Annotated in this window: 108 protein-coding genes and 1 riboswitch (2 of these 109 running past the window's edge); of the genes, 46 read left to right on the top strand and 62 right to left on the bottom strand. The window is 69.4% G+C overall.

Annotated elements, in window-relative coordinates; genetic code table 11:
• A protein-coding gene (locus ACIBG8_RS49655) for a fatty acyl-AMP ligase (RefSeq protein ID WP_397350340.1) crosses the window boundary here: on the bottom strand, positions 1–1615 show its 5' portion. 140 nt of this gene lie to the left of the window's left edge; only the first 1615 of its 1755 coding nucleotides appear in the window; it begins with the start codon at positions 1613–1615; its stop codon lies off the left edge, out of view.
• Between the two features lie 136 nt (positions 1616–1751).
• On the opposite strand from ACIBG8_RS49655, the gene ACIBG8_RS49660 reads away from it, so the two are divergent.
• The 3 genes from ACIBG8_RS49660 (at position 1752) to ACIBG8_RS49670 (ending at position 5560) form a co-directional block, all read left to right on the top strand.
• On the top strand, positions 1752–2627 hold the full coding sequence (locus ACIBG8_RS49660; protein ID WP_397350341.1) for an ATP-binding cassette domain-containing protein: 876 nt from the start codon (positions 1752–1754) through the stop codon (positions 2625–2627).
• Positions 2627–4198: an ABC transporter permease gene (locus ACIBG8_RS49665; RefSeq protein WP_397350342.1), complete on the top strand. Its 1572-nt coding sequence runs from the start codon at positions 2627–2629 to the stop codon at positions 4196–4198. The genes ACIBG8_RS49660 and ACIBG8_RS49665 overlap by 1 nt, the downstream gene beginning before the upstream one ends.
• Positions 4199–4315: 117 nt before the next feature.
• On the top strand, positions 4316–5560 hold the full coding sequence (locus ACIBG8_RS49670; protein ID WP_397350343.1) for an MFS transporter: 1245 nt from the start codon (positions 4316–4318) through the stop codon (positions 5558–5560).
• Here ACIBG8_RS49670 and ACIBG8_RS49675 read toward each other — a convergent pair.
• Complete coding sequence (locus ACIBG8_RS49675) at positions 5522–6631, bottom strand: NAD(P)/FAD-dependent oxidoreductase (RefSeq protein WP_397350344.1); 1110 nt, start codon at positions 6629–6631, stop codon at positions 5522–5524. The genes ACIBG8_RS49670 and ACIBG8_RS49675 overlap by 39 nt on opposite strands.
• 113 nt (positions 6632–6744) lie before the next feature.
• Positions 6745–7359 (bottom strand): hypothetical protein, encoded by a 615-nt coding sequence (locus ACIBG8_RS49680; protein ID WP_397350345.1) that lies wholly within the window; start codon positions 7357–7359, stop codon positions 6745–6747.
• A gap of 57 nt (positions 7360–7416) precedes the next feature.
• Between ACIBG8_RS49680 and ACIBG8_RS49685 the strand changes: the two genes are divergently transcribed.
• The 7 genes from ACIBG8_RS49685 to ACIBG8_RS49715 all read left to right on the top strand — a co-directional run bounded on the left by ACIBG8_RS49685 (position 7417) and on the right by ACIBG8_RS49715 (position 13948).
• Positions 7417–8046, top strand: a complete 630-nt coding sequence (locus ACIBG8_RS49685) for an IclR family transcriptional regulator (protein WP_397350346.1) — start codon at positions 7417–7419, stop codon at positions 8044–8046.
• A gap of 57 nt (positions 8047–8103) precedes the next feature.
• Positions 8104–9264, top strand: a complete 1161-nt coding sequence (locus ACIBG8_RS49690) for a homogentisate 1,2-dioxygenase (protein ID WP_397350347.1) — start codon at positions 8104–8106, stop codon at positions 9262–9264.
• A complete protein-coding gene (locus ACIBG8_RS49695) occupies positions 9261–10013 on the top strand; it encodes a hypothetical protein (RefSeq protein ID WP_397350348.1) in 753 nt (250 codons plus the stop codon). The genes ACIBG8_RS49690 and ACIBG8_RS49695 overlap by 4 nt, the downstream gene beginning before the upstream one ends.
• Positions 10010–11098, top strand: a complete 1089-nt coding sequence (fahA, locus tag ACIBG8_RS49700) for a fumarylacetoacetase (protein ID WP_397350349.1) — start codon at positions 10010–10012, stop codon at positions 11096–11098. Before ACIBG8_RS49695 ends, fahA begins: the two co-directional genes overlap by 4 nt.
• Before the next feature lie 75 nt (positions 11099–11173).
• Positions 11174–12376 (top strand): Ig-like domain-containing protein, encoded by a 1203-nt coding sequence (locus tag ACIBG8_RS49705; RefSeq protein ID WP_397350350.1) that lies wholly within the window; start codon positions 11174–11176, stop codon positions 12374–12376.
• Positions 12377–12447: 71 nt separating this feature from the next.
• The gene (locus ACIBG8_RS49710) at positions 12448–12879 is read left to right on the top strand and encodes an NfeD family protein (protein ID WP_397350351.1); all 432 of its coding nucleotides are present in this window, start codon (positions 12448–12450) and stop codon (positions 12877–12879) included.
• 4 nt (positions 12880–12883) lie between these two features.
• Positions 12884–13948: an SPFH domain-containing protein gene (locus tag ACIBG8_RS49715; protein WP_397350352.1), complete on the top strand. Its 1065-nt coding sequence runs from the start codon at positions 12884–12886 to the stop codon at positions 13946–13948.
• 175 nt (positions 13949–14123) lie between these two features.
• Here ACIBG8_RS49715 and ACIBG8_RS49720 read toward each other — a convergent pair whose 3' ends face one another.
• The 4 genes from ACIBG8_RS49720 to ACIBG8_RS49735 form a co-directional block, all read right to left on the bottom strand.
• On the bottom strand, positions 14124–14648 hold the full coding sequence (locus tag ACIBG8_RS49720; protein WP_397350353.1) for a hypothetical protein: 525 nt from the start codon (positions 14646–14648) through the stop codon (positions 14124–14126).
• Positions 14649–14707: 59 nt separating this feature from the next.
• Positions 14708–15298, bottom strand: a complete 591-nt coding sequence (locus ACIBG8_RS49725) for an RNA polymerase sigma factor (protein WP_397350354.1) — start codon at positions 15296–15298, stop codon at positions 14708–14710.
• 59 nt (positions 15299–15357) lie between these two features.
• The gene (locus ACIBG8_RS49730; protein WP_397350355.1) at positions 15358–15762 is read right to left on the bottom strand and encodes an RNHCP domain-containing protein; all 405 of its coding nucleotides are present in this window, start codon (positions 15760–15762) and stop codon (positions 15358–15360) included.
• Positions 15763–15921: 159 nt separating this feature from the next.
• Positions 15922–17604 (bottom strand): phosphatidylglycerol lysyltransferase domain-containing protein, encoded by a 1683-nt coding sequence (locus ACIBG8_RS49735; protein WP_397350356.1) that lies wholly within the window; start codon positions 17602–17604, stop codon positions 15922–15924.
• 76 nt (positions 17605–17680) lie between these two features.
• On the opposite strand from ACIBG8_RS49735, the gene ACIBG8_RS49740 reads away from it, so the two are divergent.
• Entirely contained in the window at positions 17681–18829 is a 1149-nt protein-coding gene (locus tag ACIBG8_RS49740; RefSeq protein WP_397350357.1) for an alpha/beta hydrolase, read from the top strand.
• On the opposite strand, the gene ACIBG8_RS49745 is transcribed toward ACIBG8_RS49740, so the two are convergent.
• From ACIBG8_RS49745 to ACIBG8_RS49770, 6 genes are all read right to left on the bottom strand, one after another.
• A complete protein-coding gene (locus ACIBG8_RS49745) occupies positions 18753–20786 on the bottom strand; it encodes a hypothetical protein (protein WP_397350358.1) in 2034 nt (677 codons plus the stop codon). The two genes, ACIBG8_RS49740 and ACIBG8_RS49745, sit on opposite strands and share 77 nt — an antisense overlap.
• Entirely contained in the window at positions 20783–21955 is a 1173-nt protein-coding gene (locus ACIBG8_RS49750) for a Gfo/Idh/MocA family protein (RefSeq protein WP_397350359.1), read from the bottom strand. The genes ACIBG8_RS49745 and ACIBG8_RS49750 overlap by 4 nt, the downstream gene beginning before the upstream one ends.
• A gap of 30 nt (positions 21956–21985) precedes the next feature.
• Positions 21986–23611: a hypothetical protein gene (locus tag ACIBG8_RS49755; RefSeq protein ID WP_397350360.1), complete on the bottom strand. Its 1626-nt coding sequence runs from the start codon at positions 23609–23611 to the stop codon at positions 21986–21988.
• 23 nt (positions 23612–23634) lie between these two features.
• Positions 23635–24516: a carbohydrate ABC transporter permease gene (locus tag ACIBG8_RS49760; RefSeq protein ID WP_397350361.1), complete on the bottom strand. Its 882-nt coding sequence runs from the start codon at positions 24514–24516 to the stop codon at positions 23635–23637.
• The gene (locus ACIBG8_RS49765; protein WP_397350362.1) at positions 24513–25475 is read right to left on the bottom strand and encodes an ABC transporter permease; all 963 of its coding nucleotides are present in this window, start codon (positions 25473–25475) and stop codon (positions 24513–24515) included. Before ACIBG8_RS49765 ends, ACIBG8_RS49760 begins: the two co-directional genes overlap by 4 nt.
• A gap of 146 nt (positions 25476–25621) precedes the next feature.
• Positions 25622–26764, bottom strand: a complete 1143-nt coding sequence (locus ACIBG8_RS49770; RefSeq protein ID WP_397350363.1) for an ROK family protein — start codon at positions 26762–26764, stop codon at positions 25622–25624.
• A 190-nt stretch (positions 26765–26954) separates the two neighbouring features.
• Here ACIBG8_RS49770 and tdh point away from each other — a divergent pair, with 190 nt between their 5' ends.
• Together tdh and ACIBG8_RS49780 are read left to right on the top strand one after the other, a co-directional pair.
• A complete protein-coding gene (gene tdh / locus ACIBG8_RS49775) occupies positions 26955–27983 on the top strand; it encodes an L-threonine 3-dehydrogenase (protein ID WP_397350364.1) in 1029 nt (342 codons plus the stop codon).
• A 2-nt stretch (positions 27984–27985) separates the two neighbouring features.
• Positions 27986–29161, top strand: a complete 1176-nt coding sequence (locus ACIBG8_RS49780) for a glycine C-acetyltransferase (protein WP_397350365.1) — start codon at positions 27986–27988, stop codon at positions 29159–29161.
• A 217-nt stretch (positions 29162–29378) separates the two neighbouring features.
• On the opposite strand, the gene ACIBG8_RS49785 is transcribed toward ACIBG8_RS49780, so the two are convergent.
• The 9 genes from ACIBG8_RS49785 to ACIBG8_RS49825 are packed head-to-tail and all read right to left on the bottom strand — an operon-like array spanning position 29379 to position 37273.
• Positions 29379–29894: an OsmC family protein gene (locus tag ACIBG8_RS49785; protein ID WP_397350366.1), complete on the bottom strand. Its 516-nt coding sequence runs from the start codon at positions 29892–29894 to the stop codon at positions 29379–29381.
• On the bottom strand, positions 29891–30508 hold the full coding sequence (locus tag ACIBG8_RS49790; protein WP_397350367.1) for a VOC family protein: 618 nt from the start codon (positions 30506–30508) through the stop codon (positions 29891–29893). The genes ACIBG8_RS49785 and ACIBG8_RS49790 overlap by 4 nt, the downstream gene beginning before the upstream one ends.
• Positions 30505–31053, bottom strand: coding sequence for an alkylhydroperoxidase domain protein (locus ACIBG8_RS49795; protein ID WP_397350368.1), 549 nt, complete (start codon positions 31051–31053; stop codon positions 30505–30507). The genes ACIBG8_RS49790 and ACIBG8_RS49795 overlap by 4 nt, the downstream gene beginning before the upstream one ends.
• Positions 31050–31505: a CMD domain-containing protein gene (locus ACIBG8_RS49800; protein WP_397350369.1), complete on the bottom strand. Its 456-nt coding sequence runs from the start codon at positions 31503–31505 to the stop codon at positions 31050–31052. Before ACIBG8_RS49800 ends, ACIBG8_RS49795 begins: the two co-directional genes overlap by 4 nt.
• A 3-nt stretch (positions 31506–31508) precedes the next feature.
• Positions 31509–32513 carry a putative FMN-dependent luciferase-like monooxygenase gene (locus ACIBG8_RS49805; protein ID WP_397350370.1) on the bottom strand — a complete coding sequence of 335 codons (1005 nt, stop codon included), beginning with the start codon at positions 32511–32513 and terminating at the stop codon, positions 31509–31511.
• Positions 32510–34003, bottom strand: a complete 1494-nt coding sequence (locus ACIBG8_RS49810) for a dipeptide ABC transporter ATP-binding protein (RefSeq protein ID WP_397350371.1) — start codon at positions 34001–34003, stop codon at positions 32510–32512. Before ACIBG8_RS49810 ends, ACIBG8_RS49805 begins: the two co-directional genes overlap by 4 nt.
• Complete coding sequence (locus tag ACIBG8_RS49815; protein ID WP_397350372.1) at positions 34003–34776, bottom strand: ABC transporter permease; 774 nt, start codon at positions 34774–34776, stop codon at positions 34003–34005. Before ACIBG8_RS49815 ends, ACIBG8_RS49810 begins: the two co-directional genes overlap by 1 nt.
• The gene (locus ACIBG8_RS49820; protein ID WP_397350373.1) at positions 34773–35672 is read right to left on the bottom strand and encodes an ABC transporter permease; all 900 of its coding nucleotides are present in this window, start codon (positions 35670–35672) and stop codon (positions 34773–34775) included. Before ACIBG8_RS49820 ends, ACIBG8_RS49815 begins: the two co-directional genes overlap by 4 nt.
• Entirely contained in the window at positions 35660–37273 is a 1614-nt protein-coding gene (locus ACIBG8_RS49825; protein ID WP_397350374.1) for a TIGR04028 family ABC transporter substrate-binding protein, read from the bottom strand. The genes ACIBG8_RS49820 and ACIBG8_RS49825 overlap by 13 nt, the downstream gene beginning before the upstream one ends.
• Positions 37274–37345: 72 nt before the next feature.
• Between ACIBG8_RS49825 and ACIBG8_RS49830 the strand changes: the two genes are divergently transcribed.
• Genes ACIBG8_RS49830 through ACIBG8_RS49845 form a run of 4 tightly spaced genes read left to right on the top strand, consistent with a single transcriptional unit; the run spans position 37346 to position 41225 of the window.
• Positions 37346–38221 (top strand): LysR family transcriptional regulator, encoded by an 876-nt coding sequence (locus tag ACIBG8_RS49830; RefSeq protein WP_397350375.1) that lies wholly within the window; start codon positions 37346–37348, stop codon positions 38219–38221.
• Positions 38218–39348 carry an MFS transporter gene (locus ACIBG8_RS49835; RefSeq protein ID WP_397350376.1) on the top strand — a complete coding sequence of 377 codons (1131 nt, stop codon included), beginning with the start codon at positions 38218–38220 and terminating at the stop codon, positions 39346–39348. The genes ACIBG8_RS49830 and ACIBG8_RS49835 overlap by 4 nt, the downstream gene beginning before the upstream one ends.
• Positions 39349–39398: 50 nt before the next feature.
• The gene (locus tag ACIBG8_RS49840; protein WP_397350377.1) at positions 39399–39989 is read left to right on the top strand and encodes a TetR/AcrR family transcriptional regulator; all 591 of its coding nucleotides are present in this window, start codon (positions 39399–39401) and stop codon (positions 39987–39989) included.
• 36 nt (positions 39990–40025) lie between these two features.
• Positions 40026–41225: a cytochrome P450 gene (locus ACIBG8_RS49845; RefSeq protein WP_397350378.1), complete on the top strand. Its 1200-nt coding sequence runs from the start codon at positions 40026–40028 to the stop codon at positions 41223–41225.
• On the opposite strand, the gene ACIBG8_RS49850 is transcribed toward ACIBG8_RS49845, so the two are convergent.
• From ACIBG8_RS49850 to ACIBG8_RS49885, 8 genes are read right to left on the bottom strand one after another with little or no spacing between them, the layout of a single operon-like run.
• Positions 41219–42841, bottom strand: coding sequence for a GTPase (locus ACIBG8_RS49850; protein ID WP_397350379.1), 1623 nt, complete (start codon positions 42839–42841; stop codon positions 41219–41221). The genes ACIBG8_RS49845 and ACIBG8_RS49850 overlap by 7 nt on opposite strands.
• Complete coding sequence (locus ACIBG8_RS49855) at positions 42838–44559, bottom strand: ABC transporter (protein WP_397350380.1); 1722 nt, start codon at positions 44557–44559, stop codon at positions 42838–42840. The genes ACIBG8_RS49850 and ACIBG8_RS49855 overlap by 4 nt, the downstream gene beginning before the upstream one ends.
• Positions 44560–44569: 10 nt before the next feature.
• Complete coding sequence (locus ACIBG8_RS49860) at positions 44570–45250, bottom strand: response regulator transcription factor (protein WP_397350381.1); 681 nt, start codon at positions 45248–45250, stop codon at positions 44570–44572.
• A gap of 41 nt (positions 45251–45291) precedes the next feature.
• A complete protein-coding gene (locus tag ACIBG8_RS49865; RefSeq protein ID WP_397350382.1) occupies positions 45292–46701 on the bottom strand; it encodes an ATP-binding protein in 1410 nt (469 codons plus the stop codon).
• Positions 46701–47402, bottom strand: coding sequence for a response regulator transcription factor (locus ACIBG8_RS49870; protein ID WP_397350474.1), 702 nt, complete (start codon positions 47400–47402; stop codon positions 46701–46703). The genes ACIBG8_RS49865 and ACIBG8_RS49870 overlap by 1 nt, the downstream gene beginning before the upstream one ends.
• A 26-nt stretch (positions 47403–47428) precedes the next feature.
• On the bottom strand, positions 47429–48619 hold the full coding sequence (lhgO, locus tag ACIBG8_RS49875) for an L-2-hydroxyglutarate oxidase (protein WP_397350383.1): 1191 nt from the start codon (positions 48617–48619) through the stop codon (positions 47429–47431).
• Complete coding sequence (locus tag ACIBG8_RS49880) at positions 48616–49599, bottom strand: NAD-dependent epimerase/dehydratase family protein (protein ID WP_397350384.1); 984 nt, start codon at positions 49597–49599, stop codon at positions 48616–48618. The genes lhgO and ACIBG8_RS49880 overlap by 4 nt, the downstream gene beginning before the upstream one ends.
• 17 nt (positions 49600–49616) lie before the next feature.
• The gene (locus ACIBG8_RS49885; protein ID WP_397350385.1) at positions 49617–50237 is read right to left on the bottom strand and encodes a class I SAM-dependent DNA methyltransferase; all 621 of its coding nucleotides are present in this window, start codon (positions 50235–50237) and stop codon (positions 49617–49619) included.
• 41 nt (positions 50238–50278) lie between these two features.
• Here ACIBG8_RS49885 and ACIBG8_RS49890 point away from each other — a divergent pair, with 41 nt between their 5' ends.
• Positions 50279–50656: a hypothetical protein gene (locus ACIBG8_RS49890; RefSeq protein ID WP_397350386.1), complete on the top strand. Its 378-nt coding sequence runs from the start codon at positions 50279–50281 to the stop codon at positions 50654–50656.
• Positions 50657–50732: 76 nt separating this feature from the next.
• Here the strand turns inward: ACIBG8_RS49890 and ACIBG8_RS49895 are convergent, their stop codons facing one another.
• From ACIBG8_RS49895 to ACIBG8_RS49910, 4 genes are all read right to left on the bottom strand, one after another.
• Positions 50733–53549 carry an SCO7613 C-terminal domain-containing membrane protein gene (locus tag ACIBG8_RS49895; RefSeq protein ID WP_397350387.1) on the bottom strand — a complete coding sequence of 939 codons (2817 nt, stop codon included), beginning with the start codon at positions 53547–53549 and terminating at the stop codon, positions 50733–50735.
• Positions 53550–53617: 68 nt separating this feature from the next.
• On the bottom strand, positions 53618–54568 hold the full coding sequence (locus ACIBG8_RS49900; protein ID WP_397350388.1) for a hypothetical protein: 951 nt from the start codon (positions 54566–54568) through the stop codon (positions 53618–53620).
• Positions 54569–55295: 727 nt separating this feature from the next.
• On the bottom strand, positions 55296–56264 hold the full coding sequence (locus tag ACIBG8_RS49905) for an aldo/keto reductase (protein ID WP_397350389.1): 969 nt from the start codon (positions 56262–56264) through the stop codon (positions 55296–55298).
• A gap of 10 nt (positions 56265–56274) precedes the next feature.
• Positions 56275–56958, bottom strand: a complete 684-nt coding sequence (locus ACIBG8_RS49910; RefSeq protein ID WP_397350390.1) for a FadR/GntR family transcriptional regulator — start codon at positions 56956–56958, stop codon at positions 56275–56277.
• Positions 56959–57024: 66 nt separating this feature from the next.
• Between ACIBG8_RS49910 and ACIBG8_RS49915 the strand changes: the two genes are divergently transcribed.
• The 3 genes from ACIBG8_RS49915 to ACIBG8_RS49925 are packed head-to-tail and all read left to right on the top strand — an operon-like array spanning position 57025 to position 60178.
• On the top strand, positions 57025–58437 hold the full coding sequence (locus tag ACIBG8_RS49915) for an FAD-dependent monooxygenase (RefSeq protein WP_397350391.1): 1413 nt from the start codon (positions 57025–57027) through the stop codon (positions 58435–58437).
• Complete coding sequence (locus ACIBG8_RS49920) at positions 58434–59276, top strand: fumarylacetoacetate hydrolase family protein (protein WP_397350392.1); 843 nt, start codon at positions 58434–58436, stop codon at positions 59274–59276. The genes ACIBG8_RS49915 and ACIBG8_RS49920 overlap by 4 nt, the downstream gene beginning before the upstream one ends.
• Entirely contained in the window at positions 59276–60178 is a 903-nt protein-coding gene (locus ACIBG8_RS49925; RefSeq protein ID WP_397350393.1) for a VOC family protein, read from the top strand. Before ACIBG8_RS49920 ends, ACIBG8_RS49925 begins: the two co-directional genes overlap by 1 nt.
• Here the strand turns inward: ACIBG8_RS49925 and ACIBG8_RS49930 are convergent.
• Entirely contained in the window at positions 60099–61061 is a 963-nt protein-coding gene (locus ACIBG8_RS49930) for an RNA polymerase subunit sigma-70 (RefSeq protein ID WP_397350394.1), read from the bottom strand. The two genes, ACIBG8_RS49925 and ACIBG8_RS49930, sit on opposite strands and share 80 nt — an antisense overlap.
• 79 nt (positions 61062–61140) lie before the next feature.
• Here ACIBG8_RS49930 and ACIBG8_RS49935 point away from each other — a divergent pair, with 79 nt between their 5' ends.
• Both ACIBG8_RS49935 and ACIBG8_RS49940 read left to right on the top strand, forming a co-directional pair.
• The gene (locus ACIBG8_RS49935; RefSeq protein WP_397350395.1) at positions 61141–61845 is read left to right on the top strand and encodes an SDR family NAD(P)-dependent oxidoreductase; all 705 of its coding nucleotides are present in this window, start codon (positions 61141–61143) and stop codon (positions 61843–61845) included.
• Complete coding sequence (locus ACIBG8_RS49940) at positions 61842–62501, top strand: SDR family NAD(P)-dependent oxidoreductase (protein ID WP_397350396.1); 660 nt, start codon at positions 61842–61844, stop codon at positions 62499–62501. Before ACIBG8_RS49935 ends, ACIBG8_RS49940 begins: the two co-directional genes overlap by 4 nt.
• Positions 62502–62591: 90 nt before the next feature.
• Here ACIBG8_RS49940 and thpR read toward each other — a convergent pair whose 3' ends face one another.
• Together thpR and ACIBG8_RS49950 are read right to left on the bottom strand one after the other, a co-directional pair.
• Entirely contained in the window at positions 62592–63140 is a 549-nt protein-coding gene (thpR, locus tag ACIBG8_RS49945) for an RNA 2',3'-cyclic phosphodiesterase (RefSeq protein ID WP_397350397.1), read from the bottom strand.
• Positions 63109–63489 (bottom strand): hypothetical protein, encoded by a 381-nt coding sequence (locus ACIBG8_RS49950; RefSeq protein WP_397350398.1) that lies wholly within the window; start codon positions 63487–63489, stop codon positions 63109–63111. Before ACIBG8_RS49950 ends, thpR begins: the two co-directional genes overlap by 32 nt.
• 23 nt (positions 63490–63512) lie before the next feature.
• On the opposite strand from ACIBG8_RS49950, the gene ACIBG8_RS49955 reads away from it, so the two are divergent.
• Complete coding sequence (locus ACIBG8_RS49955; RefSeq protein WP_397350399.1) at positions 63513–63935, top strand: MarR family winged helix-turn-helix transcriptional regulator; 423 nt, start codon at positions 63513–63515, stop codon at positions 63933–63935.
• On the opposite strand, the gene ACIBG8_RS49960 is transcribed toward ACIBG8_RS49955, so the two are convergent.
• From ACIBG8_RS49960 to ACIBG8_RS49970, 3 genes are all read right to left on the bottom strand, one after another.
• Positions 63892–65112: an MFS transporter gene (locus ACIBG8_RS49960; RefSeq protein ID WP_397350400.1), complete on the bottom strand. Its 1221-nt coding sequence runs from the start codon at positions 65110–65112 to the stop codon at positions 63892–63894. The genes ACIBG8_RS49955 and ACIBG8_RS49960 overlap by 44 nt on opposite strands.
• 23 nt (positions 65113–65135) lie before the next feature.
• Positions 65136–65585: a MarR family winged helix-turn-helix transcriptional regulator gene (locus ACIBG8_RS49965; RefSeq protein WP_397350401.1), complete on the bottom strand. Its 450-nt coding sequence runs from the start codon at positions 65583–65585 to the stop codon at positions 65136–65138.
• A gap of 491 nt (positions 65586–66076) precedes the next feature.
• Entirely contained in the window at positions 66077–67426 is a 1350-nt protein-coding gene (locus tag ACIBG8_RS49970; RefSeq protein ID WP_397350475.1) for an NCS2 family permease, read from the bottom strand.
• A gap of 171 nt (positions 67427–67597) precedes the next feature.
• Between ACIBG8_RS49970 and ACIBG8_RS49975 the strand changes: the two genes are divergently transcribed.
• Complete coding sequence (locus tag ACIBG8_RS49975; protein WP_397350402.1) at positions 67598–67813, top strand: DUF2530 domain-containing protein; 216 nt, start codon at positions 67598–67600, stop codon at positions 67811–67813.
• A 69-nt stretch (positions 67814–67882) separates the two neighbouring features.
• Complete coding sequence (locus ACIBG8_RS49980; RefSeq protein WP_397350403.1) at positions 67883–69325, top strand: alpha/beta hydrolase; 1443 nt, start codon at positions 67883–67885, stop codon at positions 69323–69325.
• A gap of 493 nt (positions 69326–69818) precedes the next feature.
• Here the strand turns inward: ACIBG8_RS49980 and ACIBG8_RS49985 are convergent, their stop codons facing one another.
• Entirely contained in the window at positions 69819–72815 is a 2997-nt protein-coding gene (locus ACIBG8_RS49985; protein ID WP_397350404.1) for a sacsin N-terminal ATP-binding-like domain-containing protein, read from the bottom strand.
• Between the two features lie 25 nt (positions 72816–72840).
• Positions 72841–73641, bottom strand: coding sequence for a DUF3027 domain-containing protein (locus tag ACIBG8_RS49990; RefSeq protein ID WP_397350405.1), 801 nt, complete (start codon positions 73639–73641; stop codon positions 72841–72843).
• Positions 73642–73732: 91 nt separating this feature from the next.
• On the opposite strand from ACIBG8_RS49990, the gene ACIBG8_RS49995 reads away from it, so the two are divergent.
• Positions 73733–75172 carry an MFS transporter gene (locus ACIBG8_RS49995; RefSeq protein ID WP_397350406.1) on the top strand — a complete coding sequence of 480 codons (1440 nt, stop codon included), beginning with the start codon at positions 73733–73735 and terminating at the stop codon, positions 75170–75172.
• Here ACIBG8_RS49995 and ACIBG8_RS50000 read toward each other — a convergent pair.
• Together ACIBG8_RS50000 and ACIBG8_RS50005 are read right to left on the bottom strand one after the other, a co-directional pair.
• Entirely contained in the window at positions 75169–75564 is a 396-nt protein-coding gene (locus tag ACIBG8_RS50000; RefSeq protein WP_397350407.1) for a cold-shock protein, read from the bottom strand. The genes ACIBG8_RS49995 and ACIBG8_RS50000 overlap by 4 nt on opposite strands.
• Positions 75565–75647: 83 nt before the next feature.
• Complete coding sequence (locus tag ACIBG8_RS50005) at positions 75648–76247, bottom strand: HAD family hydrolase (protein WP_397350408.1); 600 nt, start codon at positions 76245–76247, stop codon at positions 75648–75650.
• 150 nt (positions 76248–76397) lie between these two features.
• Here ACIBG8_RS50005 and ACIBG8_RS50010 point away from each other — a divergent pair, with 150 nt between their 5' ends.
• Positions 76398–76694, top strand: a complete 297-nt coding sequence (locus tag ACIBG8_RS50010) for a hypothetical protein (RefSeq protein WP_397350409.1) — start codon at positions 76398–76400, stop codon at positions 76692–76694.
• Positions 76687–77313: a TetR/AcrR family transcriptional regulator gene (locus tag ACIBG8_RS50015; RefSeq protein WP_397350410.1), complete on the top strand. Its 627-nt coding sequence runs from the start codon at positions 76687–76689 to the stop codon at positions 77311–77313. Before ACIBG8_RS50010 ends, ACIBG8_RS50015 begins: the two co-directional genes overlap by 8 nt.
• Here the strand turns inward: ACIBG8_RS50015 and ACIBG8_RS50020 are convergent.
• A complete protein-coding gene (locus ACIBG8_RS50020) occupies positions 77289–78089 on the bottom strand; it encodes a hypothetical protein (RefSeq protein WP_397350411.1) in 801 nt (266 codons plus the stop codon). The genes ACIBG8_RS50015 and ACIBG8_RS50020 overlap by 25 nt on opposite strands.
• 76 nt (positions 78090–78165) lie before the next feature.
• On the opposite strand from ACIBG8_RS50020, the gene ACIBG8_RS50025 reads away from it, so the two are divergent.
• The 6 genes from ACIBG8_RS50025 (at position 78166) to ACIBG8_RS50050 (ending at position 87540) form a co-directional block, all read left to right on the top strand.
• Positions 78166–80523, top strand: coding sequence for a helicase-associated domain-containing protein (locus ACIBG8_RS50025; protein WP_397350412.1), 2358 nt, complete (start codon positions 78166–78168; stop codon positions 80521–80523).
• Positions 80524–80561: 38 nt separating this feature from the next.
• The gene (locus ACIBG8_RS50030) at positions 80562–82046 is read left to right on the top strand and encodes an AMP-binding protein (protein WP_397350413.1); all 1485 of its coding nucleotides are present in this window, start codon (positions 80562–80564) and stop codon (positions 82044–82046) included.
• A gap of 80 nt (positions 82047–82126) precedes the next feature.
• The gene (locus ACIBG8_RS50035) at positions 82127–82501 is read left to right on the top strand and encodes a hypothetical protein (protein WP_397350414.1); all 375 of its coding nucleotides are present in this window, start codon (positions 82127–82129) and stop codon (positions 82499–82501) included.
• A 57-nt stretch (positions 82502–82558) separates the two neighbouring features.
• Complete coding sequence (locus tag ACIBG8_RS50040; RefSeq protein ID WP_397350415.1) at positions 82559–84205, top strand: DNA repair helicase XPB; 1647 nt, start codon at positions 82559–82561, stop codon at positions 84203–84205.
• A 918-nt stretch (positions 84206–85123) separates the two neighbouring features.
• Positions 85124–87127, top strand: a complete 2004-nt coding sequence (locus ACIBG8_RS50045; protein ID WP_397350416.1) for a HelD family protein — start codon at positions 85124–85126, stop codon at positions 87125–87127.
• The gene (locus ACIBG8_RS50050; RefSeq protein ID WP_397350417.1) at positions 87124–87540 is read left to right on the top strand and encodes a GNAT family N-acetyltransferase; all 417 of its coding nucleotides are present in this window, start codon (positions 87124–87126) and stop codon (positions 87538–87540) included. The genes ACIBG8_RS50045 and ACIBG8_RS50050 overlap by 4 nt, the downstream gene beginning before the upstream one ends.
• A gap of 33 nt (positions 87541–87573) precedes the next feature.
• Here the strand turns inward: ACIBG8_RS50050 and ACIBG8_RS50055 are convergent, their stop codons facing one another.
• The 3 genes from ACIBG8_RS50055 to groL all read right to left on the bottom strand — a co-directional run bounded on the left by ACIBG8_RS50055 (position 87574) and on the right by groL (position 90790).
• Positions 87574–88278: a choice-of-anchor P family protein gene (locus ACIBG8_RS50055; RefSeq protein ID WP_397350419.1), complete on the bottom strand. Its 705-nt coding sequence runs from the start codon at positions 88276–88278 to the stop codon at positions 87574–87576.
• Positions 88279–88301: 23 nt separating this feature from the next.
• Positions 88302–89033, bottom strand: a complete 732-nt coding sequence (locus tag ACIBG8_RS50060; RefSeq protein WP_397350420.1) for a L,D-transpeptidase — start codon at positions 89031–89033, stop codon at positions 88302–88304.
• Positions 89034–89161: 128 nt separating this feature from the next.
• Positions 89162–90790, bottom strand: coding sequence for a chaperonin GroEL (gene groL / locus ACIBG8_RS50065; protein WP_397350421.1), 1629 nt, complete (start codon positions 90788–90790; stop codon positions 89162–89164).
• Positions 90791–91054: 264 nt separating this feature from the next.
• Here groL and ACIBG8_RS50070 point away from each other — a divergent pair, with 264 nt between their 5' ends.
• Positions 91055–91273 carry a Kazal-type serine protease inhibitor family protein gene (locus ACIBG8_RS50070; protein WP_397350422.1) on the top strand — a complete coding sequence of 73 codons (219 nt, stop codon included), beginning with the start codon at positions 91055–91057 and terminating at the stop codon, positions 91271–91273.
• Positions 91274–91401: 128 nt separating this feature from the next.
• Here the strand turns inward: ACIBG8_RS50070 and ACIBG8_RS50075 are convergent, their stop codons facing one another.
• From ACIBG8_RS50075 to ACIBG8_RS50090, 4 genes are all read right to left on the bottom strand, one after another.
• On the bottom strand, positions 91402–91602 hold the full coding sequence (locus tag ACIBG8_RS50075) for a cold-shock protein (protein ID WP_173525743.1): 201 nt from the start codon (positions 91600–91602) through the stop codon (positions 91402–91404).
• Between the two features lie 204 nt (positions 91603–91806).
• Positions 91807–92082 carry a MoaD/ThiS family protein gene (locus tag ACIBG8_RS50080; protein ID WP_397350423.1) on the bottom strand — a complete coding sequence of 92 codons (276 nt, stop codon included), beginning with the start codon at positions 92080–92082 and terminating at the stop codon, positions 91807–91809.
• 23 nt (positions 92083–92105) lie between these two features.
• Complete coding sequence (thrC, locus tag ACIBG8_RS50085) at positions 92106–93338, bottom strand: threonine synthase (RefSeq protein ID WP_397350424.1); 1233 nt, start codon at positions 93336–93338, stop codon at positions 92106–92108.
• A 13-nt stretch (positions 93339–93351) separates the two neighbouring features.
• Positions 93352–93491: riboswitch (SAM riboswitch) on the bottom strand.
• Between the two features lie 97 nt (positions 93492–93588).
• Complete coding sequence (locus tag ACIBG8_RS50090; protein WP_397350425.1) at positions 93589–94143, bottom strand: RNA polymerase sigma factor; 555 nt, start codon at positions 94141–94143, stop codon at positions 93589–93591.
• Positions 94144–94204: 61 nt separating this feature from the next.
• On the opposite strand from ACIBG8_RS50090, the gene ACIBG8_RS50095 reads away from it, so the two are divergent.
• The gene (locus ACIBG8_RS50095) at positions 94205–95623 is read left to right on the top strand and encodes a trehalose-6-phosphate synthase (RefSeq protein ID WP_397350426.1); all 1419 of its coding nucleotides are present in this window, start codon (positions 94205–94207) and stop codon (positions 95621–95623) included.
• 42 nt (positions 95624–95665) lie between these two features.
• Positions 95666–96820: an MFS transporter gene (locus ACIBG8_RS50100; RefSeq protein WP_397350427.1), complete on the top strand. Its 1155-nt coding sequence runs from the start codon at positions 95666–95668 to the stop codon at positions 96818–96820.
• Here the strand turns inward: ACIBG8_RS50100 and ACIBG8_RS50105 are convergent.
• Genes ACIBG8_RS50105 through ACIBG8_RS50120 form a run of 4 tightly spaced genes read right to left on the bottom strand, consistent with a single transcriptional unit; the run spans position 96798 to position 99044 of the window.
• Entirely contained in the window at positions 96798–97343 is a 546-nt protein-coding gene (locus ACIBG8_RS50105; protein WP_397350428.1) for a hypothetical protein, read from the bottom strand. The genes ACIBG8_RS50100 and ACIBG8_RS50105 overlap by 23 nt on opposite strands.
• On the bottom strand, positions 97340–97915 hold the full coding sequence (locus ACIBG8_RS50110; RefSeq protein WP_397350429.1) for a hypothetical protein: 576 nt from the start codon (positions 97913–97915) through the stop codon (positions 97340–97342). The genes ACIBG8_RS50105 and ACIBG8_RS50110 overlap by 4 nt, the downstream gene beginning before the upstream one ends.
• A gap of 10 nt (positions 97916–97925) precedes the next feature.
• Positions 97926–98717, bottom strand: a complete 792-nt coding sequence (gene otsB, locus ACIBG8_RS50115; protein ID WP_397350430.1) for a trehalose-phosphatase — start codon at positions 98715–98717, stop codon at positions 97926–97928.
• Between the two features lie 24 nt (positions 98718–98741).
• Positions 98742–99044 (bottom strand): DUF3263 domain-containing protein, encoded by a 303-nt coding sequence (locus ACIBG8_RS50120; protein ID WP_397350431.1) that lies wholly within the window; start codon positions 99042–99044, stop codon positions 98742–98744.
• A gap of 117 nt (positions 99045–99161) precedes the next feature.
• On the opposite strand from ACIBG8_RS50120, the gene ACIBG8_RS50125 reads away from it, so the two are divergent.
• Positions 99162–99968, top strand: a complete 807-nt coding sequence (locus tag ACIBG8_RS50125; protein ID WP_397350432.1) for an S-adenosyl-l-methionine hydroxide adenosyltransferase family protein — start codon at positions 99162–99164, stop codon at positions 99966–99968.
• Positions 99969–99972: 4 nt separating this feature from the next.
• Here ACIBG8_RS50125 and ACIBG8_RS50130 read toward each other — a convergent pair whose 3' ends face one another.
• Complete coding sequence (locus tag ACIBG8_RS50130) at positions 99973–100506, bottom strand: TetR/AcrR family transcriptional regulator (RefSeq protein ID WP_397350433.1); 534 nt, start codon at positions 100504–100506, stop codon at positions 99973–99975.
• 82 nt (positions 100507–100588) lie between these two features.
• Between ACIBG8_RS50130 and ACIBG8_RS50135 the strand changes: the two genes are divergently transcribed.
• From ACIBG8_RS50135 to ACIBG8_RS50160, 6 genes are all read left to right on the top strand, one after another.
• Positions 100589–102100 carry an MFS transporter gene (locus ACIBG8_RS50135; protein WP_397350434.1) on the top strand — a complete coding sequence of 504 codons (1512 nt, stop codon included), beginning with the start codon at positions 100589–100591 and terminating at the stop codon, positions 102098–102100.
• Positions 102101–102714: 614 nt separating this feature from the next.
• Positions 102715–103284, top strand: coding sequence for a hypothetical protein (locus ACIBG8_RS50140; protein ID WP_397350435.1), 570 nt, complete (start codon positions 102715–102717; stop codon positions 103282–103284).
• A complete protein-coding gene (gene mycP, locus ACIBG8_RS50145) occupies positions 103281–104408 on the top strand; it encodes a type VII secretion-associated serine protease mycosin (RefSeq protein WP_397350436.1) in 1128 nt (375 codons plus the stop codon). The genes ACIBG8_RS50140 and mycP overlap by 4 nt, the downstream gene beginning before the upstream one ends.
• Positions 104409–104434: 26 nt before the next feature.
• Positions 104435–104830 carry a Zn-ribbon domain-containing OB-fold protein gene (locus tag ACIBG8_RS50150; protein ID WP_397350437.1) on the top strand — a complete coding sequence of 132 codons (396 nt, stop codon included), beginning with the start codon at positions 104435–104437 and terminating at the stop codon, positions 104828–104830.
• A complete protein-coding gene (locus ACIBG8_RS50155) occupies positions 104827–106014 on the top strand; it encodes a lipid-transfer protein (RefSeq protein ID WP_397350438.1) in 1188 nt (395 codons plus the stop codon). Before ACIBG8_RS50150 ends, ACIBG8_RS50155 begins: the two co-directional genes overlap by 4 nt.
• Positions 106015–106136: 122 nt before the next feature.
• Positions 106137–106529 carry a hypothetical protein gene (locus ACIBG8_RS50160; protein WP_397350439.1) on the top strand — a complete coding sequence of 131 codons (393 nt, stop codon included), beginning with the start codon at positions 106137–106139 and terminating at the stop codon, positions 106527–106529.
• 63 nt (positions 106530–106592) lie between these two features.
• On the opposite strand, the gene ACIBG8_RS50165 is transcribed toward ACIBG8_RS50160, so the two are convergent.
• The 5 genes from ACIBG8_RS50165 to ACIBG8_RS50185 all read right to left on the bottom strand — a co-directional run bounded on the left by ACIBG8_RS50165 (position 106593) and on the right by ACIBG8_RS50185 (position 112149).
• A complete protein-coding gene (locus tag ACIBG8_RS50165; protein ID WP_397350440.1) occupies positions 106593–107609 on the bottom strand; it encodes an ABC transporter ATP-binding protein in 1017 nt (338 codons plus the stop codon).
• Positions 107593–108630: an ABC transporter ATP-binding protein gene (locus ACIBG8_RS50170; protein WP_397350441.1), complete on the bottom strand. Its 1038-nt coding sequence runs from the start codon at positions 108628–108630 to the stop codon at positions 107593–107595. The genes ACIBG8_RS50165 and ACIBG8_RS50170 overlap by 17 nt, the downstream gene beginning before the upstream one ends.
• 9 nt (positions 108631–108639) lie before the next feature.
• Positions 108640–109608, bottom strand: coding sequence for an ABC transporter permease (locus ACIBG8_RS50175; RefSeq protein ID WP_397350442.1), 969 nt, complete (start codon positions 109606–109608; stop codon positions 108640–108642).
• Positions 109601–110542: an ABC transporter permease gene (locus ACIBG8_RS50180; RefSeq protein ID WP_397350443.1), complete on the bottom strand. Its 942-nt coding sequence runs from the start codon at positions 110540–110542 to the stop codon at positions 109601–109603. Before ACIBG8_RS50180 ends, ACIBG8_RS50175 begins: the two co-directional genes overlap by 8 nt.
• 101 nt (positions 110543–110643) lie before the next feature.
• Positions 110644–112149: an ABC transporter substrate-binding protein gene (locus tag ACIBG8_RS50185; RefSeq protein ID WP_397350444.1), complete on the bottom strand. Its 1506-nt coding sequence runs from the start codon at positions 112147–112149 to the stop codon at positions 110644–110646.
• Between the two features lie 597 nt (positions 112150–112746).
• Here ACIBG8_RS50185 and ACIBG8_RS50190 point away from each other — a divergent pair.
• A protein-coding gene (locus ACIBG8_RS50190; RefSeq protein WP_397350445.1) for an ABC transporter permease crosses the window boundary here: on the top strand, positions 112747–113222 show its 5' portion. It continues 475 nt past the right edge of the window; the window shows 476 of its 951 coding nt (coding positions 1–476); its start codon is at positions 112747–112749; its stop codon lies off the right edge, out of view.

Here is a 113222-nt window from a genome sequence, read left to right on the forward strand (position 1 = left end):
TGACGGCGGAGACCACCTCGTCCACGGACGCCGTCGCCCGCCGGGACCGCTCCGCCACGACCACCAGCCGCTCGGTCTCCTCGCCGGGCACCGCGAAGGCGGCCACGTGGTCGCGGCGGATGGAGTCGCTGGCGTCCTGGACGGTCACCTCGATGTCCTGCGGGTAGTGGTTGCGGCCGTCGACGATGATGAGGTCCTTGACCCGCCCGGTGATGTACAGCTCGCCGTCGTAGATCACGCCCAGATCCCCGGTGCGGAGCCAGCCGTCCACGAACACCTCAGAGGACCGCTCGGGATCCCGCCAGTAGGCCCGCGCCACGTTGTCCCCCCGCACCCGGATCTCCCCGACAACCCCCTCAGGGACACCCCCTGGGAAGGGCTCCTCCCCCTGCCCGCCCCCACCCCCCTCTTCTCCCACCACAACCCCCTTGGGGTTGTTGGGGTTGTTGGGGTTGTTGGGGTTGTTGGGGTTGTTGGGGTTGTTGGGGACGATCTGTACTTGCTGTCCGGTGGGTTTGCCGTGGGAGACCAGGACGCTCTCGGCGCCGACGGGTGGCACCGCGCGTCCCTCGCCGAGGGCTTCGCGGTCGAAGGCGGTCACGCGCATCGGGAGGTCCCTGTGCATCGCGGACACGAAGACCGTCGCCTCGGCCAGGCCGTACGCGGGAGTGACGGCCGACGGCCGCAACCCGCACGGACCGAAGACCTCGTTGAAGCGCCGCACCGTAGCAGGCCGTACCGGCTCCGCGCCGTTGAGCATGACGCGCACACCCGACAGGTCCAGAGCGGCCAGCTCGTCAGGCGTCACCCGCGACGCCGCGTACTCGAAGGCGAAGTTCGGCCCCCCGGTGTACACGTCAGGAACCCCGCTGAGCAGCTGCAACCACCGCACCGGCTGCATCACGAACGCCACCGGGTCCATGAACGTGACATGGTTCCCCCCGAGGATCGGCAGCGCGATGGTCGCGATCATCCCCATGTCATGGAACAACGGCAGCCACAGCGCCGCCGTGGAGGTGCGCGGCTGCGCGTCGAACGCCTCCCACAGCTGCGTAGCGTTGGCGAGGATGTTCCCGTGCGTGATCTCCACCCCGGCGGGCATCCGGGTGGAGCCCGACGTGTACTGCAGGTACGCCAGATCGTCCCGCCCCAGCGCGACCGGCTCGAACTCGTCGGCCAGCAACGAGGAGACCGCGTCCAGCACCACCACTTCCTTGGGCGCCGGAGCGTCCTCCAGGAACGCCCGCACCCCGTCCAGCGCGGCCGACGTGGTGAGCACGATGGCGGGCGAGGCGTCGGCGTAGGAGCGGGTGAGCCGGTCGGCGTGCCCCGGCAGGCCGGGCGCGAACAGCGGCACCGCGATGACCTTGGCGTACATGCAGCCGACCATCGCCACCACGTAGTCGAGCCCCTGGGGCGCGAGCACGGCGGCCCTGTCCCCCGGCCTGGCGAGCTCGCGCAGCCGTACGGCAAGCGCCCTGGCCCGCAGGTCGACCTGCCCCCACGTGAGCGTGTGCCGCGCGCCGTCGCCCAGATAGTCCACGAACGTGAACGCGGGCGCGGACGGAATCTCGCGCGCCCACCGCGCCACCCGGGCGACCAGCACCTCAGCCATGCCAGGGAAATTACGGCACAAAGGGCATGGATTCTTGCCAAACGCCTGCACATTCCGTGTCCGACGTTGTTACCGACGTGACAATAGGGCAGATGTCCGATACCACCCCAAGCTGATCATTTCTAACGTTCAAGGCATGGAAAACGCGATTGAAGCAGTGGGGCTTCGGAAGAGTTTCGGCAGGTCACAGGCGCTCGACGGGCTGGACCTGACGGTAAGGACCGGCGAGGTGCACGGCTTCCTCGGCCCCAACGGCGCCGGCAAGTCAACCACGATCCGCATCCTCCTCGGCCTGATGCGGGCCACCGGCGGCACGGCCAGGCTGCTGGGCGGCGACCCCTGGAAGGACGCCACCGAGCTGCACAAGCGCCTCGCCTACGTGCCCGGCGACGTGAACCTCTGGCCGTCGCTCACCGGCGGCGAGGTGATCGACCTCCTGGGCAGGCTGCGCGGCGGCCTGGCCAAGGACCGGCGCGACGAGTTGCTGGAGCGGTTCGAGCTGGACCCGCGCAAGAAGGCCAAAACCTACTCCAAGGGCAACAGGCAGAAGGTCGCCCTGGTCGCCGCGTTCTCCTCCGGCGCCGAGCTGCTCATCCTGGACGAGCCGACCTCGGGCCTGGACCCGCTGATGGAAGCGGTCTTCCAGCAGTGCGTGGCCGAGGAGAAGGAGCGCGGGCGGACGGTGCTGCTCTCCAGCCACATCCTCAGCGAGGTGGAGGCGCTCTGCGACCGGGTCAGCATCATCAGGGCCGGCCGTACCGTCGAGTCGGGCACGCTGAGCGAGCTGCGGCACCTGACGATGACCACCGTCACCGCCGAGCTCTCCGGGCCGCGCCCCGAGCTGCCCGACGTCGCCAACCTGACCGTCGACGGGCGCAGGCTGACCTTCCAGGTCGACGACCGCTTCCTCGACAAGACCATGGTACGGCTGGCCGAGGCCGGGATCCTCAGCCTGACCAGCCAGCCGCCCACCCTCGAAGACCTGTTCATGCGCCACTACGGGAGCAAGTGATGACCGGGACCTGGACTCTCACCAAGCTGATCCTCCGGCGCGAACGGCTGATCACCCCGCTGTGGATCCTGCTGCTGGTCTCGCTCGCGGCCGGGCAGGCCAACCGCTACATGCAGAACTTCCCGACCGCGCAGGCGGTCGGCGACTTCGCCCGCGAGATGGCGGCCAACAAGGCACTGACCGCCTTCGCCGGCGAGGTCTACTCCCCCACGATCGCCGGCATGGCCGTATGGAAGAACGCCGACGCCATCTACACGATCCTCGCCCTGGTCGTCCTGCTCACGGTCGTCAGGCACACGCGCAAGGAAGAGGAGACGGGCAGGGCCGAGCTCGTCGGCTCGGCCGTCGTGGGCCGGTTCGCCCAGCTGACCGCCACCGTCATCGTCACCAGCGCCTCCGTGGTGCTCGCCGGGCTGCTCACCGCGGTCGGCATGCTGAAGATGGGCTTCGACACGACGGGCTCGCTGGCCTTCGGCGCCGCCGTGGCCGGTGTCGGCCTGGCCTTCACCGGCGTCGGCGCGGTCGCCGCCCAGCTCACCGAGAGCGCTCGGGCCGCCATCGGGCTGGGCGCGATCGTCCTCGGCGTCAGCTACACGCTGCGCTTCGTGGCCGACGGCAGCGGGGTGCAGGCGCTCAAGTGGATCTCGCCGCAGGGCTGGAGCCACCTGGTCAAGCCGTACGGAACCAACAACCTGGCCGTTCTGCTGCTCAGCGTCGCCCTCTTCTGTCTCGGCCTGGCCGTCGCCTACAGGCTGGCGGCTGGCCGCGACCTCGGGCACGGCCTCATCCCGCAGCGGCCGGGTCCCGCGGGCTCCAGGAGCCTGACCAGCCCGATCGCGCTGGCCTGGCGGTTGCAGCGCGGCCTCCTGACCGGCTGGACCATCGGCTACGCGGTCGCCGGTCTGGTGTTCGGCGCGCTGGCCGTCTCGATCCCGCAGGTGTCCAAGCAGGGCGCCTCGGTGCAGGAGTTCTTCAACCGCTACACCGCCTCGCCCGACGCCACCACGACGGACGCCTACCTGTGGCTGATCCTGCTGAGCCTCGGCTACGTCGCCGCGCTCTACCCGCTGGTCTCGCTGCTACGGCTGCGCGCGGAGGAGACGGCCGGACACGCGGAACTGCTGCTCACCACCCCGGTCAGCCGCCTGCGCTGGGCCGTCTCGCACCTGGTCTTCGCCATGGGCGGCAGCGCGCTGATCATGGTGGTCGCCGGGGCCACCATGGGCGCCCTGGCCGGTTCGCCGGGCAAGGTGCTGGCCGGCGCGCTGGTGCAGATCCCCGCCGTCTGGGTCCTGGCCGGTCTGGGCGTGCTCGCCTTCGGCCTGCTGCCCAAGGCGGCCGCCGCCGTCAGCTGGGCGGCGTTCCTCTTCGTCAACCTCTTCGGCGAGGTGCTCGGGCCGATCATCGGCATCGACTACTGGATCGCCAAGTACTTCGTGCCCTTCCCGAACCTGCCGATGGTGGTCAGCGGCGGCGAGTTCAGCGCCACCGCGCCGGCCATCATGATCGCGCTCACCGCGGCGCTGATCGTCGCAGGGCTGACCGGCCTCAAGCGCCGGGCGATCGTCTGACATGGCGGGCCGTACGACGGCGGAACGGGCCAGGCTTCCGAGCCTGGCCCGTTCGCTGTCTGTGTGTCGCCCGAAATGCTGGCGACATCGCTTCCCGGACCAGCAATGATGGGTGGAATGCACAGCTTCAGGCTTCTGCGTGACAGGCGTTTCGCCCTTCTCTTCTCGGCGCGGACGATCTCCGTGCTCGGCAGCGCCTTCGCGCCGGTCGCCCTCGCCTTCGGCGTCCTGGGGCTGCCAGGGGCGACGGCGACGACCCTGTCCGTGGTGCTGACCGCGGAGTCCTTGCCGATGGTGCTCTTCATGCTGGTGGGCGGGGTCATCGCGGACCGGCTGCCCAGGAACCGGGTGATGATGACCGGCATGGCGATCAACTCGATCGCCTTCTCCAGCCTGGCCGCCATGCTGCTCACCGGATGGACCCCGCTGCCCGCGCTGGCCACGGCCGCCGCGGCCACCGGCGTCGCGATGGCGATCTTCTTCCCGGCGCTGACCGGGATCATCCCCGAGGTCGTGCCGGCCGACAAGCTGCAGACCGGGAACGCGCTGCTGGGGCTGGGCGCCAACACCTCCAGGGTCGCCGGGGCCGTGCTGAGCGGCGCGACCGTCGTCCTCGTCGGCGGCGGATGGGCGCTGGCGGTGAGCGGCGCGATGTTCGCCGTGGCCGCCGTGCTCATCGCCGCGCTGCGGCTGACCCCTGCGCCGCCCTCCGCGGAACGTCACTCCGTCTTCGGCGACCTACGCGAGGGGTGGCGCGAGTTCAGCTCGCGCCAGTGGTTGTGGGTGGTGGTCGCCCAGTTCTCCGTACTCATCCTGGGGTTGCAGGCCGCGCACGGCGTGCTCGGCCCACTGATCACCAAGACGGAGATGGGCGGCGCGCGCGACTGGTCGCTGATCCTGGCCGGGGAGGCGGTGGGGACGATCGTGGGCGTGCTGGTCGCGATGCGGCTGCGTCCCTCGCGTCCCATCCTGCTCGGCACGCTGATGTGCTTCCCCGTGGTCCTGCCGTACGTGCTGCTCGCGCTGAGCGCGCCGCTGTGGACGATCGTCATCGGGGCGTTCCTGCTGGGCATCTGCTTCGACGTCTTCGGCGTGCTCTGGCAGACCACGTTGCAGCGTGAGGTGCCGCCAGAGGCGCTGTCGCGGGTGAGCTCCTACGACGCGCTCGGGTCGCTGATGTTCGGCCCGGTCGGGCTCATGCTCGCCGGACCTGCGGCGGCGCTGGTCGGGCCGAAGAACGCGATGCTCGGGTGCGCGGCGCTCGTCGTGCTGTCGACGCTCGCCGCGCTGCTCTCGCCCGGGGTGCGCAACCTGCGCGCGCCGTCAGCCCGCGACTCTGCCGCTGGTGCGAAGCCCGCGTGACGGGGTGCGCTCGTGCAGCCCGAACCGCTGCTCCGGCGCCTGGTCGCCGTCGACGACCGACGCGACGTACTCGGCCAGTGCGGGCGCGTGCTTGAACCCGTGTCCTGAGTCGCCGCCGAACACCCACACGCCGGGCTCCACCTCGTGGATGATCCACTCCGCGTCCGGGGTGAGCGCGTACTGGCAGACCTGGCTGAACAGCACCTTCGACCCGGCGAGCGCGGGGAACCTGCGTTCCAGGTAGGAGCTCGCCTGCTTGACCGACGCCTCGTCCACGGTCCTGCGGCCGTGTTCCGGTTCGAAGGGGGCGCCTTCCTCGTCTGAGGTGGTCTTCATGCCGACGCCGTCGACGTCGCCGTGCCCATAGGCGGAGGCGTCGTAGTCGATCCAGGCGGGGGTGCCGGGGACGGTCCACTCGCTGGGGACGGCCCAGTGCAGGGTGTCCTGCTTGGTGACGGTCAGGGGGAGGTCGAACTGCTCGCCCATCCAGGCGCCGCCCGCCCACACCACCTTGTCGGCGGTGAGCACGTCCTCGCCTACCTTGACTGCCTTGCCGTACGGCTGCGCCCTGCCGTGGACGAGCGTGACACCGGCGTTGGTCGCCAGGCGCGCGGTCACCTGGGTGGCGCGGCGGGCCCTGATCACTCCGGCGTGGGGCTCCCTGAGCAGGAACGCCAGGCCGTCGGGGCGGTAGTCGGGGAAGAACCTGGCGCCTTCCTCGGGGTCGAGGATCTCGTACGGGATGCCGAGCTTGTCGAGCGTGCCCGCGCTGGCTTTCTCCCAGCCTTCGGGGTCCTGGGCGAACCACAGGAGCCCGGCTTCCAGGTAGAGGTCTTCACCGACCCGCTGGCCCAGGCGCTGCCAGCCTTCCCGTGCTTTCCAGGCGAGCTTGGCGTACCAGTCGTCGGTGCCGTGGGAGCTCCTGAGCAACCGGGTCTCGCCTGCGCTGGCCTGCCGTACATGACCGGGCTTGTGCTGCTCGACGAGCGTCACCTGCCAGCCGGTTTCGGCCAGCCGCAACGCCAACGACGACCCCCAAATACCAGCTCCGACCACAATGACCGATTTCATGACCCCAAGGTACGGCGAAGCCCTCCCCTGAAGGCAAGAAGAGATTCGAAGACCCTCTCCATCAACCCAACCCCAAGATCATGGGGTGGCGGGGTTCTTGAGGTCCTGAGGGTCTATACGACGATGAGGCGGACCACTACCCCTGCGCAGTTACCCGCCAGGCAGATGCGGACCGGGATGTCCGAGATCCCCGCCACCTTGGGGGTGCCGCTCACGTGGCCGTCAGGGCCGATGGCCATCCCCTGGGGGAGGGAGGTGCTGTTGGTCACGGTGAAGGTGGGGAGGACGCCGGATGGGCCGCCGTTGATGGCGATCTGGCCGGTCAGCGCGGTGCCCACCTGGCCGGGGAAGGTCAGCTCTCCCGGCTGCCAAGGGATGTTGCGGTGCACGATGATCGTGACGCGTTCCTCCACGCACACCAGACCCCTGCACAGCTTGATGGGCGTCGTGTAGGTGCCGGGTCGCTCTGGCTTGCCGTACAGGAGGCCGCTCTGATCCAAACCCACCCCGGGGGCCAGTGACGCGGCCGGGATGTCGAAGGAGTCCAGGGGCAGCAACCGGTCGTCCACCTCGACGCCCTGCGTGACGTAGAACGTGTTCTCCACCACGTTCACCGGCGGCTGTGGCGGCGCGGGTGAAGGGCGGCTCTGCGCGCTCACCGAGGGCGCGCACGGGACGAGGGCGTAAAGAGCGACGGCGGCCAACGCCATCCACCACTTCGGCTGCATGATCCTCCCTCCGGCTCACTATCCGCTTACCTACCCTCACGGTTAGATAATCAAGCTATGGCCGCTGAATCCGCCCAGACCCTGGAGCGCGGGCTCCACCTGCTCAGACTGCTCGCCGACGGGCAGGGCGGGCGCACCCCGACCGAGCTCGCGACCGCGCTGGAGCTGAGCCGTCCCGTCGTCTACCGCCTGCTCACGACGCTGATGAGCGAGGGCTTCGTCAGGCGCGACTCCGAGGGCAAGGTGCACCTGGGTTTCGGCGTGCTGGTGCTCGCGCAGGCGGTGCAGCCGCTGCTGCGCGCCGCCGCGCTGCCGACGCTGCGCAGGCTCGCCGAGGAGGTGGGCGCGACGGCGCACCTGACCGTGGCCGAGGGCGGCGACGGGCTGGCCGTGGCGGTGGTCGAACCGTCGTGGACGAACATGCACGTCGCCTACCGGGAGGGCTCGCGGCATCCCCTCTCGAAGGGTGCGGCGGGCCAGGCGATCCTGGCGCTTCGCTCCGGCAGAGACGGTTTTTTCGTGACTCAGGGGCAGCTTCAGGAAGGCGCGCACGGCATCGCGGCGCCGGTGACCGGGCTGCCGTGGCTGGAGGCGTCCGTCGGGGTCGTCACCTTCGGGCCGCTCAACGCCGAGACGGGCCCCCGGGTGGTCAAGGCAGCCGACGAACTGGCCACGACCCTTGCCTGACATGTACGGTAGTTACACATAGAGGACAAGAGTGTCCGGTAAACGGACGGAGAAACGATGCCTTACTACCGTGTGGTCGGCGAGATCCCCCGCAAGCGCCATGTGCAGTTCAGGAAGCCGGACGGCGGCCTCTACGCAGAGGAGCTGATGGGCGAGGAGGGCTTCTCCTCGGACTCCTCCCTGCTCTACCACCAGTACCTGCCCACGGCGATCATCAAGGCCGAGGCCGTCGAACCGCTGGTCAGCGAGGCGCTCACGCCCAACCTGCCGCTGTCTCCGCGCCACTTCCGCACCCAGGACCTCGCGACCTCCGGCGACCTCGTGACCGGCCGGATGCTGCTCAGCGGCAACAACGACGTCCGGTTGTCGTACGCCACCAGCGACCGGCCGAGCGAGCTGTACCGCAACTCCAAGGGCGACGAGTGCGTGTACATCCAGAGCGGCTCCGTACGCTTCGAGTCCTCCTACGGCGCGATCGAGGCCGGTGAGGGCGACTACGTCGTGATCCCGACCGGCACGATCCACCGCTGGGTGCCCAGCGGGCAGGTCAACGCGCTGGTCATCGAGGCCGCCGGGCACATCAGGCCGCCCAAGCGCTACCTGTCGCAGTACGGCCAGTTCCTGGAGCACGCCCCCTACTGCGAGCGCGACCTGCGCACCCCGCAGGAGCCGCTGCTGGCGGACGGCGAGGAGGTCCCCGTGCTGGTGCGTACCAGAGGGGGGCTGACCAGGCTCGTCTACCGCAACCACCCGTTCGACGTGGTCGGCTGGGACGGTTACCTCTACCCGTACGCCTTCAACATCAACGACTTCGAGCCGATCGTGAAGCGCACCCACGCGCCGCCGCCGGTCCACCAGACGTTCGAGGGCCCCGGCTTCGTGGTCTGCTCGTTCATGCCGCGCCCGCTCGACTTCCACCCGGACGCGGTGCCGATCCCCTACAACCACCACAACGTGGACTCCGACGAGTTCATGTTCTACGTGGGCGGCGACTACTCGGCGCGCGCCGGCTCGGGGATCGACGTCGGCTCGATCTCGCTGCACCCGGCCGGGTTCACCCACGGGCCGCAGCCGGGAGCCGTCGAGGCGGTCATCGCCGCCGGGGCGACCCACACGAGCGAGATGGCCGTCATGGTCGACACGTTCCGCCCGCTCGACCTGGGCAGGGGCGCGCTGTCGTGCGAGGACCCCGGCTACGCCTGGACCTGGGCACGATGAACCCCCTCTTCACCGCTCTGGTGGACGACGCGGGCCTCTTTCCCCCCACCGCACTGCCCCTCGACGAGGCGCTGGCCAGGCACGAGCGTGACGCCGCCATCGCCAGCCCGGTGCTGACGCACCGCTTCCTGTGCCCGTCCAGCCGACTCGACGATTTGCGCCGCTCGGGGGCGCGACCTCGCCGGATCGGCCTGATCGTGGACACCCCGTCGGTGCCGTCGCTGGACGGTCTCCCGGTGGACATCGTGGAGGTACGGCTCCCGCAGGACACGTCGGTCGACGACCTGGCCGCGCGGCTGGACCTGCCTCCGGACGTCGCGCTCTTCGTCGAGATCCCCCCGGCGAAGGCTGACGGGCCGGTGCAGACCGGGCTGAAGGTGCGGTGCGGCGGTCTGACGGCCGACGCGTTCCCCTCGGTGGACGACCTGGCGCACTTCATCACGACCTGCGTGGCCAACGGGGTGCGGTTCAAGGCCACGGCCGGGCTGCACAACGCGGTGCGCCACTTCGACCCCGCGCTCGGCGTGGACCGGCACGGCTTCCTCAACCTGGTGCTCGCCGTCTGCGAGGCTGTCGAGGAGCGGGACCCGGCGCCGGTGCTGAGCAGCACGGACGTGGGCGAGCTGGTACGGCTGGCGCACGCCGTACCCGACGTGACGGCCAAGAGGGCGCGGCAGTTGCTGGTGAGCTACGGCTCGTGCAGCACGAGCACCCCGATCGACGATCTGACCACCTTGGGAGTGCTATGAGCTTCGGGATCGACAACCTGCCCTATGGGGTCTTCTCCCGCGGCGACGAGGCGCCCCGGGTGGGTGTGCGCTTCGAGGACAGCGTGCTCGACCTCACCGCCGCCCTCCACGACGAGGTCTTCGCCACCCCGTCGTTGAACGCCTTCATGGCGCGCGGCCATCGGGCCTGGAGCGAGACGCGGGCGCTGATCCGGCAGAAGCTCTCGACCGACCTCGCCGTCACGGCGACCCACCTGGTCCCGCTCGACCAGGTGACGCTGCACCTGCCGTTCGAGGTCGCCGACTATGTCGACTTCTACTGCTCCATCGAGCACGCCTCCAACCTGGGCAGGATGTTCAGGCCGGACGAGGAGCCGCTCAAGCCCAACTGGCGCCACCTGCCCGTCGGCTACCACGGCAGGGCGGGCACGGTCGTCGTCTCCGGCACCCCGGTGACCAGGCCGCACGGCCAGGTCCGCATGGGCGTCTTCGGACCTACGGCCAAGCTGGACATCGAGGCCGAGCTGGGCTTCGTGGTCGGCTCGCCGGACGGCGCCTCCTTCGAGGAGCGGGTGTTCGGCGTGACGCTGGTCAACGACTGGAGCGCGCGCGACATCCAGGCGTGGGAGTACGTCCCGCTCGGCCCGTTCCTGGGCAAGTCGTTCGCCACGTCGATCTCGCCGTGGGTGACGCCGCTGGAGGCGCTGCCCAGGATCCCCGGGCGGGTCCAGGACCCGGCGCCGCTCGACTACCTGCGGCGTGCCGAGGACTGGGGGCTCGACGTCACGCTGGAGGTCGAGCTGAACGGCGAGATCATCTCCCGCCCGCCGTACCAGGGCATGTACTGGACGCCGGACCAGATGCTCGCGCACATGACGGTGAACGGCGCGACGCTCCGCACCGGAGACCTTTACGCCAGCGGCACAATTTCCGGCGAGCAGCCGGATCAGCGCGGTTCCTTCATCGAGCTCACCTGGAACGGCACAGAGCCGATCAAGCTTGCCGACGGCACGACCAGGGCTTTCCTGGAGAACGGCGACACCGTGACGATCAGGGCCACGGCCGGAGCGCTCAGCCTGGGGGAAGTTTCCGGAACAATCCGATAGGTGACTTGACGTGCTTAGCCCGTGACTCGCCGCTACTCTTAGGACCTCCCCGGTCCCTTGAAGAGCAGGAGCGAGATGCGGCGTGCCGCGGCGTTCATCCTCAGCGCCCTACTCCTGACAACCAGTTGCAGCTCGGTCACCGCCGGCACGCCCGTCGAGCAGGCGCCGCCGGTCATCGCCGTCGCCCCCGCCTTCGACGCGCCACGCGCCCGCACCGACCGCGGGCTCGTGGTCAAGGCGAGCGGCGGCAAGCTGGCCAAGGTGCTCGCCTACGTCGACGGCGCGCCGGTCACCGGCCGCGTCGACGAGACGGGCACCCTGTGGCGCTCCGACTGGGCGCTGCGTCCCGGCGCCGAATACTCGGTGACCGCCACGGCCGACGGGGCGAGCGGCCCATCGACGATGGCGGCCGGGCGGTTCCGCACCCGCGCGGCCGAGCGCACGTTCAAGGTGCTGTCCGTCTCGCCGCTGCCCGGCGAGAGCGTCGGGGTCGGCATGCCGATCATCGTCACCTTCGACACCGCGATCCAGGACAGGCCGGCCGTCGAACGGGCCCTGGAGGTCACCACCGCCAAACCAGCCGAGGGCGCCTGGCGGTGGATCAGCGACACCCAGGTGGTCTACCGCACCCGCAAATACTGGACGCCGAAGCAGAAGGTCACCTTCGTCGCGCACCTGTCCGGGGTCCGCGCCGCCCCGGGCGTCGTCGGTACGGAGGACCACGAGCTGGCCTTCACCGTCGGGCGCAAGCAGATCAGCACCGTCGACACCAAGACCCACCAGATGGTGGTGCGCAAGAACGGCGCCGTCGTGCAGCGCATGGCGATCAGCGCGGGCATGGCCACCACCCGCGAATACACCACGACCAGCGGCGTGCACCTGACCATGGAGAAGGGCAACCCGGTCAGGATGATCTCGCCGGGGCGCGAGAAGGGCGATCCCGGCTTCTACGACGTGATGATCTCCCACGCGGTGCGCATCTCCAACAGCGGCGAATACGTGCACGCCAAGAACAACGTCTGGGCCCAGGGCCGCGCCAACGTCAGCCACGGGTGCATCAACTCCCGTCCCGACCAGGCCGCTTGGTTCTTCACGACCTCCCTGCGCGGCGATCCGGTAACGATCACCGGGACCAGCCGGGAGCTCGAATGGAACAACGGCTGGGGGTTCTGGCAGCTCCCCTGGGAGAAGTGGCAGCTCGGCAGCGCCCTCTACGACCCGACCCCCAAGACCGGGTGGGTGCAACCCGCACCGCCACCGACCCTGCCGCAGCAGTAATTAGAGGATTACGGTAGAAGGGGGAACCTCCTCGAGCCGTAGGCCCGTTTACCTGTCAGGAGGGCCGGAGCATGGATGAATGGGTCATCTGGATAATCCTCGCTGTCGTGCTCGGCGTGGCCGAGATCTTCACCCTCACCACGGCGCTCGGCCTGCTGGCCGGAGCGTCCCTTCTCACCGCTCTCGGCGCCGCGGTCGGGCTCCCCGTTCCCCTGCAGCTCCTCCTCTTCACCGCCTCGTCGGCGGCGGGGCTGCTCGTCGTCAGGCCCATCGCGATCCGCCACATCAAGCAACCCCCGCTGCAGCGCTTCGGCGTCGACGCGCTCGTCGGCAAACCCGCCTACGTGGTGCGGGAAGTCACCGGGCGCGAGGGGCGCATCAGGCTCGGCGGCGAGGAATGGTCGGCGCGCGCCTACGACGAAACCCTGGTCATACCGGCAGGGGCGACCGTCGACGTCATCGAGATCGAGGGAGCCACGGCTCTCGTCTACCCCCGGGAGTGATCATATGGAGCTGCTGGTCGTCGGACTGGTGATCGCGCTCTTCGCGGTCTTCACCGTGCTGCGCACGGTGCGCATCGTCCCGCAGGCTCGGGCGCGCAACGTCGAACGGCTGGGACGCTACAGCCGTACGCTCAAGCCCGGACTGAACTTCGTCATCCCCTACGTCGACCGCGTCTACCCCATGATCGACCTGCGCGAGCAGGTCGTGACCTTCCGCCCGCAGCCGGTCATCACCGAGGACAACCTGGTCGTCGAGATCGACACCGTCCTCTACTTCCAGGTCACCGACCCGCGCGCGGCCGCCTACGAGATCGCCAACTACATCCAGGCGGTCGAGCAGCTGACCGTCACGACCATGCGTAACGTGGTCGGCTCGATGGACCTGGAGCAGGCGCTCACCTCCCGCGACACCATCAACAGCCAGCTGCGCGGCGTGCTCGACGAGGCGACCGGCAAGTGGGGCATCCGCGTCAACCGCGTCGAGGTCAAGGCGATCGACCCGCCCAAGACCATCAAGGACGCGATGGAGAAGCAGATGCGCGCCGAGCGGGACAAGCGCGCCGCCATCCTCAACGCCGAAGGGCAGCGGCAGTCGCAGATCCTCACGGCGGAGGGCGACAAGCAGAGCGCCATCCTGCGGGCGGAGGGCCAGCGTACGGCGGCGATCCTCAAGGCCGAGGGTGAGTCCCGCGCGATCGACCAGGTCTTCCAGGCGGTGCACCGCAACGACCCTGACCCGAAGTTGCTCGCTTACCAGTACCTCCAGGTGCTGCCGCAGCTGGCGCAGGGCAACAACACGATGTGGGTGATCCCTAGCGAGGTGACGTCCGCGTTGCAGGGGGTGTCGAAGGCGTTCACCGAGGCGTTGCCGCGTATTGCCAGCACGGAGGGGGAGCGGTCGGCGGAGGCGGACACGGAGATCGCGCGGGCGGCGGAGGCGGCCGCTGAGGCGGTGGCGGACGCTCGGGACGCCGAGAAGGTGAACGGCCCCCGCCAGCTCACCGCCAAGATCCCCGAGCCCTCCCCGTTCCCCGACCTGGAAAAGGACCCCCACGAGGCAGAGCGCTGACCCCTTCAAGGAGGCCCGCCCCGCGAAAGGGCGCGCCACCCCAAAGGGCGCGCCACCCCAAAGGGCACGCCACCCCAAAGGGCACGCCACCCCAAAGGGCTACTTCCTGAGGGACCCGTCTTCATGGGGGGTACGGCAGGCGCGAGATGGCCTGCCTGCCGTACCCCCCACTGGGTCAGTACTCGTTGGTGAGCGGGGCGCCGTCGGAGTCGACGAGCGTGCAGTCGGCCACCGGGCCGTTGGACACGCGGGCCCAGGTCCCGAGGAGCCGGTCGTCGTCGCTGAGGCTGAGCATGAGCACGCCGACCTGCCCCTCCTTGATGACCCGGGGATCGAGCGGGAACGCGGGCTCCCCCGGATCGAACGTCGGGGGGAACGGGATGAGCGCCTGCTCGTCCTTGGGCACCCAGCTCTGGCTGCGCGGCTTCGGGCTGCACTGCTTGCCGTCCGGCACGTAGTCGACCTTGATGTCGTATCCCATCGCCCGCAGGTCGGACTCCAGCCCCTTAGCGTTCTTGACGTCGTTGAAGGTGATGCTCAACGTCCCGTCAGGGTTCTTCGCGATCGCATAAGCCGGGGCCCCGCCACCGATCAGGAGGGGAATCGCCACCGCAGCGGCCGCAGCCAGCCCGAGCACCGGGGCCAGGACGGCCGGACGGAAGAGGGAACGGCGGGGAGCGGTGTTCTGGATCTCGGTCATCACGAACTCCTTGAGTTGCTGATGCCGGCCCAAAGGAAGATCACGTTCATCGGGGATGTTCACAGGGTGCCCTCCTTCGCGGACCGGACCGCGTGGCCGCGGTCATCTCTTTCCTGTCGCGAGGGATCACCGAGTTCCCCCAGCTTCTTCCGCGCTCTCGACAGCCGGGACCGTACGGTCCCCACCGGGATGCCGAGCGCCTCCGCCGCCTCGCCGTACTCCAGCCCCGACAACACGCACAGCGCGAACACGTCCTGCTCCTGCCTGCGCAGCGACCGGTAGGCGGCCTGGACGGCGGCCAGCTTGGCGGCGTCGTCGATGCGCCCGATCACCTCGTCGGCGAAGTCGGGTACGGCATCGCCGCGCGGCGCCCGCGCCAGCACGTCGTCATAGCGGCGGGCGGCCCGGCGGGTGTTGCGGGTCACGTTGGTGGCGATGGCGAGTAACCACGGCCTGAGCGACCCGCCGTCCGGATCGAGCCGCCCGCGCAGCCGCCACGCCTCGAGAAAGGTCAGCGAGACCGCGTCCTCGGCGCTCGACCAGTTGCCGGTCAGCCGGTAGGCATGGTTGTAGACCGCCCGCGCACACTCGTCGAAGAGCTGCGCGAAGGCATCCTGATCCCCATCCCTGATCCGGGCACGTATTGACATATCCACACCTTGGGACTGTCCCCCGGCGCCACCCGAGTTCCCGAGTGGCGCCGGATATTTCACCTCATGAGGCTGATCAGCTGATCCAGCGCGTCATCGTCCGCGATCCGGTTACGGCCGACAAGGCCACACGCCAGGCAGCGGTGCACGACCATGTAGCCCTTGGCCGAGTGGTGGTCGAGCCGAACGGGCGCCATGAGGCCCTGACACGGCGACGCGCGGTCGCCCGGACGGAGGTCCACGTGCTTGGAGTGCAGGCACGCTGGACAGTGGTTGCGATAGCTGCCGTTGCGCAGCGGCGCGACCCGATGGCCGCAACGCTCGCAGGTGAAACCGGTGTTCTCGGTCGCCCGGCTGATGGTGCCCTCCGAAAGTTGAAGTGGATCTTCAACTCGGAGGTGCAGGGTTCCGTCTGCTCTCCCCACGAGGGGTCCCAGGCTTGGACGGAGGAGGGATCGATTCACCGCTGAACAGCGATTACTTCCGGTTCCAGCTTCACCCCACCCATGGGGATCCGGACCACGACCGAGGTTGTGGATTTGTCTCGGTCACTGTCACGAAGGTCGCCCCGCGTGCCACCGGTAGATGTCCATCCGCCGCACTGGCGTCGGCGTCGTCCCCTGCTAGGCGCCCAGGGCTCGTGTCATGTGTGCTCCCTTCCGGTGTGAGAGCACGCTAGCCGAGGCCCACACCCGCTTCAACGGAGTAAACGACGGGATGAACGCCTCCGCCTGCAGCGACGCCACCCCGATCCTGGGCAGGTCGCGCGCCGCCGGGTAGACGACGAAACGCGGCTCCCAGATCGGGCGGAACTTGGCGTTGAACCGGTACAGGGACTCGATCTGGAACCATCTCGACAGGAAGACCAGCAAACCCCTCCACGTACGGAGCACGGGGCCGGCGCCCAGGCGTTCCCCGCGGGCCAGGGCTGCCCTGAACATCGCGAAGTTCAGGGACACCTCACGCACTCCCAACGTGGAACACGCCTCCAGGGTCCTGACGATGAGCAGCTCGTTCAGGCCCGGCTCCGCCGTACGGTCGCGGCGCATGAGGTCGAGGGAGATGCCGGAAGGCCCCCACGGGACGAACTGCAGGACCGCCCTGAGCCGCCCGTCCTTGTGCGCGGTCGCCACCACGCAGTCCGGGTCGCCGAACCGGCCGAGCGCCATCGAGAACCCGCGCTCGGTCGAGGACCCGCGCCACGAGTCCGCCGCCTGGACGATCTCCTCCAGCTCCTTCACCGGCAGGTCCGCCGCCCGGCGGATGGCGCAGACGTACCCGGCGCGCGAGACCCGGTTCACCATCTGCCGCACGTTGCGCATGGCCCGGCCGTCCAGGGTGAAGTCGGCGACCTCGACCACCGCCTCGTCGCCGATCTCCAGTGCGGACAGCCCGCCGACCCTGGTCCACACCTCGCCACCGGCCTCGCTGCAGCCGATCACCGCAGGCACCCAGGCGTGCCTGGCCGCCTCCTCCATGAACCGCTTGATCGCCCCTGGCCAGGCCTCCGGGTCGCCGATCGGGTCGCCGCTGGCCAGCATGACGCCGGACACGACCCGGTAGGCGACGGCCGCCTTGCCGGTCGGCGACATGATCACGCTCTTGTCCCTGCGCAGCGCGAAGTAGCCGAGCGAGTCGCGCGAGCCGTACCGATCGAGCAGGGCACGAAGCCGCGACTCGTCGTCCGCGGAAAGTACGGCCACCGGCCGTTCCGGCCGCAATGCGAGGAAGAGCGTCGTGACGGCGGTGAGCGCGCCGAGCGCGGCCAGCGAGTAGTAGACGCGGTCGCTCGGGAAGTCCACGAGGCCGACGAGCCCGAGCAGCACCTGCTGGAAACGCTCGCCCACGCCGGCGTGACCCCCGACGAGCAGCCAGCCGACCCCCAGGTCGAGTACGCCGAGGGCAGCCAGGTTCCCGAGCGCCCGCCACCGCGAGCGCGGGTCGGGCAGCGCGTAGAACTCCTTGCGCGTTATTACCAGTACGGCGAGCAGCAGCAGGCTGATGGCCGCGCTGATCGGATGGCGCCAGTGCAGCGCGCCGACGAGCACGCCGACCGGAAGCAGGATCACCACCGCCCGCCAGGCCCGCGCCTTCCTGCGCCGCAGCGCGTGCGCGATCATCACCAGCAGGATGCCGATCACCAGCGTTGAGGCCCTTGCCAGCGTGGTGACCATGCCGGGCAGCTGGCCGGCGAGCGCGCCGAACCTGCTGTGCCTGAAGTACGGATTGACCGCACCCAGGATGTCGAGCGCCCCGATGAGCAGGGACGTGTAGCCGGCCGCTGCCGGCACCCAAGCACGCTTCACGGGAGGACGATAGGACGGCCCAGGTAATCTCCTCGTTAACTCAGCTCTTATTCAGCTTCGGGTAAGCCTGGATCGTGTGGGACTGACATCGACGAAGCTCCAGCTCCTGTTCTCCCTGCTCGCGGTGGTTGCCGTGGTGGCCACGGTGTGGTGGTGGCCGCGCCTGGGCGGGCGTTCGTGGCGGGCCGTCACGGGGCGCGTGGGAGTGCTCGTCGCCAACCAGGCGCTCACCCTGGTCGCGCTCGGGCTCGTGCTGAACGCGTGGGGCGGCTTCTACGGCTCCTGGGACGACCTGTTCGGCACGGGCGCCGCCGCGGCCGGTGCGCCGATCATCGCGGCGGGTGGGGCGGGGGCGGCGGTGAAGGTGCTCGACAGCCGGGCGGTCAAGGGCGGACGGATCGAGCAGGTGCTCATTCCCGGCGCGACCACCGGTATCACCGCGCCTGCCTACGTGTTCCTTCCCACCGCCTATTTCACGAAGAAGTCTGAACGGTTCCCCGTCATCCTCGCGCTCACCGGCTATCCGGGGGACGCGCGCAACCTGATGACCAGGATGGACCTGCCTGGGCGGATGGCGAAGGCGATCGCGGCGCACGAGGCGCAGCCGACGGTGCTGGTGATGATGCGGCCGAGCGTGGCGCCGCCGCGGGACACGGAGTGCATCGACGTGCCCGGGGGGCCGCAGGTGGAGACGTATTTCACCAAGGACGTGAAGCAGTCGATGGCGGCGTCGTTCCGGGTGGGGTCTTCGACGGCGGACTGGGGGATCCTGGGCGGGTCCACCGGGGGGTTCTGCGCGTTGAAGATGGCGATGCGGCAGCCGTCGGCGTACACGGCCGCCGTGTCCTTGTCCGGATATTTCCGGACGATCCTCGACAGCACCACGGGGGATCTGTTCGGGGGGCGCAAGGGCTTGGAGCAGGAGAACAATCTCATGTGGCGGCTCGCCCACCTTCCCGCGCCGCCGGTCAACGTGCTGGTGACGAGCAGCAAGGTGGGCGAGAGCGACTACGGGGCCACGTTGCGGTTCTTGGCGGCGGTGAAGCCGCCGATGCAGGCTTCGTCGCTGATCCTGCCCAGCGGGGGGCACAACTTCGACACGTGGAACAGGGAGCTGCCGCAGGCGTTGCCTTGGCTGGCGCAGCAGCTCAGGTCCAGTCGACCAGCACGAACCCCCGATGCGGCACCTCGGCCTCAACCGTCAGGCGACCGCCCTCACACCTGACCCCGACCGGCTGCGGCACCTTCAAAGGCACCAACAACATGGCACTCGGCCCCAAAGGGACATCAGCTCCCATTGGGGTGACCGACCTCAAGGAGGTTAGGGACCCCGAGAGAGTCGGGCTTTCCGAGGGGGTTAGGGCCCCCGAGAAGGTTTCGGAGGGGGCTGGGGTTCCCAAGAGGGTTTCCGAAGGGGTTGGGAGGGTGATGGTGATGTGGGCTGGGTCTGCTGAGCCGTTCGCGATCGCGAGGCGCCACCGGTCGCCCACCCTGGCGTACTGCGGAATCAGGTGCGGCCCACCCGTGACCATGGGAAGCACACCGCCCAGGAAGCGCACAGCCTCCTGCGCCAACCGCTGCCCGTCGTCACACCGACCGAGCTTCTCCGGCGCCGTAGCCGCCATGGTGAACACCCGCCCACCCAAAGCGTTCACGAACCCGACCCGCCCAGCCCCCCAATGCTCCCCACGCGGCGTGAGGATCTCCGTCCACACCTCAGCCGCCGGATCCGCCACCAACCGAGCCACAGCAGGCTGCACGTTCACGCTCAACAGAGCGCCCCCATCACAAACCCGCTCCAAGCTGTACGGCTGCCGCGAAACCTCCGACCGCCCCACCACCTCGACAACCTCAACACCCAGCAACGACCCGAACCCTCGAAGGGCGAGGATCGAAGCGGCCGTCCCGTCGAGCAGCACGCTCCCCCGCAACAGCTCCAGCGGATCAGGCACCGCCCAAGCCACCTCACCGAACAACGCGGTCACCGGCGCGACCCCAGCCTGGATCGGCACGCCGTACGACAGCAGGAACTCCGCGGCACGCAACGGCGAGGTGTCGAGCCCGTCCAGCGTCCCGTCACCCTGCACGGACGCGGCCGCGTCCTGCCACCACGGAATACCCACCCCATGCGTGACCAGCGACGGCGTGACCGTCGCGTCGAGCGCGGGCCGGGACGCCGTGAGCATCCGCCCGATCCGCGGATATCGCCCGGGAGAACCGGTGACGAACGGGAACACGTCGAGCAGCAACGACGAGGCCCCCGACAGGTGCGCGGTGACCATCTCCGACCACGTCTGGGTGTCCGACTTGCGCCACTCGGTATGCGTCCAGTTCTCCACCTCGGGCGCGACCTCGACCCCAGCAGGCCGGAGCGCCCGCTGAAGCTCCAACATCCCGAAGGAGTAGGCAAGGTTCTGCCCCGGCGTATCCCCATAAAAGGCGAAGTGCGGCCGATGTACCTCGACCTGGTCGAACAGCAGATCCCAGCGCCGCCCCTCCACCGAGGCGATCCCCAGCCCCGAGCTCATGAGCCCCAGCTTGGCCCGCCCCGCGACGGCCTGCCGTACGAGAGAGACGACCTCCAGCTGCGCCTCCCGCCAGGTCTGCTGCAGCAGCGCCCGCCACGGATGCGGCTCCCCAGGCGCCGTGACCGCCGCGACCAGCTCCTCGCGCGACGGCTTCTCCCCCGCCAGCAGCGCGAACCGCTCCAGCATCTCGGGCTCGAACCCGCCACCCCAGGTGAGCGGCGCGTGGTTGTGGAACCGGAAGTCGTCCTCCAGCCACATCACCCGGAACCCGATCTCAGCGAACCGCCCATAATGCCCGGCCAGCCACTGCTGGAAGACCGGACACGCAAGCGAAGCCGCCGCCGTGGACACCTCACCGGTCGGCGAGACGAGCGGCGCGAAGCCGAGATCCTCCTCGCGCCCGCGGTCGCCGTGCCCGACGGTCACCCACGGATTGAGACTGACCGAGATGCCCTCACCATGAAGAACATCCCGGGCATCCCGCACCGTCTCGAACCACAGATCCTCCCCGACGCCAACGGTGTGCCCGGCATGCAGCTCCTCGGCGCCGAACATCAGCACCACCTCCTCCACCCCGCGTTCGAGGCAGAAGGCAGCCAGCTCAGCCGGATCCTGACCGGGAAAGACCTGATAACGCAGGTGATACCGGGTCATCCAGCTTGACCGTTGTCGAAGTACGCGATCAGCTCCGGGTCGAGCGGCGGCACGTCGTACGGCATGCCGCCGTCACGCAGCGACAAGGTCGCCATGTATCCGGCGGCGACGCTCATCCTGGCCGCCACCGGCGAGGTGTCGGTGACCCCGCCCTCGCGGACGAACCTGCAGAACTCGCCGATGATGCCGGGGTCGGCGCCACCGTGACCACCCTGCGCCTCGGGCACCCGGTAGGCGATGTCGCAGTCGTCGCGGTAGCCGGTCGGCCCGGTGTTCCAGACCTTGACCGTGTCACCGGGGCTGTCGCCGAAGTTCTCCAGCCTGCCCTCGGTGCCGATGACCGTGTAGTTGCGCACGTAGTCGGGCGAGAAGTGGCACTGCTGGTAGGCGGCGATCACCCCGTTGTCGAGGCGCATGTTCATCACGCTGACGTCCTCGACGTCGATCACGTGGTTGAGGTTGCGCCGCTCGGTGGGCGGCCACTCGAACTCCTTGAGCCAGCCCTCGGGCCGCGGCGTGCCCGGCTCCCTGCGCGGCAGGTCGCCGTACAGCATCAGGTCGCCGAGCGCGTTGACCCGCTGGGTGTACCCGCCGGCCAGCCAGTGGATCACGTCGAGGTCGTGCGCCGCCTTCTGCAGGAGCAGGCCCGTGGTCCTGGTGCGGTCCGCGTGCCAGTCCTTGAAGTAGTAGTCACCGCCGTAGGACACGAAGTGCCGTACCCAGACCGTCTTCGGCTCGCCGATGACGCCCTTCTGGATGATGTCGCGCATCGTCCTGACGACACCCATGTGCCGCATGTTGTGCCCCACGTAGAGCCGGGTCCCGGTCTCCTTCGCGGCGCGCAGGATGTTGTCGCATCCCTCCACGGTGATGTGCATGGGCTTCTCCAGGTAGACGGCCTTGCCCGCCTGGAGCGCGTCGATCGCGACGGTCTCGTGGGTGTCGTCGGGGGTCATGACGACGACCGCGTCGAGGTCCTTACGGTCGAGCAGCTCGCGGTAGTTCTCCGTCACGAGCTCTGCCTCGAACCGCCCGGCCTGCCTCTTGAGCACCGCCGGGTCGGAGTCACAGATCGCGGCCACGACCGAGCCCCTGCCCGGCCGGTGCGCGGCCAGCCCGAGGTTCGTCCGCAGGCCAAGCCCGATGACTCCGATGCGCAGGTCTTCCACTTCGATCCTTTCCTAGGGGTACGGCGGGGCTCAGCCCTTGGCGATGGAGGCCTCGTACTCGGCCTTCATCGCGGCGCCGCCCTTGTCCAGCCACTTCTTCACGAAGTCCTGCCACTCGGTGAGCGGCCTGCGCCCGGTCACGAAGTCGACCACCGAGTCCGTCGCCATGGTGCTCAGCTCGCCGCCCTTCTGGGTGAAGGTGTCGGAGAAGTGGCCCGTGGTGACGCGCTGCTGGAGCATGGGCGCGACCTTGGTCTCGAACTCGTGGATCAGCTTGGTGCGCTCCGGCTGGCCCGGCAGGAAGAGCGCGGACGGCGAGCCGATGACGAACGAGATCGGCTGCTGGGTGGTGGGAACCTCGGCCGTGCCCTTGTCGGTGTAGGCCAGGTCACCGTCCTTCTTGGTGAAGTGCACGCCCTCGACGCCGTAGTTGACCAGCTGGTTCTCTTCGGTGCCGAACGGCGCGGCCATGAAGTTCAGCACGCCGAGCAGCATCTCGATGCGCTTGGGGTCGGCCTTCTTGTTGATCGCGGTGAAGCCGACGGAGCCCAGACCGGCGTTGTAGACGGGCTTGGAGCTCGGGGTGGCCGCGAAGGGCACGATGGCGCCGAGCTTGTACTTCTGGGTGCGGGCGTCGTTGAGGAAGCCGGGGAACGACTCCACGTAGGCGCCGATCTGGCCGTTGGCGACCTTGTCCTTGATGGTGGCCAGGGCGGGGTCGGGCCAGAAGAGGTTGGCCTTGAATGCCTTGACCGCCAGCTCCAGCGCGGCCAGGTATTCGGCCGTCTCGAACTGGTGGGTCAGCTTGCCGCCGGTGAGCCGCCACGTGTTCGGCGCGCCGTACCAGTGGCTGAACATGTGCACGTGGTTGTAGTAGCTCGGCTCGAGGGGGTACTTGTTCTTCTTGACGTCGAGCAGCTGCTTGGCCTTCTCCAGGTAGTCGTCCGCGCTGGTGAAGGCGGTGCCGCCGACGGGCGCCCAGTAGTCCTCGTTGGTCAGATAGACCTGGCCGAAGCGGCTGTAGGAGACGGCCACGCCGTACAGCTTGCCGTCGGTGACCGCTGACTTCCAGGCCACGTCGCCCAGGTTCGCCAGGTTCGGGTACTTCTTGACCGCGTCGCCGCTGAGGTACGGGGTCAGGTCGTGGAACTTGGCCGCGAGCAGCTCGGGCACGCGCTGCAGGCCCTGGTTCGGCGGGAACCAGACCAGGTCGGGCAGGTCGTCGCTGGCGATGATCGCGTTGAACTTGTCGGGGTAGCCGTCGCCGACCACGATGTTCATGTCCCACTGCGCGTTGAGGCGCTTGTTGAGCTCCTGGATATATGCGCTCTTGTCGGCGGTGGGCGGGGCCACGTCCCACGTCTGGGTCAGCGAGGTGATCTTGCTGCCGTCGCCGGGCGGGGTGGCGACGGACTTCACCAGCTGCTCGGGGTACTTCAGGTACGCGGGGTCCTGACCGGCGTCCATCGGCAGGTCGGGCGTCGGGATCTTGGCGGCCACGAACGTGGGCAGCTTGAGCTTCTTCGACAGGTCGGCGCCGCCCTTCTTGGCGCCGGCCGTACCGCTTCCCCCGGCTCCGCAGGCGGCGAGCCCGGCGGCCGTGACTCCGGCGAGCGCGACTCCGAGGAAACCGCGACGGGACATGGTTGTAGACATGGTTTCTCCTGAGTGGGGAGGGTTCAGCCCTTGATGGCGCCGGTGAGAACGCCCTTGGTGAAGTACTTCTGCAGGAACGGGTAGGCGGCCAGGATCGGCACGAGCGCGATGATCAGCACCGCCATCTGCACCGAGGAGGCCGGCAGGTCACGCACGATCGCGACGTCCGTGCCCTGGGCGACGGAGCCGCGGAAGATGTACTGTCGCAGCACGACCTGGATCGGATGCATCGTCTGGTCGTTGATGTAGAGGATCGCGTTGAAGAACGTGTTCCAGTAGGAGACCGCGTAGAAGAGCCCGACGACCGCGATCACCGCCTTGGACAGCGGCAGCGCGATGCGCCACAACATGCGCCACTCGCTCGCGCCGTCCATGCGCGCGGCCTCGAACAGCTCGTCGGGCAGGTTCTGGAAGAACGCCCTGACCACGACCACGTTGAACGCGTTGACCAGCACGGGCACGATGAGCGACTGGTAGGTGTCGATCATGCCGAGTTCCTTGACCATCAGGTAGCTCGGGATCATGCCGGGGCTGAACAGGAACGTGGCCAGCACCATGAGCAGGATCGGCTTGCCGCCGAGCATCCCCCTGCGCGACAGCGCGTAGCCCAGGAACACCGTGCAGATCAGGCTCAGCGCGGTACCCGCGAGCGTGATGCCGATGGTGAGCAGCACCGACCGGGTCACCGCGCCGCCCGACAGGATGAGCTGGTAGGCCTCCAGCGTCGGGTGGTTGGGGAAGAGCACGTAGCTGCCGCCGTTGGCGATGCTCTCCGCGCGCCCCATCAGGCTGGTGCCGACGGCCAGGCCGAACGGATACAGGACGATCAGCACGATCGCGGTCAGGATGACGAACTTGAGCGAACGGCCGGCAATGGTCGGCCGCTCCATCCACGGTGGCCTCATCGGTAGATCCCCTGCTCTCCGAAGCGGTGCGCGAGCTTGTTCGCCGCGAAGATGAGCGCGGCGCCGATCACGCCCTTCATCAGGCCCGCTGCCGTGCTCATCCCCCAGTCGCCGTCACGGATGCCGTGGTAGTAGACGTAGGTGTCGATGACCTCGGACGCCCCTGCGCCCACGGCCTCGCGCTGGAGGACCATCTGCTCGAAACCGACCGACAGGATGTCGCCCAGCCGCAGGATCAGCATCATGAGGATGACCGACCTGATGCCCGGGAGCGTCACGTGCCAGAGGCGGCGCTTCCAGTCGGCGCCGTCGATGGCGGCGGCCTCGTACTTGTCGAGGTCGATGGCGGTGATCGCGGCCAGGAAGATGATCGTTCCCCAGCCGCAGTCCTTCCAGATGACCTGCGCGGTGGCCAGCAGCTTGAAGGTGTCTGCGTTGGACATCAGGTTGCCGATGGTGATGCCGTGCGAGTTCAGGAACGAGCTGACCGTTCCCGCACCACCGATGACCTGCTGGAACATCGAGACGACGACCACCCACGACAGGAAGTGCGGCAGGTAGACCACGCTCTGGATGAACTTCTTGATCCGGTGTCCGACCAGCGAGTTCAGCAGCAGGGCCAGGGCGATCGGCGCGGGGAAGAACAGGATGAGCTGCAGCACGGTGATCTGCAGGGTGTTGCTGACCGCGCTCCAGAACTCCGGCTCCGCCATGAGGTCGACGAAGTTCTGCAGCCCCACCCAGGGGCTCTCCGAGATGCCGAGGAACGGCGCGTAGTCCTTGAACGCGATCACGTTCCCGAGCACCGGGATATAAAAGAAGATCACGAAATAGAGGACTCCTGGCAGGCACAGCGCCAGCAGCGTCCAATCCCGCCTGAGGCGGTCGACGATGGACCGGCGCTGCGGACGGGTCCGCGCTGGAGCTTCCAGCGGTGGCGACGCCGTGGATGCGACCACGTCTCAACCTCCAGTCGTAACGAGTTGGCTGGAGGCTAGCGCGCATTTATGAAAGTAACTAGAGTAAATTTTGCAAGATCGGGCATCTTGGGGGAATCGATGCAGGTCGGCGACGAGCCCGTAACGGGAAAGTTATGCAGGAATCTTCAACCGGGCATCGTAAAGAGGGTCCGCTCGGCGTGGTTCAGCGCCAGCCGTACCGAGCCCAGGGTGATGCACTCGCTCCCCAGCGCGGACGCCACGACCCTGGGCGGGTAGAGGCAGTACTCGTCGAGCCGCTCCTGGATCGGCTGCACCAGCAGGTCGCCCGCCATCGACAGGGCTCCGCCGATCACCACCATCTCCGGGTCCAGCGGGTTGACCACGGTGATCAGGCCGGCCGCGAGGCCCCAGGCGAACTCCCTGACGGCCTCCTGCGCCCGCTCGTCGCCCGTCCTCGCCCGCGCGATGGCGAACTCGGCGCTCTGCCTGCTGGAGCGCAGCTCGCCCGGCTCAGCCGACATCGCGTAGTCCATGACGTGGCGGAAGGCGACCCAGTTGTCGTTCGGCTGTTTGCCGATCTCGCCTGAGGCGGCGTGCGCGCCCCGGTAGGGGACGCCGCCGATGAGCAGGCCCATGCCGATGCGGTCGCCGGTGAACAGGTAGACCACGTTGTCGCAGCTCCGTGCGGCGCCGCGCCAGTGCTCAGCGAGTACGGCCAGCCGCATGTCGTTCTCGACGGCCACCGGGGCCGGGATGCGGGCGGCGAGCAGGGCTTGGAGGTCGAGGCCCGTCCAGCCGGGCAGGGCGATGCTCTTGACCACCTGGCCCGCCTCGTTCACGACGCCCGTGGTGCCGACGCCGACGGCGCTCACCTGGCGCACATCGAGGTCCGCTTCGCCGGTGACCAGCGACACCAGCTCGACGATGGCGTCGAGCCGCTCGTCCGCCGGGGTGTTGAGCGGCAGCGGCTGCTTGCGCACGGCCACGATCGTGCCGTTGAGGTCCGCGACCATCGCGCGGACGCTGGAGTGGCCGACGCCCACGCCGACCACGTGGCCGGCCGAGGCGCGGAACCTGAAGCGCCTGGCCGGACGGCCGCGCTGCCTGTCGCCAGGCTCGTCGTCGCACTCCTCCGCCCAGCCGTCGGCGAGCAGCTCCTCGATGATGACCTCGACGGTGGGCCGGGAGACTCGGGCCGCCCTGGCGAGTTCCGTCAGCGTGGCGACATCCGCCTCGCGCAGGATGCGCAGGATGGCCGATGAGTTGAGCCGGCGCAGGAGGGAGGCGTCGCCACTCTGATGTCGCATCGGGCCATTGTACTTAATAAACCTTCTTTCAAAATGCCACGTGTGGCAGGGGTCGGGGTGGGAAGGGGGCGGAGCGTGAAGGGGATGTGTGGATGGGGTTAAGCAAAGGTCGATGGACACCCTGCCCCGCTGGGCGGCACAGTGCCTTGCGGAGAAGGCGAGAAGCGTAGGCTGCCATTGGGGGGTTGGGATGAAAGCGCTGGTCAAAGAGCGGGCCGAGCCGGGCCTGTCACTGTTGGAGGTGCCGGAGCCCACGACGGGGCCCGGCGAGGTGCTGATCAGGGTCCTGCGGACCGGGATCTGCGGCACCGACCTGCATATTCGGAAATTTGATGACTGGGCGCGCCAGACGCTCAGGCCGCCGCTCATCGTCGGGCACGAGTTCTCCGGCGAGGTTGTGGAAGTTGCCCCTGGTGTCGAGGACATCTCCGTGGGCGATCTCGTCAGCGGCGAGGGGCACATCGTCTGCGGCAAGTGCCGCAACTGCAAGGCGGGACGTCGGCACCTGTGCCGCAACACCATCGGGCTGGGGGTGAACCGCGACGGGGCGTTCGCCGAGTACGTCACGCTTCCGGCCACCAACGTCTGGGTGCACAAGTCGCCCATCGACCCTGACATCGCCGCCATCTTCGATCCGTTCGGCAACGCCGTACACACTGCCCTGTCGTTCCCCCTCGTCGGTGAGGACGTGCTGGTCACGGGCGCCGGGCCGATCGGGCTCATGGCGGCGGCGGTCGCCACGCACGTCGGCGCGCGGAACGTGGTGATCACGGACGTCAGCCCCGAGCGGCTCGACCTGGCCGGGAAGCTGGGCGTCAGCCTGGCGCTCAACGTGGCGCAGAGCTCCATCCAGGAGGGCATGAAGCAACTCGGCATGCGCGAGGGATTCGACGTGGGTCTGGAGATGTCCGGCAACCCGCGCGCCATGCGCGACATGATCGGCAGCATGACCCACGGCGGCAAGATCGCCATGCTGGGGCTGCCCGCCGAGGAGTTCGCCATCGACTGGGCCACGGTCGTCACCTCGATGATCACCATCAAGGGCATCTACGGCCGCGAGATGTTCGAGACCTGGTACAACATGTCGGTCCTGATGGAGAAGGGCCTCGACCTGTCTCCCGTGATCACCGACCGCTTCTCCTACCGCGACTTCGACGAAGCCTTCGACACGGCGGCCAGCGGCCGGACCGGCAAGGTCATCATGGACTGGAGCAACTAGGGATGTTCGGCAACGTTCGCGACGATCTTCGTGCCACGCTCGACGAGATCACCGAGGCCGGGCTGCTGAAGCCCGAGCGCGTCATCACCACCCCGCAGAGCGCCACGGTCGGCGTCAACGGCCACGAGGTGCTCAACTTCTGCGCCAACAACTACCTCGGCCTGGCGGACAATCCCTCCGTCATCGCAGCCGCCCAGCAGGCGCTCGACCGGTGGGGCTTCGGCATGGCGTCGGTGCGCTTCATCTGCGGGACGCAGGAGGTGCACAAGGAGCTCGAATCCCGCCTGTCCGACTTCCTGGGCATGGAGGACACCGTTCTCTACAGCTCGTGTTTCGACGCCAACGGCGGCGTGTTCGAGACGCTGCTCGACGCGCAGGACGCGGTGATCTCCGACGCGCTCAACCACGCGAGCATCATCGACGGCATCAGGCTGTCGAAGGCCAAGCGTTACCGGTACGCCAACCGGGACATGGCCGAGCTGGAGGCGAGGCTCAAGGAGGCGTCGGACGCGCGGCGCAGGCTGATCGTCACCGACGGCGTGTTCTCGATGGACGGATATGTCGCGCCGTTGCGGGAGATCTGCGACCTGGCTGACCGGTATGACGCCATGGTGATGGTGGACGACTCGCACGCGGTCGGTTTCGTCGGCCCGACCGGGCGCGGCACGCCGGAGCTGCACGGGGTCACCGACCGGGTGGACATCATCACCGGCACGCTCGGCAAGGCGCTGGGCGGGGCTTCCGGTGGTTACGTGGCGGCGCGCAGGGAGATCTGCGAGCTGTTGCGGCAGAGGAGCAGGCCGTACCTGTTCTCGAACTCGCTGGCTCCGGTGATCGCGTCTGCTTCGCTGCGGATCCTGGAGATCCTGGAGACCTCCAGCGAGTCGCGCGACCGGCTGCGCGCCAACACCGCCAGGTTCCGGGAGAAGATGACCGAGGCCGGATTCGACATCCTGCCCGGCGACCACCCGATCGCCCCGGTGATGATCGGCGACGCGGCCGAGGCGAGCGCGATGGCCGACCGCCTGCTGGACCTGGGCGTTTACGTGATCGGCTTCTCCTATCCGGTCGTGCCGCACGGCCAGGCCCGCATCCGCGTCCAGCTCTCCGCCGCCCACTCGACGGACGACGTCGACCGCGCGGTGGCCGCCTTCATCCAGGCACGACAAACCTCTTAGCTCCTAACAGAATGACCTCCCGGACTGAATCTCTCTCCCCTAATAAGGAGAGGACCAGAGATGGGGTTCCAGGCGCTCTAGAGGTGAGGGGTCACACGGTTGGGCCCTTTTAAGGTACGGCGGAGCCGACGAGGGCCCAGGCACCGTAGGTGGCTGGGCCCTGTCCAGGGGCACGGTCGGCCGGCGTGCGGGGTCGGCCGCCGTTACGGCCGGTGCGCTAAGGCACTCGGACCACCGCGCCCTTGATCTCCTGCGGGTTGCGCAGCAGGTTCAGGATCGGGCAGACCCGCTCCACCTCGGCGTGCAGCCGCGCGAGGTCCTCGTCGGAAGCGGGCGACGAGATCTGCACCTCATACCGGAAGTTCTGCGGATACACCGGGATGTCGGCGTTGTCCGGCGACTGCGCCCGGGGGTCGTACTCCGCCCGCACGTCCACTTCCAGCGAGTCCAGCGGCACCTCCAGCTCGGCCGCCTTGATCAGGAAGATGTGCGTGACGCAGCTCCCCAGCACGCCCGCCTGCAACTCCGGCGAGCCGGGCCCCAGGTCGTAGCCCGCGAAGTCGGGCCCGCTGTCGCTGAGGATCTGGAAGTCCCTGATCCTGATCCGCCGCACCCCGCTGCGCCCCTCCGCCGTGACGTGCGCGTGCAGCGGCACCGGAGCGCCGTCAGAAGACTCCCGCCGCTTGAGCAGCGCGTCCCGCTTCTGCGACAGGTACTCGCGAAGGCTGCTCATGCCAGCGTCACCAGCCCCTTCGGCGTGGAAAGGACCGCGGTCAGCGAGACAGACTCCCCCTCGGTGACCTCCAACGCGGCACCCACAGCCGCCAGGTCGGCGAGCAAGACGGAGGGCGACGGGTGCGTGGCGGTGAAGGACACCAGCTCCACCCTCGGCAGCCCGGAGTCGGCCGGGTGCTGCGTGGTCCCCCAGTCGATGAGGAAGGGCACCGGCCTGATCGCCGCCGGGTCCTCGCGCCTGGTCAGCCGCCACTCCAACAGCGTGCCGTCCGGCTTGCGCCTCGACAGCGGCTCCACGTCGCCCGGGTCGTAACCGGCGTCCCGCGCCTGCCGTACGGTCTTGTCGATGTCGGCGGGGTGGATCGCCCACGCGGCCAGGCGCGCGGACGTCAACGACTCCAGGCCGAACGCCCGGGGCCGCTCCCCCTCCCAGGCCGGGTCAGGGCCGATGATCTCCAGGTAGGACGTCGGGCCGAAGCTGACCAGGTAGTTGGCCGTACCGCCAGGATGGCTGCCGCCCTTGGCCGGGGTCACCCCGGTGACGGAGGCGAACCACGCGACCCCTTCCTCAAGGGAGGGCACCGCGTAGACAAGGTGGTCGAGTTCACTCATGAGGGTTCTCCCAGCGAGAGCATGAGGCGGTTGGCCCAGTTGAAGAAGGCCGCCGCCTGGATGGTGTCAAGGATGGCAAGGTCGTCGAGGCCCTCGGCGCGCAGCGCCTCGACGTGCGAAGGGGAGAAGGACTCGGCGGTCAGCGCCACGGAGGCGTCCACGACGGCGCGCCACAGCGGCTCCTGCGGAGCCGAGACCCCGTCGTCCAGCAGCCGCTGCACGTCGGCGGTGCGCTTGGAGTAGTGGGAGGCGAAGCGGGCGTGCACCGACGCGCAGAACACGCAGCCGTTGTGCCGGGACACGGCCGTGGCGGCGAGCTCCCGCTCGGCGCGCGGCAGCCCGCCGTCGGCGTTGTAGAAGATGTCGTTGTCGGTCTTGGTCCGCGCGTGCAGGATCGCGGGGTCGCGGGCCAGCAGCCGGAAGTACGGCGAGGCCGCGCGGGCCTTGTCGACCAGCGCCTCCTCCTGCTCCTCGTTGAGCGTGGTCAACGGTTCGAGCCACGGTGTCCAGCCGATCTGCTCCTGGGTGAAAGCCGTGAACGTCATGACGCCAGACTCCTTAGCCCGGCGACCAACCGGATCTGGAAGGTCAGAAAAGCGACGAGCTGCGACAACGTCACGATCTCCGTGGTGGACCACCCCGCGTCGTCGAGAGCCTTCAACGCCTGGGGCGACGCCTCGCTGGGACGGAGCACCAGCAGCTCGGCGTGCGCCAGTCCGGCAGCCAGGCGCTCGTCGGGCTCGACGCCGCCGGGAGCCAGCTCCTCCAGCCGCTCCCGGTAGAACGCGGCAGCTCCGGCGTCCTGGTGCAGCTCGGCCACGCGGGCGGCGATCGCGTCGCGTTCCAGCAGCGTCACGCCCTCGTCGTTCTCCGGGCAGAACAGCGCCTCGTAGCTCGCCTGGGCGTACTCCCGCGCGTCGGGACGCCGGGCGCGCAGCACGTCCAGGGCCGAGCCAGGCTCGATCCCCGCCAGCTGGTCGATCACATCACCACTCATAACTCATAGCCTGCTCACTTCTACGGAGAGCGCCGGAGCGACCTCGGTCGCCAGCAACTCGATGGAACGGAGGATCAACGGGTGCGGCGGGTCCACGGAATGCACCTGGAACACCAGATCAGTCACCCGGTCGAGCGTCGGATCTGCCGACAGGCTCTCGATGACGTCGTCGGGGTTCCCGACGTGCACGTCGAAGGCCTTGATGAGCTGGCCCAGGTCAGGAGAGTCGGGAACGGGGAACCCGGCCAGCTCGAAGTTCTTCACGGCCCGTGCCAACCCGATCTCGGCGTACCGGTAGGCCTCGGCCCGCGTGTCGGCCACAAACGCGGTCCGCGAGGCCACGATGCGCGGGACCACCCCGGCGGGCAGGTGCTCGTAGTAGGCGTCCACGATCGGCTTCTGGATCTCGGCCAGCGTCAAACCTGGAGCGTCGGCCGGTCGGGGCTGGGTGCGCGAGAGCATCAGCCCGTTGCCGGAACGCCCGGCCCGCTCGCCCCCGCTGACCGAGAACGTCGCCTCCCAGATCGCGTCGAGCAGCCGGGGCGCGGCGGGATACAGCGTGTTGCCGCCGCCCAGATCGCCGCCCGACCACGCGTTGACCAGCACCGCCAGGTGCTCCGCGTAGACAGCGGCCCGCTCGGCACTGACCCGGCCGAACGGCTCGAACGACGAGGGGGTGCCGCCGCTGCCCACCCCCACCTCGAACCGCCCGCCGGACAGCAGGTCGAGCACCGCCGCGTCCTCGGCGACGCGCAGCGGGTGTTCGAGCGGCAGCGTGATGATGCCGGTGCCGAGGCGGATCGTGCTGGTCCGCGCGGCGGCGTGGCTGAGGAACACCAGCGGCGCCGGCAGCCCGCCCTCCGACTCCCTGAAGTGGTGCTGCGCCACCCACGCGGTGTCGAACCCGGCCTGCTCAGCGAAGGCGATCTGCTCCAGGGCCAGCCGGTAACGCTCGGCCGGCGGCACGGCGTCGAGCAGCCGGGTGAAGAACCCCAGCCGCCTGGTCATGACGCCACCCCCACGGGCAGGGCGGCGAGCAGTTCGCGCGTGTAGTCGTCTTGCGGGTCCTGGAAGACCTGCGAGGTGGTGCCGGATTCCACGATGCGTCCCTTGTTCATGACGGAAACGGTGTGCGAGATCTGCCGCACGACCGACAGGTCGTGGGAGATGAACAGGTAGGTGAGCCCGAGGTCGTTCTGCAGCGTTTCGAGCAGGTCGAGGATCTGCGCCTGCACGCTCACGTCGAGCGCCGAGACCGCCTCGTCCAGCACGACGACCGCCGGGTCGACGGCGAGCGCGCGGGCGATGGCGACCCGCTGGCGCTGCCCGCCGGACAGCTCGCGCGCCTTGCGCCCGAGCACGTCGGAGGGGAGCGCGACCCGCTCGATCAGTTTCGCCACCGTCGTACGGTCACCCAGCTTGAAGTTGCGCAGCGGCTCCCCCACGATCTCGGCGATCGTCTGCCGGGGGTCGAGCGAACCGAACGGGTTCTGGTAGACGAGCTGCACGTTCCGCCGGAAGGCGCCGTCGGCGTGAATGGTCACCTCGCCCGACGTAGGCTTCTCGAAGCGGGTGATCATCCGAGCGGTGGTCGTCTTGCCCGACCCCGACTCGCCGACGATGGCGTGCGTGGTGCCCCGCCGTACCTCGAAGGAGACGTTGTCGACGGCGCGGAACCCCTTGAACTCCTTGACCAGGTCGCGCACCACGATGATCGGCTCGCTCTCGACCGGAGCGCGGAACGGGCGCGCCGACAGCGCAGGAGCGTCGTGCAGCAGCTGCTTGGTGTAGGAGGCCGAGGGGGTGGCGAGCACCTCGCGGGTCGGCCCCTGCTCCTCGATGCGGCCGTCCTTCATGACCACGAGCCGGTCCGAGCGGTCGGCAGCGACACCGAGGTCGTGCGTGACCAGGAGCACCGCCGTTCCGTACTCCTTGCGCAGGTCGTCGATGAGATCCAGGATGCGCCGCTGCACGGTGACGTCAAGGGCGCTGGTCGGCTCGTCGGCGATGATCAGCTGCGGCCGCAGGGCGATGGCGCTGGCGATGAGCACCCGCTGGCGCATCCCACCGGATAGTTCATGCGGATATTTCCGGAAATGCTCGATGCCAAGGCCGACCCGTTCCAGCAGCTCGATCACACGGGAGCGGACATCCAAACGCACCCCGTGGATGCGCAACGTCTCGCCGATCTGCGCGCCGACGGTCTTGACCGGGTTGAGGGAGTTGGCCGGGTCCTGCGGGATGAGCCCGATCTGCGCGCCACGGATCGCCCGCATCCGCCGCGACGACCAGCCCGCGATGTCGGTGCCGTTGAGCAGGATCTGACCGGCTGACGAGGGAACCAGCCCGATGACGGCGTTCGCCGTCGTCGTCTTCCCCGAGCCGGACTCTCCGACGACCGCGACGACCTCGCCAGCCGAGACGCTGAACGTGCTCGACGCGACCGCCACGCGCGAGCCATACGACACCGACAGATCCCTGACGTCGAGCAGGGCCATCACGACCTCCCCAGTGATCGGCTGATCCGGCTGGCGGCGAGCACCACGGCCACCACCACCGCGCCGGGCAGCGTGGTCAGCCACCAGGACGTCGCCAGGTAATTACGTCCCTCGGAGATGAGCAGCCCCCACTCGGGCGTCGGCGGCTCGGCTCCGTAACCGAGGAAACCGAGCGTGGAGATCGCCAGGATCGCCACCCCGAACTGCAGCGCGGCCAGCGCGATGACCGGGCCGAGCGAGTTGGGCAGCACGTGCCGCCACAACACGGCGGCGAAGCTGCCGCCGCTGCCGAACGCCGCCTCGACGTAGTCCGTGCGCCGGACCCTGACGACCTCGGACCTGGCGACGCGGGCGAAGGCCGCGACGGAGCCGACCCCGACCGCGATCGCGACGTTCACCGTCCCTGGCCCGAGCAGGATGATCACCGTCAGCGCCAGCAGCAGGCCGGGCACCGACAGCAGCACGTCCACGACCCGCATGATCGCCGCGTCCGCGAACCCGCCGACGGAACCGGCCAGCAGCCCGAGCAACGTCCCCAGCACCAGCCCGACCGCGACGGCCACGAACGCACCGGACAGCGAGTGCACGGCCCCGTAGATCACCCGCGCGAACAGGTCACGCCCCACGGCGTCGGTCCCGAACCAGTGCGCGAGACTCGGCCCCTGCAACTTCTCGGCGGGCACGCCGATGATCGGGTCGTACCCGGTGAACAGCCAGGGCGCGACGGCCCACAACACCACCAGGCCGATGACCAGCCACGACAGCGCCCTCATGACGACAACCGGGGGTCGAGCACCGGATACAGCAGGTCCACGATCAGGTTGACCAGCACGAACACGGTCGTCGCCAGCACGACGACGGCCAGCAGCACCGGGGTGTCCTGCGCGTTGACCGCCTGTTCGGTGAGCCTGCCGATGCCGTTGCGCCCGAACACCGTCTCGGTCACCACCGACCCGGCGATCAGCTCGCCGAACGTCAGCCCGGCCACGGTCAGCGTCGGCAGCAAGGCGTTGCGCGCCATGTGCCGCCACAGGATCCACGACCGCGACGCGCCCTTGGCCGCCACGACGCCGACGAACGGCTGGGTGGAGACCTGGTCGAGGCTGCGCGCGAGCACCTGGGCGATGGGCGCGGAGATCGGTACGGCGAGCGTCAGCACGGGCAGGATGAGCTGCTGCACCTCGGTCCCGCCGATGACCGGCACCAGCCGCAGGCGGAAGGAGAAGATCTGGATGAGCAGGATCCCCAGCCAGAACGCCGGAACCGAGACGAACAACGACGGGATCGCCAGCAGCGCCCCACGCAACCGAGAGCTGTACGCAGAAGCGAACGCGATGGCAAACGCGAGCACCACAGCGAGCACGAACGCCAGCGAGGCCAGCAGCCCCGTGGACGGCAACCCTTCGGCCAGCCGCTCGATCACCGGCGTGCCGGTCTCCACTGAGTAGCCGAAGTCCCCCCGGACGAACCCCAGCAACGTGTGGATGTATCCACCCGCGTCGTAGTACTCCCGGATCTCCGCGATCTGCTGCGGCGACAACCCCAGCTCCGGATTCTGGAACTTGATCAGGATCGAATCGCCAGGCAGGGCCTGCAGCAGGAGGTAGCTGGCGGTGAAGGCCACCCACAACACCAGCACCGACTGCCCGACCCGCTTCACGACTTCCACACGTTGTAGAAGCTCGGCCTGGCCACCGCCTCGAAGGCGACGCCGTGGACGTTGGGGGCCACGCCGTACACCTGGGGCTCCTCGAACAGCGGGATCGCGTAGCCCTGGTCGATCACGTAGTTCTGGATCTCGGCGACCTTGGCGTTGCGCTGGTCCTTGTCGGCGAGCGCGGACTCCTCTTCGAGGAGCTTGTCGAGCTTGGGGTCGTTGGACAGGATCACGTCGCGGTTCTTCGTGTGGAAGTGGGACTTGATCACGTCCTGGTCGGCGCGGCCGACCATGGCGTGGGCGACGGCGGTCTTCTCCGCGTTCTTGATGTCGACCGCCTGGGTGCCCGAGTCGGCCGGGCGGATCTCCAGCTTCACGCCGAGCTTCGACCACTGCTGCGCGACGAGTTCGAGGGTCTGCTTGGACAGTGGCTGCGGGCCGGCGACGAAGACGCCGAGCTGCAGCTTGACGCCGTCCTTCTCGCGCACGCCGTCCTTGAGCGCCCAGCCCGCCTCGTCGAGCAGCTTGGCCGCGCCCTCGGGGTCGTAGGTCAACTTGGCCGACAGGTCCACGTAGCCCTGGGCGAGCTTGCTCAGGACGCTGGTGGCCAGCGGGTAGCTCGGGGTGAAGAGCGTGTCGACGACCTCCTTGGCGTTCGTGCCCTTCTGCAGCGCCTTCCGCACCCTGATGTCCTTGAGGATGCTGTTGGCCGGGCGCAGGTAGAGGCCGTTGTTGACGCCTCTGGTGGGCTCGGCGTAGATGGTGAAGCCCGCGCTCTTGACCGTCTGCTCGTCGTAGGCCTGGACGTAACGCACGTAGTCGGCCTGGCCCGAGGTCAGCGCGCCGACGCGGACGTTGTCCTCGGGCGTCACGATGATCTTGATGGCGTCGAGGTAGGCGCGGCCCTGGTGCTCGCTGTTCTTCGGCGCCCAGTTGTAGTCCTTGCGCACCGCCAGGTCGATCTCCTTGTCCACGATCTGCTTGGCGACCGTGAAGGGGCCAGAACCGACGACGTTCTTGAGCTGGCACTGCTCCTCGTACGGCTTTTTGATCGTGGAGAGGGAGACGAGCCCCGCCCCGATGACCGACGTGCCCTGGAGGAAGCCGGGTGAGGACTGCTTGAAGTGGAACGTCACCGTCTGCGGGTCGACGACCTCGCTGCGCTCGTAGTTGTTGACGAACTCCGCCGGAGGCAGCTTCAGAGCGGTGTCGCCCAGGCCGTACACGTCGAAGTTGGCCGCCACCGCCGCAGCGTCCAGCGGGCTGCCGTCGCTGAAGGTCACGCCCTTGCGCAGGTGGAAGGTGTACTCCGTGGCGTCCTTGTTGACCTCCCAGCTCTCGGCGATCCACGGCTCGATCTCGAGCGTCTTGGGGTTCTGCCAGGTGAGCTTGTCGGTGAGCTGGTTGAGCAGCCCGCCGTTGGGATAGAAGCCCGCCGCCGGGAGGTAAAGGCAGGTCGGCGGCTGGTGCTCCAGGTAGGTGAGGGTGCCGCCGACGACGGGCTTGCCGTCGGCCTTCGCGTTGCTCGTCGGGCTCTCACCGCCGCCACAGGCACCGAGGGCGAGCATGGCGACGCCCACCACCGCTGTTGACCGCACTCTGGATGACCACATGGCTTCTTTCCTTCATTAGGGGACAAAACCCACTATAACCTATCGGAAGAGTCGGAATACTATCCTCAAGGGGTGATAGACACCCGGCGGCTGCGCACGCTGCAGGCGGTGGCCGACCACGGCACCGTCACCGCCGCCGCTGCCGCGCTCCACCTCACCCCGTCGGCCGTGTCGCAGCAGCTCGCGGCGCTGGAGCACGAGGTGGGCCACCGGCTGCTCACCCGCGACGGGCGCGGGGTCCGGCTGACCGCGGTCGGGCGGATCATGCTCGCGCACGCCCACGAGGTGCTCGCCCAGCTCGAACGCGCCGAGGCCGAGGTCGCCGCCTACACCACGGGCACGGCAGGAGAGGTGACCGTGGCGTCGTTCTCCACCGCGATCAGCGCCGCGCTCGCCCCCACGCTGAGCGCCCTGCGGACGACCGCGCCCGGACTGTCGATCAGGGTCAGGGACGCCGAGGGCGACCAGGGCCTGGCCATGCTGCTCGACGACGAGGCCGACCTGACGATCGCCGTGGAATACCGCGGCGCGCCCGGCGACCAGCGGCTCACCCGCTTTCCGCTGTACGCGGAGCCGTTCGACCTGGTCATGCCGTCCGATCTGGGCGGGCTCGCCTCCGTGGCCGAGGAGCCGTGGATCGGGCCGCACCCGGGCAACCCGGTGCACGACGTGATCACCTTCGCCTGCGAGCGCGAGGGGTTCACGCCGTCGTTCGTGCACTCCTCCGACGACTTCAGGGCCGTGGTGGCGCTGGTCGGCGCGGGAGCCGGCGTGGCGCTGGTCCCCCGGCTGGCATTGCGCGACCTGGACCTGTCGCACGTCGTCGTCCGGCAGGTCCCCGGCCCGGAGCGGCGGGTGTTCGCTGCCGTACGGCGGGGCATGGAGGCGCATCCGCTGCTCAAGCCGCTGATCGAGGCGCTGCAGGCCATCTCGGGCGACCTGACGTGATCGGCTTACTCCGCCTGCCGGGCATCGCGCCGCAGGCGGCCTTCGGCTTCCTTTCCCAGCTCACCCAGCAGGTCGCGCCGGTCGGCATGGTGCTGGTCGTGCAGCAGGCCACCGGATCCCTGGTGCTCGCCGGGCTGTCGGCCGCCGCGTGCTCGCTGGGCACCGGCCTGGCCAGGCCGGTCCAGGGGCGGCTCATGGACAGCAGGGGGCCGCGCGGCGTCCTGGTCGCCACGGCGATCGTCCACGTGGGCGCGCTGGTGGGACTCCTGCTGGCGACGGAAGGCTGGCTGATGGTGGCGCTGGCCCTGGTGGCGGGCGCTGGGCTGCCGCCGGTGTCGGTGGCGATGCGGCTGGTCTGGGGCAGGCGGGTGCCCGACGACGCGCGCACGGCCGCCTACAGCCTGGTCTACCTGGTGCAGGAACTGGCCATCCTCATCGGGCCGCTCATCTTCGGCCTGATGATCGCGCTGGCCTCCGCCTCCCCCGCCCTGGGGCTCGTCGCGGGCCTGGCGGGCGCTGGCACGCTGGCCTTCGCCGCGTCCATGCCTCCCGGGGTACGGCGGAGCGACCAGGTCAGGGGGCGCGTGTTCGCGCACCGGGGCATGGTGGTGCTGCTCGCGGTGGTGCTCCTGCTCGGCGGCACGATCGGGGCGCTGGAGGTCGGCCTGCCCGCGCTCGCCTCCGCCCAGGGCGCTCCTGCGGCCACCGGGGTGCTGGTCGCCGCCCTGTCGCTGGGCGGGATCGCGGGGGCAGCCGGGTACGGCGCGCGCCCGTGGCCGGGGTCGCCGAGGACCCGGTTGGTGGTGTTGCTGCTGGCCATGGCGGTCGCGCTGGGACCGCTCGTACTGATCGACTCACTGCCGGTCTTCGCCGCCGTGTTGTTCGTCGCGGGGATCGCGCTGAACCCGGTGCTGACGACCAGCTCGCTGCTCGTGGACGAGCTGGCGCCGTCCGCGCAGGCCGAGGCGTTCGGGTGGATCTCCACCGCCGCCGGGGCGGGGGCGGCGGCCGGGTCGGGGGTCGCCGGGGTCATCGGTGAGCACATGGGGCGGGGCTGGCCGTTCCTGGCCGCCGCCCTCTTCGTCGGTGTCGGCGCATGTCTAGCCAGCACCCTTCGCCGGAGTTAATATCGGCTTATCGATATATGTAGGGACTCCAATATTTCTGGGGGCATCCGGTGGCGACGCAGGATCAGCGGCGGGCGGAGACGCGTGCCCGGCTGATCGACGCGGCCGCCGACCTGTTCGCCGCCAAGGGGTTCCACGCCGTCTCGGCCGAGGCGGTCGCCGACGCGGCCGGACGGACGACCGGGGCGCTCTACAACCACTTCGGCGGCAAGGAAGGACTCCTGCTCGCCCTCCTGGAGGTGTGGAAGGACCAGACAGCGGCCGACCTGCTCGCCGGATTCGAGGAGATCACCGAGTTCGACGACCGGCTGGCTGCCCTCTTCGACGTACTCACCCGCACGGACGGGGATCGCGGTGCGTCATGGCTCCTGCTTGAGCTGGAGCTGTGGCTGCACGGCGCGCGCGATCCCGCGATCGGCGAACCGCTGGCAAGGCGTTACGCAGACATCCGTGCCCGACTGGCGGAAGGACTGGCCGACTGGGCCACCGTGGCCGGGGTTCCACTCCGGCGCTCGCCCGAGCAGACGGCTGTCGCCGTGCTCGGGGTGCTCATCGGCTGTGCCGTACAACACCGCCTGGATCCGCCCGCCGTGGAGGCCCACGCCGTTGTGGAGACCCTCCGCGATCTTCTCATTCCCTGAAATTCCCTGAATTCGCGCCAATCAAGGGAGCATTCCGTGCAGATCAACCTGCTCGAAGACGCCTGGGAAGCCGACGTCCCGCACGACCAGTTCATGTATCTCCGTCGCAACCACCCGGTTTTCTGGCACGACGTCCCCGGCGACAGCGGCTTCTGGGCTGTCACGAAATATCAGGACGTGAAGGCGATCAGCCGGGACGCCCAGACCTGGTCCACCGAGCTCGGCACCACGTTCATCCGCACCCAGACGCCCGAGTTCATCGAGATCGCCAGCCTCACGCTGCTCAACATGGACCCGCCCAAGCAGAGCCGCTACCGCCGCCTCGTCAGCGCCGGGTTCACCCCGAAGACGATCGCCAAGCTGGCGGCCACCGTGCAGACCAGGGCGGAACGCATCGCCGACGCGGTGCGCGACAGGGACGAGGTGGAGTTCGTCACCGACGTCGCCGAGTACCTGCCGCTGCAGATGATCTGCGACCTCATCGGCGTGCCCGAGGCGGACCACCACCTGATCTTCGACTGGTCGAACCGGATGGTCGGCTTCCAGGACCCCGACTTCAGGACCACCCCCGAGGACGGCGAGATCGCCGCGGCCGAGATCTTCGCCTACTGCGACGCGCTCGTCGACGACCGGCGGCAGAACCCGCGCGACGACATCCTCACCGCGCTGGTGAACGCCGAGGTCGACGGCGACAGGCTGACCAGGGAGGAGATCGACTCCTTCTTCGTGATCCTCTGCGTGGCGGGCAACGAGACCACGCGCAACCTCATCGCGCACGCCATGCGCGCGCTGATCGCGCACCCGGACGCCTATCGCGAGCTGCGCGCGAACCTCGCCGACGAGGTGTTGTGGCGCAGCGCGACGGAGGAGTTCCTGCGGTGGGGATCCTCGATCCACAACTTCCGGCGTACGGCGACGCGGGACACGACGCTGCGCGGGCAGGCGATCGCGGCCGGGGAGAAGGTGGTCACGTTCTACGCGTCGGCCAACTACGACGAGGAGGTGTTCGCCGCGCCGAACACCTTCGACATCCACCGCACCCCGAACGACCACGTGACGTTCGGCGGCGGCGGCCCGCACTTCTGCCTGGGCGCCAACCTGGCCAGGCTCCAGATCACGTGCATGATCAGGGAGCTGGTCCGCCGCTTCCCCTCAGCGGAGCACACCGGCCCGGTCAGGCGGATGCGCTCGGACTTCATCAACGGCATCAAGCACATGCCGGTGCGCTTTCACTGAGCCGTCGTGATCGCCCTGGAGAACGCCTCGTACCTGCTCTGCTCCTCCCGCACCGGGGTGAGCACCAGGTCCTGGCCCACCTGCCTGATGCTCCTGCGCAGCGCTCTGGCGAGCTGTCGCGACCTGCGCCTGCCGCCGAGCCAGGCGGCCAGGCGGGACAGCAGCGCGATCACCACGCCCGCCAGCGCGCCACCCACCAGGAGCACCGTGGGCCACGGGATCTCCAGCACGGTCGGGGTCGGCGGGTCGGGCAGACGCAGGTAGTCGAGGGCGAACAGGACGCCGAGCCAGAGGGCTCCGGCGAGCATGGTGGCGAACACGAGCCACTGCAGCACGCCCACCGCCCGCCACCAGCGGGGCGGGCGGGCGGCGCCGAGCGAGGTGACCGCTACCGCCTTGTCGAGCGCGTCGGGGAGGCGGTCGGTGTTGGACCTGGCGGCCTTGCGCACGGCGGCGGCCCAGGGGGGTGGGAGGTCGCGGGCGGCCTGCTCGCCGACGTCCCTGATGGCCGTCTCCACCCTGGAGAGCTGTACGGCGGAGGCCGCGGGAAGCGAGGTGCGCCCCACGACGTCGTCCCCTGCGGGAAGCGGCTTGGGGAGCGCGGGCCGGGAGACGTTGCCGATCCGCAGCCTGCGCAGCGGGTCAGGGCGGAACCTGCGCAACCACCGCGTGACCGGCCACCCGGTGGCCACGACCGCCCTGTGCCGGTGTGCCTTGCCCACCGCCGCCACGACCACGGGAGCTCCAGCCGCCTCCGACAGCGCCACGGCCAGCGGCTTTTCCAGCCCATCAACAGACCGCACCTCGACGGGCGCGTCGGTGGACAGGTGGGTGGCGGCGGTGCTCACATCGGCGGCCAACCGCTCCGCCCACGAGCGGCGCTTGCTCACCCGCTCGGACAGCAACGCCGTGAGCTCGGTGATCCCCGCCCCGGTCCGCGCGGAAACGCCCAGCACCGGCACCCCGGCCAGCCCGTCGGCCTCCAGCAACCGCCGCAGATCCGTCAGGCACCGCTCGGCCGCGTCCCCCGGCAGCCGGTCGATCTGGTTGAGCACCACCACCATGACGTCACGATGCGCGGCAAGAGGCTGCAGGTAACGCTCGTGCACCGCAGCGTCCGCGTACTTCTGCGGATCCAGCACCCACACCAGCAGGTCGACCAGCTCCACCAGCCGATCGACCTCCAGCCGGTGCGCCAGCTCGATGGAGTCGTGGTCGGGCAGGTCCAGCAGGACCAGCCCGGAAAGGTCGGCGGAGGAATCCACCTCGTGCCGCCGGGGCACCTCCAGCCATTCCAGGAGCGCGCCTGACCCCTCGCCCGCCCACAGCGCAGCCTGCGCGTTGGCGGTCGTCGGCCTGGTGACGCCCACGACGGCCAGCGAGTCCCCGGCGAGCGCGTTGAACAACGACGACTTGCCGCTGCCCGTCGCCCCGGCGAGCGCTGCCACGGTGTGGTCGACCGACAGGCTCCGCCGTACCCCTGCTCGTGACACCACGGCCTGGGCGTCCTCCACAGCCGACGAGGGCAGGCGCCCCTCCGCCAGCGACGCCGCCTCGGCCAGCGCGGTCAGCCGGTCGTCGAGGGTGGGCCCTTCCTTGCGCCGCAACACCTTCACGCGCCCTCCCCAGAACCGGCGGGTAGTTCCATGCGGTGCGCGGCGATCTCACCCGCGGCCGAGCGCAGTGCGGCGGCGGTGTCCTGCGGCGTCCCGACCGTGGCGAGCACGCTGGAGAACCGCTGGGACTCGACTTCCAGCAGGTCCACCACCCGCGCCCGCAGGTCGTCGCGAGCCCGCGTGGTCAGCGTCCGCACCGCCTGGTCGCCGAAGATCGCCTCCAGCAGCTTCTGGCTGAGCAAGCTCGTCCCTCCCGCGATGCCCACCTCGATACCCGTCAGCCCGCCCGTGGAGGCGAACACCGCCAGCATCAGCAGCAACCCGGCCCCGTTGACCCCGAACGACGCCACCCTGGCCGTCGTCCGTTTGGCCGCGCCCTCCTGCCGCACGAGGTCGAGCACGTAGTCCTGCCACGCGCGCACCAGCGCCTCGGCCGACGCACCAAGGTCGGGCGAGGCGCGTCCCAGCCGCGACGCCGTCACCGCACCGAGCGAGTCGAGCAGCGCCGCCCCACCAGGCGCGGCCGACCAGCCTTCGAGCGAGCGCTCTGCGGCGCCGTCGGCCGCTCCCCTGATCAGCGCGGCCACGTTGCTCTCCAGCGCCACCCGCAGCTCGGACGACGCGGCAGGACGGCCGGTGAACAGCGCCACCACCTTGTCGCGCAACCAGCCGACCCGGCTCTCCAGCGACCGCATCAGGTCACCGGTGCCGATGAAGTCCTGCCAGCGCGCCAGCACCTCGCCACGCAGCAGCGAGCCGTCCCGCATCCCCTCGTCGAACCGCGCCATCCCGTCCGCATAGGCGGCGTCGACCAGGGCGCCGAGCCCCGCGAACCCCTCCTGCTGCCGCTCCACCGCGTCGGCGAGGGCGGGCACGCGCGAGCTCAGGCTCTCCAGCGCGCCGATCAGCGTCTGCCGTACGACCTGGGCGCGGGAGGAGGCGTCGGCGGCCAGCCCCGTCAGCCATCCGGAAATTTCCGCCACTGTTTCGACGGGCAGCCGCGCCTTCTCGGAGGGCATCACCATCTCGGGCACCGTGAAGAGCCGCGTGTCCCCCAGCCCGTTGGCCTCCAGCAGCCGCGACAGGTCGGCGGCCACCGGCCCCAGCGCCTCGGCGGGCACCCGGTCCAGCACCACGGCCAGCGCGGTCGAACGTTCGCGTGCGGAACGCAGGAAGCTCCACGGCACCTCGTCCGCATAGCGGGCCGCCGTGGTGACGAACAACCACAGGTCACCGGCGGCGAGAAGCTGCGCCGCCAGCTCGCGGTTGGCCGTCACCACCGAGTCGATGTCCGGCGCGTCGAGCAGCGCCAGCCCTGGCGGCAGCGACGCGGTCACCACCCGCAACGTCCCAGGCTCGCCGCGACCGGTCACGCGGGGCAGGCCGGGCAGCACGTTCTGCCCGGAGAACCACGCGGAGTCCGACGGGCTCACCACCAGCGTCGGCGCCAGCGTGGTCGGGCGCAGCACGCCCGGCTCTGAGACGTCCTCCCCCACCAGCGAGTTCACCAGCGTCGACTTGCCCGCCCCGGTCGACCCGCCGACCACCGCCAGCAGCGGCGCGTCGATCGCCCGCAGCCGGGGCAGCAGGTAGTCGTCCAGCTGCCCGGTCAGTTCCCTGAGCGCGCGCCTGTCACCTGTCACGTCGCCGATCGCGAGCGGGAACAGCTCGCCATCGAGGCGACGCCGCAGCTCCTGCAACGCGCCCAGTAGATCCATACCCGCCACGCTAGCCCGGCGGAGGCTCCCTGAGCACGTAGCCGACGCTTCGCAGCGTGTGAATGAGTCGCGGTTCCACGTCGTCGACCTTGCGCCGCAGGTAGGAGACGTACGACTCGACCACGCCCGCGTCGCCGCCGAAGTCGTAGTTCCACACGTGGTCGAGGATCTGCGCCTTCGACAGCACGCGGCCCGCGTTGGTCATGAAGTAGTGCAGCAGCTTGAACTCCGTCGGCGACAGGTGCACCTGCCGGCCGGCCCGCCGTACCTCGCGCAGGTCCTCGTCGAGGATCAGGTCCGCGACCTGCAGCTTGGCCGCCTGGGCCGTCTCTCCCCTGGTACGGCGGAGCACGGCCCGGATCCTGGCCTGCACCTCCTCCAGGCTGAACGGCTTGGTGACGTAGTCGTCGCCGATGCCCAGCCCGGTGAGCTTGTCGTCCGTGCCGTCGCGCGCGGTGAGGAACAGCACGGGCGCCGACAGCTGCTTGGCCACCTCGAACCCGTCCACGTCCGGCAGCATGACGTCGAGCAGCACGAGGTCGGGCGTCACCCGCTCGGCGATCTGCAGCGCCTCGCCGCCGTCGGCCGCCGTCACCACTTCGAACCCGGAGAAGCGCAGGCTGGCCGAGAGCAGGTCCCTGATGCTGGGCTCGTCGTCCACCACCAGGATCAGTGCCTCAGGAGAAGTCACAAGGCCACGATCCCTCAGTCACCTGAGGAATAGCTGAAGGCTCACTCCAAGGCGAGTGGGAGTTCCACCCGGAACGTCGTGCCCGCGCCCGGCGCGCTGTTCACGGTCACCGTCCCGTTGTGCGCGTGCACGAGCGCCTGCACGATGGCCAGCCCGAGGCCGCTACCGCCTGACCCCGAGCGGCGCGAGCGCGCGGAGTCCGCGCGGTAGAACCGCTCGAAGATGCGCTCCACCTGCTCGGCGGTCAGCCCTGGCCCCTTGTCGGCCACTTCCAGGTAGATCCGGTCGCCCTGCGAACCGACCCGGACGGTGACCGAGGTGCCCTCGGGCGTGTGGGTGAGCGCGTTGGTCATGAGGTTGCCGATGACCTGGCGCAGCCGTACCTCGTCGCCGGACACGATCATCGCGGCGCCGCCCGCCACGTCGAGGCCGATCTCGCGGTCGGGCGCCAGGATCCTGGCATCCTGTACGGCTTCCGCCGCCAGGGCGAGCATGTCGACCGGCCACATCTGCAGCGGCCGCTGCTGGTCGACGCGGGCCAGCAACAGCAGGTCGTCGACGAGCAGGCTCATGCGCCCGGCCGACTGGTGGATGCGCTGCATGAGCTCGGCCGCGTCGGCGTCCGGGTTCTGCCCGGCGTACTCGGCGAAGCCGCGGATCGCGGTCAGCGGGGTGCGCAGCTCGTGCGAGGCGTCGGCGACGAAGCGCCGCATGCGCTCCTCCGACCTGCGCGCTGCCGCCTCCGATGCGGAGCGGGCGGCGAGCGCGCCCTCGATCTGGGCGAGCATGCCGTTCAGCGCTCCCGCCAGGCGGCCGACCTCGGTGCGCGGGTCGCCGTCCGGCACGCGGCGGCCCAGCTCGCCGGCGGCGATCGCCTCAGCGGTGTGCTCGATCTCGGCGAGGGGGCGCATGCTCCGCCGTACGGTCGTGATGCCGACGACGGCGAGCAGCAGCAGGACCCCGCCGCCGCCCAGGAGCTCGATGAAGACGAGCTGCTTGGTGATGTCGTCGACCTCCTGCAGGTCGACGGCGATGACGAAGGTGGCCGCCGGGATGGCGCTCACCCGCACCCGCCAGTGGCCGTCGCCCCTGACCGCGCCCACGGTGACCGTCTCGCCGCGCGCGTCGGGGATGCGCGGCCACGGCATCGTGTCGACGTCGCGGCCGTCGAGCAGCGCGACGAAGCCCTTGGGCGTCCTGCGCAGGACGATCGCGTCGGTCTCGATGATGGGCTGCTTGTCGACGGCCGGCTTGCCCTGGGACAGCCGCTCCTGCTCGCGCTCGATCATGTTCTTGATCCGGGCGGAGAGCACCTCGATCTGCCGGTCCACCCGCTGGATCAGGTAGCCGTGCAGCACCGAGACGCTGACGACGCCGATGACGCCCATGCCCAGCGCCAGGAGCACGAGCATCAGGGCGATCAGCTTGATCCGGAGCGGGAGCCTGACCATCAGTGGCCAGGCGGATTTCTCAGCACATATCCGACGCCGCGCAGGGTGTGGATGAGCCGGGGATTGCGGTTGTCGATCTTGCGGCGGAGCACCGAGACGTAGGACTCGACGATGCCGACCTCGCCCCTGAAGTCGTAGTCCCAGACGTGGTCCAGTATCTGCGGCTTCGACAGCACGCGGCCCGCGTTCGTCATGAAGTAACGCAGCAGCTTGAACTCCGTCGGCGACAGCGAGACAGGGCGGCCGCCGCGCCACACCTCGTGGCTCTCCTCGTCGAGCTCGATGTCGGCGAAGACGAGCCTGGGCGGCGGGGTCTGCGGGTCTCCAGCGGTACGGCGGAGCACCGCCCTGATGCGGGCGACCACCTCCTCCAGGCTGAACGGCTTGGTGACGTAGTCGTCGCCGCCGATCGTCAGGCCGCGGATCTTGTCTTCCGTGCCGTCACGGGCGGTGAGGAAGACGACAGGCGTGACGGATCCGCCGCCGCGCAGTCTGCGTACCACCTCGAAACCATCCATGTCGGGCAGCATGACGTCGAGCACGACGAGGTCGGGCCTGTGCCGCTGCACAGCCCCTACCGCGTCGACCCCGCTCTTGGCGGTGGTGACGTCGAATCCCGCGAATTTCAGGCTCGCGGAGAGCAGGTCGAGGATGTTGGGATCGTCCTCGACTATCAACAGGCGCGCTTCCACGCCTTCCATGGTGGCCATCGCATCTAAGAATGCCCTTAACGGGTCAGTGCTGGAACAATCCCGGCGATGTGCCGGGCAATTGCCAGACTTGACGTGGCGGCGGGTGAGGGGGCGTTGCGGACGAGCGCGATGGGTCCGTGCACGTCAACCACGAAGTCGTCGACCAGCGAGCCGTCCCGGCCCACCGCCTGCGCGCGAACCCCGCCCTCGGTGCGGACGAGGTCGGCCGCGGTCAGTTCTGGCACGTACCGGCGAGCGGCGCGCAGGAAGGCGCCTTTGGCCAGCGAGCCGTAGACCTCCTTGATCCCGGTGCGCCAGTGGTTCCTCGCCATGCGGTAGGTGCCCTGCCAGGAAAGAATCTTGGGTAGATCTTTGACGTCGCGCCAGCGGTAGCCCTCGTAGGCGAGCGCGAGCACCGCGTTGGGGCCGACGACCACCTCGCCGTCGATCTTCCTGGTGAGGTGGACGCCGAGGAAGGGGTAGCGCGGGTCGGGCACCGGGTAGATCAGGCCGTTCACCAGGTCCCTCGATCGGCCGGCCAGCGCGTAGTACTCGCCGCGGAACGGGACGATGCGCACCTCGCCCCGGTGTCCCGCCATCCGCGCGACGGCGTCGGTGCCGAGTCCCGCGCAGACCACGAGGCGGTCGAAGGTGAACCTGCGCTTGGCGGCCAGCACCTCCACCTTCCCGGAAATTTCGCGAATCGCGCGGACGGGGTGCGCGAGCCGTACGGAACCGCCCAGATCTGCCACATCCTGGGCGAGCCTGCGGGCGACGGCAGGGAAGTCGCAGATCGCCGTGTGCGGCGAGTGCACGGCGGCGACGCCGACGGCGTGCGGCTCGATCTCGCGCAGCGCGAGCGCGTCGAGCTCGGCGATGCCCGGCACGCCGTTGGCCCTGGCCCGCTCGGCGAGCGCCTTCAGCCTCGGCTTCTCCGCCCCTGTCGAGGCGATGACCAGCTTGCCGACCTCGTCGTACGGCAGGCCGTGCTCGGCGCAGTATTCACGCATGAGCGCCATGCCCTCGCGGCACAGCCTGGCCTTGAGCGAGCCGGGCTGGTAGTAGATGCCGGCGTGCACGACGCCGCTGTTGTGGCCGGTCTGGTGCGCGCCGACGCGGTTCTCCTTGTCGAGCACGGTCACTTCGGCACCTCTGGTGCGCGCGAGCTCGCGGGCGACCGCCAGGCCGACGATGCCGGCCCCCACGACTCCGATCCTCTCCGTCACGAGCTCAGTCTGCCGATTCTGGCGGCGTCGAGGTGACCTTCGGCAGCAAGCCAGCGCAATGTGTCCGAAACGGTGTCTTTGACCGGTCGGAGAGTGATGCCGAGGTCGTCCTTCGTGACCGTGTCGTCGGTGGGGACCATGGTGAGCATGAAGTCGGCGGCGTCGCGGGTGAGGGGATACTCGACCCTGACGACCTTCTTGAGCGCGTCGAGGGTGGCCCCGAAGCCGCGAAGAAGGCCCGCCGGCAGGGGAAACGTCCGGACCTTTCGCCTGGTGACCTCCTCGCAGAGGGCCGCCACCTGCGCCCAGGTCAGGAAATTTCCTCCTAAGAGGTAGCGGCGGGCGCCCCTTCCGGGCTCGAAACACCTGGCCAGCGCTTCTGCCAGATCCCGTACGTCGAGGACGCACACCCCGCCGGGCACGAGCGGCCAGCCCTGCTTGAGCCCGGAGCGGAACCCCTCGTTGAGCGCGTCCAGCGTCGGCTGGCCAGGCCCGACCACCCCGCCCGGATAGACGATGGTGACGCCGCCGAGCCCTCTGGCATAGCGCTCGCCGGTGACCTTGGACCGGCCGTAACCGTTCTTCGGGCTGGCCAGCGGGCTCTCCGTGGTGATCGTCGGCTCGCTGGGCGGCACGAACACGGCCACCGTCGAAACGTGCACGACGGGGTCGCAGCCCAGCTCGACGGCCTGGCCCAGCACGTTCTCCAGGCCGATGACGTTGGCTCCGTCGAGGTCGGCCGCGTGCCCGGTCACCCCGAGGTCCGCCGCCGCGTGCAGGACCGCGTCACACCCGTCCAGAGCCTTCCGTACGGCTCGCGCGTCACGGATGTCGCCCCGCGCCACTGGAAGATCACCCAGGACCCGCCGCGCCTTCTCGGGGTTGCGCACGAAAGGCACCGGTTCGTGGCCCGCCTCGCGCAGCGCCGTCACCGCATGGGAGCCGACGAAGCCCGAGGCGCCGGTCACGAGTACACGCATGGCGCAAAAGCTAGCGCTTACTTGGCCTTCGCGGCTAGCAGGTGGGCCTGCGGGAAACCGCGCTTCGGATCCTGGTCGGCGGCGATGACGAGCCTGGCCACCTCGGCCAGCCCGACCTCGCGCAGCAACGCCGCCACCCGATCCGGCGACCAGCGGTAGGCGAGCGTCACCGTGTGGTCGAACGCCTCCACGTCCCCGTCGTCGTGCGCCTGGAAGGAGATCAGCAGGTGTCCGCCGGGCGCCAGCACGCGGGCGAACTCGGCGAACGCGGCAGGCACCTCCTCCGGCGGGGTGTGGATGATCGAGTAGCGGGCCAGCACCCCGGCGAGCGCGCCGTCCTCGACGTCCACCGCCTCCATCGACCCCGGCTCGAACCTGAGGTCCGGATAGGCCGCACGGGCCAGCTCCACCATGCCGGGCGACAGGTCCATGCCGAACGCGTCCACGCCCAGGTCGCGCAGGAAAGCGGTCGCGTATCCGGGTCCGCACCCCACGTCGGCGACCGGTCCCTCACCCCGCACGAGCTCGGCGAACACGACGAGCATCGCCCGCTCCAGCGGCGACTTCTCCAGCACTCCCTCGACGAACTCCGCGTACTCGACGGCGAAGGAGTCATAGGCATCACGGACACGAGTCATGGGCGGGTAGCGTAGCAATCGAACATGAGTACGATGGGCTCATGTACCTTCCGCCTGAGTGGCCGCCGGAGGTCAGGCCACCCAGCGTGCCCGACTGGGAGAACTCGGCCGTCACCTGGCTGCTGGACGCGGTGCCGCCCGACTACCGCGCCTACGAGGTGCTGCGGCGGCACCCGATCGCGCTCGTGGCGATGGCGGGTCACCACGTCAACGCCGCCATCGAGGCGGCGCGGGCGGGATACAGGAACGCGGCCGTGGACCTGAAGCCGCACCTGCCGCCGCACACCATCGAGGCGGTGCTGGACGTCTACCGCGAGGAGGGGCCACGGCTGGTACGGCTGGCCCGCTCCATCGACGTCGTCGGGCAGGCGTTGCGCGGCATGGGCTTCACCGCCACCCTCCGCAACCGCTCCACCTGAGCTCGCTCCTGTTTCCTCAAGAAGACCAGCCCTCCCAGAAGGTCAGCCTTTAGGGAGGTCCGCCTTCTTGAGGAGGTCAGCGCAGTCGGGTGACGGCGTTCTTGAGGCGGATCACGTCCCTCTTGCGCGCCTCATACGTGGCACCGACCACCAGCAGCAGCAACCCGCCCACCGCGATCGGAACCCACCGGGGCAGCGCCGTCACCCACTCCGCGATCCACGGCGCGAGCTCACGCACCGCCACCGCGGTCAGCGCGAGAGCCCCGAGCACCGCCGGAGCCTGCAACCGCCCCCGCGCCCCGGCCACCGTGACGACCAGCGCAGCCGTACCCAGAAGCAGCGACCTCACCGGCGTCGGCTCGGCCAGCAGGCTCGGAAGGAACGAGAACAGCAGCCCCGTCCCGTAGGCGCGCCACGAGGAGACGTGGTTGCCACGAGCGTTCCACCACCCGATCCCCAGCAGGACCAGCGAGAACGGCACCGTGTAAGCCTCGATCACCTCAACGCCCTCGGCCCAGAGCCGCAACCAGGAGGCGCCGAGCAGGAAGGCAGTGCCCAGATAGCCGAGCTCCTTCCTCCCACGCAGGACCCCGGCCCCGACCGCGACCACTCCAGCGGCGGCACTGACCAGGCTCGCCGTACGCACATCGACCCCGACCCCGACCGCCAGCACCTCACCGGCCGCCAGCGAAGCGGCCAGCACGGTAGCCACCCACCGCGCCCCGTAGAGCGCCGCCAGCAGCGCGACGACCGCGAGCACGGGAAGCACGGTGAACGTGGCCGCCTTGACCGCCAGCGCCGCGACCACCGCATAGACGCCCAGCCATACCCCCACCCCAGCCGCCACCCACGCATCCCCCACCCGCAACATCGCGATCCCCGTCGCGGCTATTGCGCCCGCGACCAGCAGCCCGACCATCACGGGGTACAGCAGGGCCACCGTCACGGTGATCGCCGTCACCACGACCGCCCCGGCCACCAGCCCGGCGGCCCACCGCCGGGTGGCCACCGTGACGACCGTCCCGGCGACCGCCAGCGCCACCACGACCAGCGGCCTGCCTGCCGTAACCGCCACCGCCCCCTCCCAGGGCGCGACCGCAGGCACCCAGGCCAGCACCACGTCCACCAGCACGTCCACCACCGGCAGGACAGCCATCCCCGCCAGCGCCACCGCCACCCACCGCAGGAAGGCACTGCTCTCCACCATGCCGGTGCGGTGAGAAGAGGCGCCCGTGCGGCGGGAGCCGTACCAGCCGATCAACGTCAGCACGGCAGCCGCAGCAACCCCGCAAGCGCACGAGTCCAGCACCGGCCACCCAGCGCCCCCGAGCCCCGCCCACACCAGCCCGCCCCCAGCCAGCGCCGCCCCCACCAGGAACCCCCCAGCCAGCCCCGGAGCAGAAGCACGCCGCGAGAGCACGACCCACGCCACGAACAACACCCCCAACACCGCATAGGTGGTCCACTCAGCCGTCAGCCCCCACGCCACGGCAACCACCGCAGCGCCCCCAGCCGCCCAGGCCGCCTCCCGATACCGCAGCCCCACCACGGAAAGCCCCACCGCGACCGCCAGCGACACCCCAGCCACACCCACGACCGGGGCCCCGAACGCCACCGGCGCCACCAGCGCGGCGACCGTGCAGCAAACCACCGTCCCCACCCGCAGCCCAGCCACCCGGAACCCGGCCGCCAGCAGCAGGAACACCACGACCGCTGCCCGCATCCCCGGCGAGACCTGCGGCGAGATCCCCGCCCACACCCGGTACAGCGCCGCGAACGGCTGCCCGAGCGCCTCCAGCGCCCAGGGCCAGTACGCGATCGACGCGAGCAGCGCCAGCGTCCCGCCGGTCACCGCCCCCGCCGTACGCATCCGTACGGGAAGCAGGTAGGCCAGCCCGGCCACCACCAGCGCCGAGCACACGAACGGCAGGTACTCCCACCCGTCGGGCAGCCGCACCCGCAGCGGCGCCCCCAGCGCCAGCGTCGCGGCCACCACCCCGGCGAACAGCGGCGGCACGTAAAGGTCGCCCTTCGCCCGGACCGCCACGACCCCCCACACCACCGCGAACCCCAGCAGGGCGAGCGCCGTCAGCCAGGTAGCTGATCCCAGCGCGAACGCGATGCCCGCGACGGTGCCGATGACCCCGGTGATCCCCAGGAAGATCCCGCCGATGAGCCCCTCGCGCCGCCAGATGACCACGTCCAGGACCGTCGTGGCGAGGAAGGCCCCCACCAGCACCTCTGGCCGCGCGTCGAGCGCGAACAGCGGCAGCGGGATCTGCGCCAGCCCGATCGCGAGCGGCAGCGGCAGCTTGAGCGGCAGTACCCGTGAGTACCCGGCGGCGACGAGCGCCACGACCGCGATGAGCAGGGCCGCGTAGTCGTCGCCGTTGAGCTGGTCGAGCAGCCCGACGCGGCGCGCGGCGTAGCCGTCCAGCAGGATCAGCCCGAGCCCCAGCGCGCCCACCGTCTCGGCGGTGGCCGTGAGGCCACGCTTGACCAGCAGTTTCGGTACGGCAAGCGCCACCCCGGTCACCGCGAGCAGGATCGCGGCTCGGCCGCCGATGCCGATGTGTCCCCAGCTGACCACGGTGAACACGATCGCGGCCACGGTGAGCAGCAGCCCGCCGAGGATGAGCAACATGTTCTGCGCCGCCCGCTTGGACACCTCGGGCGACCTTTGAACCACAGGCGGAGGCGGCACGAACGGCCGCGCCACGCGAGCCGCCCTCAGCTGGAACATCAGCTGATCACGCCTGACCCGCAGCCGTCCGAGCTGGAGGTCCACCTCCCACAGCTCCGCGGCCAGCGGCCCGACCAGCGGCAACGCGCAGCGCGGGCAGGCGGGGACGGGCGCGGCGAGTACGGCGCCGCAGTCGGGACACACGTTCATGGGAGCACCCTCCCGCCTGGCGGGCGCCGCGCGCCAACGCTCTCGTACTCAGTCTTGCCTGAGTACCCTCATCGAGTTCGCCGAGCGATGAAAGTGATCGCCCCGATCGCGGCGACCGCGGCCGCCAGCCACACCAGGATGTCCGTACCGGACAGCCCGCCCCTGGGCTCTTCGACCGAAGCCTTGGTTGGCGAAGGAGGCGAAGGAGTGGCCGCCACCGGCTGTGCCCGCTCGGGCAACGGCACCCGATAGACCGGACTGTGCGCCCCTTCGCTCCCGGTGAGGAGCGCCTTCCCGTCCCGCGTGTAGGTGATCGACTCCGCCTGGTCCAGCTGCGGCATGGAAACGCGGGCCAGTTGCTTGCCGACCCCGCTGTAGAGCGTGGCGGAGAAGTAGGTACGGATAACGAAGCTGGACCCGTCCGGCGCGAAGGCGGCGTCCGTCGCCATGATCGGCGCCGGCCCGACCTTGCGCAGGATGTTCGTCTTCCCGGCCCTCAACCGCTTGGGCGCCTCGTAGACCCCGCCGGAGAACTCCTTGCTGACCACGTAGAGCCGCCCATCGGGGTTGACCATGATCCCCTCGGCGTTGCGCCCGCCGTCCTCGTACCGGAACCGGTACCGGGTGGCCCGGACAGTCCCCCCACGGAGATCGGTGGGCTCCATCACCCGATAGACCGACACGTCCGGCCAGGCCCCATCGAAGTTGTCCCCGATGTCGGCGAACCACAGCACCCCCTTGCCCGTCTCGGGATCCTTGGAGGCCGCCATGGCCTCCCAGTCCCGCGCCTCGGCCCCGGCGACGGTGTAGGTGGCCTTGGTCTTCCCCTCCCCGTCGACGGCGAAGAAGACCGGCCCAGCGGCGCTGTCGTTGTGCGTGTAGTACACGTCGTCAAGGGTCGGCGACACCGCCAGCCCGCTGGACTCGGTGATCCGGGGATCCTTGAAGACGAAGAGCCGCTCCTCGGAATCGTCGGCGAACGCCGGCCCCACGGGCACGGCACAGCCCAAGACGACCACGACAAGCACTCTTTTCAGGACATCCCCCATCCCGCCATCATGCCCTGACCAGCGCCATACCGCGGGCGCGGCGCTCAGGCGGGAGGGCCGGGCTGCAGCCCGGCCGAGGTGAGCACCCCATACAGGACCGCCGCTTCCAGAATCCACGTGGACCGCTTCAGCACGGCCATCCTCGCCGACATCGCGACCGGGTGTCCGAGCAGGGCCGCACCGACCCATGGGCAAGATCCCGAGGTCGTCTACGTCCCGGAATACACCAGTAGTTGTCAGCGATATCGCGATCATCGCCGTCGACCCCGCTTACACCAGCAAGTGGGGAGCCCACCCACCAGAAAGACCAGCCGACACGATGCCGCCAGCATCGCCGTCGGCAGACGCGCCCAAGGGCACCGGATCCGGCGACGGACGGCACCGCCCCGCGACGACCAGAGTGATCGTCGCGGGCATCGGACCATCCAGGCCGGGCTGGACGTTCAAGGTCGTGAGGAAACCCGCCACCCCGTCACGGACCCGTCCGGACAGGGACAACACAACGAACGCGGGCGACCAGCGCGTCCAAAACCGTTCGGAACGCGCGTAGCGAACAGGAACGGGCCCTATACCCGTTCCTACTCACTGAGGAGGAACGGTTAGGCTCCAGGCGTGGATCGTCCTCGCTTCTGGCTGCTGCCCCTCGTGCTCGGCCTTCTCCTCGTCATCGTCGTCGTCGGCGCCCTGCTGAAGTGACCTACCAGGCGTAGTCTTCCGGGGCGGTCTTGTGGCCCGGGAAGATCTCGTCCAGGCGAGCCAGGGCGGCCTCGTCCAGGTCGATCTCCAGGGTCCGCATCGTGCCTTCGAGCTGCCCGATCGTGCGGGGCCCGATGATCGGCGCCGTGACCGCGCGCTGCTTGAGAAGCCACGCCAGCGCCACGAACGCCGGGTCCTCACCCAGCTCGTCGCAGAACTTCTCGTACGCCTCGATCTTGTCCCGGTGCTTCTCCAGCTGCTTGACCATGTGGTCAGCCGCCGAGCGCCCCTTGTCGATCTTACGGAGCACGCCGCCCAGCAACCCACCGGCCAGCGGGCTCCACGGGATCACGCCGATCCCGAGGTCCTCCGCGGCGGGCAGCACCTCCAGCTCGACCGCCCTGGTCAGCAGGTTGTAGTGGCTCTGCTCCGACACGATCCCGAACAGCCCCCGCTGCGCCGCGACCGCCTGCGACTTGGCCAGGTGCCAGCCCGCGTAGTTGGAGGTGCCGACGTAGAGGATCTTGCCCTGCTGCCGCAGGATGTCCATCGCCTCCCACCACTCCTCCATCGGAGTGGACCGGTCGATGTGGTGCGCCTGGTAGATGTCGATGTAGTCCGTCTGCAGCCGCTTGAGCGAGGCGTCCGCTGCCCGGCGGATGTGCAGCGCCGACTGCAGGCCCTCGTTGGGCCATTCGCCCATCCGGCCGTTGAACTTGGTGGCGATCACGGTCTTCTCCCGGCGCCCGCCGCCCTGGGCGAACCAGCGCCCGACGATGTTCTCGGTGATCCCCTCGCCCATCTTCCAGCCGTAGACGTCTGCGCTGTCGAAGAAGTTGATCCCCAGCTCATGGGCCCTGTCCATGATCGCGAAGGAGTCTTCCTCCGTGGTCTCCGGGCCGAAGTTCATGGTGCCGAGGCAGAGCGGGCTGACCTTGAGCCCACTGCGTCCAAGGTTCACATAGTCCATGACTTCCACCCTATGTACCTGGAGTGCACTCCAGGCCAGGCCCAACGCTGTGCGCGTGCACCAGCTTCATGGCCGCCTCGCGGTCGCGCCGGTCGAGGGCGTCGATGAGGTCGGCGTGCAGCTGCTGGCGCTGCCTGATGTAGCCGGGCAGCGGCTCGGGGCCGGGCCGTACGGACAGCGTGTGGGACTCGATGAGGTCGAGCAGGTTCGTGTAGAGCGAGCGCAGCAGCGTGTTCGGGCTGATCGCGGCGATGCGGGCGTGCAGCCGCCAGTTGGCGTGCACGAACGCCTCGGGATCGCCCACCGCCGAGTCCATCACGTCGAGGAGCTTGCGCAGGTCGGCGATGTCGGCGGGGGAACCGTGCCAGAGCGCGTCGTCGATGAGCAGCGGTTCGAGGGCGTCGCGGATCCTGATCGCGTCGGCGACGTCGGTCTGCTGCGCGTCGAGGGCCAGCACGGAGTTGCCCAGCCGTACCATCGGCGACTGCTCGGCCGCGAACAGCCCTCCGCCAGGGCCTGGCCGTACGGTGACCAGACCGCGCGCCTGCAGCAGCCGCAATGTCTCGTTGAACGTGCCCACCGAGACCCCGCAGGAGGAGCGCAGCTCCTCCTTGGTGCCCAGCCTGGCGCCCGGATCGGCCGCGGCGACCAGGACGGCGATCTGTTCTGCTGCCCGCTCGGCACGGCTGTCCACAGGCTTGACGATACCCGTCGCGCGACGGCAATATGCCCATAATCATCATAATGAATTGGAGCGGGCATGAGGCAGGTTCCCGTCCTGATCGTCGGAGGCGGCCCCGTCGGGCTGGCCACGGCGGTGGAGCTCGCTCATCACGGCGTCGAGTGCCTCGTCGTCGAGCCGCGCGCCGAGGTCTCGTGGCTGCGCCCGCGCGCCAAGACCACCTCGGCGCGGTCGATGGAGCTGCTGCGGAGATGGGGCCTGGCCGAGACGGTCCGCGACCGGGCGCCGCTGCCGGTCTCGTGGTCGGACGAGGCGGTGTTCGCGACCAGCCTGCTCGGTACGGAGATCACCAGGATCGGCGGCTGCTTCGGCCTCGACCTGACCGGCTCCGACCTGGCCGCCGAGCCAGGACAGCAGGTGGCGCAGCCGCTCGTGGAGGAGGTCCTGCGCGAGGCGGTCGGCGGCGCGCTGCGGACAGGCGCGCGGGTCGAGGCGCTGGAGGAGGACCCCGACGGCGTGACGGCGACGCTCTCCTCCGGCGAGCGGATCCGCGCGCGGTACGTGGTGGGCTGCGACGGCGCGCGCGGCGTGGCCAGGGACGCGATCGGCGCCCGCTACGAGGGCAACCAGGGCGGCAGGCCCAACCTCAACGTCGTCTTCCGCGCCCCCGGGCTGGCCGAACGGGTGCCACACGGGCCGGCCGTCCACTACTGGGTGCTGAACCCGGACCAGCCCGGCCTGCTCGGGCGGCTCGACCTGAAGGAGACGTGGTGGTGCATCGCCCAGGGCGTCGGCCACAGCGACGACCCGGCCGGGCTGGTGCGCAACCTGGTCGGCGCGGACGTCGAGGTGGAGATCCTGGCCACCGACCCGTGGACGGCGCGGATGTTGCTGGTCGACCGCTACGCCAGCGAGCGGATCTTCCTCGCCGGTGACGCCGCGCACCAGAACCCGCCGTGGGGCGGGCACGGCTTCAACACCGGCATCGGTGACGCGGTGAACCTCGGCTGGAAGCTCGCCGCCGTCGTCCAGGGCTGGGCGCCGCCGCGGCTGCTCACCACCTACGAGACGGAACGCCGACCGATCGCCGCCGACACCATCAGGACGGCGGCCACCAACATGGCCACCCTCGCGCCCGAACTGTCCAGCGCGTCGGCCGAGTTCGTGCACCGGACGAAGACCAGCGAGTTCCACAGCCTCGACCTGGTGCTCGGCTACACCTACGCGGGCTCGCCGATCGTGGCGGGCGAGGGCGAACGGCTGCCGCACCGCTGGCTGGCTCCCGGCCGGTCGCTGTACGACGTGCTCGGCCGCGGGTTCACCCTGCTCGGGCCGCGCGACGAAGCGCTGGAGAACGAGGCGAGAAGGCTCGGCGTCCCCCTGGAGACGGTCGAGATGCCGTGCGAGAGGACGCTCGTCCGGCCCGACCAGCACGTCGCCTGGCGCGGCGAGAACAACACCATCCAGCAAGCCATCGGAGGATCCCTGTGAAGATCGCCAACCTTTCCGGCCGTCTCGTGCTGATCAAGGACGGCAAGGCGGTGGACGTCGCCCGGGCGAGCGACGGCGTGTTCCCCGCCGATCCGCAGGCGGTGTACGAGCGCTGGGCCGAGTTCCGTGCCTGGGCGTCGGCCGTTGAGGACGAGGGCGTGCCCTTCGACCCGGCCGACCTGGGATCGCCCGCCCCCGCGCCCCGCCAGGTGCTGGCCATCGGGCTCAACTACAGCGAGCACGCCGCCGAGTCCGGCTTCCAGGTGCCCGACGACCTGCCGCCGGTCTTCACCAAGTACGCGTCGGCCATCACCGGGCCGGTCACCACCGTGGAGCTGCCCGAGGGCGGGCACACCGACTGGGAGGTGGAGCTCGTCGTCGTGATCGGCAGCCGTGCCCACCGGGCCGAGGCGTCATGGGAGCACGTCGCCGGGCTCGCCGTCGGGCAGGACCTCTCCGAGCGCATCACCCAGATGGTCGGCCCGGCGCCGCAGTTCAGCCTGGGCAAGTCGTTCCCCGGCTTCGCCCCGATCGGGCCCTGGCTGGTCACCCCGGACGAGCTGGACAACCCGGACGACCTGGAGCTGGGCTCGTCCATCAACGGCGAGGAGATGCAGAAGGGGCGCACCAGCGACCTCATCTTCTCGGTGCCCGCGCTGATCGCCAGGCTCTCCGCCGTCCTGCCGCTGCTGCCCGGCGACGTCATCTTCACCGGCACGCCGGCGGGCGTGGGGCTGGGCCGTACGCCCCAGCGGTGGCTCGCGCCGGGCGACGAGCTCGTCTCCTACGTTGAGGGCATCGGCGAGCTGCGCCAGACCTTCGTCCAAGGAGGGCAGTGATGGCTCTGCACCGGCTCAGCTCCCTGGTCGTCGGCGTCCCCAACGTCGAGGCGACCCGCGCCTACTACGCCGAGTTCGGGCTGACGCCCGAGCAGGACGGGTGGTTCTCGACCAGGGACGGCGGGCGTCAGCTGCGGATCGTCGACGCGCCCACCCGCCGGCTGATCGAGATGCGGGTGGGCGTGGACAGTCCTGACGACCTGGCGGCGGTCGCCTCGCGGCTGGGCGTGGCGTTCACGGGCGGCAGCCTGACGGTGCACGAGCCGGTGACGGGGGTGCGGGCGATCCTCCAGGTCGAGCCGCGGCGCGACCAGCCTGCCGTACCGGCCACGCCGTACAACGGGCCTGGACGGTTCGACCGGGTGGGCACGCGCGCGCCGGGGATCCTGCGCGAGGAGCCCGTACGGCCGCGCAAGCTCGGACACGTCGTGCTCGGGACCACCGACCTCGCCGTCACCCAGGGGTTCTTCCGCGACGGGCTCGGCTTCAAGGCCAGCGACTACATCAAGGGCGCGGGCGCGTTCCTGCGTTGCTCGGTCGACCACCACAACCTGCTGGTCTTACAGGCGCCCGTGTCGTTCCTGCACCACACGTCGTGGCAGGTGGACGACATCGACGACGTGGGGCGCGGGGCGACGGCGATGCTGGAGGACCACCCCGAGCGGCACGTCTGGGGTCTCGGGCGGCACCACGCCGGGTCCAACTTCTTCTGGTATCTGAAGGACCCCGCCGGCAACTTCAGCGAGTACTACTCCGACCTCGACTGCATCCCGGAGGACCAGCTGTGGACGCCGGAGACGCTCGAAGGCGCGCGCGGCCTGTTCAACTGGGGTCCGCCGCCACCGCCCTCGTTCCTGCGCCCGGACGACCTGGCCGGGCTGATGACGGGGTCGCACAGCTGAGCGGCAGCCCGAACGAGGCCAGCACGCTGTTGTCGAAGCGGGTGACGGCGCTGATCCGCTCGCCGTCCGCGGAGAGGGTGAGGACGAGCAGGCCGGTCGCGTGGCCGCGCAGGTAGGTGGCGAACGCGGGCTGGCCGTTCGCCCGCGTCGGCACGAGGTCGTAGAGCCGGTCGGGACGGATGACGCTGGCGTAGAAGCGGGCCGCGTCGGCGACGCCGTGGTACTCCAGGGGAACCGGCGGCATCGAGACGGTCACGTCGTCGGTGAGCAGGGCGACCAGCGCCTCGACGTCGCCGGACGAGTACGCGTGGACGAACTTCGCCACGACCGTTTCCGCGACGGGCGCCGGGTCCTGGGGAAGGCGGCGGCGCAGGTTCGCGCGGGCCCGCTTGAGCGCGCTGTTGACCGACTCGACCGTCGTGTCCAGGGTCTCGGCCACCTCGTTCGCCGAGAACCCGAGCACGTCGCGCAGCACGAGGACGGCGACCTGGCGCGGCGGCAACAACTGCAGCGCGGTCACGAAGGCCAGCGAGATGGACTCCTTGCGCTCGTACTCGAGAAGGACGTCCGGGTACGGCTCCAGCCACACGATCTCGCCGAGCCTGGTCGGGTCGGGCGGATGGAGCCCCGGGGCGTCCCACTCCAGAGCCGGGCGCCTGCTGGCGGCGCGGAGCGTGTTGAGGCACCGGTTCGTGGCGATCCGGTAGAGCCAGGTGCGGATCGAGGAGCGGCCCTCGAAGTCGTCGAGACCCTGCCAGGCGTGCAGCAGCGTGTCCTGCATGGCGTCCTCGGCGTCGTGGAAGGAGCCGAGCATCCGGTAGCAGTGGAGCTGCAGCTCCTGGCGGTACGGCTCGACCAGCTCGCGGAAAGCCTCGGCGTTCACAGTAGGTAGACACCTTCCGAAGGCGAAACTGGGCGGTCGGCGAGCGCCCAGTTTTCCGGTCTCGCGGTGTCTACCTACTATGACAACAGTTCTGGTGACCGGGGCCAACCGCGGCATAGGGCAGGCCCTGGTGGAAGAGGCATTGAACCGCGGCGCGAGCCGCGTCTACGCGGGCACCCGCCGCCCCTTGGCCCACCCCGACGAGCGGGTGACGCCGCTGATCCTCGACGTGACCGACGCGGGGCAGATCCGCGCGGCCGTCGAGCGTGTGGACTCCCTCGACATCCTCATCAACAACGCGGGCGTGGGGGGTTACGACGACCTCAGCGACCGGACCGCGCTCGACGAGCACCTCGCCGTCAACCTCTTCGGCACGTACGGCGTGACCCAGGCGTTCCTTCCGGCGCTGACCCGTTCCCAGGGGGCCATCGTCAACGTCCTGTCGGTGACGGCGTGGGCCGCCCTTCCCCTCATGTCGGCCTACTCGGTCTCGAAGGCGGCGGCGTTCTCGCTGTCGCAGGTGTTCCGCGCCCACCTGGCCGGACAGGGCGTGCGGGTGCACGCCGTCATGACCGGGCCCGTGGACACCGACATGACGCGCGGCGTCGACATCCCGAAGGCCTCGCCGGAGTCCGTGGCGCGGGCCATCTTCGACGGGGTGGAGAAGGGCGAGGAGGACATCTTCCCCGATCCGCTGTCGGAGTCGATGGCCGAGAACTGGCGCAACGGCGCCGCCAAGGCGCTCGAACGGGAGAACGCGGCGCTCGTGGGGATGCGGCCATGACCACCCTCGTGGTCGGGGCCAGCCGGGGGCTGGGAAGGGGGATCGCGGGCGCGTTCGCGGCGGCCGGTGACTCCGTGGTCGCTCTGGCGCGCAGTGTCAGCCCAGGCGTCGCCGAGGTGGCGGACGCGACCGACCCGTCCGTCGCGAGCGACATGCTGGACAAGTACGAGCCCGAGGTGCTCATCCTGGTCGCGGGGGCCGTTCCCGAGATGCGGCCGCTGCAGGAGCAGACGTGGGAGTCGTTCTCCGTCAACTGGCACGCCGACGTCAAGATCGCGTTCGTCTGGTTGGGCGCGGCGCTGCGTAAGCCGCTGGCACCGGGAAGCAGGGTGGTCGTGGTGAGCAGCGGAGCCGCGCTCAACGGCTCCCCGGCCAGCGGCGGGTACGCCGGAGCCAAGGCCACCCAGCGGTTCGTCGCCGGGTACGCGCAGGGAGAGTCCGACCGCCTGGGGCTTGGCCTCCACATCACCACCGTGATGCCCAGGATGACCCCGCACGGCGCCGTGGGCAGAGCGGGCATCAGCGCGTACGGCTCCGCCGGGGTGGGCGAGCCCCTCACCCCCGAGTTCGCCGGGACCGCCCTGGTGGACCTGGTGCGCTCGCCTCCGTCGGCGCCCGGATACGTGCTCACCTCGGCCGGGCTGCAGCCCGTGTGATCGTGAGTGCCAGGGCTCTCCTCGCCGCCTCGCGCTCACCACAGCGGTACTCGCCCCGGCCACGACGGCCGTCGCCGGGGCTGGTACCGTTCATCCCCATTTCGCGGACCCATCGGCGAACGCCCACTCGGCCAGTGACTCGTACCTCACCGGCGGCCCCAGATGGCTGCGCATGAGGTGCACGGTCGACGCCCCCCAGGCCGAGCCGCTGAACTCGCCCAGCGACTCGGCCAGGCCCTTCATGTCCACCTTCGTGCGCGCCCGAGCGAGGGTGAGGTGCGGGTGGAACCGTTTGGAGTCGGTCTCCCCCGCACCCGCCCGCCGCGCCCCGGCCCGCACCGAGTCGGCCAGCCGTACCAGCGAGTCCCCGGTCACGCCCGCCCACAACACCCGCGGAAACGCCCCGAACCCAGCGAAAGCCAGCTCGAAGGGCCCATAGCGGTGTACGGCCCGCGCCAGCCGTACCTCCAGCTCCGGCAGCGCCCGCTCGGGCACCTCACCGAAGAACCCCAGCGTGACGTGCCAGGTCTCGCGCGACGGCCACCGCACCCCGTCGACCCGCCCGACGTGCGCCGCGATGGCCCGCTCGACCTCGTCGAGCACCTCCTCAGGCGGCAGCAGCGCCGCGAACAGCCTCACCCCTCGATTGTGCGGCAGCGGCCAGGAACAGCAGCACCGCGAACACGAGCGGCCCCACCGTCTGCGCCACCTCCCCGCGAACCGCCCCGAGCACGGCGTCGAGCACCTGGACGGCCCCGTTCAGCACGAGCACGACGACGAGCCCGCGGTTCATGAAAGCGCAGACGACCAGCGCGCCGAGGAGCACGATGCTGCGCGCCGACATGTAGGCGGCGTAGACACGGGTCGCATCGCCAGGAACCAGCCCGGAGGGGTCGAACAACCCCATCACCGTGAAGTAGCCCGAGGCGACCACGGTGAGCGCGGCGACAATTAGTACGTAGGCCCTATAGTTCGGTAACCGAATCATATGGGCAAGCTACCATCAAACCCATGACTTCGGTATCAGGAAGCCTCGCCTTCCAGCTCGGCAAGCTCGGCCAGGCCGCCACAGCGGGCTTCGCCGACCGCCTGGCACCGCTCGGTCTGCGCCCGCGCCACTGCGGCGTGCTCGAACTCCTCGCCGGTGGCGGGCGCGGCCAGCTCGACCTGGCCAGGACCCTCGACGTCACGCCGAGCGTGGTCGTGGACATGCTGGATGAGCTGGAGGCACTGCACGCCGTACGGAGAACCCGCGACACCGGCGACCGGCGGCGTCAGATCGTCGAGCTCACCCCGGAGGGCCGCGAGCTGCGCCTCGAAGCGGCCAGGCTCGCCCACGAGGTGGACGCCGAGCTGCTCGGCCATCTCGGCGCCGAGCAGCTCGCCACGCTCAGGCTGTTGCTAGGGCAGGCCTACGCACCCTGGCGCCGATGAGCTTGCTCAGCAGTACGGCGGAAGCCGTACCGATGAGCACGAGCGCACCCGCCAGGACCACACCCACCCTGGGACCGCCGAGGTCCGACAGCCAGCCGATCAGCGGCGCCCCGATGGGCGCGCCGCCGGTGAACACCAGCAGGTAGATGCCCATCACGCGGCCGCGCATCTCCGGCGACGTGGCCAGCTGAACGCTGGAGTTCGCCGCCGTGTTGACGGTGATCAGCGCGATCCCCGCGGGGATCAGCAGCAGCAGGTACACCGGGTAGAACGGCGCGAGACCCGTCAGGATCGTGAACGCGCCGAAGCTGACCGCCCCCGCGATCAACGTCCTACGGCTGGGCCGAGCCCTCCTGGCCGCGAGCAGCGCCCCTCCCAGTGCGCCGATCGCGAACATGCTGGAGGCCAGGCCGAACGACGACGCACCCGCACCGAACACCTGGCGGGCCATCAGCGCGATCGACATCGAGAACGACTGCGCGAACATCGACACGAAGCCGACGAGCAGCACCGGCATCAGCAGGGCAGGGGTCTCCAGCACGTAGCGAAGGCCCTCGCGCAGCTGCCCCTTCGCCCTGGGGACGAGCTCGGCGGGGTTCAGCTCCGCCTTCCGCATGAAGATCAGGCTGGAGATCACCCCGGCGAACGTCACCGCGTTCAGCAGGAAGATCGGACCCGTGCCGATCGCGAAGATCAGCACACCGGCGATGGCCGGGCCGACCACGCGGGCCAGATTGAAGATCGAGGCGTTGAGCGCGATCGCGTTCGGCAGGTCCTTGCGTCCGACCATCTCGACCACGAACGCCTGCCGGGTCGGCACCTCGACACAGGAGATGAGACCGAGCGCGAACGCCATGACGTACACGTGCCAGACCTGCGCGGCACCGGTGATCGTCAGAACACCGATCGCCAGGGCGAGCACCGCCATCATCGACTGCGCCGCGATCAGCACAGGACGCTTGGGGTAGCGGTCGGCGAGCACGCCGCCGAACATCCCGAACAGCAACATCGGCAAAAACTGCAGCGCGGTGGCCGTACCGAGGGCCGCCGCGCTGCCGTGCGTCAGATCCAGCACCAGCCAGTCCTGCGCGGTGCGCTGCATCCAGCCGCCCACGTTGGAGACCGCACCACCGGCAGCGAAGATCCGGTAGTTGAAGACCTTGAGAGACCGGAACATCCCGGTCCTGGGTTCTTCAGGTTCTAGATCTTGCTGAGCTTCTCCAGAATGGGCGCCGCCTGCCGGAGAACCGCCCGCTCCTCGGGCGTCAACTCCTTCAGCCGGTGCGTCAGCCACGCCTCCTTCTGGCGGCGCTCCTCCTTCAGCAGTGCCGAGCCTGACTCGGTCACGCTCACGGTCACCTGGCGGCGGTCGGTCGAGTGTGGTGTGCGCGCGACCAACCCGCGCTCCTCTAGCCCGGCGATCACCCGCGTCATCGACGGGGGCTGCACCTTCTCTAGCTCGGCCAATTCGCCGGGGGTTATCCCTGAATGCCGTTCCACGGCGGCGAGCGTCGCGAACTGGGTGGGTGTCAGGGTGTGTGCCGCTGCCTGTCGTCGGAGTCGCCTGGTCAGCCTTGCCAGCGACACGCGCAGGGCCGATGCCAGGCCTGCGTCGCTGCGCAGGTCCATCTTGGGAGGGTTCGTTAGCATAAGTCATTACCTTTGCTAACTATATGCCCAGCCATGGCATTCCCCCTCATCCCGATCGTCTCACCTATTGATACAGCTTTTCCTAGCCAAAGGGTTACACCCCAGCTCACCGGGCAGAGCCGATTGGTTAACCCCAGCCCCAGCGCCCCCATGATCGCGCACCCGTCCCCCACCCCCACCCCGACACGCCTTGGCCCCGCTCGAGCTGGCGACCTCCGGCAATGACACGAGACCGCCCCTGCCCCACCATGCGCCACATCACCCATGCCCGCGGGATATCTGGGCGAGAACCACCGCACGACCTCACCAATCGCACGGCCGCACCACACCGCAGGACCCACGACCTCGACAAAGTCCGCACCACTGTCTGACGGAAACTGCCTGAGGTCGCCAGCCCGAGCAGGACCAGGGGCGGGAGGGTGGGCGGGCGGTGGGCGGGCAGGCGGGTAACACGGGTCTTGGGGAGGCCCCGGCGGGCCTCCCCAAAGGGGCTAGAAGCCGAGCAGGATCTTGATCGGCCCCAGCGCGAAGTAGAACACGAACAGCCCAGCCACCACCCACAACAACGGGTGGATCTCCCGAGCCTTACCCTTCACCACCTTGATCAGCACATACGTGATGAACCCCGCCCCGATCCCGTTGGCGATCGAGTACGTGAACGGCATGAGCACGATCGTGAAGAACGCCGGAATAGCGATCTCGTAGTCGTTGAAGTCGATGTCCCTGATCGACGTCATCATCAGGAACCCGACCACCACCAACGCCGGAGCCGCAGCCTCGTAAGGCACGATCCCCACCAGCGGCGCCAGGAACGTGGCCAGCAGGAACATCACCCCGGTGACCACACTGGCCAGACCGGTACGAGCCCCCTCACCAACCCCCGCAGCGGACTCCACATACGTGGTGTTGGAAGAGACCGAAGCAGCACCACCCGCGACCGCCGCGACCGAGTCCACGAGCAGGATCTCCCGCGTCCTGGGCAGCGTGCCGTCCTCCTGGATCAGCCCCGCCTGCGCCCCGACCCCCACCACGGTCCCCATCGTGTCGAAGAAGTCGGTGATGAGCAGCGTGAAGACCAGCAGCACAGCCAGCACCACACTGATCTTGGTGAACGCCCCGAACAGGCTGAACTGCCCCAGCAGGCTGAAGTCAGGCAGATCCACGACCTTCGACGGGAACGCCGGAACGTTGAGCCCCCAGCCGGGCGGGTTCGCCTTGCCGTCCGCCCCCACCGACGGCCCCACGTGCGCGATCGACTCGATGATCACGGCCAGGACCGTGCTGCCGACGATGCCGATGAGGATGGCGCCCTTGACCTTCTTGGCCACCATCAGCGCGGTCGCCACCAGCCCGACCACGAACACCAGGATCGGCCAGCTCACCAGCGACCCCCCGATGCCCAGCTCCAGCGGCGGCCCGGCGGCCACGCGGCGGACGAACCCGGAGTCCACGAAGCCGATCAGCGCGATGAACAGGCCGATGCCGACGCTGATCGCGGTCTTCAACGGCGCGGGAATGGCACGGAACACCGCCGTGCGGAACCCGGTCAGCACGAGGACCAGGATGACGAGGCCTTCGAGCACCACCAGGCCCATCGCGTCCTCCCACGACATCTGGGTGGCGATGCCGTACGTGACGAAAGCGTTCAGGCCGAGCCCGGCGGCCAGCGCGAACGGCGCCCTGGCCACGACGCCCATGAGGATGGTGAGCACCCCGGCGACCAGCGCCGTGCCCGCCGCGATCAGCGGGAAGTTCGGCGCGCTGCCGTCGCCGAGGAACTGCTTGTCCGCGTCCGGAACGCCGCCGATGATCAGCGGGTTGAGGACGATGATGTACGCCATGGTGAAGAACGTGGCCAGACCGCCACGGACCTCACGAGACAGCGTCGAGCCGCGTTCTGTGATGGAAAAGAAGTCATCAAGACGTGTATTCACGCGCGAAGAGTGACAGGCGTTGCCACCTGGGAAAAGAGCCGGTGATCGGATCGAGACCTGATTGCTAGGCTGAATGATGTGAACCAGCCTCAGCGCCCCGATCCGGAGCCGCTTCAGACCAATGACCAGGCGGCCGTCCTGGTGGGTACCGGGCTGTGGGCGGTCGCCCTCGTGGTCCTGTTGATCTTTCCTCCGGCGCCCGAAAATTCCTGGTGGGTGTGGACCTGCGTGGCGGGGATCGCGGGTGGGCTGTTCGGCCTGTGGTTTGTGACCCGGATGAAGCGTCGGCGCTGACATTTCTCATCACCAACTGCTGTTTTCCACCACTACATCCGCGAAGGCCCGCGAACCATGCTCTAAAGCATGAAGAAGACCCTGGCCACTGCCCTTCTCGGCGTGATCACGCTCTCCGCCTGCGCGGCAGAACCGCCCAAGCCGGTACGGAGCACCGTCGCCTGGGCCACGTGCACCGATCTCATCGGCCCCGACACCAAGCCCGTCCCCGCTGACCCCTCGGTGGAGTGCGGGAAGCTCGCCGTACCCCTCGACTATGCCAAGCCGGACGGCGAGAAGATCGAGTTGGCGCTGGTCAGGGTGAAGGCCACCGGCGACCGGCTCGGCTCGCTCGTCTTCAACTTCGGCGGACCCGGCGGCGGCGGGGTGGACACGCTGGCGATGGCGCGCCGGGCGTTCGCCAGCCTGGGCACCCGTTATGACCTGGTCAGCTTCGACCCGCGCGGCGTCGACCGCAGCGCGCCCGTCACCTGCGGCGGCGACCTGGACAAGTACCTCAACGCCGACCTCAACGACGACGCGATGGCCAAGGACTTCGCCGAGACCTGCGGCAAGAAGTCAGGCAAGCTGCTGCCGCACGTCGGCACCGTCAACGCGACGCACGACCTCGACCGCATCCGGGCCGCGCTGGGCGAAGAAACGCTCAACTATTTCGGGATGTCGTACGGCACGCATCTCGGGGCGTTCTATGCCACCAAATATCCCAAGAAGGTGGGCAGGTTCGTCCTGGACGCGGCGATCGACCCGACCGTCACGTTCGAGGAGCGGGCGCTGATCCAGGTCGGCGGGTTCAAGCACGCGTTCGAGGCGTTCGCCAAGGACTGCGTCGCGCAGGGCTGCGACCTCGGCGCCAATGAGGCGGCCGTGCTCGGCACGGTGCAGCGGCTGCTGAAGACAGTGGACTCGAAGCCGGTCAAGGTGGGCGGGCGCGAACTGACCTACACGATGGCGCAGACCGGCGTCCTGGCTGCCTTGTACGCCAAGGCGGCGTGGCCGGTGCTGGAGCAGTCGGTGGCCGCGGCGCTCAAGGGGGACGGGTCGGGATTGCTGTCCATGGCGGACATGTACATGGGACGTCGACCGGACGGGTCTTATACAACGCTGATGACCAGCGTGTGGGCGATCAACTGCGTGGACAACGTCGAACGCCCTTCGGCTGCCGTGGTGGACCAGGTGGAGGAGCAGACGAGGAAGCTGTTCCCGGTGATGGCGTCGGGCGGGCTGGGCTCCGTGTGCAGGCACTGGCCGGTGGCCGGGTCGGACGAGGCCAAAAAGATCGACGCGAGCGGGTCCGCCCCGATCGTGGTGGTGGGCGGGAAGGGGGATCCGGCCACGCCGTACGAGTGGGCGGGCAAGCTGACGGCACAGCTCAAGACGGGGGTGCTGGTGACGTACGAGGGCGAGGGCCATGGCGCGTATCTGAGCGGTAGCGCTTGCGTGATGCGCCTGGTCGACACGTATCTGCTCACCGGCAAACTCCCCCCAACCAACAGCGACTGCCCGGCCGCCTAACCCACCCATAGCCTCCGCGAGACCCATCGCGGGGGTTTCACGCGAGGCCCACCGCAGCACCCATCGCGTGGGCCAAGCAGGGCCCACCGCGGGTGCCCATGCGGGGCCGACCGCGGGTCCCAATACGAAGCCCACCGCGAGGTTGGGGCCCGTATGCCGGGCGCCCGGGCGCGGCAAGCCGCGGGGCCCAAGCGGGACCTCCGCGAGGATCACGCGGGGCCCCACCAGGAGGGTGGGCCCGCATGCGGGGCGACCCCGGCGCGGCGAGCCGCGGGGACGAGGCAAAGGAGCGGGAGGCGAGGCCAAGGCCCGGGGGCCCAGGGGCCCGTAACCAGGGCCAAATCCGGTGGCCAGTGCCCGGGTCCCAGGGGCGGGTTGGATGTGGGATTGAGGTCGCAGGGCCATGAGGACACGCGGCCGGTATGAGGGCCTGGCGTGGGACCACGCCGGGATCTCGTGTGGGGCCTGGCAGTGGGCCCGTGGGTGGGGTGGGTTAGGAGAGGTCCATCTCGGCCAGCAGCAGCGGGACGGCGGTGGGGTCGCGGAGGAGGGCGGCCACCGCCAGCCGGTCACCCCACTGCCCGGTGGCCCAAGCCAACCCCCTGGCCAACCCCTCCGTGTCCGTGCAGTGCACCGTGCCGTCGTAATAACGCCACATACACGGCACCCCGTCCACCAGCAGCTTCTCGTGCAGCACATAACTGTCCGGAGCAGCGGGCAGCAACGACTTCACCTCGCCAGGCACAGCGTGCACGACGCCGGAAGACGTCACCTCGCCAGGAGCGACCTCACCCGCCAACGGCAGGTCCAACAGCTCGGACAACGACTCGGCCAGATCGAAGGGCGCCAGCACCAACGCCCGATCAGCCACCAACTGAAGAAGGTCAGGAGCTTCCACCACCACCGCATCGTCAGCGGGAGCCACCACGATCGACCCGGCCAACACCGCGCGCACCCGCGAAGGCGGCGCCACCCGCGAAGGATCCACCCCAGCCAGCGCGATCCACAAAGCACGCAACTGCGCCCGGTCCAGCGTGATCGACGCGTCGGCCATCAGCTCAAGGAGCTCCTCCGGCCCCCCATGTGAAGCCAGGAGATCCGCCAGCGTCGTCCGTACCCCGATCATGGCAAGGGCCGCGTCGTCGAGCCCACCGGGTGCGTCGCCGTAGAGACCGGTCAGCAGCGGGTCAGCCCCAGGCAGCCGCAGCGACCGCGGCGTCCGCCCGTCGAGCACCGGATGGTTGGACAGCCACCAAGCCGTATAAGAAGGCACCTCCCCGCCAGAACTCACCCGCAGAGGCTGCAGCGCCGCCCGCAGCGGCGGCCGGGTCAGCAGCGCGAGCGCCGCGGGCCAGTCCGCGACCAGCTCCAGATCCCGCACCGCCGCGAACTCCGGCACCACGGGCGGCAGGTCGGCGGGCGGCAGCAGGTCGAGGACGGCGTCGAGCCAGTCGTCCTCCCCGTCGAGGTCGTGGTCGCAGTCGTCGTGGTCGAGCAGCACGTCGGCGTCGTTGGCCACGGCGAACCCGTCGAGCACCCCGGCGGCCACCAGCACCCGCGACCCGTACGTCTCCACCAGCGAGGGAGCGACGATGCCGAAATGGCCTGGTTCGAGCAGCCCGGCCAGCGCCCCGCCGGGCAGCAGCAGGTCACCGGCCGCGTAGAGGTCGCCGTCCTCGCTGGGCAGCATGAGCTCCCCCAGCCACGGCAGCTCGCCGGGCGCGAGCCCGGCCGCGTCGACCAGGGACAGCACGGCGGGGGCGATGTCGGGAACCGCTTCCGACACGGCCGCCTGCGTCTGCGGGTCTTCGAGCACCGTGCGCGGCGTCGCCTCGGCGGCGCCGAGCCGCAGCAGCAGGGGATGCGCCGCCTCCGGGTCCACGATGCGCAGCCCCAGCGGCGCGAGGTCGCCGAAGGACCCGCTGACGATCAGCGTGCCGCGCGGCCCGCGCACGAGCCGCCCGTCGGCCAGCGGCACGGGCAGCGCGCCCAGCGCCTCGGGGTCGTCGGCGGGCAGCACGTCGTAGAGGGAGCGCCACCACGACGCCTCCCTGCCCTCGACCACCTCGCCGGACAGCAGGTCGACGACGTCGGCCAGCTCCACCCGCCGCACGCCGAGCGCCGACATCGCCGGATGCCTGGCCGGCCACCCGGCGGGCAGCAGCCCGGGAACGAAGTCGGCGACGACCGCGAGCAGCTCGGCAGTGCCGTTGACCACACCGGCCTCGCGCCCGCTGACCACCCACCCGTCGCCGGACGGCTCCCGCACGGGGTGCTCGACCGTCCAGGCCGCGTCGGGGTCGTAGAGCTCGGAGTCGGCGAACGACGGAGTCTGTACGGCAGGAGCCGGTGCGGACAGCGCGGGCAACAACGGCGCGTCGGGCAGCCGACGCAGGATGGCCCGCCTGATCCGCGCGTCCAGCTCGCCCTTGCCCATCAGCGCGGGCACCAGGTCGAGCACCTTCGGCGTCCGCGGCAGCTCCTGGAGCAGCCGCACGTAGGCGTCCGCGACCCGCGCCACCAGGAAGTCGGTCAGCGGCCCCTTGGCCACGTGCCGCCGGTCGGTGGCCAGCGGGAAGGAGGCGATCAGCAGCGCGGGCAGGTCGAGCGGCTCGTCGGACGGCGTCGGCGCGTGCACGACCGCCGGGACGCTCGACGGCAGCCCTGTCGGCTCTCCGGAGGAGGAGAGCCTGACCGCCCAGCGCAGCGACCAGAACGGCCGGGCCCGCTCCTCGGTCGGCCGGTCGGCGAACAGCGAGGCGATCTCGGCGGCGGAGAACTCGCCTGACTCGGACACCACGTGCCACTCGCCCGACTCGACCGACCGCGCGACCCCGTCGACCACGATCTCGATGGAACGCAGCGACGGCAGCCCGAGCAGCAGCGCGGGCGAGGTCTCGCCGAGCATCCGGCGCACCGCGTCGACCGCGGCGGCGTCACGCAGCGGGAGCCGTACAAGAGTGTCGAAACCGGCAGGCACCTCAAGAGGGTCGGCCTCAAACGGCAGGCGCAACAGCGGGACATGTCCGGAACGGGCGGCCAGCTCGTCGGGCAGGGCGGCCTCCACGAGAGCCGTGGTCTCGGAGCGGGACCAGCGCACGGAGCCCGCCCCGCGCGAGCCCACCGACGGCTCGTCCGACACGGAGACGACGGCGGCGAACCCCACGCCGAACCGCCCCGCGTAACCGGACTCCTGCTTGGCCGACACCCGCAGCGTGGACAGCCCCACGACCCCGGCGGCGTCCAGCGGAGCCCCCGTGTTGGCCGCGGTCAGCACGTCGCCGTCGAGCGAGAGCCTGAGCACCCCGGGAACCCCTGCGCGCAGAGCCGCGTCCGCCGCGTTCTGCGCCAGCTCGACGATCAACCGGTCGCGGTAACCGCCGAGCGCGAAGTCCTCTTCGGCGTTCGCGTCCTCGCGGAATCGGGCCGGTGAGGCCGTCCAAGCGGCGAGGACCGCCGCGCGCATCCGTTCGGTGCCGAAGATATCCACAGCGAGAGACTAGCGGCCCCCACTGTCAAGAATGGCCAAGCTCCTCGGAGGCCGACTCGTCCACGGAACCTGCCTCGTCCTCCATGAGGTCGTAGCCCAGGTCGTCGAGGATCGGCGTCGCCTGCTCCACCGACGGCGGCATGACCGCGGCCTCGGAGTGGGCGCCGCAGCCGTGGTCGGCCGCGACCACCTTGCCGTCGTCGGGGGCGTACTCATTGGCGCAGACCCCGAACCGCTGACGCAGCCCGCCCGCGAGCGGCCAGTAGAAGCCGCACGTGGAGCACTGCGCGGGAGCGGCGTGCGCGATCGGCGAGTGCGGGCCCTGCTCGCCCGAGTGCCAGCGCCTGGCGGCCTGGTCCCTGCCGACGGAGGAGAGCACGCGGGCACGGCCCAGGCCGTACTCGAAGATCATCTGCTGGTCGAGCTCCTCCTCGCCACCGGCGTAACCGGGAACGAGGCGGTCGTCGTCGTCGGCCGTCGGGAGCAGGTCGCCGACGCCGAGATCGCCCGGCTGGAGACGCTCGCTCCACGGCACCCACTCGGGCGCGAGCAGCGCCCCGGTGCCCGGCAGCAGCACGCCCTCGCTGACCGTGACGTTCTTCGCGCGCGAGGCGCGGGTGAGGGTCACCGCCCAGCGCCAGCCGCGGTAGGCCCGGTCGAGGCAGGTGAAGTAGTGGGTGACGATGCGGTCGCCCTCGCCCTCGTAACCGAGGTGGTCGCCGACCTCTGAAGGGCTTGCGAGCTCCTGCGCGGCGGCGCGCGCCAGGTCCACGGCGTCGACACATGCTTGGTCGGGCGCGGAGGCGCGGATCCTGGTCCTTGTCACACTTCATTCTCACCCATGCATGGAGGTGAAGGCACCCGACTCCACGACAGGGCTGACGTGCGTGACCACAAATCAGGTAAGACTGGTAGATGTGGCGGATGAGTCTGGTCGAGCGCGCCGCGTTGGCGAGTGGCTCGCCGACGCCGGCCGTACCACCGTGCGCGCGAGCCGGACAACGGCCAAGGCGACGGCGAACGGCACGCGCAAGGTCGGGCAGGCCACCAGGAAGCTGACCCACGCCCAGGGCGCCGACCGCACCGGGCTGGGCCGTCTGATCGAGCTCAGTGCCATCCAGAGCTCGGGAGACGCCCTGGTCACCGGCGCGCTGGCGACCACGATCTTCTTCGGGCTGCCGGTCGGCCAGGCGCGCGGATCGGTCGCGCTCTACCTCGCGATCACGATGATCCCGTTCGCTTTGGTCGCGCCGTTCGTCGGGCCGATCCTGGACAAGTTCCGCTCAGGGCGGCGCTACGTCATGGCCGGAACGCTGTTCGGGCGCGGGCTGCTCTGCCTGGCGATGGCCGCCGCGGTCGGACCCAACGATTTGGTCACGCTGTTCGCCGCGGCGCTCGGCGTGCTCGTGTTGTCCAAGGCCTACAACGTGTCCCGCGCGGCGATCATGCCCAGCGTGCTGCCCGCCGACATCACGCTGGTCAGCGCGAACGCGCGGGTCGCGCTGTTCACCCTCGTCGCCGCCGGGATCAGCGTGCCCGTCGCGGCGGGGCTGGCCACCTGGCTGGGCGCGGCCTGGACGCTGCGGGTGGCGATGGTCGTCTTCATCCTGGTCGGCGTCTACGCGCTGCGGCTGCCCAAGCACGTCGACTCCCCCGAGCTGGAGGAGACCGAGGAGGGCTCGCCGAGGTTCAGGACCATGCTCAACGTCGGCCCCACCGTCGCCGAGGCGATGTGGGCGAACGTCGCCATCCGCCTGTTCTCCGGCTTCCTGCTGTTCTTCCTGCTCTTCCTGGTCCAGGAGAAGCACGTGCCCGGCCTGGAGCCGCTGCAGACGATCGCGGTGCTCGCCGTCGCGGCCGGGCTCGGCGGGTTCCTGGGCGCCGCCGTCGCCAACTGGGCGCGCAACCACTCGCCTCAGCTCATCGTGCTGCTCACGCTGGCGCTGTCGCTGGTGACCACGATCGTCACAGCGATCTTCTTCAACCTGTGGGCGGCCATCGCGATCGCGTTCGTCGCCGCTTTCGCCCAGGAGCTCGGCAAGCTGGCCCTCGACGCGATCGTGCAGCGGGAGATCGGCGAGGAGGTGCGCTCGTCCACGTTCGGCGTGGTCGAGGCGCTGCTGCAGATGTCGTGGGTGGTGGGCGGCCTGATCGGGCTGGCGCTGTCGCTGGCGGGGAGCGGGGTCGCCGGACTGATCACGATGTCGGTGACGCTGGCCGTGAGCTGCGTCTGGCTGATCGTCCGGCGCAGGACCCGGATCAAGGCGCAGAACTCCAGGGTGCGGGCCGAGCGTGACACGGCGAACCTGCCGGACACGCTCGACACCACGAAACCGCTGACCAACCCGCAGACCTAGCCGTCCAGGTCGTCGGCCACCGCTCTGAGCACCTGGGCGATCTTCTTGGCGTGCGCGCCGTCCGGGTGCTTGCCCCGCTGGTAGGACGTCGAGACGTCGTCGAGCAGTTTGATCAGATCTTCAACGATGACGACCATCTCGTCGGGCTTCTTCCGCTTGCCCTTCGGCTTGGTCTTGGCCAGGGTCGGCGGCTGCTCCAGGATCCGCACCGAGAGCGCCTGCTGGCCCCGTCTGCCCTCTGCCACCCCGAACTCGACCTTCTGGCCGGGCTTGAGTGGCTCTGCGCCAGTGGGTAGCGCGGAGGAATGCACGAAGACCTCACCGCCGTCGTCGCGGGTGAGGAAGCCGAAACCCTTGTCGGCGTCGTACCACTTGACCTTGCCACTCGGCACAGGGGGACCTCGTTCAGGCTGTCGGAAAAGTTGAGTGGATGTAGGTTATGCCCCGCCGGGCCCAAGAGCGAGCAAGTAAATCGCTACCAATTACGGAACCAGGTAGCGAACTCCGTCAGGTCGGTCAATGCCACGTCCGCTCCGTGTTCACGTAGCTCTCCCACCGTGTAGGGACCCGTCGCGACCCCCACGCTGACGGCCCCCGCCGCGCGCGCCGCGGCGATGTCGCCGAGATGATCTCCAACATAGGCTGCGGCGCCGAACCGCGCGAGAGCCGAGCCCTTGTCGGCTCCGAAGACCGCGCCCACCACCTCGTCGACCTCGAAGCCGAGCAGCTCCACCGTGGCCTTGGCGTCCCGCTCGTTCTTGCCGGTGACGACGATGACCTCGCCGCCCGCCTCGCGCACCGCCTTGATCGCCTCGTACGCTCCCGCCATCGCCGTGTGCATCGGCACGCCGACCTCGGGATAGAACTCCCTGAAGACGGTCACCGCCGCGGGAATCTCCTCCTCGGGCAGCCAGTTGGCCAGCTCCAGCTCGAGCGGCGGCCCGAGCCTGGTGATGATCGCCGCGCTGTCGATCTCCACCCCGATCCGTACGGCCAGCGCGTCGTAGACGGCCGCGATGCCGGAGCGCGTGTCGGCCAACGTCATGTCCAGGTCAAAGCCCACTGATTTCCCCACAGGAAGAAGGATGCCACTACCGTTGGAGTGGGCAGAAAGGAAGTACTTACGGCAGGAGTGGCGATGTCGCAGACCCCCGAACCGGGCGACAAGCTGGTAGCTCGTCCCCACCGACCCGCGAGACGCGTCGAAACCCGGGCGGAGACCGCTTTGCACCGGGCGACCACCGTGCTCGTCTGGGCCGTCAGGGTCGCCACCCGCCTGGCAGCGCTCGTCCTCGTGCTCTACGCGGTCTTCACGGTCTTCCGCGCCAATCCAGCCAACATCTGGTACCAGTTCGTCGAGTCGCTGGCCGGCTCGCTCTCGCTGGGTCTTTCGACGCTCTTCCAACTGGCGGACGACCGCTGGGAAGCGCTGGTCAACTACGGTCTCGCGGCCGTCGTCTGGCTGATCGTCGGGTCAGTGCTGGCCAACCTGATCCGCCGTATCCTGGGGAGTCATGAATAGGTCCACGCGCGAGCGGATCATCGACGAGGCCCTGCGGCTGTTCGCCGAGCGGGGCTACTCCGCCACGTCCGTGGCCGAGATCGAGGCCGCCTCCGGGCTCTCCCCCGGCGCGGGCGGCCTCTACAGGCACTTCAAGTCCAAGTACGAGGTGCTCGCAGCGGCGATCCACGAGCACGCGGCGCGCACCCGCACGCAGGTCGCCGAGAGCCTGGCCGAGCTGGGCTCCATGGAGAGCTCGGCCGACCTGGAGGTACGGCTGTCGCGGCTGTGCCGCGCCGGGCTGGCCAAGGTGCGCGAGGAGAGCGAGCTGACCCGGGTGTTCTTCCGTGACCTGAGCCAGTTCCCCGAGCTGGTCGCCGTGGTGCGCGAGGGCCTGCTGCAGCCGATGTTCGACGCGATCACCACCTGGTTCACCGCCCAGCCCGAGTACCGTGACACCAAGATCGACTGGGCGGGCATCGGCGCGGTGCTCGGCGGGGCCGTGGTGCACTACCGCCTCTTCCAGGAGACCGTGGGCGAGTCGCCGGGCCACGCGGAGAAGGACCAGTTCGTGGCTGCCTGGGTACGGCTGGCGCTGGGCCTGCTGCCGAGCGATCAGCTCACGTCGAGCAGCCTGTAGGCCAGCCAGACCACCCCGAGCGCGGCGCCGATCATGAACATGATGCCGCTGACGTTCCAGAACTCCTCGAAGAACGGCGCCAGCCCCGGCCGGTCGCCCACCCGCAGGCCGCCGACGAGGATCCCGCCGATCACGTAGCCGAAGATCGGCGCGCCCACCCCGATGATCCGCTCGCGCAGCGGCCAGCTGTCGCCGACCATGACGAGCAGGGCGCCGAGCGCCCAGACGATCACCGGGATCCGGAAGATCGCGATGGCCGGCAGGTTGAACGGCACCAGTAGCCCGGCCGCGACGAGGATCGCCAGGGCGGCCACGTCGCGCGGATGCTCCTTGACGATCGTCGCCGCGTCCCTGCCGCCGGTGCTCATCGGGTTGGCCGACGCCATGGCCGCGCTGCGCAGCCCGGCGAACGGCATGCCGCGCCCCGGCTGCCTGGTGAGCCGCTGCTGCGCCTCCCGCATGCCCTGGGCGACGCCGGGCGGGAGCACCCGGGTCGAGTCCTCCGGGGGAAGGTCGCGCACCCGCGGAGCCTCCTCCTTCTGGGCAGGCTCGCGCAGCCGGTTGGCCTCGCGCTCCACCAGCGCCACCGGGTCGCCGAACCTGGCCAGCACCTTGGCGACGTCCTTGGCGCTCTCCAGCCCGTGCCGCTCCAGCTCGATCCTGGCCCGTAGCCGCTTGACGAAGTCGAGCCGCTGATCCTGGCGGAGCACGCCGTGAGCCGCGTCAGCGGCCTTGCTGACGTAGTTGAGGATGAGCTGGTCGGCGCGCTCGATCACGGGGCCATGCTGCCCGATTCCCTGGGAAAAGTCGCGCCAACCAAGAGAAATCCAGGTGCGACATACCATTGCAGTAATGACTTTCACCGAGTGGATCAGGGAACGCACCGACGGCCAGTTGGGTGCGCTGGTCTCCGCGCGTCCCGAGCTGATCACTCCGGTGCCCGCCCACCTCGAAGGCCTGGCCACGCGGGCGTCCAGCCCGTCGGCCGTCGGCCGGGTGCTCGACCGCCTCGACCGCTTCACGCTCGCCGTCGTCGAGACGCTTGCCGTATACGGAGTTGAGGAGCCTGCGACGATACGGCCGGAGCCGCTCGGGATCGACGCGCTGCACACGCTCGTCAACAGGGCGCTGGCCGAGGGCGACGCGCAACCGGCGCTGTCCAGGGCCGTCGAGCGGCTACGCGAGCTGGCCCTGGTCTTCGGGCCCGACGACGCGCTCCAGCTCGCCCCCGGCGTACGCAAGGTGCTGGACGACCCGGCGGGCCTCGGTCCCACGGTCGCCGACGCGTTCAGGCACCACCCGCCCGAGCAGCTCGACGAGCTGGCCGACGACATCGCCCCGGGCACCGAGGGCTCGGGCAAGGAGCGGCTGACCGCCGCGCTCGACGATCCTGGCAAGCTGATCGAGGAGGTGTCGCCCGAGGCTAGGGCGGCGCTCGACCAGCTCGCCTGGGGGCCGCCCACGGGCCGCGTGCCGAACGCCAGGCGCGAGGTGAGCAGGGAGTCCGCCCGCTCCCCGATCGAGCAGCTGCTGGCCCGCGGCCTCCTTGCCGCCACCGGCCAGGAGAGCGTGACGCTGCCCCGCGAGGTCGGCCTCTACCTGCGCGACGGGCGGGTGCACCGCGACCTGACCGCGACGCCACCGCCCCTGGACGGCGCCGCCCGCGACGTCAAGATGGCCGACCGCACGGCGGCCGGTCAGGCGTTCTCGTTCGTGCGCTCGGTCGAGGAGCTGTGCGAGCGCTGGAGCCTCGAACCGCCAGGCGTGCTGCGTACCGGCGGCCTCGGCGTACGCGACCTCAAGCGGGTCGCCGGGCAGCTCGACCTGCCCGAGTGGGTGACCGCGCTGGTCATCGAGATCGCCCACGCGGCCGGGCTCGTAGCGGCCGGCGGCAGCGTGGACGGCGAGTGGCTGCCGACGCCCGCCTACGACCTGTGGCGCGTCAAGCCGACGGCCGGCCGCTGGGTGGTGCTGGCCATGACCTGGCTGCGCACCGACCGGGTGCCCGGCATCGTCGGCGAGCGCGACGACCGCGACAGGCTGCTGAACGTCCTGCACACCGACCTGCGCCGCTCGGCGGCCCCAGGAGTCCGCACGGCGGTGCTGGACGTCCTGGCCTCGGCCAAGGGGCTGGCGCCCTCGCGCGACTCCGTGCTGGAACGGCTCGCCTGGGAGCAGCCGCGCAGGAAGGGGCCGCTGCGCGACCAGCTGACCGAGTTCACGCTGCGCGAGGCGGAGCAGATCGGCTTCACCGGGCTCGGGGCGCTGTCCGGGCACGGGCGCGCGCTCCTTTCCGGTGAGGACGCGGCTGCGGTCCTCGCGCCGCTGCTGCCTGAGCCGGTCGACCACGTGCTCCTCCAGGCCGACCTCACCGCGGTCGCGCCCGGCCCGCTGACCAGCGAGCTCAACAGGTGGCTGACGCTCACCGCCGACATCGAGTCGAAGGGCGGGGCGACCGTCTACCGGTTCAGCGAGAGCTCGATCCGCGGGGCGCTCGACGCCGGTTACGGTGCCGACGAGCTGCTGTCGATGCTGGAGCGGCACTCGGCGACGCCGGTGCCGCAGCCGCTGGCCTACCTGGTGTCGGACGTGGCCCGCCGTCATGGGCGGATCAGGGTCGGTACGGCCAGCGCCTACATCAGGTGCGACGACCCGGCGCTGCTCGACCAGATCGTCGCCGACCGCCGGGCCACGCAGCTCCGCCTGCGCCGGCTGGCGCCGACGGTGATCGCGTCGCGGTCGTCGCGGGCGTCGCTGGTGGACTCGCTGCGGGCGATGGGGTACGCGCCGGTGGCGGAGTCGCTGGACGGGGATGTGATCATCAGCCAGTTGGAGACGCGGCGGGCCGAGGGGGTTCCCACGGCGCGGGCGGTCTCGTCCAACCACGGGCTCGACCCCGAGGTGGCCGCGGCAGCCGTACGGGCCATGAGAGCGGGGGACGCGGCGCACCTGGCCCGCAGGGACCCGGTCGACGCGCCGGACGGTCAGGTGCCGCGCGGACCCACGACGGCCACGATCTCCGCGCTGCAGGACGCGATCAAGCAGGGCGCCCGGGTGTGGATCGGCTACCTCGACTCCCAGGGCCAGGCGACCAGCCGCATCCTTGAGCCTGCGCGCATGGAAGGCGGCTATCTCACGGCTTACGACGAGACGCGCGCGGCAGTCCACAGGTTCGCCCTCCACCGCATCACGGGGGTCTCCGCCCTGTAGACCTTGACGGCCTCGGGATGGCCGATCAGGTTGGCAGCATGGAGCACACGCTGGGCCTGTTGGCCGAAGAGTCCTGGGAGCGGTTCGGCGACTACGACTCGGTGTTCTACGACGGGACCTGGTATCGCAGCCACGCGCTCGCCGAGCGGGCCAGGCGGGTGTGCGGGGGATTCGGCGAGCTGGGGATCGAGCCGGGTGATCGGGTTGTCGTGATGATGGCGACCTGCCCGGAAGTGCCGATCATCTACCAGGCGCTCTGGGCCGCGGGCGCGGTCGTCACCCCCGTGGTGTTCCTCGTCGGCGCGGACGAGCTGCGCCACATCCTCACCGACAGCGGCGCCAAGGCCATCGTCACCTCCCCCGAGCTCCTCCCCACCGTCACCGCCGCCGCCGTGGACCTGACCGTGGTCGTCGTCGGCGAGGAGTCGTTCGACCACCTGGAGACCGCCGCGGAGAAGGGCCCGATCACCAGGGACCCGGGCGACCTCGCCGCCCTCATGTACACCGGCGGCACCACCGGCAGGGCCAAGGGCGTCATGCTCAGCCACCAGGGCCTCTGGCAGGTCGCCAAGGACGGCTACGAGCTGTCCGCCCAGCCAGGCCTCACCCGCGCCATCGTCCCCGTCCCCCTCTCCCACGCCTACGGCCTGATCATCACGATCGGCGGCATGCACGCCACAGAACCCCAGCAGGCCGTCCTCATGCGCTGGTTCGAGCCCAAGGCCTTCCTGAAGCTGGCAGCCGAGCAGGAGGTGCAGTTCGGCTCCGTCGTCCCCGCCATGCTCCAGATGCTCCTCGCCGAGAAGCTCGAACCGCTCCCCCACCTCAAGTACCTCACCTGCGGCGCCGCCCCGCTGGGCCGCGACGTGCTGGAGGAGTTCGAGCGCCGCGTGCCGGGCGTGCAGATCCTCGAGGGGTACGGCATGACCGAGACGAGCGCCGTCACCACGTTCAACCCGCCGGGCAGGCGCCGGGTGGGCAGCGTCGGCCTCCCGCTGCCCGGCTACACGATCACCGTGCGCGACGCGTCCGGCGAGGCGATGGAGGTCGGCGACGTCGGCGAGATCTGCATCTCGGGCGAGTCGCTGATGCTCGGCTACTGGGGCGACGCCGGGCACGACCCGGAGGGCACCGCGCTGGTCGACGGCGAGCTGCGCAGCGGCGACATCGGCTGCGTGGACGACGACGGCTACCTCTACATCGTCGACAGGAAGAAGGATCTGATCATCAGGGGCGGCTTCAACGTCTTCCCCAGGGACGTCGAGGACGCGCTCAACGAGCACCCGGACGTGGTGATGTCCGGCGTGGTCGGCAGGCCGGAGCCGCGGATCGGCGAGGAGGTGGTGGCCTTCGTCCAGCTCCGTCCCGGCGGTACGGCCACGGCCGACGAGCTGATCACCTGGACGCGGGACCGGGTGGGGCGGGTGAAGTACCCGCGCGAGGTGCGCTTCGTCGACTCGATCCCGGTGACCAGCGTGCTCAAGCTCGACAGGAAGGCGCTGCGCGAGCGGCTCACCGAGTGAGACCGTTGTAGGGGACAGGACGTCTCCACCGGCGCATTCGTGATATCAGTAGAAATGCCCGGAAATCGATAAGGTGGGGTATGAGCAGCCAGGACAACCCGTACGGCCAGGAGGGCTATCCCTACCAGCCCTACGGTGCTCCGTACGGCCAGCAGCCCCCGCCCAACTACGGCTACGGGTACGGCTACCCACCGCCGCCCAAGCCCAGCTCCGACGGGCCGCGCGCCAACGCCATCGTCGCCCTCGTGCTCAACCTCATGGCGGTCATGAGCTGCTGCAACCTGCTCGCCATCCCGGGCGCGATCCTCGCCGGGCTGGCGCTCGGCCGGGTGAGCACGGAGCCGGACACCGCCAAGCGCATGCTGGTGTGGAGCTGGACCCTGTTCGGTCTGGGCTTCTTGCTGGGTATCAGCCTTTTCCTGTTCCTCGGCCTGAACGGCTATCTCGACGATTAGGGACTGTTCCCGGCCGCTGTTGTGTTGGATAGGCGGTAGCCGTGGAAGGGGAACCAGTTGAACGACGGCCCGCTCATCGTCCAGTCGGACAAGACACTGCTGCTCGAGGTCGACCACGAGCGCGCAGGCGAGTGCCGTAAGTCCATCGCGCCGTTCGCCGAGCTCGAGCGCGCGCCCGAACATGTGCACACCTATCGCATCACCCCGCTCGCGCTCTGGAACGCCCGCGCGGCCGGGCACGACGCCGAGCAGGTCATCGACGCGCTGATCAGCTTCAGCCGCTACCCGGTGCCCCACGCGCTGCTCGTCGACATCGCCGAGACCATGGACAGGTACGGCAGGCTCAGGCTGGAGAAGGACCCCGTCAACGGGCTCGTCCTGACCTCCACCGACCGCGCCGTGCTCGAAGAGGTGCTGCGCTCCAAGAAGATCGCGCCGATGTTCGGCGAGCGGCTCGGCCCGGACTCCGTCGTCGTGCACCCGAGCGACCGGGGCAACATCAAGCAGGCGCTGCTCAAGCTGGGCTGGCCGGCCGAGGACCTCGCCGGTTACGTGGACGGCGAGCAGCACCCGATCAAGCTGCTGCAGGACGGCTGGGAGCTGCGCCCCTACCAGCGGGAGGCGGCCGACGCCTTCTGGCACGGCGGCTCGGGCGTCGTCGTGCTCCCCTGTGGCGCAGGCAAGACCATCGTCGGCGCGGCCGCGATGGCGCGCGCCGAGGCCACGACGCTGATCCTGGTCACCAACACGGTCAGCGCCCACCAGTGGAAGCAGGAGCTGCTCAAGCGCACCTCGCTGACCGAGGACGAGATCGGCGAGTACTCCGGCACCAGGAAGGAGATCCGCCCGGTCACCATCGCCACCTACCAGGTGATGACGACCAAGCGGAAGGGCGTCTACGCGCACCTGGAGCTGTTCGACGCGCGCGACTGGGGCCTGATCGTGTACGACGAGGTCCACCTGCTGCCCGCACCCATCTTCCGCATGACGGCGGACCTCCAGGCACGGCGGCGCGTGGGCCTGACGGCGACGCTGGTGCGCGAGGACGGGCGGGAGGGGGACGTGTTCTCCCTCATCGGCCCCAAGCGCTACGACGCGCCCTGGAAGGAGATGGAGAACCAGGGCTGGATCGCGCCTGCCGACTGTGTCGAGGTGCGGGTCACGCTGTCGGACGAGGAACGGCTCGCGTACGCGATGGCCGAGTCCGACGAGCGGTACCGGTTCGCATCCACCACGCCGTCGAAGACGACGGTGACGGAGGCGCTGGTGCGCAAGCATCTCGGGGAGCAGGTGCTGGTGATCGGGCAGTACATCGACCAGCTCGACGAGCTGGGCGAGCATCTCAACGCGCCGATCATCAAGGGCGAGACGCGGATCAAGGAGCGGGAGCGGCTGTATCAGGCGTTCCGCGACAAGGAGATCCAGGTGCTCGTGGTGTCCAAGGTGGCGAACTTCTCGATCGACCTGCCTGAGGCGGCGGTGGCCATCCAGGTGTCGGGGACGTTCGGGTCGCGTCAGGAGGAGGCGCAGCGGCTGGGCCGCGTGTTGCGTCCCAAGGCTGACGGCGGCGGGGCGCGGTTCTACACGGTGGTGAGCAGGGACACGGTGGACCAGGAGTTCGCGGCGCACCGGCAGCGGTTCCTGGCGGAGCAAGGGTACGCGTACCAGATCATCGACGCCGACGACGTCCTCGGCGGCGTCTGACCCACCCACCGCAAGAGGGTCATTCCCTGCGGGCGTCTCCAGCGGGTGCGACCTCATGGACAGATATGACCCCTGGAGGGGCATGACCCCCGCGGGGTGAGACGCCTGTGAGGGTGACCACTCGCGCGGGGTGCCGCCTTTCGGGAGGCGCGCGCCCTTTAGAGGGTGACTCCCTTTGGGAGGCGCGCTCCTCTGGGAGGCGCGCCCCTTGAGGCGGGGTGGCCCCCTCGGGGAGGCGCGCCCCCTATGGAGGGTGGCTCCCTCGCGGAGGCGCGCCCTCCCGCTGGGGTGGGTCCGTAACAAGAGAGCCTGGCCGTATGCGTACGGCCAGGCTCATCACGCGCGGAAAGAGATCACGCGTGTCAGGTCCACGAGGTTCCGCGGGCCGTCGTCATCAAACCACCCCCCTCACCAGCGCATGCACCACGTGCAGCGACATACCCCAATGATCCGTCAAATCCACCGGACATGCCCGGATATTTCGGGATTTTGTATGGGTTCACCCCACAAGCAACCCGCCCACGAACAAGACGCCCTCAGCGACGATCCATGACGCGACCCCAACCCCCATGAACCGATTGAACGCCACCGCATCCCGTCGCGCAGCCGGAACAACCCAGGCGGCAGCCGTACAACACGCAGCCAAAACCGCAAACAACCCCGAAAACGTAGAAACAGCCCCCAAGCGATCCTCGCAAGCGCCCCGAAGCTCCCCGTCCGCGCAGAACGCCTCCAGCCCCCACCCGGCGAACACCGACAACCCCCACAACGCGGCAAGAAGGAAGCTCGCGACAGTGGGGATGACCGGGGAGATGCTCAGCCGCACAGTCCCCCTCTACCCCCGATAAATGTTTTGGAAGCCTTCCCAGGTCGCGGCTAAGCTGGTCGGCTTCGCTGCCTTAGATCGAGGGATTTCGCATGCCCGGACACCAGCTCGCCCCCGACATACCCATCGACGTCCTCGCCGCGGAACAGGCCCACCTGGCCCAGTCCAGAGCCGCCCTGCAAGCCATGCGCGAGCACGCCCAGTCCCTCTCCTCGGACGCGGCGGGCGACTGGGTCTCCCAGCAGATCCTCCAGTCGCTGCTCGACCAGCGGGTGGCTGCCCTCGCCGACCACCCCGACACCCCGCTCTTCTTCGGCCGCCTCGAGCGCGACGCCGACGACGACCTCCCGACCACCATCTACGTCGGCCGCCGCCACGTGCACGACGGCGGCAGCAAGCCGCTCGTCATCGACTGGCGCGCCCCGGTCTCCCGCGCCTTCTACCAGGCCAGCCCGTCCGACCCGATGGGCGTCGCGCTGCGCCGCAGGTTCGGCTACCACGGCGGCAAGCTGACCGCCTTCGAGGACGAGCCGCTCGACCAGGGCGCCGACCTCGGTCCCTCGAAGATCCTGACCGAGGAGATCGAGCGGCCGCGCACCGGCCCGATGCGCGACATCGTGGCCACCATCCAGCCGGACCAGGACGAGATCGTCCGCGCCGCCCTCACCCAGACCGTCTGCGTCCAGGGCGCCCCCGGCACCGGCAAGACGGCCGTCGGCCTGCACCGCGCCGCCTACCTGCTGTTCACCCACCGCGAGCGGCTCGCCCGCGCCGGTGTGATGATCGTCGGGCCGAACCGCGCGTTCCTCTCCTACATCTCCTCCGTGCTGCCCGCGCTGGGCGAGGTCAAGGTCGACCAGACGACCGTGGCCGACCTGCTCGGCGCCTTCGACGCGCCCGAGGACCCGGCCGTGGCCGCCGTGAAGGGCGACGCCAGGATGGCCGCAGTCCTGGAGCGGGCGCTGTGGCAGCACATCGTGAAGCCCGAAGAGGGGCTGATGTACACCAGGGGCGTGCACCGCTTCCGCGTCGCCGACTACGAGGTGCGCGAGATCGTCGCCTCGCTGCGCGGCACGACCCGCTACGGCCCCGGGCGGGCCGCGCTGGCGCAGCGGCTGGCGCACCAGGTGCTGGTCCGCATGGAGCAGCGCGGCGACTCCCCCGACGACCGGGTGCAGGACGCCGTGGCCCGCTCCAAGCCGGTCAAGGACCTCGTCGAGTCGGTGTGGCCGAAGCTGACCGCACAGCAGGTGCTGTTCCGGCTGCTGTCCGACGCCGAGTTCCTCGCCAAGGCGGCCAAGTCGGACCTGTCGGCCGAGGAGCAGGAGATGCTGCTCTGGAAGAAGCCCTACCGGGGGTGGAAGTCCGCCAAGTGGTCGGCTGCCGACGCGGCGCTGCTCGACGAGCTCGACGACCTGATCGAGCGCACGCCCTCGATGGGCCACCTCGTGGTGGACGAGGCGCAGGACCTGTCGGAGATGCAGCTGCGCGCTCTGGGACGGCGTTGCCGTACCGGCTCGGCCACCGTCCTCGGCGACCTCGCCCAGGGCACCACGCCGTGGTCGACCACGTCGTGGGAGTCGGTGCTCAAGCATCTGGGACAGGACGCGGGCGAGGTCACCGAGCTGACGCTCGGCTTCCGCGTGCCGCGCGAGGTGCTCGACTACGCGGCCCAGCTGCTTCCGTCCGTCGCGCCCGGCCTCGCGCCGCCGCAGTCCCTCCGCCCCGGCCTGGGCTCTCTGTCGGTACGGCAGGGCGGCCAGGTGGCCGACGCCGTGCGGGACGCGCTGAGCCGCGAGGGGTCGATCGGCGTGATCGTTCCCGACGCGCTGGTGAGTACGGTGTCCTCGGCGCTCGACGGCGTCGGCCACGCCGTACTCGGGCCTGACTCCACCGAGGAGCACCGCGTGCTGGTCATCCCGGCGACGCTGGCCAAGGGTCTGGAGTACGACCACGTGATCGTCGTGGAGCCCGCGGACATCGTCGAGGCGGAGCCGCGCGGCCTGGCCAGGCTCTACGTCGTCCTGACCCGAGCGGTAACCTCGCTTACCGTGTTGCACGAGAAGCCGCTGCCCGCGCAGCTGGGCCAGGCATGAAGATCCGTTTCGCCGCCGCGGACGAGATCCCGGCGATCATGAAGTTCTGGGTCGAGGCCGCCGAGGGCACCGACCGCCACGACTCCCCCGACAAGGTGCTCGCCCTGCTCGACCGCGACCCGGAGGCCCTCCTGGTCGCCGAGCTCGACGGCGAGGTCGTCGGCACGCTCATCGCCGGGTGGGACGGGTGGCGCGCGCACCTCTACCGCCTGGCCGTCCATCCCGGGCACCGGCGCAAGGGGATCGGCGGCCGCCTCATCGCGGCCGCCGAAGCCCGCTTCGCCACGTTCGGCGCCTTCCGCGCCGACGCCATGGTGCTCGACGACAACACCCTGGCCCACCACGCGTGGGACGCGGCCGGCTACGCCAGGCAGCCCCAGTGGGGCCGCTGGGTCAAACCCCTCACCTCTTAACACGGGTGAGGGGTTCTCAGAGGAACGCCCCGGTCAGCCCGCGACGGGCAGCTTGACGTTCGCGGGGACCGGGATCTCCGCCTTGGGCAGGTCGGCCACCTTGTCCAGGATGGAGTCCTTCGGCGCGACGGCCTCGGTGACCGTCGTCGTCTCCGTGCGGGCGCGCGGCGCCTGACGGCCGCCACAGGTCACGGAGGCCAGGTTGATCGACTCGCTCCTGCCGCCGCCGAGCGGGATCGCCAGAGCCAGCCCGGTGACCGTCAGGCTGCCGTCCGCGTGCCGTACCTGCTTGTTGAGCGTCACCGACGCCGTGCCCAGCCCGGCCACCCGCAGCGGGACGGTCGTGTTGGCAGCCGGGGTCAGGTCGATCGCGGTGCCGCCGACGGTCATCCCGGCCACCTTGGTGGAGCCCGCGCCGCGCGAGCAGCGGGCGGCGACCGCGTCCGCGGTGATCGCCGAGTCGAGCGCGTCCACACCGGCCGCGCTCGACCTGGCCCGCCCCTCCTTGGCCACCACCTTGAGCACGCTGGCCTTGACCAGCTTCTCCGTCGAGTGGGTCACGAGGTTCAGCCGCGAGGTGCCGCCGTCAGCCGAGGTGACGGACGGCAGCGCCGGGATCGCCACCGGCCCGCTGGCCGCCAGGCCGAACGCGCTGGCCGGGTCGTTCGCCGCGCTCGCCGGAGTCCAGATGCCCAACGCCATGCCCGTCGTCATGGCGGTCACCATCAGAGTCTTCATCCGCATTGCATTTCCCCCAGAAACTAGTACGTGATGAGCACGAGGGTGCCGAGCGGCACCTTCGCCAGTGCGCGCAGCGCCGAGGACGGCACCCGCACGCATCCGTGACTGACCGCCCTGCCGAACGCCGAGCGCCTGGGCCATCCGTGCAGCGCGACCGTGCCTGGGCCGCCGCCGTAGGTGTCCAGGCTCTCGGAATGCGTCCCCGTCGGCAGGACCAGCCGGCCTCTCGCGTCCAGCGAGGCCAGGACGAACGTGCGCCCGACCGGGGTGCGGGTCCCCGGCGCGCCGACGGCCACCCGCCAGCGCCGCACGACCCTGCCGTCCCTGTGCAGGGTGAGCCGCCGCTCGCTCCTGTCCACGGTGATCAGGTGGGTGGTGCGGGAGAACCGCAGGCCCGTCTCGCTCCTGCGTACCCATCCGGTGGACCGGTTGGGCCTGGACGGCAGCAGGACGCGGATCCACCCGGGCGACTCGGCCACCACGGGGACCCAGGTCGGGTTGCCGAGCTGGGTGTCCGGCAGTACGGCCACGGCCGGCCCGTCTGGGCCGGTATGCACCCGGACGGGAGCGTCCGGGTGCATGAGCGTGCCCGTGGTCACGGCGAAGGGCGCGGAGTCACGCGGGAGCCCCTCGATCGTGGCCTGCGTGGTCGCCGGCGGCAGGGGCCCGGCCTCCGCGTAGGAGGCGCTTCCCGCCAGCAGCAGGACCGTCGACGCGAGGACCCCGGCCCGCCGTACCCGTAGTCGAGACACGCCGAGGACGCTAGCCCGCGGCGCCGGACGGGCGCGGTGGCTAGGGCCAAGGTTTACGGAGGGATGGAAACAGAGAGAGGCGGCCCCCGGAAGATCCGGGAGCCGCCTCTTCTTCGTTCAGGCGGGACTTAGAAGTCCATGTCGCCGCCGCCGGGCATGCCGCCCGGGGCCGGGGAGTTCTTCTCCGGCTTCTCGGCGATGACAGCCTCGGTCGTGAGGAACAGCGCCGCGATGGAAGCGGCGTTCTGCAGCGCGGAGCGCGTCACCTTGGCGGGGTCGAGAATTCCGGCCTCGAACATGTTGACGTACTCGCCCGTGGCGGCGTTGAGGCCCTCACCTGGGGTCAGGTTGCGAACCTTCTCCACCACGACGCCGCCCTCGAGGCCGGCGTTGATCGCGATCTGCTTCAGCGGCTCCTCGAGAGCCTTCTTCACGATCGCCGCACCGGTGGCCTCGTCACCCAGGAGCTCGAGCTTGTCGAACGCCTTGGTGCCGGCCTGCAGCAGCGCCACGCCGCCGCCGGGGACGATGCCCTCCTCGACGGCCGCCTTCGCGTTGCGAACGGCGTCCTCGATGCGGTGCTTGCGCTCCTTGAGCTCGACCTCGGTGGCCGCGCCCGCCTTGATGACGGCGACGCCGCCGGCGAGCTTGGCGAGGCGCTCCTGGAGCTTCTCACGGTCGTAGTCGGAGTCGGTGCGCTCGATCTCGGCGCGGATCTCGTTGACCCGGCCGGAGATGGAGTCGGCGTCACCGGCGCCGTCGACGATCGTCGTCTCGTCCTTGGTGACGACCACCTTGCGGGCGCGGCCCAGCAGGTCGAGGGTGGCGGTCTCCAGCTTGAGCCCGACCTCCTCGGCGATGACCTGACCACCGGTCAGGATCGCGATGTCGGCCAGCATGGCCTTGCGACGGTCGCCGAAGCCCGGCGCCTTGACGGCGACGGAGCGGAACAGACCGCGGATCTTGTTGACGACCAGGGTGGCGAGAGCCTCGCCCTCGACGTCCTCAGCGATGATCAGCAGCGGCTTGCCGGACTGCACGACCTTGTCGAGCAGCGGCAGCAGGTCCTTGTTGGCGGAGACCTTGCTGTTGACGATCAGGATGTACGGGTCTTCGAGAACGGCCTCCATGCGGTCGGAGTCCGTGACGAAGTACATCGAGATCAGGCCCTTGTCGAAGCGCATGCCCTCGGTGAGCTCAAGCTCGAGGCCGAAGGTGTTGCTCTCCTCGACGGTGATGACACCTTCCTTGCCGACCTTGTCCATCGCCTCGGCGATCATCTCGCCGATCTGCGTGTCACCGGCGGAAATGGAGGCGGTCGACGCGATCTGCGCCTTGGTCTCCACGTCCTTGGCAAGCTTGGAGAGCTCCTCGCTGACGCGCTCGACGGCAGCCTCGATGCCCTTCTTCAGAGCCATCGGGTTGGCGCCGGCTGCCACGTTGCGCAGGCCCTCGCGGACCAGCGCCTGGGCGAGCACGGTGGCGGTGGTGGTGCCGTCACCCGCGACGTCGTCCGTCTTCTTGGCGACTTCCTTGACCAGCTCGGCGCCGATCTTCTCCCACGGGTCCTCGAGCTCGATCTCCTTGGCGATGGAAACACCATCGTTGGTGATCGTGGGGGCGCCCCACTTCTTCTCCAGCACGACGTTTCGGCCCTTGGGGCCGAGGGTCACCTTGACGGCGTCGGCGAGCTGGTTCATACCGCGCTCGAGACCGCGCCGGGCTTCCTCGTCAAACGCGATCATCTTGGCTGCCATAAGGCTAGACCTCCCAGATGCAGGGTGGCTTAAGTTGAACCGAGACGTTGCCCGCGACGGCATTTGTGCACGGCCTGCTCGATGTAGGTCGTGCACTTGGACCTGCATCTCCGTGCGGCAGGTCCCAGCGTCTCGATCCAATTGTGCTGGCACTCTCGGACAGAGAGTGCCAACGAACTGTTTAGCACTCTACCTGGTCGAGTGCAAGCCGAAGCCGGTCGTCGCTTCATACGTACGGTGACCTTTTGATTACACTATGTCCCTATGAAACGACTACTCGGCGGTTTCGCGCTGGCCCTCTTCGTGCTCACCGCTCCTGCGTACGCATCAGAGCCGTGCATCTGCACCAAGGAGTACAACCCCGTCGTCGGCACCGACGGCAAGACCTACTCCAACCCCTGCATGGCCGCCTGCGCGGGGGTCGAGCCGAAGAAGAGTTGCCCGTTCAGCGCCGTCCCGCCGGTGACGGGCACCTACCAGTAGACCTTCAGGCACGAGGACGCCAGGGCCCCGTGAAGGGCCCTGGCGTTTTCGAGTCGACGAAGGTGATGTGGCAGATCCCCACGGACTGCGTTGCCGCGTGAGCTGCCGGTGCATACCCGTTACATGATTCAGACCGCCCGGACAGCCTCGGCCTGAGGCCCCTTCTGTCCTTGGGTGATCTCGAACTCGACCCGCTGGCCCTGTTCGAGAGACCGATAGCCATCCATCATGATCGCTGAGTAATGGACGAACACATCTTTACCACCGTCTACCGCGATGAAGCCATAGCCCTTGTCCGCGTTGAACCACTTGACGGTGCCCTGCGCCACTTTCCGACTCCTCTTACTGGGCTCCGGACCCCACCCATTCCACCCGCGAGATCCGTGGTCGCCCTGACATATGGGTAAATCACGCCAGAACAACCGCCCTCGACCATACCTTCGTCATGCCGTAGGGCAACAGAGTCAATTTTTTGTTGAATATAAAAGTAAGGCGCCCACCGGGAAGCCCGGGGGCGCCTGGGATGCGGGGCTTCAGCCGCCCGCCACCGCCGGAATGATGGAGATCTGTGCGCCTTCGGGAGTGACAGTGTCGAGACCCTCCGCGAAACGGACATCCTCTTCACCAACATAAACGTTGACAAAACGGCGAATCTTGCCCGATTCATCCAGAATTCGCGCCCCGATCCCCGGATAGTCGGCATCGAGCTTCTGAAGCACGTCGCGAAGCGTCGCGCCCTCTCCGCCGACCTCGGCCTTGCTGCCGGTGTAGGTCCGCAGAATGGTGGGAATCCGCACAGAAACACTCATGGTTAACTCGCCTTTCGTTGTTGTCAGAGAGCCGCGCGGAACGCGTCGAGCGAGGGCTTGATCACTGCGCTGGGCCGGGCCGTCGAGGCCACGGCGTCGAGCGTCTTGAGGCCGTCACCGGTGTTGAGCACCACGGTCTCCAGCGAGGGATCGATCTGGCCCGTCTCGGCGAGCTTCTTCAGCACTCCGACGGTGACCCCGCCGGCCGTCTCGGCGAAGATGCCCTCCGTGGAGGCCAGCAGCCTGATCGCGTCGACGATCTCGGGGTCGGTGACGTCCTCCACGGCCCCACCGGTACGACGGGCGATGTCGAGCACGTAGGGCCCGTCAGCGGGATTGCCGATCGCCAGCGACTTGGCGATGGTGTCCGGCTTGACCGGCTGGACGACGTCGTGTCCCGCCTTGTAGGCGGCCGACACCGGCGAGCAGCCCAGGGCCTGCGCCGCGAAGATCTTGTAAGGCGCGTCCTCGACCAGCCCGAGCGCGATCAGCTCCTTGAACCCCTTGTCGATCTTCGTCAGCTGCGACCCTGAGGCCACGGGGACGATGATCTGCTCGGGCAGGCGCCAGCCGAGCTGCTCGGCGATCTCGTAGGCCAGCGTCTTGGATCCCTCCGCGTAGTAAGGGCGCAGGTTGACGTTGACGAAGCCCCACTTGTCACCCAGCGGGTCGCCGATCAGCTCCGAGCAGAAGCGGTTGACCTCGTCGTAGGTGCCGTCGATGCCGACGAGCGTGCCGCCGAACACCCGGGCCATCGCGATCTTCGCCTGCTCCAGGTCGGCGGGGATGAACACGCAGGCGTCGAGCCCGGCGCGGGCGGCGGCGGCGGTGACCGCGCCGGCCAGGTTGCCGGTGGAGGAGCAGGATAGGGTGTGGAAGCCGAAGTTGCGCGCCGCCTCGACGGCGATCGCGACCACGCGGTCCTTGAAGGAGTGGGTGGGGTTGCCCGAGTCGTCCTTGACGTGCAGGGACTTGAAGCCGAGCTCCTTGCCCAGGTTGTCGGCCTTGACGAGCTTCGTCCAGCCGGGGTTCATGTTCCGCTTCGACGCGACGTCGACGGGAACGGGGAGGAGCGAGCGGTAACGCCAGATGTTGGCGGGGCCCGACTCGATCTGCGAGCGGGTCACCGTACCGAAGTCGTAGGCCACCTCGAGTGGCCCGAAACACTCCAGGCAGGCGAAGCTGGGGCCGAGGTCGTAGCGGGTGCCGCACTCGCGGCAGGAGAGGGCTACAGCAGGACCGAAGTCAAGCGACATGAAGCGAGGCCTTCCCTCATCTTCGTCTGCGACCACCCTGGCCACAGACCGGAATTGGCACCTCGTCCCGGTCGGCCTCGTCACGTCACGAGATCAGTCCGGGAGGTTGCCGGGGCTTCGCAGGGCCGTTCCCTCCACCCCTCTGGATGAGCAGTGCGGAGCAAGTCCGCACATATTCAGTTGTAGACGCGACTCTACCCTGGACTCTCCGTACAGGGCACAGCCGTCTCACCGGGTGAGACGAACGGTCTCACCGATAATCCTCGCCCAGCGCCGCCTGGACGTACTTGCGCGCCTGGTGGATGCGCGACTTCGCGGTGCCGAGCGGGATGCCGAGCTGCTCGGCCACCTCGTTGTAGTCGAGTTGCACGATGTCGCGCAACACCAGCGCCTGGGCCAGGTCGGGCTTCTCCGCCTCCAGCGACTCCATCGCGTCGAGCAGGTCGAGCCGCGAACCGGCGATCACGCTCACCCGGCGCACGTCCGGCTTCTGCATCGGCAGGTCCTCGGAGGTCTGCTCGGCCGCCCGCCGCTTCAGCGACCGGTAGGTCGTGCGCGCGCAGTTGGCCGTGACGATGTGCAGCCAGGTGCTGAAGCGCGCCCTGCCCTCGAAGCGCCCGATGTTGCGCGCCACGGCGAGCAGGGTGTCCTGGCACGCCTCCTCGGCATCCTGGGTGTAGGGCAGGATCCGGCTGCAGTGCCGCATCACGTCCGGCTCGATCCGCCGCAGCAGCTCGCCCAGCGCGCGGTGGTCACCACCGGCGGCCGCGACGGCAAGTTCCTCGGTTAGCTCATCTAGCGCCATAGCGGGATCCTATGGTCGGGGGTCATGTTTGGTTAACCATCCACAAAGCCGCGGAGTAAAGATGCACAGCGTCCTGGTGGCCTCCAACAGGGGACCCGTCTCTTTCACCGTCTCCGACGACGGCGTGCTGACCATGAAACGCGGCGGTGGCGGCCTGGTCTCCGGGTTGTCGGGCGTGGCCAAGGACGAGGGCGTCCTGTGGGTCTGTGCCGCCCTGTCCGACGGCGACCGCTCCGCCGTACGGCAGGCGCCCGGCGGGCGGCTCGACGGCTCGGGCTACGACACGGGTGCGCTGCGGATGCTCGACATCCCGCCGGCCACCTTCCACCGGGCCTACAACGCGGTGGCCAACTCCACGCTCTGGTTCGTCAACCACCTGCTCTACGACATCCCCAACGCGCCGCACTTCGGCACGCGGTTCAAGCGGGAGTGGGAGTCGTACCGCGACTACAACGGCGCCTTCGCCCTGGCGCTGGCCGAGGAGGCGGGGCACGGGGCGCGGGTGATGGTGCAGGACTACCACCTGACGCTCACCCCGGCGATGCTCCGCGCCGAGCGGCCCGACCTGCGCATCGCGCACTTCAGCCACACGCCGTGGGCGCCGCCCGAGTATTTCTCGCTGCTGCCCGACGACGTCGGCCGGGAGGTCCTCGAAGGCATCCTGGGCGCCGACCACGCCGGGTTCCTGACGGCCCGGTGGGCGCGGGCGTTCGTGGACTGTTGCGCGGCGCTGCTCAACGCCCACGTCTCCGGAAATATCGTGACTCATGAGGGGCGCAGCACCCGCATCGGCGTGCACCCCCTGGGCGTGGACGGCGACGCCCTCTGGCGCCGCGCCTGCGAGCCCGACGTGGAGTCGCACATGACCGCGCTCAGGGACCAGGTCGGCGACCGCAAGCTGATCGTCCGCATCGACCGCACCGAGCTGTCCAAGAACATCGTGCGCGGCCTGGCCGCCTACCGGGAGTTCCTGGCCGACCATCCCGAATGGCACGGCCGCGTGGTCCACCTGGCCTTCGCCTACCCCAGCAGGCACGACCTGCCCGAGTACCGCGAGTACACCGCGGCCGTGCAGCGCTGCGCCAAGGAGATCGAGGACGAGTACGCCACCGAGGACTGGGACCCGCTCATACTCAACGTCAACGACGACTACCCCCGCTCGCTGGCCGCCTACCGCATGGCCGACGTGCTGCTCGTCAACCCGATCCGCGACGGCATGAACCTGGTCGCCAAGGAGGGCCCGATCCTGTCGCCGTCCTGCGCGCTGGTCCTGTCCCGCGAGGCGGGGGCGGCGGCCGAGCTGGGCGCCGACGCGCTCGTGGTCAACCCCTACGACGTCTGCGAGACGGCGGACGCGCTGCACAGGGCGCTGGTCATGCCGGAGGAGGAGCGGGCGGCCAGAGCCCTCCGGCTCAAGGCCGCAGCGACGGCGCTGCCGCCACAGAAATGGCTGTCGGCCCAGCTGAACGCCCTGAACTAGGATTTGAGGGGAAATTTCACCTTTCATGACAGGGGCCGCCTGGTGACGACCGTCGCGGGGCCGATCACGCTCACCAGAGACCGGCCGACCTGGCTGATCTACCTCCAACTCGCCACCTTCGCCACCTACATCTACGGCCTCAGCGCCGCGCTCCCCCTGCTCCGGCTGGAGCAGCACACCTCCAACACGGTCGCGGGGCTGCACGGCACCGCCATGGCAGCGGGCACGATCCTGGCCGGCGCCTCGCTCGGCGCCTGCGTCCGCAGGTACGGCTCGCGCGCCACCACCTGGATCGGCCTGGCCGGCGTCAACGCCGGCCTGGCGATGGTCCTGCTCAGCTCGGCGCTGCCCCTCACCCTTGCCGGGTACGGCATAGCCGGGCTGTTCGGCTCCGTCATGCTCTACACCGCGATGGCCGCCCTCAGCGACCATCACGGCCAGGCTGGCCCCGCGGCGATCAACGAGGCGAACGCGTTCGCCGTGACCGCGGGCATCGCCGTCACCTTCGGGCTCAGCGCGGCAGCGCAGGCCGGGCTCGGATGGCGGGCCGCGCTGCTGGTCACCCCGGTGGGCAGCCTGCTGCTCGCCGTACTCATGGGGAAGGTGTGGATCCCGGCGGCAGAGGAGGACCACGACGCGCCCGCCGCCGCGCCGACGCGGGTCGGGTGGCGCTTCCACCTGGCCGGGGTCGTGCTGCTGTGCTGCGTGGCCACGGAGTTCTGCTTCAACCTCTGGGGCGCCTCGCTGTTCTCCCTGCGCACCGGGCTCGACGCGGCCACGGCGGCGACCGGGCTGACCGCTTTCATCGCCGGGATCGCGGCGGGCAGGTTCGCTGGGACGCCGCTCGCGCTGCGGTTCAACCCGGTCACGCTGCTCGTGGGAGCGCTCCTGGTGTCCGGCGGAGGGTGGTTCCTGTTCTGGGTGAGCACCGAGCCGCTGCTGTCCTATGCCGGGCTGGCGATCAGCGGGCTGGGCGTCTCGCTGCACTTCCCGCTCGCGCTGGCCGGGATGATCGCCCACGGCGGCGAGAGGGCGGCGGCCGCCGCGCCCATCTGGGCCGGGGTGGCGATGGGCGCGGGACCGTTCCTGCTCGGCGCGCTCGCCGACGGCTTCGGCACCCACCAGGCGTTCCTGCTCGTGCCCGTCCTGGTGGGGCTGGCCATCGGCGGCGTGCTCACTTCCAGACGGCGTTCTTGAAGATCCTGTCGAGGCCGGGCGTGCTGAACTCGTCGACGACGAGGATCTTCGACTTGGGCAGGTGCCAGATCTTCTGCGGGTAGCCGACCTTGGTCGGCTTGCCCTTGGGGGTGTGGCAGTCGATCTGCCACTGGCGGTAGGTCGCCTTGTGCCCGGCGCCCATCGGCCGCACCCCGGACACGCTCGGCTTCTGCGGCTGCGGCTCCGACCAGTAGTGCTTGTCCAGCGTGCACTCCGTCACGCCGGTGCTGGGGTGGTAGGGCTCCTCGAGTTCGTACGGGCCGCCCTCGCTGGCGTATTTGATGCCCCGGGGGCCGAGGAGCCAGAATCCCCTGCACTCCATGGCTCGGGCGGGGCAGCCGCCGGTGAGCACGTGGATCGCGTCGCCTCCGTCACTCTTCTTGAGCTTCCACGACGAGGGGATCTGGAGCGTCATCCCGCGGAAGGTGACCTCCTTGGTCCCGGTGTCCACCTGCGCTCCCGTGAGCAGGAGGGCAGCCGTGAGCGTGAGAGTCGTGATCATGCGGTCCACTCGCCGTTCTCGAGGATGAAGGGAAGGCCCTGGGTGTTCCAGTCGTCGACGATGAGGATCTTCGACTTGGGCAGGTACCACTCGCGCTGGGTGAAGCGGACGTTCGTGTCCTTGCCGCTCTGGTCGCCGCACTTGTTCGGCCAGGCGCGGTAGACGGCCTTGTGCCCGTCGCCGACCTGGCGGTAGCCCTTGACCGTCTTGCCCGCAGCACCGGTGCGCCAGTATTTGCCGTTGACCGGACAGGGCTCGACGTCGGACGCCGGGTAGTAGCCCCTGTCCGGCTTGTACGGCCCGAAGCCCTCGGAGCCGTACTTGATCGCCCCGGGCCCGAGCACCCAGAAGCCGCGGCAGTCGGGGGTGAAGAACCCGCCCTTGGGCTTGGCGCACCTACCGGTGACCACGTGGAGGCCGCCGTGCACCTTGTAGATCGTCCAGGAGTCCGGCAGGTGGAGCGTCAGGCCGCGGAACGCCAGCGTGCGCTCCCCCATCGACGCGTTCGCCGCCGACGGAGCTAAGGCCAGCATGGATGTGGCGGCTAAGGCCGCAATGGCGATCTTCCTCATGGGCGCGAAGCTAGTGCGTCGCGGTTGCAATTCGTTTGCGCAATTCCTGAAGCAGCTCGACCACCCCGTCGGGCCCGTCCACCACGAGATCGGCCTGGCCGGCCAGCGCGGTCACCTCGGCCGAGCCGCTGCACACCGTCACGCCTGGCAGCCCGGACGCGCGCACGGCCGCGAAGGCGGGCAGGTCGCCCAGGTCGTCGCCGACGAACATGACGGAACGCGCCGCCCGCTCGGCCAGGAACATCGACAGCGCCTGCCCCTTGTCCATGCCGGGCGGGCGCAGCTCGATGACCATGCGGCCGGGCTCGGTGGTCAGCCCGTGCTTGGCCGCCAGCTTCTCCAGCGGCTCGCGCAGCAGCTCCAGCGCTCCGTCCGGGTCGGCGCTGCGCCTGGTGTGGACGGCCACGGCCCGCCCCTTGTCCTCGACGGCCACGTCGGTGAGGCCGAGCGAGCCGAGCAGCAGCGGCAGTTCTGCCGCAGCCCTCGGCACTCCTGCCGGTGGCGGCGGGGCGCTGATCCTGCCGTTCTCCCAGCGCTCGAAGCCGTAGTGGCCGAGCACGACCAGGCCGGGCACGTCGGCCAGGCCGTCCCCGAGCTCGATGGCCTGGGCGGCGGGTCTGCCCGTGACGATGACCACGGCGCCGACGCTCCTGCCGAGCTCGGCCAGGACGCCTGGGGCCGCGGGGTGGATCTTGGCGGAGGCGGGGTCGGGCACGATCGGCGACAGGGTGCCGTCGAAGTCGAGTCCGATCACGGCCCCCGCCGGATCGTTCACGATGGATGGGATTCCGGGGATGTTCATCACGCGGCAGCCGTACCCCGACTTTCAGGGACGCATTCCGAAACGTCTGGCTGCGCGCTCGCGCTGGCGGGTGGAGCGCAGCCTGCGCAGCCGCTTCACCAGCATCGGGTCGTGCTCCAGAGCTTCCTGCCTGTCGATGAGTTCGCCGAGCAGTTGGTAGTAGCGGGTGGCGGAGAACCCGAAGGCCTCCTTGATGGCGTGCTCCTTGGCGCCCGCGTAGCGCCACCACTGGCGCTCGAAGGCGAGGAGCTCGAGATCACGTGCGGAGAGGGGCTGGCGGGTCGGTTCCTGGGCAGCACTGTCACCGCTGATCGGTGCAGTGTCCATGGTCTCCTCCTCGGTCGGACCCACGACGATCACGTCGTGGGCACGCGGCCCGTGGCCCATCGTAATGTGCAATGTGCGGGTGTTCACGGCGGTTGCGGAGACGTACAGTCACCAAGTGTGACCTCAGTCATCACGCTTCTCACGGACTACGGGCTCGAAGACGGATACGTGGCGGCATGTCACGGTGTGATCGCCAGGATCGCTCCCCAGACGCGGGTCATCGACGTCTGCCACGTGGTCCCCTCGGGGGATGTACGGCGGGGCGCGGCCATTCTCGCGCAGACCATTCCGTACCTGCCTCCAGGGGTGCATATCGGCGCTGTGGACCCGGGCGCGGGCGGGGGGCGGCGGGCTGTGGCGGTGGAGGCGGGGCCGCACGTGTTCATCGGGCCGGACAACGGGCTGCTGTCGTGGGCGATCCACGCCAGCGGCGGTGCGCGGGCGGCTTATGAGATCACCAACGAGGAGCTGTTCCTGCGGCCGGTGTCACCGACGTTCCACGGGCGCGACATGTACGCCCCGGTGGCGGCCCGGTTGTGCACCGGACACAAGGCGGCGGACCTGGGCCAGGAGATCCCCCTGACCCGCCTGGTCTCCCTACCGGCACCGACATCGGTCCTCCGCGAGGGCTTGGTGGAGGGCGAGGTCGTCTCCGTAGACAGATACGGCAACACCCAACTCTCAATCTCCTCCGGCGACCTGACCGCATTGGGCGTCAGGGTGGGCGACACACTGGCCGTGTGGCTGGGACGACGGCAACTCTCGATGCCTTTCCGCGAATCCTTCTCCGCGGTGGCTCCTGGGGAGCTGGTGGCTTTCGCCGACTCGGCCGACTTGATCGCGATAGCCGTGAACTGCGGGGACGCCGCCCAACGCCTCGGCCTCCCCCCAGGCGCCCGCGTCCGCCTCTCCCCCGCCCCCTGACTCCCTACTCGTCGGCCGGATATACCAGCGCGCCGTAGGCCGCCGCGAGCAGATGCGGGCGGAGGTCCTCGACCGAACCGGATACCCGGCGGTGCAGGGTGGTGAGAATTCCAAGCGCGGCTTCGGCGCGCAGGCGGGATTCCGGCCGGTCGTCGACGGCCAGCAGCTCGGACAACCTCGCCATGGCGGTGGCTGTGCGCTTGCCGACCTCCAGGGTGCGCAGGGTGGCAATGCTGCTCTCCAGGACGGTCATGATCCGCGGTCGAGCCGTCACGATCCCGAAGTAGCTGGCCAGGAGATCCACGCTGCGCTGAGCGGTCGCGGGCGTGGCATCAGCCTCGGCGGCGAGGGCCTCCACCTCCTGGCACACGCTCTCGGCGACCGCGGTGAGGATCTCCTGCTTGTTCTGGAAGTGGTAGTAGAGCGCCGCTGTGGTGAAACCGAGCCGGCTCGCGAGCTCTCGGATGCTTGCCTTGTCGTAGCCCACCTCGGCGAACAGGTCGACGGCGACATCCAGGATCCGCTCCCGCGTTTCCATCGCAAACCTCCGCGCTTGACTTACCGATCGATTAGTAGGCTACCATCGCAGCTACTTACCGGACGATCAGTAAGGAGATGTGATGTCGACCACCGCCGCGCCACCCCTCACCCGCCGGGTGAGCAGGGGACGCCTGATCGTGATCTTCTTAGCGCTGCTGATTGGCATGTTCGTCTCGGCCATCGACCAGATGGTCGTGACCACGCTCGCCCTGTCGATCGTGCGCGACCTGGACGGCGCCGCCTCCACCGCAGCGGGCCAGACCGGCTGGCTGGTCACCGCCTACCTCCTGACGTCGACAGCGGTCATGCCGCTCGCCGGGAAGATCTCCGACCTCTACGGCCGCAAACTCACCTACATCGCCGCCATGAGCCTGTTCGTCCTCGGCTCGCTCATCGCGGCACTGTCGGCCAACATGCCGATATTGATCCTCGCCCGCGGTGTTCAAGGCGTCGGCAGTGGCGCGCTGGTCAGCGTGACCTTCGCCGTGCTCGCCGACCTTGTCAGCCCGCGCGAGCGCGGCAAGTACCAAGGCGGCTTCGGCGCCGTGTTCGCATCATCCAGCCTGCTCGGGCCGGTCGTCGGCGGTGTCTTCGCAGGCGGAGGCTCCGTGTTCGGAATCGCCTTCGACTGGCACGCCGTCTTCGCACTCAACATCCCGATCGGCGTGCTCGCGATCATCGTCAACGCCGTACTGCTGCCACCCTCGTTCCGGCGCGAGCGGCCCAAGCTCGACGCGATCGGCGCCTTGCTGATGGTTGCCGGTGTCAGCGGGGTACTGCTGGCCGCGCAATGGGGCGGCCAGTCCTACCCGTGGGCCTCTTGGCAGGTCCTGCTGCCCGGACTCGGCGGACTTGCGCTGGTCGCGGCGTTCGTCCTGTGGGAGCGGCGGGCCACCGAACCGATCCTGCCGATCAGGCTCTTCCACGAACGCACCTTCTCCATCCTCAACCTGGGCAGCCTGCTGCTCGGGATGGTCTTCTCCGGACTGCTGATCTACCTGACGGTCTTTGTCCAGCTCGCCCAGCACATCAGCCCGACAGAGGCCGGCCTGAGCATGCTCCCGCTCACCCTCGGCATGGTCGGCACCTCCGTGCTCACCGGGATGATGGCGAGCAGGCTGGGCCGCTTCCGGATCTTCATCCTGCTCGGTGCACCGCTGCTGGCGACCGGCGGCGCGCTCCTCACCACGCTCACCCCGGACAGCTCCATCTGGATGGTCCGCGTCTTCGCGCTCGTCGTGGGTGTCGGCGCCGGGCTGATGCAGCAGATGTTCATCCTCGGCACGCAGAACGCCGCGACCGACGACGACCTCGGCGTGGTCACGGTGTCGAGCACGTTCTTCCGGACGCTCGGTGGGGCAGTCGGCGGCTCGCTGTTCGGGGTGCTGCTGACCCTGCGGCTGTCCTCTTTGGACGCCATCGACGCGGCGAGCCCGTCGGCATACGTCTCGGCGATGACCCCGGTCTTCGTCACCGTCGCCGCCTTCGCCGTCGTGATCTTCGTGACCACGCTGTTCGTGCCGGACACGAAGCTCCGGGATCTCGACGAAGACAGGTTGGCGCTGGCCGAGCTCGGCGTCACGGAGGCGTAGCTCGGACACGGGCGACGCCTGCCTCCAGGGCCGGCCAGACGGCCGGAAGATCCTCGCCCGGCCAGCCGTGCAGATCGCTGAACGCAGCCAGGACATCCAGGGTTTCCGGATGCTGACCCCACCGCAGAGTGGTCGAGCGAGCCGTCGGCCGGCCGATCCGCGACCGCAGGCTCGCACGCGACCCACGAACGCCGAACCAACCACAGCTAAACCCTCGTCAAGATCGCCAAGATCCGATTGACGGCCTCCTGCAGAGACCTCTCCCCGCACGAGGAGAGAAGGGCCTCCTCTCCTGAGGGTTCTGGGGGCTCGTTCTGTTGGAAGCTCCTCAAGAGAGCACCACGCGCGGGCGGCCACTGCCAGAGGTCGCTCGCCACAGCAGGACCGGGGGCGGGCGGGTGGGCGGGCGGAGGGCGGGCGGGCGGGGGTGGATGGCGAGGGAGTGGTGGGTGATGGGGATGGTTAAGGAGGGGGTGGGTGGGGTGACGAGGGGGACGGATGGGGTGTTACCCCGCGTATCGGTCTGTTTACTGAACCGTCGGACTGGGCGGTAGACCGCGTGCCAGAATGCACGGCAGCACCAGCGTCCCCTCCCCCCTTCCCCCGAGGCCGACGTGATCCTTCTGTCCGTCGCACTGATCTCAGCACTCATCTGGCCCCAGTCCGAGCCCGCCATCCCCGAACGCTGGCACGCCTGGCCCGCCTCCAAGATCTTTCCCAGTACGCTCCCAGGCAAGAGCCCGTCCGGAGCGCACGTCACCTACGTCCTGGCCGGCATCGCGCCAGAGACGTCCTGCCGTGACGCCTTCCAACCCCCCGTAGCCCGCGCCATGGCCAACTGCGTCACCGCCCTCCGCGCCACCTACTCCGACAGCACCCAGACCTTCGTCGCCACAGCCGGCATCGCCGTACTCTCCGGAAGCGCGGAGCGGTTCACCGGCCCCTGGGGCACCGACCGCCCGCCGACCGTCAGACCGGTCGCCTTCCCAGGCGCAGCCGAGATGTTCGGCGAGCGCCAGTACATCACCGGCGCCGTGGAGGCCTCAGGCGAGCGCTACGTCGTGCTCACCGCCGCCGGCTACTCGGACGGCCGCATATACCGCCCCGGCGGCAAGGCGGAGCCCAGGCTCAGCGGCGTGGCCAAGCAGCTGGCAGCGGCGCTCAACAAGGAGCTCATCCGATGACCGGCGCCCTGGCCGGGCTGCTCGCCGTACTCCTGATCACCTCGGCCCCAGCCGACGACACCGCGCGCGACAGGCAGTGGCAGCTCCAGCAGCTCCGCCTCCCCGAGGCCTGGCGCACGAGCAGGGGCGAGGGGGTGCTCGTCGCCGTCCTCGACACCGGCGTCGACGACCGCCACCCCGACCTGCGCGGCGTGGTCACCCAGGGCCCCGACTTGACCGGCTCCACCCGCCCACGCAAGCTCTGGGGGCACCACGGCACCGCCATGGCCAGCCTCATCGCGGGCCACGGACACGGCGACGGGCGCGGCGTCCTCGGCGTCGCCCCCGCGGCCATGGTGCTCTCGATCAGGGTGACGCTGGAGAACGACGACCCCCAGCGCGGCAAGCAGAGCACAGCCGGGCGCGACGCGCTGGCCAGGGGCATCCGCTACGCGGTCGACCACGGCGCGGACATCGTCAGCATGTCCCTGGGCGGCGGCAGCGGCTCGTGGGAGGGCTCGGCGGACGAGGAGGAGGCGGTGCAGTACGCGCTGGAGCGCGGCGCGGTCCTGGTGGCCTCCTCCGGCAACGACGGCGACACCACCAACAGGAAGAACTTCCCCGCCGCCTACCCCGGAGTGATCGCCGTGGGCGCGGTCGACCGGTCGTTGAAGGTGGCCAGGTTCTCCAACCGCCAGGAATACCTGTCCGTCGTCGCCCCGGGCACCGGGATCATCAGCGCGGACGGCCCGGACTCCTACGTGATCGGCGACGGCACCAGCTCGGCCGCCGCCATGGTGACCGGCATCGCCGCGCTCATCATGTCCAAGCACCCGGACCTGACGCCGCTGCAGGTGCGCAGGTCCATCGAGCGCGGCACCAGGGCCAGGCCGTACGGCGGGCACAACCGCTCCTACGGGCACGGCGTGGTCAACGCGTGGCTCGCGCTCAAGGAGGCGGCCAAGCTGGCGCGCCCCACCCCGCTCAAGGCCAACGCGCGGCCCAGCGCCTACTTCGGCGGCGGCCCGCCGCCCGGCGAGCCGTCCTCGCGGATCTTCGTGGTGCTGTCGCTGGTGCTGCTCGCCGGGGCGATGGGGGTCAGGGTCGTGGTGCTGCACCTCAGGCAGCGGAAGACTGTAACCTAGCAAGCGCTTGTGTGATACTGCGTCCTATGGTCCCCCCGTGGTTCACCGTCGAAGGCGGCGTCACCCATCTGGTCGGCACCAGATGTACGGCATGCCGTACCGTCTACTTCCCGCCCCAGCAGGGCTTCTGCCGCAACCCGCACTGCGAGGGCGAGGCGATGGAGGAGACCAGGCTCTCGCGCAGAGGGACGGTCTGGTCCTACACCAACGCCTGCTACGCCCCGCCAGAACCGTTCGTGGCGGCGCAGCCGTACACGCCGGTGACGCTGGCCGCGGTGGAACTGGCCGACGAGGGCATCATCGTGCTCGGCCAGGTGGCCGGGCTGACCGTCGAGCAGCTCGAGGTCGGCATGGAGCTGGAGCTCACGCACGGCCCGCTCGCCGACGGCCCGCTGGTGTGGATGTGGGGTGCGGCCTCATGACCAGCGCGCTGGTGGCCGGGGTGGGCATGCACCCGTGGGGCAAGTGGGGCAGACCTTTCGTGGAGTACGGCGTGGCCGCCGCGAGGGCGGCGCTGCGCGACGCCGGGATCGCCTGGACCGACGTGGACTTCGTGGTGGGCGCGGACACGATCAGGAACGGCTATCCGGGCTTCGTCGCGGGATCGACGTTCGCGCAGGCGATGGGGTGGTCGGGCGCGCGGATCGCCTCCTGCTACGCGGCGTGCGCGTCCGGGGCGCAGGCGCTCGACATCGCCAGGACCAGGATCCTGGCCGGGATGTGCGACGTGGCCCTGGTGGTGGGCGCGGACTCGACCCCGAAGGGCTTCTTCAAGCCGGTGGGCGGCGACCGGCACGACGACCCGGACTGGCTGCGGTTCCGGCTGCTCGGCGCCACAAATCCCGGATATTTCGCACTTTATGCTCGTCGGCGGATGGCGCTGCACGGCACGACGCCCGAGGACTTCGCCGCCGTCAAGGTGAAGAACGCGCTCGCCGGGTCGCTCAACCCCAACGCCCGCTACCGCAGGACCGTGACCGTCGAGGAGGTGCTCGCCTCACCCATGGTCGCCGACCCGCTGCACCTCATGGACATCTGCGCCACCTCCGACGGCGGCGCCGCCCTCGTGCTCGTCTCGGAGACCTACGCCAGGCGCCTGGGCCTGCGCGACGCGGTGCGCATCGCGGCCGTCTCGACGGTCACGCCGACGTTCCCCAACACGACCCTGGAACTGCCCAACTTCGCGACCGATTCGGCGGCAGCCGTACCGGCTCCGCAGCGTCCTTTCCGGGCCGCGATCGCGCACGCCGCCTACGAGGAGGCGGGCATCGGACCGCGCGAAGTGTCCTTCGCCGAGGTGTACGACCTGTCGACCGCGCTGGAGCTTGACTGGATCGAGGACATCGGCCTTTGCGCGCCAGGAGAGGCGGACAAGCTGCTGCGCTCCGGGGACACCTCTCTGGGCGGGCGCACACCCGTCAATCCCTCAGGCGGGCTCGCGTCTTTCGGCGAAGCGATCCCCGCTCAGGCCATCGCCCAGGTGTGCGAACTGACCTGGCAACTGCGGGGTACGGCAGGCGAACGTCAAGTCGAACACGCCCAAGTTGGGCTTGCTGTCAACCAAGGTCTGTTTGGTCATGGCTCGGCCATCCTCGCCACGAAGTGAGTGGTGTTGGACGGTTGGCACCGGGGTATGGATACTGGCGACTACAGCTAGTAGCTAGCCGGTTGCGGAACGTATTCACAGTTGATCCGCTCCGCCCGGTGTTCCTTCGGGGGGAAATACCAATGATCCGTCGTATTCTCGTCGGCGCAGTCGTCGCCGGTGCCGCGCTCACCGCCTTCGCTGGTGCCGCCTCGGCCGACGCCAAGCCCGCCTGCATCCCGGGTGTCCCCGGCGCAGAGGCGCTGTCCGTCGTGTGCGAGCCGCTCAAGGGTCTGCCGCTGATCGGCGGCCTCCTCGGTGGCGGTGGCGGTGGCAGCCCGCTGGACAGCGTCACCGGCCTGCTGGGCGGCGCCGGCGGCGGTAGCCCGCTGGACGGCCTCACCGGCGGTCTGGGCGGCCTCACCGGCGCCGTTCCCGGCCTCAGCTCCGTCACCGGCGCCGTTCCCGGCCTCGGCGCTGTCACCGCTCCGGTGACCGACGCCGTCGCCCCGGTCACGGCCGCTGTGGCTCCGTAACCACGAAGCAACACGAACACGTTCGAGCCCTCCACGGTCTGACCGTGGAGGGCTCGTCCATGCCTAGCCGACGTGGACCACGTCGTGCGACTCGGCGAAGTGGCACGCGCTCTCGTGACTCGTGCCCGGCCTGATCTGCAGGAGCGGCTCCTCCTCCGCGCAGATCTCCTGAGCCTTCCAGCAGCGGGTGCGGAAGCGGCAGCCCGAGGGCGGGTTGGCCGGCGACGGCGGGTCGCCCTGCAGGATGATCCGCTCGCGCAGCTCCCTGTCCTCAGGGTTGGGGACGGGAACCGCCGACAGCAGCGCCTGGGTGTACGGATGCGCCGGCCTGTCGTAGATCTCGGTGTCCTTGCCGAGCTCCACGATCTTGCCCAGGTACATCACCGCGACCCGGTCCGAGATGTGCCGCACCACGGACAGGTCGTGCGCGATGAAGATGTACGCCAGGTTGAACTCGTTCTGCAGCCGCTCCAGCAGGTTGATGACCTGCGCCTGGATCGACACGTCGAGCGCGGAGACCGGCTCGTCGCAGACGATGATCTCCGGCTGGAGCGCCAGCCCCCGCGCGATGCCGATGCGCTGGCGCTGGCCGCCGGAGAACTGGTGCGGGTAGCGGTTGATGTGGTCGGGGTTGAGCCCGACGACCTCGAGCAGGTCCTGCACCTTGCGCCGCCGGTCACCCTTGGGCGCGACCTCGGTGTGGATGTCGTACGGCTCGCCGATGATGTCGCCGACCGTCATGCGGGGGTTCAGCGACGTGTACGGGTCCTGCATGACCATCTGGATGTTGCGCCGCATGCGCTTGAGGTCGCCGCCGCGCGCGCGTGCCATGTCCTTGCCGTTGATCATGACGGAGCCCGCCGTCGGCCGTTCCAGCGCCATCAACAGCTTGGCCAGCGTGGACTTGCCACAGCCGGACTCGCCCACGACGCCGAGCGTCTCTCCCCTGTGCAGGTCGAAGGAGAGGCCGTCGACCGCCTTGATGGCGCCGACCTGGCGCTTGAGGACGATGCCCTGGGTCAGCGGGAAGTGCTTGACCAGGTCGCGTACCTCGAGGATCTTCTCACCCGTCGGTGCCATCGAGGACCTCCCTCCAGTAGTGGCAGGCGCTGTTGCGCTCGCCGCTGATCATGTAGAGCGGCGGCGGATCGGTCACGCAGTTGTCCTGCCGGTAGGGACACCTCGGATGGAACGCGCAGCCTGACGGCATGTCGAGCAGGTTGGGCGGCATTCCCTTGATCGCGTACAGCTCCTGGCCCTTCTGGTCGACCCTGGGGATCGACTCGAGCAGGCCCTTCGTGTACGGATGCGCGGGCGCCCGGTAGATGTCGAAGACGGGCGCGTTCTCCACGATGCGCCCGCCGTACATCACCGCGATCTTGTCGGCGACGTCGGCGACCACGCCGAGGTCGTGCGTGATCAGGATCAGGCCCATGTTGCTCTCGCGCTGGAGCTCGGCGAGGAGCTCCATGATCTGCGCCTGCACCGTCACGTCCAGCGCCGTCGTCGGTTCGTCGGCGATGAGCACCTCGGGGTCGAGGGCGATGGACATGGCGATCATGATGCGCTGGCGCATACCGCCGGAGAACTGATGGGGGTAGTCGTTGACCCGCTGCTTGGCCGCCGGGATGCGCACCCGGTCCATCAGCTCGATCGCCTTCTTCTGCGCGTCGCGCCTGTTCATCCCGCGGTGGACGCGGAACATCTCGCCGATCTGCCACCCGACGGTGAAGACCGGGTTGAGCGCCGAGAGCGCGTCCTGGAAGACCATCGCGATGCGCTGGCCCCTGACCTGGGTGCGGGCCTCCTCGGAGAGCCGCAGCAGGTCGGTGCCCCTGAACTTGATCGTGCCCGATGGGATGCGGGCCGGCGGCATGTCGAGGATGCCCATGATCGCCTGAGCGGTCACGGACTTCCCCGAGCCTGACTCACCGAGTACGGCGAGCGTCTCCCCTGCCTCCAGCGAGTAGCTCACGCCGTTGACCGCCCGCACGACTCCCGCGCGCGTGTTGAACTCCACGTGCAGGTCGTCGATCTCGAGCAGCGGTTCGTTGCCGAGCCCTCCCTCGGCCGGCAACAGGTCGGGTGCTGTCTTTCCCACGATTTCCCCCTACCGCAGCTTCGGATCGAGCGCGTCGCGCACCGCGTCGCCGAGCATGATGAACGCGAGCACCGTGATGCTCAGGAACACCGCCGGGAAGACCAGCGGGAGTGGAGCCTCGAGGAAGCGCTGGCGCGCGTCCGAGATCATCAGGCCCCACGAGATGTCCGGCCTGGTGACACCGACGCCGAGGAAGGACAGGGCGGCCTCCGCCGCGATGAACACGCCCAGGTTGATCGTGGCGACCACGATGACCGGAGCGAGCGCGTTCGGCAGGAGGTGCCGGAACATGATCCGGGTGTGACCAGCGCCCAGAGCTCTGGCCGCGACCACGAAGTCCTGGTTCTTGGCCGTGATCACCGCGGCCCGCATGATGCGGAAGGTCATCGGCCAGGCCAGTACGGCCAGCGCCAGCACGACCAGCCAGATCCTCGACTCGGCCGACCGGAACGTCGCCATGATCAGCAGGGCGCCCAGGATCGGGGGGATCGCGAAGAAGACCTCGGTGACGCGCGAGGCGACGGTGTCGGCCAGACCGGCGAAGTAGGCGGCCATCAGACCCAGGAGACCGCCGATGAGCGCCGTCGCGATCGTGGCGGCGAAGCCGATCACGATCGAGTTGCGCGCGCCGTAGATCGTCCTGGCGAAGACGTCGCAGCCCAGGTTGTCGCGGCCGAACAGGTGCCCGGCGCTGGGCGCCTGCCTGGCCGTGACCAGCTCGCAGGTCCTGGCGTTGAACGGGTTGATCGAGGTGAACAGCGACGGCCAGACCGCCATCACCAGCAGGATCGCGATGAGGACGGCGGACAGGATGAACATCGGCCTGCGCCTGAGGTCGTACCAGGCGTCGGACCAGAGGCTCGCCGGCTTGCCCTCCTTGGCCACGGGCAGCGGCGTGCCGTCCTGGGTGACGGGCGGCATGGTGGTCGCCTCCGCGGTTTCCGGATGCGTGGGGCCTACCGGCCGGATGTCACTCATAACGGATCCTCGGGTCGAGCACTGCGTACAACAGGTCCACGACAAGGTTGGCCAGAAGGTATATCAGCACCAGAATCGTGGTGATTCCCACGACAATAGGCTGTTCTCGCAAGTAAACCGACTGGAACAACTGATTGCCGATCCCTGGCAGGTTGAAGATCGACTCGGTGATGACGGCTCCACCCATGAGGTTGCCGAGGTCCGCACCCAGGAAGGTGACCAGGGGGATCAACGCGTTGCGCAGTCCGTGCCTGCCGACCACCCTGCGTCTGGACAGCCCCTTGGCGGTCGCCGTACGGATGAAGTCGGATCTCAGCGTCTCCACCAGGCTCGTTCTGGTCAGCCGGGTGAGATAGGCGATCGACGTGCCCGCCAGGACGAAGCCGGGCAGGAGGTAGCCGCGCCAGTCCGAGTTGCCCGCGACCGGGAAGATCTCCACTCCGGTCCAGACCTTGAGCTTCACGCCGAGGATCAGCTGCAGCACGAACCCGGTCACCAGCGTGGGGACGGAGATCAGCAGCAGGGTCGAGGCGAGGATCATGGTGTCTGAGGCCTTGCCGCGGCGAAGAGCCGCCCACAGACCCAGGCCGACGCCGATGACTGCTTCCATGACCAGCGCGGTCACGGCGAGATTAAGGGTGACCTGGAACTTGCCCGCCATGATCTCCGAGACGGGCACCCTGGAGAACGTGGTGCCGAAGTCGCCTCTGAGGAGGACGCCGCTGATGTAGTACCAGTACTGCAGCAGCAGCGGATCGTTGAGGTGGTACTGCTCGCGCAGCACCTCGGCGACGGCGGGGTCCTGACGCTTCTCGCCCATCAGCGATGCGATGGGGTCGCCAGGCAGCGCGAAGACGATGCAGAAGATGAGAACGGTGGCGCCCAGCAGGACAGGTATCGCCTGCAAAAGGCGTCTTATGACATAACGGCCCATTCAAGCCTCCGGTACATGCCTTAGGCAGAGCCGGGTCGGCCTGCTGCCTGCGGCGGGCCTATCGGGGGTGGACGGCCGGCCGTCCACCCCCAGGAACTACGTCAGGACTTCTCCACGTCCGCCCACTCGATCTGGTTGAGCAGGTTGATCTTGACGTTCTTGACCTTGGTGGAGTAGCCGGAGTTGTTCCGGTAGAAGTAGACCGGGATGTACGGAAGCTCCTCAAGGAGGATGTCGTCCGCCGACTGGTAGTTCTTGATGCTCTCCTCCGGGCTCGGCGCCTGGTCGCCCTTGGCGACGAGGTCGTCGAACTTCGGGTTGGAGTATCCGCCGTAGTTGGAGCCCGTGCCGATAGCGCCCGTGCCGAAGATCGGCGTCAGGTAGTTCTCGGGGGACGGGTAGTCGATGGCCCAGCCCATACGGAACAGGCCCGTGTACTTCTTGGCGTCGAGCTCGTCCAGGATGGCCTGGAACTTCTCGAACGGCTTGACCGCGACCTTGACACCGAGGTTCGTCTCGAGGTTGTTGGCGACAGCCTCGATCCACTCCTTGTGCGGGCCGTCGGCGTTGTAGCCGAGCTCGAGCGTCTTCGGACCCTTGGCCTTCTCGTACAGCGCCTTGGCGCCGTTCGGGTCGTAGCTGCAGGCCTTGCAGGCGCCCTGGCGGTAGCCCTCGATCGCCGGGTTGATGAAGTCGTCGGCCGGCGCGCGGGTGCCGGAGAAGACGGTCTCGGCGATCGTCTTCCTGTCGATGGCCATCGAGATGGCCTTGCGCACGTCGACGGTGTAGTCGGGGTTGTACTTCAGCGGCGTGCCGATGTAACCCACACCAGCGTCCGGCTTGTCCTGGTAGCGGTCACCCAGCGTGCTCTTGGCCTGGGCGATCGCGGCCGGGCCGAGCGAGTCGTGGATGTCGAGGTTGTCCGCCATCAGGTCGGCGAAGGCCGTGTCGGAGCTGTTGTAGAGCTTGAACTGCAGCTTCTTCCAGTTGCTCGGCTTCTTGCCCGGGTACTTGTCGTACACGGAGAGGTCGATCGTCTGGTCGGTGCCCTTCTTGTACGGCTTGTCGACCTTGAACAGGCCCTGGCCGATGGGCTGCGAGCCGTAGGCGTCCGTCACCTTGCCGTCGGGGCCGAAGGCCGCCTTGGGCAGCGGGTAGAAGGCCGTGTAGCCAAGCATCGTCTTGAACTGCGAGAAGGGCGCGGCCAGCGTCACCGTGAAGGTGGTGTCGTCAACGACCTTGAGGCCCTTCATCTCCTTGGCGGTGGGCGTCTTGCCCTCGCCAGGGTGCACGTCCATGTAACCGTCGATGCGGGAGAAGAAGGCACTGGAGCTCTGGGCGTTGTCCTGGTTCGCCGCGTAGTTCCATGCGCGAACGTAGTCCTCGGCCTTAACCGGCTCACCGTTGTGCCAGGTGTAGCCGGACTTGAGCTTCACCGTCCAGACAGTGTTGTTCTCCGTGGTGATGGAGTCAGCGGCTGCCTCCACTGCCTTCTTGTTCTCGTCGTAGTTCACCAGCGGCTCGAACACCGCCGCGAGCACCTCGGAACCCTCGGATTCCGTGGTGTTCGTCGGGACCAGCAGCTCCTGCGGCTCACCGAGCTCCATACGGACAGGCGTTTCAGCAGCGCCGGTCCCTGAAGTGCCGCCGGTAGAGGCACCGCCACCACACGCGGCAACCGCGAGGGCAAGCAGCGCGGTACCGGCGACGATCTGTGCGCCCTTAGTAACACGCATCGTTGGAATTTCCTCCCTCTACAGGTGGGCGTAAGCGCTGAGCTGCGATGTCCTTAGCAGCCTGACGGGGCTTTCCTTAAAGCCCCGGGTTTGGCTGACATGGTCAAACCAGCCTCCGCCCTGCCAGTCGATCGCGACTATCCCTCACTACTTGGCGCCTCGGTGTCTCTGGCACATTGCAGTTCGGTCACACGTGTGCACGCCGGGCGTCACACCCAATTCCCCCTGGTTTACGGAAAGCCAAACACCAGCCAAAACTGGGTAAAAGGGTGCACACACAGTTGGGGAAAAATACCTTGACGTGTCGGATGCTGACGCCGCTGCCGACAGAACCACGCTGGCTGGGCTACGGTTGACCGAGTCTTGTCGGGGGCTTGGAACCCGTCCCCGGCTTGATCACGTCCAAGTGTCCGCGGCGTCCCGCCGCGTCAGGCATCCCATCCACCTGGATCCAATAGAGTCCTTGCCATGAGCCAGCCGGAATCCGCCGTCGCGGACGCCCAGGCGGGCGGCCAGAACGGAGAGTCTCTGGCCAAGCTCGCACAGCGTCACGGGCTTCGCCGTGCCATCGCACGGCCGAGGTTCACCGCATACCTACGCCAGCTGTGGCAGCGACGACACTTCATCATGACGTACGCGACCTCGCGCAACGTCTCGAAGTACAGCAACTCGGCGCTGGGCCAACTCTGGCAGGTCCTGACTCCGCTGCTGAACGCCGCGATCTACTGGGTGATGTTCGGCCTCGTGCTCGGCGGCAGCAAGCACATCCAGAACTACCCGGCGTTCCTGCTGACCGGGATGTTCATCTTCACCTACACGCAGCGGTCGGTCACCGCGGGCGCGAAGTCGATCTCCGGCAACCTGTCACTCATCAGGGCGCTGCACTTCCCCCGCGCCTCGCTGCCCCTGGCGTACACGATCCAGGAGCTCCAGCAGCTGGCCAT

This window comes from Nonomuraea sp. NPDC050556, assembly GCF_044457355.1.
Lineage (GTDB): Bacteria > Actinomycetota > Actinomycetes > Streptosporangiales > Streptosporangiaceae > Nonomuraea.

Coding starts and splice junctions, on each gene's coding strand:
- ACIBG8_RS49940 (WP_397350396.1), top strand. CDS start 61,842: ATGACCACCCTCGTGGTCGGGGCCAGCCGGGGGCTGGGAAGGGGGATC.
- ACIBG8_RS49685 (WP_397350346.1), top strand. CDS start 7,417: ATGGCCGCTGAATCCGCCCAGACCCTGGAGCGCGGGCTCCACCTGCTC.
- ACIBG8_RS49950 (WP_397350398.1), bottom strand. CDS start 63,489: ATGATTCGGTTACCGAACTATAGGGCCTACGTACTAATTGTCGCCGCG.
- ACIBG8_RS50120 (WP_397350431.1), bottom strand. CDS start 99,044: ATGGACACTGCACCGATCAGCGGTGACAGTGCTGCCCAGGAACCGACC.
- thrC (WP_397350424.1), bottom strand. CDS start 93,338: ATGTCGCTTGACTTCGGTCCTGCTGTAGCCCTCTCCTGCCGCGAGTGC.
- mycP (WP_397350436.1), top strand. CDS start 103,281: ATGACCGGCGCCCTGGCCGGGCTGCTCGCCGTACTCCTGATCACCTCG.
- ACIBG8_RS50110 (WP_397350429.1), bottom strand. CDS start 97,915: ATGAGGAAGATCGCCATTGCGGCCTTAGCCGCCACATCCATGCTGGCC.
- ACIBG8_RS49695 (WP_397350348.1), top strand. CDS start 9,261: ATGAACCCCCTCTTCACCGCTCTGGTGGACGACGCGGGCCTCTTTCCC.
- ACIBG8_RS49725 (WP_397350354.1), bottom strand. CDS start 15,298: ATGTCAATACGTGCCCGGATCAGGGATGGGGATCAGGATGCCTTCGCG.
- ACIBG8_RS50135 (WP_397350434.1), top strand. CDS start 100,589: ATGTCGACCACCGCCGCGCCACCCCTCACCCGCCGGGTGAGCAGGGGA.
- ACIBG8_RS49670 (WP_397350343.1), top strand. CDS start 4,316: ATGCACAGCTTCAGGCTTCTGCGTGACAGGCGTTTCGCCCTTCTCTTC.
- ACIBG8_RS50070 (WP_397350422.1), top strand. CDS start 91,055: ATGAAACGACTACTCGGCGGTTTCGCGCTGGCCCTCTTCGTGCTCACC.
- ACIBG8_RS50090 (WP_397350425.1), bottom strand. CDS start 94,143: ATGGCGCTAGATGAGCTAACCGAGGAACTTGCCGTCGCGGCCGCCGGT.
- ACIBG8_RS49760 (WP_397350361.1), bottom strand. CDS start 24,516: ATGAGGCCACCGTGGATGGAGCGGCCGACCATTGCCGGCCGTTCGCTC.
- ACIBG8_RS49705 (WP_397350350.1), top strand. CDS start 11,174: ATGCGGCGTGCCGCGGCGTTCATCCTCAGCGCCCTACTCCTGACAACC.
- ACIBG8_RS49965 (WP_397350401.1), bottom strand. CDS start 65,585: ATGCTAACGAACCCTCCCAAGATGGACCTGCGCAGCGACGCAGGCCTG.
- ACIBG8_RS49720 (WP_397350353.1), bottom strand. CDS start 14,648: ATGACCGAGATCCAGAACACCGCTCCCCGCCGTTCCCTCTTCCGTCCG.
- ACIBG8_RS50045 (WP_397350416.1), top strand. CDS start 85,124: ATGCCCGGACACCAGCTCGCCCCCGACATACCCATCGACGTCCTCGCC.
- ACIBG8_RS49870 (WP_397350474.1), bottom strand. CDS start 47,402: ATGGAAGGCGTGGAAGCGCGCCTGTTGATAGTCGAGGACGATCCCAAC.
- ACIBG8_RS49825 (WP_397350374.1), bottom strand. CDS start 37,273: ATGTGGTCATCCAGAGTGCGGTCAACAGCGGTGGTGGGCGTCGCCATG.
- ACIBG8_RS49810 (WP_397350371.1), bottom strand. CDS start 34,003: ATGGCCCTGCTCGACGTCAGGGATCTGTCGGTGTCGTATGGCTCGCGC.
- ACIBG8_RS50180 (WP_397350443.1), bottom strand. CDS start 110,542: ATGGGCCGTTATGTCATAAGACGCCTTTTGCAGGCGATACCTGTCCTG.
- ACIBG8_RS49680 (WP_397350345.1), bottom strand. CDS start 7,359: ATGCAGCCGAAGTGGTGGATGGCGTTGGCCGCCGTCGCTCTTTACGCC.
- ACIBG8_RS50025 (WP_397350412.1), top strand. CDS start 78,166: ATGACTTTCACCGAGTGGATCAGGGAACGCACCGACGGCCAGTTGGGT.
- ACIBG8_RS50015 (WP_397350410.1), top strand. CDS start 76,687: ATGAATAGGTCCACGCGCGAGCGGATCATCGACGAGGCCCTGCGGCTG.
- ACIBG8_RS49780 (WP_397350365.1), top strand. CDS start 27,986: ATGTTCGGCAACGTTCGCGACGATCTTCGTGCCACGCTCGACGAGATC.
- ACIBG8_RS49815 (WP_397350372.1), bottom strand. CDS start 34,776: ATGAGGGCGCTGTCGTGGCTGGTCATCGGCCTGGTGGTGTTGTGGGCC.
- ACIBG8_RS49785 (WP_397350366.1), bottom strand. CDS start 29,894: ATGAGCAGCCTTCGCGAGTACCTGTCGCAGAAGCGGGACGCGCTGCTC.
- groL (WP_397350421.1), bottom strand. CDS start 90,790: ATGGCAGCCAAGATGATCGCGTTTGACGAGGAAGCCCGGCGCGGTCTC.
- ACIBG8_RS49665 (WP_397350342.1), top strand. CDS start 2,627: ATGACCGGGACCTGGACTCTCACCAAGCTGATCCTCCGGCGCGAACGG.
- ACIBG8_RS49895 (WP_397350387.1), bottom strand. CDS start 53,549: ATGAACGTGTGTCCCGACTGCGGCGCCGTACTCGCCGCGCCCGTCCCC.
- fahA (WP_397350349.1), top strand. CDS start 10,010: ATGAGCTTCGGGATCGACAACCTGCCCTATGGGGTCTTCTCCCGCGGC.
- ACIBG8_RS50165 (WP_397350440.1), bottom strand. CDS start 107,609: ATGGCACCGACGGGTGAGAAGATCCTCGAGGTACGCGACCTGGTCAAG.
- ACIBG8_RS49770 (WP_397350363.1), bottom strand. CDS start 26,764: ATGCGACATCAGAGTGGCGACGCCTCCCTCCTGCGCCGGCTCAACTCA.
- tdh (WP_397350364.1), top strand. CDS start 26,955: ATGAAAGCGCTGGTCAAAGAGCGGGCCGAGCCGGGCCTGTCACTGTTG.
- ACIBG8_RS50150 (WP_397350437.1), top strand. CDS start 104,435: ATGGTCCCCCCGTGGTTCACCGTCGAAGGCGGCGTCACCCATCTGGTC.
- ACIBG8_RS50050 (WP_397350417.1), top strand. CDS start 87,124: ATGAAGATCCGTTTCGCCGCCGCGGACGAGATCCCGGCGATCATGAAG.
- ACIBG8_RS49935 (WP_397350395.1), top strand. CDS start 61,141: ATGACAACAGTTCTGGTGACCGGGGCCAACCGCGGCATAGGGCAGGCC.
- ACIBG8_RS50175 (WP_397350442.1), bottom strand. CDS start 109,608: ATGAGTGACATCCGGCCGGTAGGCCCCACGCATCCGGAAACCGCGGAG.
- ACIBG8_RS50035 (WP_397350414.1), top strand. CDS start 82,127: ATGAGCAGCCAGGACAACCCGTACGGCCAGGAGGGCTATCCCTACCAG.
- ACIBG8_RS49755 (WP_397350360.1), bottom strand. CDS start 23,611: ATGTCTACAACCATGTCCCGTCGCGGTTTCCTCGGAGTCGCGCTCGCC.
- ACIBG8_RS50160 (WP_397350439.1), top strand. CDS start 106,137: ATGATCCGTCGTATTCTCGTCGGCGCAGTCGTCGCCGGTGCCGCGCTC.
- ACIBG8_RS49690 (WP_397350347.1), top strand. CDS start 8,104: ATGCCTTACTACCGTGTGGTCGGCGAGATCCCCCGCAAGCGCCATGTG.
- ACIBG8_RS50130 (WP_397350433.1), bottom strand. CDS start 100,506: ATGGAAACGCGGGAGCGGATCCTGGATGTCGCCGTCGACCTGTTCGCC.
- ACIBG8_RS49745 (WP_397350358.1), bottom strand. CDS start 20,786: ATGACCCGGTATCACCTGCGTTATCAGGTCTTTCCCGGTCAGGATCCG.
- ACIBG8_RS49790 (WP_397350367.1), bottom strand. CDS start 30,508: ATGAGTGAACTCGACCACCTTGTCTACGCGGTGCCCTCCCTTGAGGAA.
- ACIBG8_RS50155 (WP_397350438.1), top strand. CDS start 104,827: ATGACCAGCGCGCTGGTGGCCGGGGTGGGCATGCACCCGTGGGGCAAG.
- ACIBG8_RS50030 (WP_397350413.1), top strand. CDS start 80,562: ATGGAGCACACGCTGGGCCTGTTGGCCGAAGAGTCCTGGGAGCGGTTC.
- ACIBG8_RS49715 (WP_397350352.1), top strand. CDS start 12,884: ATGGAGCTGCTGGTCGTCGGACTGGTGATCGCGCTCTTCGCGGTCTTC.
- otsB (WP_397350430.1), bottom strand. CDS start 98,717: ATGAACATCCCCGGAATCCCATCCATCGTGAACGATCCGGCGGGGGCC.
- ACIBG8_RS49710 (WP_397350351.1), top strand. CDS start 12,448: ATGGATGAATGGGTCATCTGGATAATCCTCGCTGTCGTGCTCGGCGTG.
- ACIBG8_RS49925 (WP_397350393.1), top strand. CDS start 59,276: ATGGCTCTGCACCGGCTCAGCTCCCTGGTCGTCGGCGTCCCCAACGTC.
- ACIBG8_RS49795 (WP_397350368.1), bottom strand. CDS start 31,053: ATGACGTTCACGGCTTTCACCCAGGAGCAGATCGGCTGGACACCGTGG.
- ACIBG8_RS49660 (WP_397350341.1), top strand. CDS start 1,752: ATGGAAAACGCGATTGAAGCAGTGGGGCTTCGGAAGAGTTTCGGCAGG.
- ACIBG8_RS49865 (WP_397350382.1), bottom strand. CDS start 46,701: ATGGTCAGGCTCCCGCTCCGGATCAAGCTGATCGCCCTGATGCTCGTG.
- ACIBG8_RS49805 (WP_397350370.1), bottom strand. CDS start 32,513: ATGACCAGGCGGCTGGGGTTCTTCACCCGGCTGCTCGACGCCGTGCCG.
- ACIBG8_RS49970 (WP_397350475.1), bottom strand. CDS start 67,426: ATGGCGTACATCATCGTCCTCAACCCGCTGATCATCGGCGGCGTTCCG.
- ACIBG8_RS49915 (WP_397350391.1), top strand. CDS start 57,025: ATGAGGCAGGTTCCCGTCCTGATCGTCGGAGGCGGCCCCGTCGGGCTG.
- ACIBG8_RS49880 (WP_397350384.1), bottom strand. CDS start 49,599: ATGCGTGTACTCGTGACCGGCGCCTCGGGCTTCGTCGGCTCCCATGCG.
- ACIBG8_RS50105 (WP_397350428.1), bottom strand. CDS start 97,343: ATGATCACGACTCTCACGCTCACGGCTGCCCTCCTGCTCACGGGAGCG.
- ACIBG8_RS50185 (WP_397350444.1), bottom strand. CDS start 112,149: ATGGAGCTCGGTGAGCCGCAGGAGCTGCTGGTCCCGACGAACACCACG.
- ACIBG8_RS50095 (WP_397350426.1), top strand. CDS start 94,205: ATGCACAGCGTCCTGGTGGCCTCCAACAGGGGACCCGTCTCTTTCACC.
- ACIBG8_RS49855 (WP_397350380.1), bottom strand. CDS start 44,559: ATGGATCTACTGGGCGCGTTGCAGGAGCTGCGGCGTCGCCTCGATGGC.
- ACIBG8_RS49675 (WP_397350344.1), bottom strand. CDS start 6,631: ATGAAATCGGTCATTGTGGTCGGAGCTGGTATTTGGGGGTCGTCGTTG.
- ACIBG8_RS49960 (WP_397350400.1), bottom strand. CDS start 65,112: ATGTTCCGGTCTCTCAAGGTCTTCAACTACCGGATCTTCGCTGCCGGT.
- ACIBG8_RS49800 (WP_397350369.1), bottom strand. CDS start 31,505: ATGAGTGGTGATGTGATCGACCAGCTGGCGGGGATCGAGCCTGGCTCG.
- ACIBG8_RS49980 (WP_397350403.1), top strand. CDS start 67,883: ATGAAGAAGACCCTGGCCACTGCCCTTCTCGGCGTGATCACGCTCTCC.
- ACIBG8_RS50055 (WP_397350419.1), bottom strand. CDS start 88,278: ATGAAGACTCTGATGGTGACCGCCATGACGACGGGCATGGCGTTGGGC.
- ACIBG8_RS49905 (WP_397350389.1), bottom strand. CDS start 56,264: ATGGACTATGTGAACCTTGGACGCAGTGGGCTCAAGGTCAGCCCGCTC.
- ACIBG8_RS49885 (WP_397350385.1), bottom strand. CDS start 50,237: ATGACTCGTGTCCGTGATGCCTATGACTCCTTCGCCGTCGAGTACGCG.
- ACIBG8_RS50080 (WP_397350423.1), bottom strand. CDS start 92,082: ATGAGTGTTTCTGTGCGGATTCCCACCATTCTGCGGACCTACACCGGC.
- ACIBG8_RS49890 (WP_397350386.1), top strand. CDS start 50,279: ATGTACCTTCCGCCTGAGTGGCCGCCGGAGGTCAGGCCACCCAGCGTG.
- ACIBG8_RS49955 (WP_397350399.1), top strand. CDS start 63,513: ATGACTTCGGTATCAGGAAGCCTCGCCTTCCAGCTCGGCAAGCTCGGC.